This is a genomic window from Saccharopolyspora kobensis, from assembly GCF_900108315.1.
Classification (GTDB): Bacteria; Actinomycetota; Actinomycetes; order Mycobacteriales; family Pseudonocardiaceae; genus Saccharopolyspora; species Saccharopolyspora kobensis.
Window position 1 is genome coordinate 1 of record NZ_FNVB01000016.1, and the last position, 87,964, is coordinate 87,964.

Genomic DNA, 87,964 nt, shown 5'->3' on the forward strand with positions numbered 1-87,964 from the left:
AGAGTGCAGGGCAGATTGCCCACGTGTTACTCACCCGTTCGCCACTCATCCACACCCGAAAGTGCTTCAGCGTTCGACTTGCATGTGTTAAGCACGCCGCCAGCGTTCGTCCTGAGCCAGGATCAAACTCTCCAACAATGCTGTTGAACAATCCCAGCAGACACTCAAACCATCAAAGGCGAGCGTCATACTCAAAGAAACCACCAACCAAAACAAACATCTGGTCGGGGGCATAAAAGAACACTAACCAAAACAGTCCGCTGTTGAGTTCTCAAAGAACACACCCACACCATCACCCACGACCCGAATCAGGCCGCCAAGCTCCGGGGAGCATTTCCTCTGTTCGCTTTCTTGTGTCGGTAACTCTAGCAGGCCCATTTTCGGGTGTTTCAGGGGGGTAACCCCTCCGTCGCACCGCCGAAACCTCGGCTCGCTATTCAACCCGACCGCAGTCAAGCGCATTTTCTTCAAAGATCTGGTTGGGATCCGCATCCGCAACCTGGCAGGCGCGCTGGCCTGCGGTCGCTTTTCCGGTTTCCCGATCGAGGCGCCCACTCTACCACCCTGAGATGGGAGCTTGGTTCGCGACCCCGCGTCAGCCCCGGCCCGGTTTTCCCGGCCCGTGTCGCGCTGACTTGAAACAATTTACGCGCCGATCCTCGCCAAGTCAAATCGGCGAGGATCAGCACCGGAAGGAAGCGAACACGCAGGTCAACGCCCCGTTCCGGTGCTGAATCCAGGCTAGTGCACCACGCGAACGCCCGCAGTGTGACGCTTGCCACGACGGAGAACCAGCCAGCGGCCGTGGAGGAGTTCCTCCGTGCCCGGAGACCACTCCTCATCAGCGATCTTGGCGTTGTTGACGTACGCGCCGCCCTCCTTGATGGTGCGTCGCGCAGCGCCCTTGCCGTTCGCCAGGCCGGTCTCCACCAGCAGGTCGACCAGGTTCGGCGCGTCCGAGAGCCGGACCTCCGCGGTCGGCACCGCGGCCATCGCCGAGTCCAGCGTCGCCTCGTCGAGCTCGGCCAGCTCGCCGCGGCCGAACAGCGCCTGGCTGGCCGCGATCACCTTCCGCGTCGCGTCCGCACCGTGGACCAGCGTGGTCAGCTCCTCGGCGAGGCGCTTCTGCGCGGCGCGCAGCTGCGGCTTCTCCTCGGTGGTGCGCTCCAGTTCGGCGATCTCCTCGCGGCCGAGGAAGGTGAACAGGCGCAGGTACTTCGCCACGTCGGCGTCGGCCGCGTTCACGAAGTACTGGTACCAGGCGTACGGCGTGGTCATCGTCGGGTCGAGCCAGACGTTGCCGCCGCCGGTGGACTTGCCGAACTTCCGCCCCTCGGAGTCGGTGACCAGCGGCAGGGTCAGCGCGTGCGCGGCGACGCCCTGCTGCTTCCGGACCAGGTCGACGCCCGCGATGATGTTGCCCCACTGGTCGGAGCCGCCGAGCTGGAGCAGCGTGCCGTACTTGCGGTTGAGCTGCACGTAGTCGTTGGCCTGCAGCAGCATGTAGCTGAACTCGGTGTAGGAGATGCCGTCGGTCTCCAGGCGCCGCTTGACGGTGTCCCTGGCCAGCATCGTGTTCACCGAGAAGTGCTTGCCGATGTCGCGCAGGAATGCGGTGACCGGCAGATCGGCGGTCCAGTGCGCGTTGTTCTCCATGATCGCCCCGGTCGGCGAGTCGTCGAAGTCGACGAAGGAGGACAGCTGGGCGCGGATCTTCTCGGTCCACTCCTGCACGGTGTTCTCGTCGTGCAGGTTGCGCTCACCGACGTCGCGCGGGTCGCCGATCATCCCGGTGGCGCCGCCGGCCAGCACCACCGGCCGGTGGCCGGCCTGCTGGAAGCGGCGCAGGGTCAGGATCGGGATCAGGTGTCCGGCGTGCAGGCTCGGCCCGGTCGGGTCGAAGCCGGCATAGAGGGTGAGCGGCCCCTGGTCGAGTTCCCGTCGCAGCGAGTCGAGGTCGGTGGATTGCGCGATCAGTCCGCGCCAGGTCAGCTCGTCGAGGATGTTCTCACTCACGCCTGCCAGTCTCGCTCATGCGAGCAACCGGGTTTACGCCCGGGCCCGGGCTCGGCGGCGGGTGCCGCGGCGGTAGGTGCTGACGGCCGCCGAGCCGTCCACCCAGGTCCGCCACGGCAGGTCCATGGCCGCGGCCACTCCGACGCGCGGCCCGCTGCGGACGTCGTCCTCGGCGACCTGCGTGCCGTTGACCAACCGGATGGGTGACTCCGGGTCGGTGAGGTCGATGCCGTTGTGCTCCCGGGTGATGCCCAGCACGCCCGCCAGCCGGGCCGGACCGCTGGCCAGCTGGACGTCCTTGCGGACCGCCGGGCGCCGGGAGCGCGCCAGGTCCAGGCCGGTGGTGATCTCCCCGGCGCGGAGCAGGACCGCACCGGGGACGCCATCGGTCAGGCACACCACGTTGATGCAGAAGTGCAGCCCGTAGACGAAGTACACGTACAGGTGACCGGCCGGGCCGAACATCACCGCGTTGCGCTCGGTCCGGCCCCGGTAGCAGTGCGACGCGGGGTCGTCCCGGCCGCGGTAGGCCTCGACCTCGACCAGGCGGACGGCGACCTCGCCCTCCGGGCTGTTCGAGCGCAGCTCGCAGCCGAGCAGCCGCCGAGCCACCCACAGCGGGTCGAGGGCGAGTTCGTCGCGCTTCACCTGACTCACGGTGAAGACACTACCGGTCGTGTCTGAACCGTGATCACTTAGACAGCCAGTCGCGATGTTCGCGCGTCGCCGAGATCACCCGTTCGCGCTGCTCACGGACGCGGTCCGGGGCGGTGCCGCCGTGCGCGTCGCGGGAGGCGATGGAGCCTTCGACGGTGAGCACCTCGCGCACCTGCGGGGTCAGCGCCGGGTTGGCCGCCGCCAGCTCCTCGTCGGTCAGGTCCTCCAAGCCGACGCCGCGGGCTTCGGCGGCGCGCACGCACTCCCCCGACGCCTCGTGCGCCACCCGGAAGGGCACGCCCTGGCGGACCAACCACTCGGCGATGTCGGTGGCCAGGGTGAAACCGGCGGGCGCCAGTTCGGCGAGCCGCTCGGTGTGGAAGGTCAGGGTGCCGAGCATGCCCGCCATCGCGGGCAGCAGCAGTTCGAGCTGCTCGACGGAGTCGAAGACCGGCTCCTTGTCCTCCTGCAGGTCGCGGTTGTAGGCCAGCGGCTGCGCCTTGAGCGTGGCCAGCAAGCCGCTGAGGTTGCCGATGAGCCGACCGGACTTGCCGCGGGCGAGTTCGGCGACGTCGGGGTTCTTCTTCTGCGGCATGATCGAGCTGCCGGTGGCCCAGGCGTCGTCCAGGGTCACGTAGCCGAACTCGGCGGTGTTCCAGATGATCACCTCTTCGGCGATCCGGGAGAGGTTGACGCCGAGCATCGCCAGGCAGAACGCCGCTTCGGCGGCGAAGTCGCGGGAGGCCGTGCCGTCGATGGAGTTGTCCACGGCGCCGTCGAAGCCGAGCTCGGCGGCGACGGCCTGCGGGTCGAGACCGAGCGAGGAGCCCGCCAGCGCACCGGAGCCGTAGGGCGAGTACGCGGTGCGCGCGTCCCAGTCGCGGATGCGCGCCACGTCGCGCAGCAGCGCCTGGCAGTGCGCCAGGAGGTGGTGCGCCAGCAGCACCGGCTGGGCGTGCTGGAGGTGCGTGCGGCCGGGCAGGACGGCGTCGGGGTGGTCGGTGGCCTGGGCGACGAGGGCGTCGACGATGTCCAGGACGCCGCTCGCCACGCGGCGGTTGGCGTCGCGCAGCCACATCCGGAACAGGGTGGCGACCTGGTCGTTGCGGGAGCGGCCGGCGCGCAGCTTGCCGCCGAGCTCCGGGCCGACGCGCTCCAGCAGGCCGCGTTCGAGGGCGGTGTGCACGTCCTCGTCGTCGATCACCGGCTTGAAAGCGCCGGATTCGACGTCGGCGGCCAGGACGTCGAGGCCCTGGAGCATCCGTTCGAGCTCGTCGGCGGTGAGCAGCCCGGCGTGGTGCAGCACGCGGGCGTGGGCGCGGGAGCCGGCGATGTCGTAGGGCGCCAGGCGCCAGTCGAAGTGGGTCGACAGGCTCAGCGCGGCCATCGCCTCGGCCGGGCCGGAGGCGAACCGGCCGCCCCAGAGCTTGGTGGGCTCGCTGCCTTGCTGCGTCACGGGTGTTCCTTCGGTGTGCTCGTAGTTGCGTTGCCGGGTGTCGATCCCGTACGAAATCGACGTTCACCCGGGTGACGGTCAATTTCGCGCGAAATTGACCATCCTCACCCCTTCGGGTGGGCGGTGGCTCGGCTGCGGAGCCGGTGCGGGCCCCGCTCGCAGCGAGTCGTACCAGGTCGGGACGTGCTCGGCGCGGCGGGGTTCCTCGGTGCGCCGGTCGCGGACCGTGGCGCGGCCCGCGTGCAGGACGATCCGGACCTCGCCGGAGACCTGGTGCTGCGAGTCCGCGATGAAGGCGTCCAGGGCGTCCTTGAGCGGGGAGAACCACATGCCGTCGCGGACCAGCTCGGTCCAGCGCTGCCCGACGGTGCGCTTGAAGCGGATCAGCTCCCGTTCCAGGGTCACCTCTTCCAGCTCCTGGTGCGCGGTGATCAGCGCGATCGCGCCCGGTGCGCGGTGCCGGTCGTGTCCGATGCCGTGCGCGCCGGCCCGGCGGTTGAGCTCTTGGACGGCTTGCAGCACGGTGACGGTCTCGCCGTCGACGGCCACCGGGACGCCTCGGTCGAACTTGATCGTCAGCTCTTCGGGCCATTCCGGTTCGGCGCGCCAGAAGTCCTGCGGTGCAGCGGTTTCCGCGATCCGGCCCCAGACGTTCCGGCCGAGCGCGGGGCTCGCACCGCCGCCGGGGGCGATGACCGCCAAGCGGGGATCGAGCGCGGCGATGTCGGTCTCGCAGCCGTGCGCGACCGCTCCCGCGCCGAACTCGTCGGCGGCGGCGACGAGGTGCTTGGCGATCAGCGGCCGGGACAGCTCCGCGACCAGCGGGTACCGGCCCAGGTGGAGCGCGTGCGCTTGGAGCGCGGGCAGGCAGTACTGCTCGGCGAACTCGTCGCGGGCGTCGACGACCACCGCTTCGGCGGCCCCGCGGTCGAGGGCGCGTCGGCGGATCGCCGCCAGGTCTTCGCCGCCCTGGCCGATGTCCACCGTGATCGCCACGACTTCGGCGTCGAGCCCTTCGAGGGCTGCGGACGACTCCGCGTCACCGTAGTAGGCGAGCACCACGCGCTCACTCATCTGCTCCGCTCCTATGTTCTCCCGTTGCTCTCCGCCGCATCGTCGGCACGGGCGGCCATCGCGGTGAACCGCTCGCCCAGCTCGCGGCCGGTGAGCGGCTCGCGGGCGACGATCATCACGGTGTCGTCGCCCGCGATGGACCCGACGACCTCCGGCAGCGCGGCCCGGTCGATGGCGCTGGCCAGGAACTGGGCCGCGCCCGGCGGGGTGCGCAGGACCGTCAGGTTGCCCGATCCGTCGGCGCTGACCAGCAGCTCGCCGAGCAGCCGGCTCAGCCGCGAGGTCCCGCCCTGGACGCCGCGGACGGGGCTGCCGTCCTCGGGGATGACGTAGACCGCCGCTCCCCCGTCGGCGCCGCGCAGCTTGACCGCGCCGAGCTCGTCCAGGTCCCGGGACAGGGTGGCCTGGGTGACCTCGATGCCGTCGTCGGCGAGCAGCTTGGCCAGTTCGGTCTGGCTGCGTATCCCGTTGGCGGAGACCAGTTCGACGATGCGGGCCTGCCGCGCGACTCGACTCGTCATGGTCGTCGCACCAACCACGCCAGCAGCGCCTTCTGCGCGTGCAGCCGGTTCTCGGCCTCGTCGAACACCGCGCTGGCCGGGCCGTCGATCACCTCGTCGGTGATCTCCATGCCGCGGTGCGCGGGCAGGCAGTGCAGCACACTGGTGTCGGACTTGCCGGTGGCGGCCAGCAGCTCGGCGTTGACCTGGAACGGCCGGAACGGGCTGACCCGGTCCTTGCCGTCGTTCTCCTGGCCCATCGAGGTCCAGGCGTCGGTGACCAGGACGTCGGCGCCGTCCACGGCCGCCTCCGGGGTGCTGAACAGCTCGACGGAGCCACCGGTCTCGGCGGCGCGCGCCTTGGCCGCCGCCAGCACCCAGTCCAGCGGCCGGAAGTTCTCCGGGGCGCCGATGCGCACGTGCATGCCCGCGGTGACGCCGCCGACCATCAGCGAGTGCGCCATGTTGTTGGCGCCGTCGCCGAGGTAGGTCAGGGTGAGGCCTTCGAGCTTGCCGTGGCGCTCGCGGATGGTCTGCAGGTCGGCGAGGACCTGGCAGGGGTGGAACTCGTCGGTCAGCGCGTTGATCACCGGGACGCGCGAGACCGAGGCCATCGCGTCGATGCGGGCCTGCGCGAAGGTCCGCCACACCACGGCGTCGACGTAGCGGGACAGGACCCGGGAGGTGTCCTCGATGGTCTCCTCGCGGCCGAGCTGCATCATCCGCCCGTCCACGACGACCGGGTGGCCGCCGAGCTGGGCGATGCCGACCTCGAAGGACAGCCGGGTGCGGGTGGAGTTCTTCTCGAACAGCACCGCGACCGCCTTGGGGCCCGCGAGCGCGTCGGAGCCGAGCGGGTCGGCCTTGAACTGGTCGGCGAGGTCGAGGACCTCGGCCTGCTCCGCGGGGGTGAGGTCGTCGTCGCGGAGGAAGTGGCGGGGCATCAGTCGTTCTCCTTGGCAGCGTCGAGCAGCGCGGGCAGGGCGGCGAGCAGTCGCTGCACCTGCTCGGACCGCACGATCAGCGGTGGGGCCAGCCGGATGGCGTCCGGCTGGATGGGGTTGAGCAGGAATCCGGCGTCCTGCCCGGCGGCGGCGATCCTGGCCGAGACCGGTGCGGTCAGGCCGATGCCGATCAGCAGGCCTTCGCCGCGCACTTCGCCGATCAGCGGGTGGTCGAGCTGCCGCAGGCCGGTGACGAGCTCCGCGCCGACCTTGGCGACGTGGTCGAGCAGCCCGTCCTCGGCGATGGTGTCCAGCACCGCCAGCGCGGCCGCGCAGACCACCGGGTTGCCGCCGAAGGTGGTGCCGTGCTGGCCGGGGTGCAGCAGGTCGCCTGCGGCGCCGATGCCGATGCAGGCGCCGATGGGCAGACCGCCGCCGAGGCCCTTGGCCAGGGTGATCACGTCGGGCACGATGCCCGTGCGCTGGAAGGCGAACCAGGAGCCGGTGCGGCCGATGCCGGTCTGCACCTCGTCGAGCACGAGCAGCGCGCCGTTGCGGGCGGTGATCTCGCGGGCCGCCTGCAGGTAGCCCTCGGGCGGGACGATGACGCCGTTCTCGCCCTGGACCGGCTCCAGGAACACCGCTGCGGTGTTGTCGTCCACTTCGGACTCCAGAGCGGAGACGTCGCCGTAGGGCACGTGCACCACGCCGGGCGGCAGCGGTTCGAACGGCTGCTGCTTGGCGGGCTGGCCGGTGAGCGCGAGCGCACCCATGGTGCGGCCGTGGAACCCGCCCTGCGTGGCCACGATCTTGGCCCGGCCGGTGAGCCGCGCGATCTTGAAGGCGGCTTCGTTGGCCTCGGCCCCGGAGTTGCAGAACAGCACGCGACCCGGCGCGCCCACCAGCTCCAGCAGCCGCTCGGCCAGCGCGAGACCCAGTTCGTGCACGTAGAGGTTGGAGACGTGGCCGAGCTTGCCGACCTGCTCGGAGACGGCGCGCACGACGGCGGGGTGGGCGTGGCCGAGGGAGTTGACCGCGATCCCGCTGAGGAAGTCCAGGTAGGTCTTGCCGTCGGCGTCGGCGACCTCGGCGCCCGAGCCGCTGACCAGGGTCAGCTTCGGGGTGCCGTAGTTGTCCATCATGGACGCTTGCCAGCGCTGCGCACCAGCGGCGTTGCCGGCTCCTCCGCCGCTCCGCGATTCACCGTGATGGCCGCGTTCCGGATTGATCCCCCCAGTCGGCACAGAATCACTCATCACTTCTCCTCGGTGTTCTGCGCCGGCAGCACCATGGTGCCGATGCCGGCGCTGGTGAAGACCTCCAGCAGCACGGAGTGCGCGAGGCGTCCGTCGATGACGTGCGCCCGCGGGACACCGCCGCGGACCGCGCGCAGGCACGCCTCCATCTTGGGGACCATGCCCGAGGCCAGGTCCGGCAGCAGTTCCGCGAGCTGGTCGGCGTCGATGCGGGACACCAGCGACGAGCGGTCCGGCCAGTCCGTGTAGAGGCCTTCGACGTCGGTGAGCACCACGAGCTTCTCGGCGCCGAGGGCCACGGCCAGCGCACCGGCGGCGGTGTCGGCGTTGACGTTGTGCACCACGCCGTCGACGTCGGGTGCGACGGTGGACACCACCGGGATGCGACCGGCGTTGATCAGGTCCAGCACCGCGTCGGGGTTGACCGAGACCACGTCGCCGACCAGGCCGACGTCGACCGCCTCGCCGTCGACGGTGGCGGTGCGGCGCTCGGCGGTGAACAGCCGGGCGTCCTCGCCGGACATGCCGACCGCGTGCGGGCCGTGCTGGTTGATCAGGCCGACGAGCTCGCGCCCGACCTGGCCGACCAGCACCATCCGCACCACGTCCATGGTCTCCGGCGAGGTCACCCGCAGGCCGCCGCGGAACTCGCCCCGCATGCCGAGGCGGTCGAGCATCGAGGTGATCTGCGGGCCGCCGCCGTGCACCACGACCGGGTGCAGCCCGGCCAGGCGCAGGAACACCATGTCGGTGGCGAAGGCCTGCTTGAGCTCGTCGTCGACCATCGCGTTGCCGCCGTACTTGACCACGATGGTGGCGCCGTGGAAGCGCTGCAGCCACGGGAGCGCTTCGACCAGGACGCTGGCCTTCTCCGCGGCGGTGGCCAGCCGGTCGGTGGTTTCCGGAGTCATGAGGAGTAGGCGCTGTTCTCTTCGACGTAGGCGTGGGACAGGTCGGTGGTCAGGATGGTCGCGGCGTGCTCGCCGAGGTGCAGGTCCACCACGATCTCGACCTCTCGGCCGGACAGGTCGGCCTCGCTGCGGTCGCGGGCCTTGGTGCCCGCGGCGTAGAGGGTGACGCCGTTGGTGGCGATCTCCAGCCGGTCGACGTCGATCTCGGCGTCCACCCGGCCGAGCGCCATCGCGATGCGGCCCCAGTTCGGGTCGGAGCCGAAGATCGCGGTCTTGACCAGGTTGTCCTCGGCGATGGTGCGGCCGATGGCGACCGCGTCGGCTTCGCTGACCGCGCCGCGCACGGTGATGTCGATGGTCTTGGTGGCGCCCTCGGCGTCGTCCTGCAGCTGCCGGACGAGGTCGGTGCAGACGGTGGTCAGCAGCTCGGCGAAGTCCTCTTTGGACACCTCGACGCCGGAGGCGCCGGAGGCCAGCACCAGCACGGTGTCGTTGGTGGAGGTGCCGCCGTCGACGTCGAGCCGGTCGAAGGTGACGCGGGTGGCCGCGCGCAGCGCATCGTCCAGGTCGTCGCCGCTGATCACCGCGTCGGTGGTGAGCACGCTGAGCATGGTGGCCAGGTTCGGCGCGAGCATCCCGGCGCCCTTGGCGAAGCCGCCGATCGACCAGCCCGCGTCGTGCTGCCCGAAGGCCTGCTTGGGCTTGGTGTCGGTGGTGAGCACCGCGGTGGCCGCGTCGAGACCAGCCTGCGCGCCGCTCGCGAGCGCGCCGTTCGCGGTGTCGACGCCGGGCAGCAGCGCGTCCATCGGCAGCCGCTCGCCGATCAGGCCGGTCGAGCAGACCGCCACCTCGATGGCGCCGACGCCGAGCACCTCGGCGACCTTCTCCGCGGTGGCGTGGGTGTCCTGGAAGCCCTCGGGGCCGGTGCAGGCGTTGGCGCAGCCGGAGTTGAGCACCACCGCGCGCAGCTTGTGCTCCTTGAGCACCTGCTGCGACCACAGCACCGGCGCGGCCTTGACCTTGTTGGTGGTGAACACCCCGGCCGCGGCCTGCTGCGGTCCGTCGTTGACGACGAGCGCGAGATCGCGCTTGCCGCCGGCCTTGATCCCGGCGGCCACCCCGGCCGCCCGGAAGCCGGCAGGTCCGGTCACGCTCATTTGCTCTCCTCGGTCATCTCGACGACGTGCCCGGCCGCGGTGAGCACGGCCGCGGCCTTCCCGGCGGCGTCGGCCGGGACCAGGATCCAGTCGGTGTCGAAGGTGGACAGGGTGAAGACGCTGATCCCGGCGTCGGCCAGCGGCACCAGCAGCGCGGCCAGGATGCCGGTCAGCGCGAAGTCCAGCGGCCCCTGCACCTCCAGAGCGCGGAACGGGCCTTCGACCCGCACGTCGCGCCCGGCTTCGGCGGCCAGCGAGTGCGGGAAGACGATGGTGCGGCCCGCGCTGGTGGTCAGGCTGCCGTGGATCGGCGCGTTGCCGCCGGTCAGCGCCAGGTTGGCGTGGGCGGGCACCATGCCGACGGCCAGCAGTTCGTCGTGCAGCCGGAGCGAGAGACCGGTCACGGGGCCACTCCGACCGTCGGCAGGCCGGTGGTCTCGGGCAGTCCGACCGCGATGTTCATGCACTGCACGGCACCGCCTGCGGTGCCCTTGGTCAGGTTGTCCTCGGCGGCGACGACGATCAGCCGGTCGGCGTCGGGATCCACCGCCAGCTGGAGGTGGACGGTGTTCGCGCCGAGCGTGGCCGAGGTCTGCGGCCACTGGCCCTCGGGCAGCACGTGCACGAACGGTTCGTCGCCGTAGGCCTTGAGGTAGACCTCGCGCGCGGAATCGGCGCTGACGCCTTCGCGCAGCGCGGCGCTGCAGGTGGCGAGGATGCCGCGCGCCATCGGCGCGAGGACCGGCGTGAAGGAGACCTTCACCGGCTCGCCCGCGGCGGCGCTGAGGTTCTGGATGAACTCCGGGGTGTGCCGGTGCGCACCGCCGACGCCGTAGACGCTGGCCGAGCCCATGACCTCGGCGGACAGCAGGTGCGGCTTGAGCGCGCGCCCGGCGCCGGAGGTGCCGGTGACCGCGACGACGACCGCTTCGGGCTCGACGAGACCGGCGGCCAGCGCGGGCGCGAGCGCCAGCGAGGACACCGTGGGGAAGCATCCGGCGACGGCGACGCGCTTGGCGCCGCGCAGGCGCTCGCGCGCGCCGGGCAGTTCGGGAACGCCGTAGGGCCAGGTGCCGGGGTGCTCGCCGCCGTACCAGCGCGACCAGTCCTCGGGGTCGTTGAGCCGGTGGTCGGCACCACAGTCGATCACCACGGTGTCCTCGCCGAGCTCGGCGGCGATCGCGGCGGAGTGCCCGTGCGGCAGCGCGAGGAAGACGACGTCGTGCCCGGAGAGCTCGGCGGCCGTGGTCTCGACCAGCACCCGGTCGGCCAGCGGCAGCAGGTTCGGGTGGTGCTGCCCGAGCGCGCTCCCGGCGTTGCCGCCCGCGGTCAACGCGCCGATCTCCACCTCGGGGTGCGAGAGCAGCAGGCGGAGCAGCTCCCCACCCGCGTAACCACTGGCACCGGCAACAGCCACTCGAACCGTCATGCGGATGATTATGCACCCTCGTGCAATTTCAATCAAACAGCCGTCCGTCACACCACCGCGCCGGGTCGGTGTCGGTTCCGCGCGTGGATCGGCGCCACGGCCATCGCCTCGACCTCGACGTCGGTGCGCGTCCGATCGGCGTTGATCTTCAGGAACACGTCGCCGACGCGAAGGGTCGCGCGCTCGTGATGGGCGACGACGACCTCGATCTCCGCCATGTCGGCCATCGTTTCGGGGATGACCGCTGAAGTCGCCGGATCTAACGCGTACGACTGCGCGGCGGAGCCTCGACGCTTCACCACGCCCTCAACCCACTCAGGTTGATCCACCGCAGGTCAGCGAGGGACGGCGGATCAACTCGACTGAGAACCGAGACCGTCAGCGGTTCTGCGGCAGGTCGGACATGTCCAGCACGAAGCGGTAGCGGACGTCGTTGCGCTCCAAGCGGTCGAGGGCTTCGTTGACGCGTGCGGACGGGAGGAGTTCGATGTCGGCGGTGACGTTGTGCTGGGCGCAGAACTCCAGCATGGCGGCTGTCGCGGGACGGCCGCCGCTGCCCGCGGAGCTGAGCTTCTTGCGTCCTATCAGCAGGTCGGTGGCCTGCACGGTGACCGTACCGAGGTGCCCGAGGTGGCTGAGGGTTCCGTCCAGGGCGACGAGCCCGAGGTAGGGCGTGACGTCGTGCGGGACGGCGATGGTGTCGACGACGACGTCGAACCGGTCCCGGGCTGCGGCCATCCGGCGCTGGTCCGTGGAGACGATCAGGTCGTGGCCGCCCAGCCTGCGGGCGTCATCGGCTTTGTCGGCCGATCGGCTGATGACCGTGGTGTCGGCCCCGAGTGCGACGGCGAGTTTGACCGCGAGGTGCCCGAGGCCGCCGAGGCCGGCCACGGCGACTCGGGTGCCGGGCCCGACGCCGAGGGCTTGCAGCGGCTCCCAGACGGTGACCCCCGCGCACAGCAGAGGAGCGGCGGCCGCGGGGTCGAGCCCGGGTGGGAGCGGGTAGGTGAAGTCGTCGCGGACGACGTACTCGCGGGAGTAGGCCCCCAGCGTGGTGGTTCCGTCGTAGCGGTCGGTGCCGGCATAGGTCAGGGTCGGGAATTCGTGGCAGAAGTTCTCCTGCCCTGCCCGGCACATCGCGCACGCGCCGCACGAGTCGACGATGTTGCCGACGGCGACCTGGTCACCGATGGCGAATCGCGTGACCTCGTGCCCGATGTCGGTCACCACGCCGGTGAACTCGTGGCCCGGCACCAACGGCGCTTCGCCGGTGTGGGCGCGGACGGCGTGGAGATCGGTATGGCAGACGCCGCAGTAGTCCACGCGAATGGCGACGTCGTCGGCCCGCAGTTCCCGACGTTCCAGCGATGTCCGCCGCAACGTGGTCCCGGCGCGGTCGGCTTGCCAGCCCAGGGTGCTCCTCATGCCCACTCCCACAACAAACAGACTGTTCGGTCTATTTCGACGTTAGCCGGAAACCGCCGCCTCGGCAAACCGACTGGTCTGTTGTTATCGTTCCCGGCATGGCCGACAAGCCCTTGACCTCACGTGGCGCCGCCACCAGGCAGCGCATCCTGGACGTGGCGACCAAGGAGTTCGCCGAGCACGGGATCGCCGGGGCACGCGTCGAACGCATCGTGGCCGCAGCCCGCACCAACAAGGCACAGCTCTACGGCTACTTCGGCAGCAAGGAAGGGCTGTTCGACGCCATCTTCTTCGGCTCGCTGGAGCGGATCACGACCGTCGTGCCGATCGACGCCACCGACCTCGCCGGCTGGGCCGTCCGCCTCTACGACGAATACCTCCGCCGCCCGGACCTCATCCGACTGGCCACCTGGGCACGTCTGGAGCGACGCCCGACCGGTCACCTCGTCGACGACAGCAACCGCCTCGACGACGCCAAACTGCGCGCCATCGCCAACGCGCAAGCCGCGGGCATCGTCCGGTCCGGAGACCCGTTCGACCTGATGGCCGTGGTCATCGCGATGTCGATGGCATGGTCACCGGTCAGCAACGTCTACGCCGCCAGCGATCAGGAACCCCCGGAACTGCACGAGCAACGCCGAACCCTGCTCCGCGACAGCGTTCAGCGCGTCATCTCACCCCGCTGAACGGCCCGCCCCGACACCAACGCGCGCTCAGGCCGCTGACCGGCAGCTCGGCCGGGCGGGCGAACGCCGGCCGGCACGGCCCGGCCACCGGGGCCGGTGGCCGGGCCGCAGGTCGAGCGATCAGCGCCGCATCAGGGCGAAGACGCCCCAGCCGAGGTGTTCGCGCATGTAGCGCGCATACCGCGCGGGCTCGGTGGTGAGCTCGGCCCGCACCTCGGGCGCCAGCTCGTCGTCCGGGTTCCGGTCGAGCCAGCGGCGGAGGTTGAGCCACTGCGCCGCGCAGTACCGGTCCCAGCTGTCCTGGTCGGCCAGCACCATCTCCACGACGTCGTACCCGAGGCCGCCGAAGTGCTCGATCAGCTCGGGCAGCGGCAGGAAGTCGGCCGGGCCGGTGGCGTGGCAGGCCTCGGCGGTCTCCTGGTCCGGCGGAGTCCGGCGCCAGTAGGGCTCGCCGATCAGCATCAGGCCTCCGGGGCGGAGGCTGCGGCCGAGCAGCTCGGCCGCCCCGGCGACGCCGTTGCCGATCCAGGTGGCGCCGACGCAGGCGGCGAGATCGACCGGTTCGCCCGAGACGTGACCGGCGGCGTCGCCGTGGACGAACTCCACCCGGTCGGCGACGCCGAGTTCGACGGCGCGGGCCCGGGCCTGCTCGGTGAACACGGTGCTGATGTCCACGCCCGTGCCCGTGAAGCCCAGGTCACGCGCCCAGGTGCACAGCATCTCGCCCGAGCCGCTGGCCAGGTCGAGCACCCGCGTCCCGGGCGGCAGGCGCAGCGCCCGGCCCAGGGCGGCGAGCTTGTCGGGCGTCAGCGGGTTGTGGATGCGGTGACTGCTCTCGCGGATGGTGAAGATGCGGGGAAGGTCCACAGTGGATTCCTTTGGGGAGGGCCCCTCCGGACGGCACGCGAACTCCCGCCGAGCGGGATGCGCGTCAGGACGAGGCCGGGGAAGTGAGGATGATCCGGGCGCTGCGCACGGCAGCGGTCGCCACGACGGTCATCAACTCACCTCCCTGAATCTCCGGCAGCGGACCAAGTCAGCACTGCGCCGCCGAGGATAGCAGCTCGCCCGGGCAGCCCCATGAGCGTTTTGGGGTGCTATGACGCCCCAAAACGCTCACGGACCTGGTGCCACCTGCAGCGGTCGACCGGGGGCGTTCGGCGTGGTCGGATCGCGGTGATCCCTGATGCGTAGGAGGCGCGATGGTCACCGTGCGGGCCGCTGTTGTGCAGGACGCTCCTGTTGCTTTCGATCTCGACGCCACGCTCGACAAGGTCGACCGGCTCGCCGAGCAGGCGGCTGCCGGTGGGAGCGAGCTGGCCGTGTTCCCGGAGGCGTTCGTCTCCGCCTATCCGCGCGGCGCGACCTTCGGGGCGACCGTCGGGCAGCGGACACCGGAGGGCAGGAAGCTGTACCGGCGGTACTGGGAATCGTCGATCGAGGTGCCCGGACCGGCGACCGAGCGGATCGGGGCGGCAGCCGCGCGGCACCGGATGCACCTGGTCATCGGCGTCATCGAGCGCGATCGCGGCACGCTCTACTGCACCGCGCTGACCTTCGGCCCGGACGGCGTCCTGCTCGGCAAGCACCGGAAGCTGATGCCGACCGGCAGCGAACGCCTGGTGTGGGGCTTCGGCGACGGCTCGACGATGCCGGTCCACGACACCGCGATCGGCCGCATCGGCACCGTGATCTGCTGGGAGAACTACATGCCCGCGATGCGCATGCACATGTACTCGCAGGGCGTGCAGCTCTACTGCGCGCCGACCGCCGACCCGCGCGACACGTGGGTGGCCAGCATGCAGCACATCGCCTGCGAGGGCCGCTGCTTCGTGCTCTCGGCCAACCAGTTCACCCGCCGCTCGGACTACCCCGCCGACTACCCCGTCGAGGCCGAGCCCGGCGAAGTCCTCAGTCGAGGGGCTTCGGTGATCGTGGATCCGCTGGGCAACGTGCTGGCCGGTCCTGCGACCGACGGGCCGGCGATCCTGCGGGCCGAGCTCGACCTCGGGCGGATCGCGGAGGGCAAGTACGACTTCGACGTGGTCGGCCACTACTCCCGCCCGGACATCTTCGAGCTCCGCGTCGACCGGAGCCCGAAGCACCCCGTCGTCCCGCACGACTGACACCGGGCTTTCAAGCCGGGTTGCCGCGGCGAGCCCGGTAAGCGCGTTGTCGGCAGGCGGGCGAGCAGTGCTTCCGGGGCCGACCGCGTTCGCTCGGCGCCACCGGCCCCAGACAACCGGGGCACCGGGCGGGGTTTTCGTCACCGCGAGGACGAGCTGCCGGGTTTTCGTCACCGAGCGCCTGGGCCGCACGAGCCGCGGTGACGAGGTCGCCTTCCGCGATGCGCCCGCGCGGCGTGTGCGTGGACAGATCGCCTTCGAGGACGGGGCACCGCGCGATGTCGTCGTCCGCGCAGCACAGCAGGTGGCGGAGGTAGCCGGCGGCGGCCTCCAGCTGCGCGATCCGCTGCTCCAGCAGCGCGAGCTGCTCGCCGATGGTGCGCTGCCGGTCTTCGCACGTGGCCGTTCCCGAGGTGACGACAGCGGCTCGGCCCAACGGCATCTTCCCGATCACGCAGCACAGGTAGGCCAGGCCGATGCGACGGAGGTCGCGATCGCGGTAGCGCCGTCTGCCGCCGTCGCGGGCGGGCGGGTCGAGCACGCCCTGGCGTTCCCACCACCGCAGCGCGGACGGCGCGATGCCGTACAGGGCTGCCGCTTCGCCGATCGAAACAGCCGGTTCGGTCACGAGTTCCCCTTGACATCGAGTCGACTTCACGCAGCAACCTTAAGGCAAGCCTTACCTAAGTGATTGTGCTTCGAGTGGAAGGGTTTGCCCCTGATGGGTTGCGAGTACGCGGAAACCGTCGTCATCGGCGCCGGTCAGCAGGGCTGCGGGGCGGCCGCGGCGCTGCAGGAGCTCGGCCGCGAATCGATCGTGCTGGAGCGCGGCGAGATCGGTCAGGCGTGGGCGCACGAGCGCTGGGACAGCTTGCTGGTGGGCAGCGGGAACCGGTCGGTGCGGTTCCCCGGCTGGGACTACGACGGCGACGACCCCGACGGGTACATGTCCGGGCCGGAGCTGGCCGGGCACCTGCGCCGCTACGCCGAGCGGCGGAACCTCCCGATCCGCCAGCACACGCCCGTCGAGAAGGTCGAGTGCCCGCCGGGCGCCACCGCTCACGACGACGTGCGGTTCAGAACCCACCTGGCCGCCGGTGGCGTCATCGAGTCGCGCAACCTCGTCGCCGCGCTGGGCGGCTACGCGAGCCCCCGAGTGCCCGACCTGGCATCCGAGGTCGACCCGTCGGTCGACCAGCTGCACTCGCGCTACTACCGCAATCCCGGCGCCCTGCCCGACGGGGCCGTCCTCGTGGTGGGTGCGGGGATCAGCGGTCAGCAGATCGCTGACGAACTGGTGGCGGCCGGGCGCGAGGTCTTCCTGTCGGTCGGCCGCCACCGCAGCTGGCCCCGCCACTACCGGGGTCGCAGCGTGGTCGAGTGGCTGTTCGCGCTCTCGCTGTACGAGGACTTCGTCACGCCGGATGCCGACGGCGACCGGACGTTGCCCGGACTGCCGGTGACCGCCGCGCCGGACGGCGGCCGGGAGCTCAACCTCGGCGCGCTGGCCGGCAGAGGAGTCGTCCTCGTCGGATCGGCGCGCGCGGCGAAGCACGGCGTCCTGCTGCTGGAGGACAACGTCGTCGCGATCGCCGCGGAATCGGCCCGCTCGTTCCGGCGGGCGATCGACACCATCGACGCCCGGATACGCCAGCGGGGCTTCGCCGTACCGGAGCAGCGACCGGCGCCGGAGGTCGACCTGACCCGGATCACCGACTTCGGCAACGAGCTCGACCTGGCCCGGCACGGCATCACGACGATCATCTGGTGCACCGGGTTCGGCCCGGACTACCGGATCCTGCCGGACAGCGCGCTCGACGACCGCGGATTCCCGATCCAGCAGGAGGGCATCTTCGGGGCGCTGCCCGGGCTGTACTACGCCGGGCTCCCGGACGGACGATCGCAGGCCCCGGTGGCCATCTCGGCCAACGTCGAGAACGGGCGATCCATCGCGCGACAGGTGCACATCGACCACCTCTTGCGCTCCGGCTCCCCGGCGTCGGTCGCCCTGCCCTGAAGGCCTGTGAGCACTCCCGGCCGGAGTGCTCACAGGCCTGCCTACCGGTCGATCTTCGGCTTGCTGGTGCCCGGGGCCAGGCCGGTTCCGGCGTGGATCCCCGGGTCGGTGAACGTGCCGATCGAGTAGATGCGGGCGCCGCGGGCGAGCGCGAAGGCGTGCAGGTCGTGGAGGATCCGCACCGCTTCGTCCGCTCGCTCGCGGGTCGGGAAGTCCAGCAGGCAGTCCATCAGCCAGTACCGCTCCCCCGCGCCCTCGGGCAGCGGCGGGTTGCGGCGGCCCGCCGCGTCCATGGCAGCGCGGTTCTTCACCGCCAGCAGCACCACCGACGTCGGGCCGATGAGCGGCTGCACTCGCGGCAGGGCTTCGGGCAGGATCTCGGTCAGCTGGTCATCGGTCATGATCCAGTCGGCCCACGCCTTCGGGAGCTCGTTCCAGCCCAGTTCCCGTTCCGCGTAGTCGTACATCGGGTCCGCCAGGCCCAGGACGAAGTCGAGGTAGGAGCGGTCCTGGAACTCGGGCTCGCCCTCGCCGAAGCCGTCCAGCACGGCGGTGTCGATCCCGCGCGCCTCGGGGTCGTAGATGTCGACCTCCAGCCAGGCGACGTGCGGGTCGGGGTACTTCCAGGTGACGTGCAGCTCGTCCAGCTCCGGGTTGTCGGACAAGGTGCGGAGGGCCTGGTAGGCCGCAACAGGAGAGCTGAACCGCAGCGTGTAGGTGCTCACCCGGCTCGGCGCGGGCGTCAGCTCGACCCAGAGCCGGGTGATGACGCCGTGCTGGCCGACGCCGCTGAGCACCGCGTTGTACACCTCGTCGTGCTCGTCCGCGCTGCACAGCAGCCGCTGCCCGGTGGGCGTGACCACCTCCATGCGGAGCACCGCGGCGCCGAACACCCCGGTGCGCACGTTGGCGCTCCAGCCGCCGACCGAGGCGAAACCGCCCGCCGACAGGGTGGTGCGACCGGGATAACCGGTGCTGACGCGGGCCCGGTGCTTGTCCGCGGCGATCGCGACGTCGGTCAGCAGCACACCGGCATCGATCTCGATCACCCCGGCCGACCCGTCCGCGGCGGGCGGCTGGACGGAGTGGATGCGGTTGAGCCGCAGCACGTCGATGGCGATCCCGTCGGCGGCCAGCGCCTGGCCGCCGACGGTGTGCTGGTTGCCCTGCGCGGCGCACGGGATCCCGTGCTGGTGCGCGAATCGGACGACGGCTTCGACGTCACCGGCTCCGCCCGGGCGCAGAACCGCGCCCGGCAGGGCCTGCACGCGGCCGCCGCGGTCCTTGCCCGCGGCGCCGCGGGCTCCGGCGTCCACCACGAGCTCACCGCCGTCGGGCAGCTCGGGCGCCGGAACCCAGTCGGACGTCCCGTCATCCGGGCCCCAGGCCAGGGTCCGCGAGTTGATGCCCAGTCCGCGACTCGTCACTGCAGTTCCTCCCGGCACTCCGCGAAAGCATGGTCAACGGCCGTTGACCACTATCTCCGCTGAGCCGGGCTCGGGGAAGCGTTGACATCGCCGCGGTCGCCGCGCGGAGTGCGGTACCTCACCCGACCCCCTTGCGAGATCGGTAGGGCGGCGCGGGATCATCGTTGCCGATGACGATGATCCCGCCCCGGCCGAGCGCGGTCGACCACCGAGCCTCGCGGCCGACCGCGGGCTGGGTGGGGCGGCGGGTGCTGCTGCGCGGCATCGACCCGGCGGACCGGCGCACCCTGATCGGCTTCGACCGGGAGTCCGCGAAGGAGGGGCCGCCGCAGTTCGACGGCTACCGGCACTGGGCGGCGCACCGCGCCGACCACCTGGACCCGGGCGAAGACCTCCAGCTGGCGATCGAGACCCGGCACGACGGGACCCTGGTCGGTTCGCTGTCGACCAGCCAGCCGGAACCGGGCATCTTCAGCTACGGCATCGGGATCGGCCCGCAGCACCGCCGTCGCGGCTACGCCGACGACGCGATCAGCACGCTGCTCGGGTACATGTTCGGCCACCGCCGCTTCACCAAGTGCGAGGTCGGCATCTACGGCTGCAACACCGCATCGCTGGCTCTGCACGCGAGGCTCGGCTTCCGCGAGGAAGGCCGCCTCCGCGACCCGGAGTTCCTCTGCGGCGGAGCCCAGTACCTGGTGCTGATGGGCATCACGGACGAGGAGTTCGCCACCCGCCACCTCCCCCGCGCCCGCTGAGGACTCACTCACCGATCACCGGCGCGGAGCCCTGCTCGCCGCCGCCGAAGAAGTCCTGATCAGCGGTGCCGAGCACCAGCCGGTTCTCGGACTCGCCGCCGGGAGCGATGGGCCTCGCCCCCACCACCTGCCCGAAGCCCGCTTCTTCCAGCCGCCTGGTCAGGTACCGCCGCAGTTCGGCGCGATCGACCGAACCGCCAGGTGCCACGAACCGCTGCAGGTCCCGGGCGCACGTGACGACAGCACCGGTGGCCGAATCGCGCGCCGCGGCGGCTACCACGTCGAGCCAGGCGTGCACGGCAGGTTCGGCCTCGATGCCGCACGCCGTCGCGCAGTGGTGCAACGCCTCCGGCAGCCACCGGTGCGCGGCCGAGCACAGGCGGTGGTAGAACTCCTCGACCAGCAGCATCCGCCACTCCCAGTCGAACCAGCAGGAGTCGCCGGGCAGTCCGAGCTCCTCGCGGCGCTGGCGGAAGTGCTCGGCGAGCGCCTGGTGGTGCTGGCGGAAGCGCCGCGGTGCGCGGCCCCGCTCGTAGCGGACCATCTTCTCGCGGACCACGTGGTGGTACTTCAGCTGGCCCTGGTCCTCGTGGACGAACGGCCGCTCCCGCAACCACCGGAACAGGCCCACCGCCCGGCCCGGCTCGCGCAGCACCGCCAGCACGTCCTCGTCGAGCACCCGGGGCAGCGCGGCCAGCACCGCGTCGTCCCTGCTCTCCTGCTCCGGGACGAAGTTCAGGAAGCGCGCCACCGCCATCCCGGTCGGGTCGTGCACGTCGTCGCCGCCCGATTCGGCCAGGCTGGCCAGCAGCAGCGGGAGCCCGCCGGACAGTTCGAGGATCACGTCCGCCAGCTCCGGGTCCCGGACGCCCTTCCGGCCGAGCAGCGTCCTGGACTCCTCGGCGGTGAACGGATCCAGCCGCCAGGACACCAGAATCGAGGAGAACTCGCCCCAGTTGTTGAAGTCGAGCGGGTGCTGTCCGGCGACGCCGAGCACCAGACCCAGCGGGAGCTCCCCGTAGTACCCGTGCAGCAGCCGCAGCAGCCACGGTTCGACGACCTCGGCGGTGCGCTCGTAGTTGTCGAACAGCACCACCAGCTGCCGGTGGTGGGCGATCTTGCGCAGGTCGTCCACCAGGCACGGGGTGAGCTCCTCGACCGGGGAGAGCAGCAGCCGGACATCGGCCTGGCTGCCGAAGCGCCTGGCCAGGTAGCCGCGGCACTGCTCCACCCACTCCTGGATCCGCTCCGGCGGGACCGCGTCGGCGACCGGACCGAGACCGGGCGCGGCGGCGCGCACGACGCCGAGGCCGAACCGGACCGCCGTCGCCATCACCAGCTCGCGGGCTTCGGACGGCGCTTGCGGATCGGACAGCACCTCGTCGTGCCGCTGCTCGTAATCGGCGAAGCGCTGCGCGAACTTCCGCGCCTCCCCGCCCTGCCCGGCCAGCTGGCGGGCGATCGCGGCCAGCACGCGGACCAGGTTCGACTCGTTGTCGTCGGTGACCGCGACCAGCGCGGAGTGCTGCAGCGAGATCTCGCGCAGCTGGCGCAGCAGGAACGTCTTGCCGATGCCGGCCTGGCCGTGCAGGCCGAACACGAACTTGCGCTCGGCCACCGGCGCCCGCAGGTTCGCGCGGAACGCGTCGCACTGCCGACGCCTGCCGACGAACTCGCTGCCCTGCCGCTGCCGCAAGACCTCCTGCAGGCTCCGAGCACCTCCAGGACCGGTCACCGGGTCATCGTGCCAGTGCGCACGCGCGTGCGATGGCGATTTCCGGAGAAAGATCCACAACCCGGAAGCGTCAGCTTCCGCTCTCTCCGGAGACCGCCGGTACTCGCTGGTCCAGGGCGTATTCGGTGGCGATGCGCAGGAGCATCTCCTTCTCCACGCGGAGGAGGTGGTTCTCGCGGCGGAGGCGATCGAGCTCTTCGCGCTCCGCCGCGGTCAGCTCGTTCACCGCAGCGGGTCGAACGGCCGCAGCAGCGCCGGGCGCTTGCCGGTGGTGATCTGCTCGGCGAGCAGTCGCCCGGTGAGCGGGCCGAGGGTCAGGCCCCACATGCCGTGGCCGCCCGCGACGTAGGCGCCGGGCATCCTGGTCGCGCCGATCAGCGCGAGCCCGTCGGGCGTGACCGGGCGGCCGCCGACCCACTCGTCGTGGCGCTCCTCCCAGCGCACGCCGGTCAGCAGCGGGCGCGCCGAGCGCACGATCGCTTCGATGCGGCCGCGGTCCAGCGGCGCGTCGACCGGCCGGAACTCCATGGTGCCCGCCACCCGCAGGCCACCCTGATAGGGCGTGCACGCCACTCGCGCGGCGGGCAGGTAGATCGGGCCCGGGACCGGCTGGTCCGTCGGGACGGTGAAGGAGTAGCCGCGGCCGGCGCGCACCGGGGTGCGCACGCCCAGCGGCTTGGCGAGCTTGCTCAGCCAGGCCCCGGCGGCCAGCACGACCACCTCGGCCGACACCCGGTCGTCCTGGGTGGACTTGACGATCACCTGGCCGCTGGTGCGCACCATGTCCCGCACCTCGAACCCGGTGCGCAGCGTGCCGCCGCGCTCGACGAAGGACCGCGCGAGGGCGCGGGTGAACTCGCCGGGATCGACGTAGCGCTGGCCCTCGACCCGCAGCACCGACGAGATGCGGTCGGACAGCTGCGGCACATCCGCGTCCGCCACGGACAGCTCGGTAGTGTCGACCGGCTGACCGCAGCCGCGGATCTGCTCGAACTCGTGCCGCAGATCGGCGGCCTGCTCGGGCTTCTCGAACGCGGCCGTGATCGGCGCGTTCTCGGTCTTGGCCTCGACACCGCCTGCCAGCAGCGCGTCGAAGGCGTCCAGGCACTCGGCGTTCATCGGCACGAACGACCGCATCCCCCGCTGCCACGCCCGCGGCGTGCAGTGCGCGGCGAAGCGGGTCAGGAACGACCACAGGCCGATGTCCGGGGTGGCGGGCACGTGCAGCGGGGCGTCGGCGGAGAACAGCGTGCGCAACCCGTAGCGCAGCACCGCCGGCTCCGGCAGCGGGATCGAGAAGGCCGGCGAGAGGTAGCCGGCGTTGCCCCACGACGAACCCGCCGCGACGTCCTGCTTGTCGAGCACGGTCACCTCGACGCCGTGCTCCTGCAGGAACCACGCGGTGGACAGGCCGACCACGCCGGCGCCGACCACCACTGCCCGCCGCGGAATCCCGTCGATCCCGTCCTCGCGCATGCTGCCTCCTCGGTGCGAACCTCGACTGGAGCATGCCTGGACCGTCGCGCTCAGCCAGTGTCCGAACCCGACAATCGGCGGGCGGCCGTTTGGACGAAATCCACTACCCGACCGCGAGCGCGATGATCATCGCCAACCGGGCGTCCGGATCGTCCAGGTCCAGCGGGGTCAGCTCGGCCATCCTCCGCATCCGGTACCGGACCGTGTTCGGGTGGATCTCCAGCCGTGCCGCGGCCGCACCGAGATCGCCCTGGCACTCCAACCAGGCCCGCAACGTCTCGACGTAGCGGGTGCCCTGCTCGCGGTCGTGGCGCCGGAGGTCGACCACCGGCCCGCGGTCCGGCAGGCGGCCGCTCGAAGCGGCGTGCCGCAGGCGGCGCAGCAGGATCTCGTGCCACGCCTCGTCGTAGACCACGGCGTCCTGGTCGGCCCGCGTCGAGTGGACCGCGAGGCTCTCATCGGCCTCGCGCCTGCTGTCGACCAGCTGGTTCGGCCCGGCCGCTCCGCCGACACCGGCGAGGATCGTGGTGTCCGACGGCAGGTCGCGCACCAGCGCGCGCACCCACTCGCGAGCGCGCGCGGCGTCGTCGTGCGGCAGCACGGTGTAGACGGTGTTGGCGAACAGCGCGCTGCGACCCGGCCGCGACCAGCCGAACCCGATCGTCGCCCGCTCGAAGGCCAGCAGCGCGGTTTCGTCCCGCGCCGCGCCGCTGTGCACCTGCACGGCCACCACCCGGAACTGGTCGCTGCGCAGGCCGAGCCTGCTCAGCACCGCCGAAGCGTCCTCATGCCCTTCCAGCAGGCCGATGACCAGATCCGATTCGACCTGCCGCTCCAGGTCCGCGCTGGCCCGGGTGCGCAGCAGGTGCAGCGCGGCAGTGCGCGCACCGCCGATCAGCGCCGCCTCGTGCGATGCGGTGAGCGGCTGCTGCGTCTCCACCCAGATCGAGCCCAGCAGCTCCCGGCCCGCGCGGATCGCGACGACCACGCGCCCGTGCGAGTCCTGCGGTTCCAGCGGGGCGACGTAGACCGGCTCGTCCGAGGTCTCCAGGTGCCGGAACACGCCCCGCGCGGCGAGCGTCCGCCGGATCTCCTCCGGCACCTGCCGCCCCAGGATCGTGGCCAGCCGCGCCCGGTCGGCGCTGAGCTGGCGCCGCGAGTAGGCGAGCACGCCGGAGCGGTGGTCCTCGATCGTGACCGGGCCGCCCACCGAATCGGCGAGCGCGTCGGCCAGCGCGAACAGATCCGTCGGGCCCCGCCCGGCCTCGGTCTCCCGCCCCTCCAGCACCAGCCCGTACACGACCCCGGCCAGCTGGCCCCACGACACGGCAGGGTCGACGAGCACGACGGCCAGCCCGCGCTCCCGGGCAGCGGCGATCACCCGCTCCCCGACCGAAGCGGCCCGGAACACCACCACCTGAGCGGACGTCCGCTCGATCAGCTCCGCGTCGTCGGTGTCGACGCGGACGGCCAGCAGCACGTCACCGGTGGCCCCGGGATCGGCCGGATCGTGCAGCGCCACCGAGCGCAGATCCGCGGACCTGCTCTGCGGTGCGCTGACCAACCGCGCCCCGACACCGCCGAGCACGTTGATCAACCGGTCCAGCTTTACCACGCCGCTCCCTCCCCGCCGCCGGAAAAAAGCCAGCGGCCCCGTCCCTGGTCGGGAGCGGGGCCGCTAGGTCGATCGTCAGGCGCGCAGGGTCGCGCCGAGGCGGTCGGCGGCGGACTTGACCGCCGCGTCGCGGGCCTCGGTGGCCTCCTCCTGCTTGAGCGTGCGGTCCGGGGCCCGGAAGCGCAGCGCCAGGGCCAGCGACTTCTTGCCCTCGCCCAGCTGCTCGCCCGCGTAGACGTCGAACAGCCGGACGTCCTCCAGCAGCTCACCGCCACCCGCGCGAACCGCCTCGACCAGGTCCGCCGCCGCGACCTCGGCGTCGACCACCAGCGCGATGTCCATCAGCACCGGCGGGTACGGCGAGATCTGCGGCGCCGGGCGGTTGTCCACCAGCGGCAGGGCGTCCAGGTCGAGCTCCATCGCGCAGGTCCGCTTCGGCAGGCCGAGCGCTTCGACGACCTTCGGGTGCAGCTCGCCGGCGTGGCCCACCACGGTCCCGCCGACCTTCAGCTGCGCGCACCGGCCCGGGTGCCACGGCGCCAGCTCACCGGCACCGACCTCCAGCTCCACACCGGCGGCCGCGGCGACCACGCGGGCGGCCTGGACGGCGTCCGCCCAGCTCGCCTCGCGGCCCTTGCCCCACCAGCCGGCCTGCTCGCGGTGGCCGCCCAGCAGCACCGCCACGTGCTTCGGCTGCGCGGGCAGCGCCGCCTCCAGCGCCGCCAGCTGCTCGTCGCTGGGCCGCTGCGCGACACCGACCTCCGGCACCGGCGGCTGCTCGGCGGCGGGCTGCACGACCTGTCCGATGTGGAACAGCGCCAGGTCGCGCTGCCCGCGGGAGACGTTGCGCTGCATGACCTCGGCCAGGCCGGTCAGCAGCGTCGTGGTCAGCAGCGACCGGTCGCTCTCCAGCGCGTTGAGCACCGACGCGGTGCGGCGCCGCTCGTCGTCCTCGGCCAGGCCGAACGCGTCGAGCATCGCCTTGCCGACGAACGGGAACGGCAGCACCTCGACGTAGCCCTCGGCGGCCAGCGCGCGGGAGACCGCGCGCTCGCGGCGCTGCTCGCCGGTCAGGCCGCGGCCGGGCGGCGCGGCGGGCAGCACCGACGGGATCGTGTGGTAGCCCTCCAGCCGCAGCACCTCCTCGACCAGGTCGTAGGGCTGCGTCAGGTCCGGGCGCCAGGTCGGCGGCGTCGCGGTGACCAGCCCGACGCCCTCGTCGGAGGTGCTGACCTCGATGCGGCAGCCGATCTGGCCCAGCCGCCGCGCGGTCACACCGCGCTCGTAGGACACCCCGGCGATCTTGTCCGGCAGCGCCAGCGGCATGGTCACCGGTGCGGGCTGCTTCGGCTCGCCCACGTCGGTGCGGCCCGGCGCGATGGTGCCGTCGCCGTAGCGGACCAGCAGCTGCGCGGCCAGCTCGACGGCCACCGGCGCGACCGCCGGGTCCACCTGCCGCTCGAACCGCTTGCCCGCCTCGCTGGGCAGCTTGTGGCGGCGGATGGCGCGCGCGATGCTCGCCGGGTCCCAGTTCGCCGCCTCCAGCAGCACGTCGTGCGTGTCGTGGCCGATCTCGGTGGACTCGCCGCCCATCACCCCGGCCAGCGACACCGGGCCGGTCTCGTCGGCGATGACGATGTCGTCCGGGTCCAGCTCGCGGCTCACGCCGTCCAGGGTGATCAGCTTCTCGCCCGCCTCGGCGCGGCGCACCACCAGATCACCGGTCACCTTGGTCGCGTCGAACGCGTGCAGCGGCTGGCCGAGTTCGAGCATCACGTAGTTGGTGACGTCCACGGCCAGCGAGATCGAGCGCATCCCGGCCAGCGCCAGGCGGCGGCGGATCCACCACGGGCTCGGCGCGGTCGGGTCGACACCGGTCACGCGGCGCAGCACGAACCGCGAGCACGCCGTCGGGTCGCTCAGCTCCACGCCGCGCGAGGGCCGGTCGTCCTCCGGGACCGGGCGGGTGCCGGGGTCGCCGAACGGCACCTCCAGCGCGTTGGACAGCTCGCGGGCCAGACCGCGCACCGAGAAGCAGTAGCCGCGGTCCGGGGTGATGGCCAGCTCGATGATCGAGTCGTCCAGCCCGACCAGCCCCACCGCGTCGTCGCCCGGATCGGCCGAACCGGGCGGCAGCACCAGGATGCCGTCGGCGTCGTCACCGATGCCCAGCTCGGTGGTCGAGCAGATCATGCCCTCGCTGAGCTTGCCGTAGGTCTTGCGCGAGGTGATCTCGAAGTCACCGGGCAGCACCGTGCCGGGCAGCGCGACCACCACGAGGTCGCCCTCCTGGAAGTTGCGGGCGCCGCAGATGATGCCCTGCACCTGCTGCTCGTCGGCCTCGTTCTTGCCGACCTCCACCTGGCAGTACCGGATGGGCTTCTTGAACTCGGTGAGCTCTTCGATCTCGGCGACGCGGCCGACCACGAGCGGGCCCCGCACCTGCGTCAGGTGCGTGACCTCCTCGACCTCCAACCCGATCCGGATGAACGCTTCGGCCAGCGTCTCCGCGGTCGTCTCCTCGGGCAGCTCAAGGTGCTCGGCCAACCAGGAAACCGGAATCCGCACTTGGTCAGGCCCTTCTCTCGTTCCGGTGAGTCATGTCGGTGGGTGTCAGATCATGCGTCTTCGAAGCGGCGAAGCCGCTCAGCCCGTCCTCGCAGCTTGCACCGCTACGCGAATCAACCATCGGCAGACACTCAAATGCCGAACGGCTGGGTGAAGCGAACGTCGCCCTCGACCATGTCGCGCATGTCCGGGATGCCGTTGCGGAACATCAGCGTGCGCTCCAGGCCCATGCCGAAGGCGAAGCCGGTGTAGACCTCCGGGTCCACGCCGCAGGCTCGCAGCACGTTCGGGTTGACCATGCCGCAGCCGCCCCACTCGACCCAGCCGGCGCCGCCCTTCTTCTCCGGGAACCAGATGTCCATCTCGGCCGACGGCTCGGTGAACGGGAAGTACGACGGGCGCAGCCGGGTGGTGGACTCCGGGCCGAACATCGACCGGGCGAAGGCGTCCAGCGTGCCCTTCAGGTGCGCCATGGTCAGGCCCTTGTCCACCGCCAGGCCCTCGACCTGCGAGAACACCGGGGTGTGGGTGGCGTCGAGCTCGTCGGTGCGGTACGTGCGGCCCGGGCACACCACGTACACCGGCAGCTCGCGGTCCAGCAGCGCGCGGATCTGCGACGGCGAGGTGTGCGTGCGCAGCACCAGCCCGGAATTCTCCGGGGCCACGTAGAAGGTGTCCTGCATGGTGCGCGCCGGGTGGTCCTTGCCGAAGTTCAGCGCGTCGAAGTTGAACCACTCGGTTTCCAGCTCGTGGCCCTCGGCGACCTCCCAGCCCATGGCCAGGAAGGTGTCCTCGATCTCCTCCGCGAGCTGGGTGTTCGGGTGCCGCGCACCTGCCGGGACGCGGTCCCAGGGCAGCGTGACGTCGACGGTCTCCTCGCGCAGCACCCGCTGGTCCCGCTCGGCCTCCAGCGCGGCGCGACGGTCGTCGAACGCGCTCTGGATCGCCTCGCGGGCCTGGTTGACGCGCTTACCGGCCTCGGACCGCGCCTTCGGCGGCAGCGCGCCGATCTCCCGGCGGGCGGTCAGCAGCGGCGAGCGGTCACCGAGGTGCGCGGGCTTGGCGGCGGCCAGTGCGTCGAGATCGGCGGCCGCCGCGAAGGCCTCGCCGGCCTCGACCACCGCGCGGTCCAGCGTCTCCGGCGACAGCGCGGCGACCTCTTTCGGGTCGTACTGGTCGTTGGCTCCAGACATCGTGTGTGCGTGACTCCCGTTGATCCGACAGGCATCAGCGCCCGAGCCTCCCGGGCTGACGAACCTGCTCGTCGGCATGCGGACTCCGACCGCAAGCTAGCCCCTGAAGTCTATGCGACGGTCCCAACCCGTTTTCGCGGAGATCCGCCTCGCGGCGTGTTACCTGCACAGCCCTGACCAGCCGGAGCCCGGGGCCGGGGCTCATCCGGCGCGGTGCTGGGCGCGCGCCGAGGCGTAGAGGCAGACCGCCGCGGCGGTCGCGAGGTTGAGGCTCTCCGCGCGGCCGTACAGCGGAACGCGCAGCGTCGTGTCCAGCTGCGATTTCACCTCATCGGGCAGCCCGTGGGCCTCGCTGCCGAACACCCACGCGGTGGGTCCGTCCAGCTCACCGGCGCGATCCGCGGTGTCGAGGTCGCCGGTGGCGTAGCCGTCCGCGCCGACCAGGCGCAGCCCGGCCTCGCGGCAGGCGGCGAGCACCGCGCTCACGTCGCGGTCGCGGGCGACCGGCAGGTGGAAGAGGCTGCCGGTGGAGGCGCGCACGGCCTTGCCGTTGTAGGCGTCGACGGTGTCCCCGGCGAACAGCACCGCACCGGCGCCCGCGGCGTCGGCGACCCGCACCACGGTTCCCGCGTTGCCCGGGTCGGCCACGCCGACCAGCACCGCCACCAGCGCCGGGCGCTCGGCGAGCGCGGCGGCCGGTTCGACGGCGGGCAGGTCGCACACCGCCACCAGGCCCTGCGGCGTGACCGTCTCCGACAGCGACGCCGCCGCCCGGTCGGTGACCAGGTGCACCGGCACGCCCGCGGCGCGGGCTCGGTCCAGGTGCCCGGCGTGGCGGTCGTGCTCGGTGGCGAACAGCTCGCGCATCCGCAGCGCTCCGGCCGCGTGCGCGGTCAAGGCCTCACCCACCGCTTGAGCGCCTTCGGCCAGGAACGCCCCGGCCTTCTCGCGCCCGGCGCGGCGGGTGAGCTTGCGAGCGACCGCGACCCGGGACGATCGCTCCGTGAGCGGAGCCGTCCCGGGTCGCGGTGCAGCAGAGGTGTCGTCGGCGATCAGGCCGCACTCTCCGGCAGGTTCTTGCGGGCGACCTCGACCAGCGCCGCGAACGCGGTGGGGTCGTTGACCGCGAGCTCGGCGAGGATCTTGCGGTCGACCTCGACCTCGGCGGCCTTCAGGCCCTGCACGAACTTGTTGTAGCTCAGGCCGTGCTGGCGGGTCGCCGCGTTGATGCGGGTGATCCACAGCTTCCGGAAGTCACCCTTGCGGGCACGCCGGTCGCGGTAGGAGTAGGTCATCGAGTGGAGCATCTGCTCCTTGGCCTTGCGGTACAGCCGCGAGCGCTGACCGCGGTAGCCGCGGGCCGACTCGAGAATGGTGCGGCGCTTCTTCTGGGCGTTGACTGCCCGCTTGACGCGTGCCACGGGGTCCGTCCTGTTATCTCATCGGGGGCGGGGGATGACCGCCCGTGCGGGTGGCTGGAAGTCTTGCTGACCTGGCTGCTGCCCCGTGCGGGGAGCGGCAGGTCCTCAGCGACCCAGCAGCTTGTTGATGCGCTTGACGTCGGCCTTGGCCACCTCTTCGGTGCCCTCCAGGCGGCGGGTGACGCGGCTGGACTTCTTCTCCAGGATGTGCCGGCGGCCGGCCTGCTCGCGCCGGAGCTTGCCCGTCCCGGTCACCCGAAAGCGCTTCGAGGTGCCCTTGTGGGTCTTGTTCTTCGGCATCTTCTCGTCCTCGTTTCGTACTGATGCCGGGCTGGGGCGCGGCTTGCGTCCCGGCCCGGCGTCACAATCACGAGCCCCAGACGTCCGTCAGGCGTTCGCCTTGGGCTTGGTCTTGTTCGTCTTGTGCGGCGCAAGAACCATGATCATGTTCCGACCGTCCTGCTTCGGGTTCGCTTCGATGAACCCCAGTTCGGAAACATCATCGGCCAGTCGCTGCAGCAGGCGGAAACCCAGCTCGGGACGCGATTGCTCACGACCGCGGAACATGATCGTCACCTTGACCTTGTGACCCTGGTTGAGGAAGCGGGACACGTGGCCCTTCTTCGTCTCGTAGTCGTGCGGGTCGATCTTCGGCCGGAGCTTCTGCTCCTTGATGACGGTCTGCTGCTGGTTGCGACGCGACTCGCGAGCCTTCTGCGCGCTCTCGTACTTGAACTTGCCGTAGTCCATGAGCTTGCAGACCGGCGGGCGCGCCTGCGGGGCGACCTCGACAAGGTCCAGATCCGCTTCCTGGGCCAGCCGGAGCGCGTCCTCGATGCGGACGATCCCGACCTGCTCACCGTTCGGCCCGACCAGGCGGACCTCCGGTACCCGGATGCGGTCATTGATGCGCGTCTCGGAGCTGATGGGCCCCTCCTCGGTTCGATGGCTGTTCTTCTGCACCGCGGCGCGTAGAGCTCACCCCGGAATGCGAAGATCCCGTCGTTCCGCTCGCGCGGACCGCGGGATCCTGACTCCAACCGATCGAACCGGCACTGCAACACCGTTTCGCACCACCGGTGGCACTGCACCACCGGTAGGACCGGACCCGGAAGCCTGTAGCGGCTACTCGGGTGGGAGCGGGACTCCACTTTGCCGCCCCCGCCTGCGCGGGAGCTGGTCGTGCGTGTCAGGGTAGCAGGCGTGACCGAACCGCAGCCAACGCCCCTGACCAGCACCGACCCGACCGGTGAGCCAGCACACGACGCGGACGTACAGGACAACGTCCGCGACCTCGCCGATGTTCCCAGCGTCGAGGTGATCAGCCGTGCGGCGGTCATGCTGATGTCCGCCGCGGCCGAGAAGCTCGGGCTGGCCGACGAGGACCCCGACTCCGCCGCGACGCGCGACCTGGACGAGGCCCGCCGCCTGATCACCGCGCTGGCCGGGCTGGTCACGGCGTCGGTGGAGTACCTGGGCGCGCACGCCGGCCCGATCCGCGACGGGCTGCAGACGCTGCAGCGCGCCTTCCGCGAGGCCTCGGCCATCCCGGACGCCCCGGGCCAGGGCCCCGGCGAGAAGTACACCGGCCCGGTCCACTGACCTCCCCCGCGCAGCCGCGCCCGGAGCGCGGCTGCGCCCGCCGGGCACGCTCCGTGCCCGGCCGGTTCCGCTTCGAATCCCCGGTTGCGCCGGTAGCAGTCCGCGCAACGGCAACCTCCGGAAATTGCGCCACGCGCAATGCAATGTGGACGGTTGATATCGAAAACCCTTGCGCTGCCGCAGGATCTTGACCCGCATTCGACCGCTGACATAGCTTCCGCCCTAATTCTCAGCGAATGCAGAACAAAGGGTGGGCGCATGGTCGATCCCGTCGAACTCATCGCGGACTTGGTTCGCATCCCCAGCATCAACCCGCGCGACCGCGCCGAGCCGGCCGAAACCGCTCTGGCCGAGCACATCGCCGAGTGGGCGACGGCGCGCGGAATGCGCGCGCGCACCGAGGAAGTGCTCGACGGGCGGCACAACGTGCTCGTCGAGCTGCCCGGTGACGACGAGCGCCCGCTGCTGCTGGAGTCCCATTTGGACACCGTGGAGACCGATGGCATGACCATCGCCGCGTTCGAGCCGGAGGTCCGCGACGGCAGGCTCTACGGCCGGGGCTCGTGCGACGCGAAGGCGTCGCTGGCGGTGTTCCTGACCGCGATGGCGCGGCTGGCCGAGAGCGGCCCGCGACCGCGCTCGGTGGTGTTCGCCGGTGTGGTCGACGAGGAGCACCTGTACCGCGGGGTGACGGCGCTGCGCCGCAGCGGCCTGCCGACGCCGGCGGGCGCGATCATCGGCGAGCCGACCGAGCTGCGGATGGTCGTGGCGCACAAGGGCTGCATGCGCTGCCGCATCGAGGCCCGCGGCGACGCCGGGCACAGCTCGCAGCCGTGGGGCCGGACCAACGCCATCGAGGTCGCCGCCGAGGTGGTGCGCCACCTCCAGCAGGAGCACGCTCCCCGGCTGGACGCCCTGGCCCGGCCGCTGGTCGGACCGCCGTCGCTGGCGGTGACCATGATCGAGGGCGGCCAGGGGCCGAACGTGCTGCCGGACAGCTGCGTGCTGACCATCGACCGGCGCACCGTCGGCGGCGAGGACCCGCACGAGGTCTGGGCGCAGCTGCGCGGCGAGCTCGAAGCGCGCTGGCCGGTGCTGGTGCACGAGCCGCACATCGTCGACTACTCGCTGGAGACCGATCCGGCCGATCCGTTCGTGCGCAGCGTGGCCGCCGGGTTGCAGGCCTCCGGGCTGGACGCCGATCCGCTCGGCGTCGGCTACGGCACCGACGCCAGCAAGATCGCCCTGGACGGGGTGCCCGCCGTGGTGTTCGGGCCGGGCTCGATCGCCGACGCGCACACCGCCGACGAATCCGTCCCGCTCGACGAGGTCCGCACCGCGGTCGACGTCGTCGAGCGCGTCCTGCGCACCGGAGGTGCTCCCGCATGACGATCGCGCAGACCGCCACCGCCACCAAGCGCCGGTTCGGGGTGCTCGCCGCCGACTTCGCGGTGCTGGGCCTGAACTACGCCGACCGCGCCGCGTTCGGCATCGCCGGGCCGCTGATCATCGCCGAGTTCGGCTTCTCCAACGCCGCCTTCGGGTGGCTGGCCAGCATCTTCGCCCTGGCCTACTCGCCGTTCGGGTTCATCGGCGGCTGGCTGGCCGACCGGTTCGGGCCGCGCAACGTGATGGGCTGGGCGGTGATCGCCTGGTCGGCGTTCACCGCGCTGACCGCAGCGGGCGTCGGTTTCGTCAGCCTGCTGATCATCCGCTTCCTGTTCGGCGCCGGGGAGGGCCCGCAGGCCACCGTCACGGCGAAGCTGATGCACAACTGGTTCCCGAAGCGGGAGCTGGGCACCGCGCTGGGCATCGCCAACGCCGCCACGCCGCTGGGCGGCGCGGTCGCCACGCCGGTGGTGGTCGGCATCATGCACGCCACGCAGGGCAACTGGCGGCTGCCGTTCCTGATCTTCGGCGCGCTGGGCGTGCTGGCCGCGATCGGCTGGTTCTGGGTCGTGCGCGACACCCCGGAGCAGCACCCGAAGGTCAACGAGGCCGAGGTCCGGGTCATCCGGCAGGACCAGGACGAGGTGGCGGCGGCCGAGCAGGAGGACGCGCCGGGGTTCTGGAGCTGCGTGGCCAAGCCCGCGGTGTGGGCGACGGCGATCGCCTACTTCGGGTACGCGTGGATCCTGTGGACATTCGTGTCCTGGTTCCCGAACTACCTGGTGCAGGAGCGGGGCATCGACCTGGACGGGCTGGCGATCGCCGGCGCGATCCCGTGGGTCGGCGGGTGCGTCGGGCTGATCGCGGGCGGGGCGCTCACCGACTGGCTGGTGCGCCGGATGGGCGATCCCGAGGCGCCGCGCCGCTGGCTGGTGATCATCTGCCTGGCGGCGACGGCGGTGCTGTTCGCGCTGGTGTCGATGGTGACGACCACCTTCGCGGCGGTCGCGGTGATGACCGTCGTGGTGTTCCTGCTGTACCTGACGGGTGCGCAGTACTGGATCATCGTGGGCGAGGCGGTGCCCGCCGCCCGCTACGGCGCGGTCTCCGGGGCGGTGCAGATGTTCGCCACCTCCGCGTCGATCTTCGCGCCGCTGGTCACCGGCTACCTGGCCGATTCCTCGCTGGGCTGGGGCGGGGTGTTCGTGGTCGCGGGTTCGATCACCATCATCGGGCCGGTCCTGCTGCTGTTCGCCGGACGGCGGCGGCGCGCGTGAGCGACGGGCGCGGAAGCGGGATCGCCGGCGCTTCCGCGCCCGCGGCGTCACGGGTTGACGGCGAGGAACAGGAACGCCGCCAGCAGCGCGAGGTGCACGCCGCCCTGCAGGCGGGTGGCCCGGCCGGGGACCACGGTGAGCACGCTGACCACGATGGTCAGCGCGAACAGGACGATCTGGGTGGCGCCCAGCCCCAGGTGCAGCGGGCCCTGCAGCCAGATCGAGGCGACCGCGATCGCCGGGATGGTCAGGCCGATGCTGGCGATCGCCGAGCCGTAGGCCAGGTTGAGGCTGATCTGCATCCGCCGCCGCACCGAGGCGCGCACCGCGGCGATGGTCTCCGGCAGCAGCACCAGCATCGCGATGACCACGCCGACGAAGGAGTTCGGGAAGCCCGCCGCGGCGACCGCGGCCTCGATGGCCGGGGACTCCACCTTCGCCAGGCCGACCACCGCGACCAGGGCGATCAGCAGCAGGACGAGGCTCGCGGCGGTCCGCCGACCGGTCGGCGGCTCGGCGTGGTCGTCCTCGGGTTCGACGGTGCCCTTGTCGGTCACCGGGAGGAAGAAGTCGCGGTGCCGCCTGGTCTGGGTGGACACGAACAGCGTGTAGAGCACGACCGAGGCCAGCGCGGCGAACACCAGCTGGTTCGGCGAGTACTCCGGCCCGGGCACGGTGGTGGTGAAGGCCGGCAGCACCAGGGTCAGCGCACCCATCGTCGCCACCGTCGCCACCGCGGCGCCGGTGCCCTCGGCGTTGAACATCGGCAGCCCGTAGCGCAGCGCCCCCACCAGCAGGGACAGTCCGGCGATGCCGTTGGTGGTGATCATGATCGCGGCGAAGATGGTGTCCCGCGCCAGCGACGCGGCCCCATCACCACCGGAGATCATCATGCTGACGATCAGCGCGACCTCGATCACGGTGACGGCCACCGCGAGCACCAGCGAGCCGTAGGGCTCGCCCACCTTGTGCGCGACGACCTCGGCGTGGTGCACCGCGGTCAGCACCGCACCGGCCAGCAGCACGGCGACGACGATCACCATGCCGGTGCCCAGGCCGTCCTTCATGGGCCAGGCGATGGCCAGCGCGATCATCGCCAGCACCGGTATCAAGACGTTCAGGGACAACAACGATCGCAGCGACATGTGTCCACAGTAGAAGCCGAGATCGATTCGCGCGGGGCCGGGTACGGGCATATCGGGCACCGGCCGGCAGAACGCGCCGCCGCCGCGACCAGCGGCGACGATGATCACTCGTTCGAGTGAAGAGCGAAGGGCACCTCCTGCCGGGCGATCCGGCGGGAAGTGCCCTTCACCTCAATCCGCTCAGTCGAGGACGGCGAGCGCGTCGATCTCGACGAGGAGACCGGCGGGCAGTCCGACGTAGACGGTGGTGCGGGCCGGGAAGGGCTCGCCGACCACGCGGGCGTAGGTCTCGTTCATCTCCGCGAACTGGGAGACGTCCGTCAGGTACACGCGCAGCATCAGCACGTCCTCGATGGAGCCGCCCTCGGCCTCCAGGATCGCGATCACGTTGCGCAGGCACTGCTCGGTCTGCTCCGGGACACCGCCCTCGACCAGCTTGCCGGTCGCCGGGTCGACCGCGGTCTGCCCGGAGACCTGCAAGATGTTGCCCTTGCGGACGCCCTGCGAGAGCGGAATGCTCGCCGGCGGCTTGGGGGCTTTGTCGGTGCTGACGACGGTCCTGGCCATCAGGTTTCCTTCCTCTTGTCCGTTGGCTGCCAACCCAGCTCGGCGGAGACCCCGCCCGCTGCGCGCAGCACGTCGTCGACGAGCCCGAGCAGGCCGTCGAAGTCCAGCAGTACTTTCGGCACCGACAGCGAGACGGCCGCGATGGTCTCGCCGCGGTGGTTGCGGATCGGCGCGGCGACGCAGTGGATGAAGTCCTCGTGCTCGCTGCGGTCGACCGCGTAGCCCTGGTCGCGCACCCGGTCCAGCTCGGCCAGGAAGCGCGCCGCGGAGTCGATCGTGTTCGCGGTCAGCTTCGGGTAGGCCAGCTGTTCGGCGAACTGCCCGCGCTGCGCAGGTGGCCAGTCCGCGACCAGCGCCTTGCCGACCGCGGTGCAGTGCACCGGGGCGCGGCGGCCGATGCGGGAGTACATCCGCACCGGGTGCTTGCTGTCGACCTTGTCGATGTAGATGACGTGGTCGTCCTCCAGCGTCGCCAGGTGCACGGTGTGGCCGCTGATGCCGTTGAGCTCCAGCAGGTGCGCGCGGGCGACGTCGCGGACGTCGAGGTCTTCCAGCGCCTGGTGCGCGAGGTCGAACAGCGCGCTGCCGAGGCGGTAGTGGTGCACGTCCTCGCGGCGGACGAAGCGCCCGGCCTCCAGGCTGCGCAGCAGGCGCATCGCGGTGGACTTGTGCACGCCGAGGCGCTGGGCGAGCTGGTCGAGGGTCTGCGGTCCGGCGGCCAGCGAGGTCAGCACGGCCAGACCTCGCTCCAAGCTCTGACTCACCGGCCGCTCCCTCCGTTGACGCGTTGCGCGGCGTGATGGTACACACCTAACCATCATTTTGCGCAATCAGCGTTGCATTCTACGCAATAGGAGACCTTGGTGTCAGCACGGGGTATCAACATCGAGGCGGTCCGCGCCCTGCACGACGAGCGCATCGACTGGCGCTTCAAGGGCATGCCCTCGGACGCCTTCGGCACCACTGTCGGCGAGTTCCTGGCCACCCGCCCGACGGTCTTCGACGGCGGCTTCGTCGGACCGCTGCTGACGCTCGACCGCAGCGCCCTGGAGCACAACCTGCGGACCATGGCCGACTGGTGCGCCGAGCACGGCGTGCAGCTCGCCCCGCACGGCAAGACCACGATGGCACCGCAGCTGTTCGGCCAGCAGCTCGCGCACGGCTCGTGGGGCATCACCGCGGCCAGCATCAGCCAGCTGCGCGTCTACCGCGCGTTCGGCGTCGAGCGGATCCTGTTCGCCAACGAGCTGGTCGACCCCAGCGGCCTGGCCTGGCTGGCCGACGAGCTCGACCGCGACCCGCAGTTCCGGTTCTGCTGCTACGCCGACTCGCTGCGCGGCGTGCACCTGATGGCCGAGGCGCTGGCCTCGCACGGCGCTTCCCGACCGGTCGACGTGCTGGTCGAGCTGGGCAATCCCGACGGGCGCACGGGTGCGCGCACGAAGGCCGAGGCCCGCGAGATCGCCGATGCCGTGCTGGCCAACCCGATGCTGCGACTGGTCGGCGTGGCCGGATACGAGGGCGAGGTCGCGCACGACATCAGCGACGGCTCGCTGTCCGCCGTGGACGGATACCTGGAGCGGGTGCGCGAGCTGGTCGCCGAGCTGGCCGAGGCCGGGCACTTCGCCGGGCTGGACGAGGTGATCGTCACCGCGGGCGGCAGCTCCTACTTCGACCAGGTCGCCGAGGCGCTGATCAAGCCGTGGCCGCCCGGGCTGCCCGTGATCCCGGTGATCCGCAGCGGCGGTTACCTGCTGCACGACGACGGCTTCTACCGGCTCCGCTCGCCGTTCGGCCGGGAGCACCGGCTGGCCGGGCAGGAGCGGCCGTTCCGGCCCGCGATGCGGGCGTGGGCGCAGGTCATGTCCCGCCCGGAACCCGGCCTGGCGCTGCTGACCATGGGCCGCCGCGACGCCTCCTTCGACCAGGACCTGCCGGAACCGCAGGTGATCCGCGGCGCCGACGGCGTGGTGCGCGAGCTGCCGGACGGTTCCGCCCGGGTCCGGGCGCTGGCCGACCAGCACACCTTCCTGGAGCTCACCGGCGCGGACCCGCAGGTGGGCGACTGGATCGGCTTCGGGCTCTCGCACCCGTGCACGGTCTTCGACAAGTGGTCGCTGATCCCGGTGGTCGACGACGGCGTGGTGATCGACCTGATCCGCACGTTCTTCTAGAACCACGACACCAGAACCGCTGGAGGGCTCCACGATGGACATAGTGGTCCGCGGGGCGCGGGTCGTCGACGGCGACGGCGGCCCGGCCTATCGCGCCGACGTCGGCGTCGATCGAGGCCTGATCACCGAGATCGCCGAACCCGGCCGGTTGCGCGGCAAGCGCGCGATCGACGCCGACGGGCTGGTGCTCTCCCCCGGTTTCATCGACATGCACGCGCATTCCGACCTGCAGCTGCTCGCCGAGCCGGACCACACCGCGAAGGTGTCGCAGGGCGTGACGCTGGAGGTCATCGGCCAGGACGGGCTGTCCTACGCCCCGGTCGACGACGCCACGCTGGCGACGCTGCGCACCCAGATCGCCGGGTGGAACGACGACCCGCCCGGCTTCGACTGGAACTGGCGCAGCGTCGCCGAATACCTCGACCGCCTCGACACCGGGATCGCCGCCAACGCGGCGTACCTGGTGCCGCAGGGCACCCTCCGGCTGCTGTGCGTGGGCTACGACGACCGCCCGGCGACAGCGGACGAGGTGGACCGGATGCGCGACGTCCTGGCCCGGTCGCTGGACGAGGGCGCGTTCGGCATGTCCTCTGGCCTGACCTACACGCCCGGCATGTACGCCGACACCGCCGAGCTCGCCGCGCTGTGCGAGGTGGTCGCGCAGCGCGGCGGCTACTACAGCCCGCACCACCGCAGCTACGGCGCGGGCGCGCTGGACGCCTACGCGGAGATGATCGAGGTCAGCAAGCGCTCCGGCTGCCCGCTGCACCTGGCGCACGCCACGATGAACTTCAGCGTCAACCGCGGCAGGGCCGCCGAGCTGCTGTCCATGCTGGACAGCGCGCTCGACGAGGGCTGCGACATCACGCTGGACACCTACCCGTACCTGCCGGGCAGCACCTCGCTGCACGCGCTGCTGCCCAGCTGGGCGATGGCGGGCGGCGTCGAGGCCACCCTGGCGCGGCTGCGCGACCCGGAGCAGCGCGAGCGGATCCGCGTCGTGCTGGAGGAGGAGGGCTCCGACGGCTGCCACGGGGTGCCCGTCGAGTGGGACACCATCGAGATCAACGGTGTCCGGCGAGCGAGCAACAGCCACCTCGTCGGCTTCAGCGTCGCCGAGTCCGCCCGCGCGGCCGGAAAACCGCCCGCGGAGCACTACTTCGACGTGCTGGTGTCCGAGGAGCTCGGCAGCTCCTGCCTGATGCACGTCGGGCACGAGGACAACGTGCGCGCGATCATGCGCCACCCGGTGCACACCGCCGGCAGTGACGGCCTGCTCGTCGGCGCGCGCCCGCACCCGCGCGCGTGGGGCACCTTCCCCCGCTACCTCGGTCACTACGTGCGCGAGCTCGGCGTGCTCGGGCTGGAGGAGTGCGTGCAGCACATGACCTCCCGCGCCGCCGACCGGCTCGGGCTGACCGACCGCGGCCGGATCCGCCCCGGGTTCGCCGCCGACCTGGTGCTCTTCGACCCCGACACCGTCGTGGACACCGCCACCTTCGACGAGCCCCGCCAGCAGGCCGCGGGAATCCCGCACGTGCTGGTCAACGGGGTGCCGGTGATCGAGGACGGTCACCGCACCGACGCACTGCCCGGCGGCGCCCTGCGCAAGGCGCGCTGACGGCTCCCCTCCAGCCGAGGTTCTTCTCCTCCCACTAGGAGTCCCGTCGTGGACGATTTTCTGCACTGGCTCCAGCACGAGACCGCCGGCCTGCTCGTGCTGTGCGCGGTCGGCATCGCCGTGCTGCTGCTCATGATCATCCGGTTCCGGGTGGAACCGTTCATCGCGCTGATCGTCTCCGGCCTGCTGATCGCGCTGGCCGCCGGGCTGTCCGTCGAGGACATCGTCGGCACCGCGCAGAAGAGCAGCGAATCGCTGCTGGAGAACGGCTTCGCCGGGATCCTCGGGCACATCACCGCCATCGTCGGTCTCGGCACCATCCTCGGCTCGATGCTGGAGGCCTCCGGCGGTGCCCAGCTGCTGACCCGAAAGCTGCTCGGCGCCTTCGGCGAGAAGCGCGCGCCGCTGGCGATGGGCCTGTCCGGGCTGGTCTTCGGCATCCCGGTGTTCTTCGACATCGGCATCTTCGTGCTGGCGCCGCTGGTGTACGTGGTGGCGCGGCAGGGCGGCAAGTCGATCCTGCTGTACTGCCTGCCGCTGGTGGCCGGGCTGTCCATGACGCACGCGTTCCTGCCCCCGCACCCCGGCCCGGTGGTCGCCGCGAGCCTGCTCGGCGTCGACCTCGGCTGGATCATCCTGATGGGCCTGGCCTGCGGGATTCCGGCGTTCGTGGTCAGCGGCCTGCTCTTCCCGATGTGGATCGGCAAGCGCATCGAGCTGCCGGTGCCGGAGGACATGCTGGCCGCCGCCGAGGAACTGGCGCGCAAGAACGAGACCGAGGGCCGCCCGGAGCCGAAGCTGGCCACCGTCGCGCTCATCATCGGGCTGCCGATGGTGCTGATCCTCGGCGCCACCTTCGGCAGCATCACGCTGCCCGCGGGCGGCACGCCGCTGGCGGTGCTGACCTTGCTCGGCAACCCGACGGTGGCGCTGACCATCGCGGTGCTGCTGGCGTTCTGGCTGCTGGGCACCCGGCGCGGGATGACCGGCAAGGAGATCTCCGAGCTGACCGGCAACTCGCTGCGCCCGCTGGGCATGATCCTGCTGGTGGTCGGCGCGGGCGGCTTCTTCGGCAAGGTGCTGGCCGAGACCGGCGTCGGCGAGGCGCTGGCCGGATCGCTGCAGTCCACCGGGCTGCCGCTGCTGGTGTCGGCGTACGTGATCAGCTCCGGGCTGCGCATCGCGCAGGGCTCGGCGACGGTGGCGATCGTGACCACCGGCGGCATCGTCGCACCGCTGCTGCACGCCGGGGACCACTCGCAGGCCCAGCTCGCGCTGATCGCGGTCTCCATCGCGTCGGGCTCGATCATCGCCTCGCACGTCAACGACGGCGGGTTCTGGATCATCAGCCGCTACTTCGGCATCCCGGTCAAGGACATGCTCAAGTCCTGGACGGTGCTGGAGACGATCCTCTCGCTGGTCGGCTTCGGCATGGCGGCGCTGCTCTCCGCCTTGCTCCCCTAGTCCGGAAAACCTTGCTATGGCGTCGGATTCGCCCGTAGTGTTCGCCGGGATCCGACGCCGAGGCGAGGAGTGCCCGAATGGACCTGAGCAGACGGTCGTTGCTCCAGGCGGCCGGTGCCGCCGCTGGTTTGGTGGGGTTCGCACCGGGGCTGGCCAACGCCGGCACCGTGCTGCCCGCGAACGCGCCGACCCCACCGCGCGGGCCGGGTGAGGGGCAGGGCCCGTTCCGGAAGCTGGTGATCCGCGGCGTCAACCTGATCGTCGGCGCGGACGGCGAGGTGCGCGGCCCGGTCGACGTGGTGGTCCGCGGCAACCGCATCGACCAGATCATCCCCGCAGGTCAGCCGTCCCGGGCGCTGCCCGCCGGCCGACCGCCGCACGACGCCGAGCACGAGATCGACGCGACCGGCATGTGGATGATGCCGGGCCTGGTCGACGAGCACTCCCACACCGGCACCGGCGGCACGCCGCGGACCTACGCCTACAAGCTGTGGCTGGGCCACGGCGTCACCACCGTCCGAGGCGTCTCGCTGGCCAAGAACCCCGACGCGGTCTCGGACAAGGAGCGCAGCGAGCGCAACGAGATCGTGGCACCGCGCATCGTCAACTACCAAACGCCGGGCAGCGGCTGGGAAGAAGGGCCGATCGACTCGCCGGGCAAGGCCCGCCGGTGGGTGGCGTGGGCGGCCCGCAACGGTGTGGACGGCATCAAGTTCTTCGGCGAGGGCCCATACGGCCGTCCCGAGATCGAGGCCGCGATCCGGGCCGCCCAGCAGGCCGGGCTCGGCACCACGATGCACCACTCGCCGCCGATCTACCCGCAGCTCAACGCGCTGGAGACCGCGCAGCTCGGGCTGGGCACCATCACGCACTTCTACGGCCACTTCGAAGCCCTGCTCAAGGAGGGCCGCGAGCACCCGAAGCCGCCGGACTACGACTACTCCAACGAGGCCTCGCGGTGGCGCGCGGTCGCCGAGGTCATCGACTACACCTTCCCGCCCGGTTCCCCGCAGTGGCGCTCGTACCTGTCGCGGCAGCTGGACAGCGGCGTGACTTTCGGCCCCACCTTCGGCGTCTACCTCGCCGGCCGCGACCTGCTGCGGGCGCGCGGGCTGGAGTGGCACCCGCGCTTCGTGCTGCCGTCGCTGTGGAACTTCTGGGAACCGAGCCCGGAGGCGCACGGATCGTTCTACTACGACTGGAACAGCGAGGACGAGGCGAGCTGGAAGCGCTTCTACGTGCAGTACCTCCAACTCGTCCACGACTACAAGGAGATGGGCGGGCGCATCGCGGGCGGCACCGACCCGGGCTTCATCTACAACCTCTACGGATTCGCCAACATCAACGAGCTGGAGATGCTGCGCGAGGCGGGCCTGTCGGCGCTGGAGGCGATCGAGGCGATGAGCTCGGCGACCGCGCGCACCATCGCCGAACCCACCGGGCGGGCGCCCGAGTACGGCGCGGTCAAGGAGGGTTTCATCGCCGACCTGGCGATCACCGGGCACAACCCGCTGGAGGACCTGAAAACCCTCTACGGCACCGGAACTCCGCGCCTGGATCCCGAAACCGGCGACATCACCCGGACCGGCGGCGTGCAGTGGACCATCCGCAACGGCGTGGTCTACGACGCCAAGCGGCTGCTCGCCGACGTCGCCGAGATGGTGCAGGCGCAGAAGTCGCAAGGTGCGTGCGGTGACGTCGACCCCGACTGGAGCATGTCCGGCCCCTGCGGCGGCAGCCCGGGCGTCGGCGTAGCACCCCCGGCCAAACCCGCGAAGCGTGCCGCACCGCTGCCCTGACACGCTCCGCGCGTCGACTCCGCGCGAAGTCGACGTGCACCCGGGTGGTGGTCGATCTCGCGCGAAATCGACCACCACCAGCGCGGGAGGCGCGGCTCGGGCGGTGAACTCTCCCGTTCTCGGGGAAAGTTGGGAACTTCGCGGGCGTGATCACGGGTTGAGGAAGCTTTAAGGCATTGTGGTCTAGTCCAATGGCGGCGAATGCGGCAGACTGACCCGCGATCATCCACCGAGCAGGGAGAACATCGTGCGGGACAACGCAATGCCGCGTCGCCGGTTCCTCACCGCCGCCGGCGCGATCGGCCTCGCCGGCGCGGCCGGGGTGGTCGCCACCACCAGCACCGCGTGCGCGACCACTTCGTCGGGTGCGGCGCCCCAGACCGAGCCGGCGATGCACCACGCGGCCGCCGGGCTGATGACGCTGATCGGCAGCTACACCTCGGCCAGCCCGGCCGGTCGCGGCCTGGAGGTGGCCATCCGCGACGACGCGGGCAAGCTCGTGCAGTCCGCGGTGGTCGACGGGGTGCCCGACGCGTCGTTCTTCGCCTGGTCACCGGACCACCAGTACCTCTACGTCACCAACGAGCTCGTGCCGAACGGCACCATCACCGCCGTGGACATCTCCCAGCACCACCCGGTGGTACTGGGCAGCAAGCCCAGCGGCGGCGCGGGCCCGACGCACCTGTCCGTGCACCCCGGCGGCGAGTACATCTTCACCGCCCACTACACCGACGGGAAGGTCGCGGTGCACCGCCGCAACGCCGACGGCAGCATCGGCGACCAGACCGACCTGATCCAGCACCCCGGTTCCCAGCCGCACGCCCACCAGGTCCTCGTCGACCCGAGCAAGCAGTGGGTGGTGGCGGTCGACCTCGGCGCCGACGCGGTGTTCGTCTACGCCTTCGACACCGCCACCGGCAAGCTCACCCAGCACCAGCACCTGGAGCTGCCCGCCGGGACCGGACCGCGCCACCTGGCGTTCAACTACGACCGCGCCTACCTGCTGGCGGAGCTGAAGTCCGAGATCACCGTGCTGGACTGGGACCTCGACGCCGGGCGGTTCACCGCGGGCCAGGTCATCGGCACCCGCGAACCCGACGCCGGCGGCGAGAACTTCCCCGCGGAGATCGCCGTCACCCGCGACGCCAAGTTCGCCTACGCCTCCAACCGCGGCGACAACAACATCGCCACCTTCGCGATCACCGCGGCGGGCCTGGAGTTCCGCGGCACCACGCCGGTCGGCGGCGACTGGCCCCGTCACTTCGCCCTCGACCCGGAGCAGACCTCGCTGTTCGTGGCCAACCAGCGCTCCGGCGCCATCACCCGCCTGGCCCGCGACGCGAACACCGGCGCCCTGACCCCCACCCAGGACGTCTACGAATGCCCGTCGGTGGCCGCACTGACCTTCCACGGCTGATCCGCGGCGGAGAAGGGCGCCTCCTGGCGAGCAATTCGCCAGGAGGCGCCCTTCTCCTCGATCGCTCTCCGCCGATCAGGAGGAATCGCCCGAGCCCCGGAGCTGCGCCTCGATCCCGTCGAGAACAGTGGTCAGGCCGAGCTCGAACGACTCGTCGAAGTCGTCGGTGCCGACGAGGTCGGCCTGCTCTGCCAGGACTGGGTAGTCTTCTCGCCGCTGTCCGAGGTACTGCTGGGCTTGGGCGCGGAGTTCGGCCTCGCGGGCCGGGTCCCGGTGCACCCCGGTCCAGAAGTTCTCCATCGCCACGTAACCCTGCACGTAGTAGGTCAGCGCACCGATGACCGCGGTGAGCCGGGCTCCCGCCAACCCGACCGAGGCCAACACCGCGTAGAACCGCTCGGCCAGCGCGAGCGAGTTCGGCCCGAGCAGCGGGCGGGTGGACATCAGGGCCGGCAACCACGGATGGCGCTTCATGACCTCCCGGCCGCGATGGAGCTGCTGAGCGAGCGCCTCTCGCCAGGGGACGTCGTCGATCCCGTCGAGCTCGACACCGGCGAACGCCTCGTCCACGGCGAGGTCGAGCACGTCTTCCTTGCTGCTCACGTACTCGTAGAGCGACATCGCGCTGACGTCCAGCCGCGCGGCGAGGCGCCGCATGGACAGGCCCGATGCCCCTTCAGCATCCAGCACCGCGACCGCGGCACGAGCGATGCGCTCCTTCGACAGGCGGGGTTTGCGGGGGCGCTGCTCGGCGAACCAGATCGCCGGCGGCCGTTCCTCGCCCATGAGCCCTCCTCCCTTACAGCGTACGGAAAACCGTACAGCTAGCTTCGGCCGCAACCGACCGAGGATCACGAGGAGGACGCTCGATGACGCCGGACGAATGGGTGCACCGGTACGCGCTGCTGGCGCTGCGCATCGACAAGCTGGTCGCGGGGAGCGCGACGGGCACCGTGGTCATCTACAGCGGGCCACCGGAGTGGCGGGCCCGGGTGGACGGCGAGGAACCGGCAGCAGCCGGGCGGCTGGCCGAGGACGCCGAGGCGCTGCTCGACAGCTTGCCGTTCCCGCCCGAGCGCGCCCGCTACCTCGCCGCCCAGGTGCGGGCGGTGCGTGCGGTCGCCCGGCGGCTGAACGGCGAGCGGCTGCCGCTGGCCGCCTACGCGGACGAATGCTTGGGCGTGGCAGCGGAAGTGCTGCCGACGGAGGTGTTCGAGGAGGCGCACGAGGTGCTCGACCGCGCGCTGCCGAAGGGCACCGCGACCTTGCCGGAGCGGCTCCAGTCCTGGCGGGAGGCCCACTCGCTGCCGCCGGACCAGGTGGACCGGCTACCAGCCCTCGTGGACCGCGCCATCGCCGAAACCCGGCGGCGCACCAGCACGATCGTTCCGCTGCCCGCCGGTGAGGTGACGAAGTGCGAGCTGGTCTCCGGCGTGCACTTCCGGGCCGCCGGGGCCTACGAGGGCGAGCTGCGCTCGACGATCCACCTCAACACCGACCTGCCGTTCAACCTGGCCGATCTGCTGTACGTCGTCGCGCACGAGGGCCACCCCGGGCACATCGCCGAGTCGATGCTCAAGGACCTCCGACTGGCCGGCGAACTCGGCTATCAGGACCAGCGCGTCCGGTTCATGATCTCACCGGCGTTCGTGATCAGCGAGGGGCTCGGGCTGCACGCCCAGGACATCGCCTTCCCGAGCGGCCAGGCCCAGTCCTGGCTCCACGAGAACGTCCTCGCCGAACGCGGGATCGATCCGGACGGCAGCGATTTCGCGGCGATCCACCGCGCGCAGAACATGCTGTTCGGCGCGTGGGGCAATGCCGCGCTCCTCGCCGAACGCGGGATCGATCCGGACGGCAGCGATTTCGCGGCGATCCACCGCGCGCAGAACATGCTGTTCGGCGCGTGGGGCAATGCCGCGCTCCTCGCCGACGAAGGCCGGCCGGACGCCGAGATCAGCGCCTACCTCACCAGGTGGGCGCTGATCCCCGAGGCCGAGACCGGCGCGGTCCTGGGCACGCTCCGCGCCGGTGGCATGTCCACGTACGTGCTCGGCTACTTCCACGGCTGGCGGCTGCTCGACCGGTGGCTGGCCGCACCGGATCGCGATGCGCGGGTGCGCCGGCTGCTCACCGAGCAGCTGCTACCCGCCGATCTGGAGGTCGCGGGCTGATCCGCCGATGAGGCGGTGCCAGGCGGCGGCGCGCCAGTCGTCGCCGTCGTCGAGGAACATCCGGTTGCCCGCGCTGTCCCAGTGGGCCAGGGCCCAGCCGTTGCCGGTGCGGTTCTCGTGCCAGCCGACCAGCGGCCAGTAGGCGAAGTCGGTGTCGTTGTCGACCAGGAAGTCCACGAAGTTCTCGAACCAGGCCCGCGCCTTCGGGTCCTGCTCCTCGCGGCCGCCGACGCCGAACTCGCTGATCCACAGCGGCGCGGTGTAGGGCTTGCCGTCCTCGGTGACGAAGAACGCCTGCCGCTGCAGCACTTCTCGCAGCTCGTCGGGGCTCAGGTCCTGGTAGCGCGGGTCGCTGGTCTCCCCCACTCCCGTCGCGCCGGAGTGGTTCGGGCCGGTGTAGCCGTAGAAGTGCGCGGAGTACACCAGCTTCCCGGGCTCGGCCAGGGTGTGCGAGAGGGTTCGCACCGGTTCCAGCGTCGGCCGGCCGTGCGGGAAGCCGTCGACCGGGAGGCCGACCCAGTTGATGCCCTCGATGATGATCAGCAGGTTCGGGTTGGCCTCGGTGAGGATCCGGTTCCCGGCGCGCTGCGATGCGGCGAACCAGTCGTGCTCGTCGCCGAGCCCCCAGTTCGGGTCGTCGAAGACGTCGCGGCGGACCTCGTTGTAGAGGTCGGCGCCGACCACGCGCGGGTTGTCCCGGTAGCGGCCGGCCATGAACAGCCAGTCCTCCTCCCACTCCTGGTCGCTCTGGCTGCTGTTCCAGCGCTCGTTGCCGTCGATCCCGCAGCACCAGCGGGTGGTGTTGGTGTGGTTGTTCAGGATGACCGCGAAACCGCGCTCGGTGAGCGCGGCGACCGCTGCGTCGTAGATCTGCAGCCGGCTCTTGCCGCGCAGCTGCGGGTTGGCGGCCACCGCCCGGTCCGGCACCACCGCCTCGTCGCGGATCATGTCGTTGGCGAAGGGAAGCCGGATGCTGTTGAGGCCGAGTTCGGCGAAGCTGTCGAGGATCTCCTCCACCGGCGCGCGGTCCAGGCCCAGCGGGATGCCGCTGCTGTTCTCGCCCGCGTGGTGGTTGGCCGGGTCGTCGACGTCGCCGCTGCCGTCGTAGGTCCCGCTGGCGCCGTGCCAGTTCCCCGATTTCAGCTTGAAGCGGGCCCCGTCGGCGTCGACGATGTGGCGGCCCTCGGTGTGCAGCGGTGCCGTCCACGCCGCGACCGGCTCCGGGCCGGGTGGCAGTGGTTGCACGAGCGTTGCCGCGAGGAGGGTGGTGAGCACCCCGGCGATCATGCGCGCTCCCTGGGTTCGGACGAATCGCGGATCGGCGGCGGACGTTCATCCTCGCAAAGATCGCCGGGCCGGAAATATCTGGTAATTCACCACTTTTGCCGCCGTTCACCCGGAACGACCAGCGGTTCGGCGGCGCTCCCGCGTCGCTGGAACCGCGCGGAGGCCGAACCGAACATTGGTTCAGACCTTGCCAACCGAGGTTGTGATCCATAGCATCCGATTGCTCAGCGCAAAACGGGAATTGCAGACAGTGCAACGGAGACTGCTCATGCGCGCCTGGAAAGCCATCACCATCACCGCCATCGGCGCGTTGCTCGCCGCCTGCGGACCACCGCAGGTGCAGCAGAACGCACCGGCCGAGGACGAACGCACCGGAACCCTGCGGGTCTGGCTGTTCGACGAGGCGAGCCGCGAACCCAAGCAGACCACTGTGGACGAAGCGGTGGCCCGCTTCGAGGCGGAGCACCAGGGCGTCGAGGTCGACGTGCAGTACATCCCCGTGGACACCCGCTCGCAGCGGTTCACCGGCGCGTTCAACGACCCGGCCAGCGCGCCGGACGTCGCCGAGTACGGCAACACCGACGTGGCGGGCTACGTCGCCGCCGGCGGCCTGCTCGACCTGACCGAGCAGATCGACGAGTGGCCGGAGGGCGCCGACCTCAACGAATCGGTGCTGGACACCGCGAAGGTCGACGACAGGGTCTACGGCGTGCCGTGGTACACCGGCATCCGGGCGCTGTACTACCGCACCGACGTCTTCGCCGAGCTCGGGCTGCAGCCGCCGCGCACCACCGCCGAGCTGGTGGACACCGCGCAGCGCATCCGCGAGGCCCGCCCCGACCTCTACGGCATCTCCGTCGGCGGCAAGTACCACTACGCGCTGATGCCGTTCATCTGGGCGGCCGGTGGCGACCTGGCCCGCCGCGAGGGCGACAAGTGGGTGTCCACTGTGAACGAACGCGCCGCGCGCGAGGGCGTGGCCACCTACGCCTCGCTGATCAGCGGTGGCGCGTGCCCGCGCGAGCAGTGCGCGGACATGACCGGCAGCCAGGCCGTGCAGGCCTTCGCCTCCGGCAAGGCGGCGATGACCATCGGCGGCGACTTCAACCGCGCCGCGGTGGAAGCCGGTGCCGCCGCGGGCAAGTACGCCGTGGTCCCGCTGCCCGGCCCGACGGCCGGATCGATCGCCCCGCCCTTCGCCGGCGGGAACATGCTCGGCGTGCTCAAGTCCTCCAAGCGCGCCACGCTGGCCAAGGAGTTCGTGCAGCTGCTGGCGGGCAAGGAGTACCAGCGCAAGATGTACATCGCGATGGGCAACCTGCCGACGTTCTCCGACGTGCAGCAGGAACTCGCGGCGGGCGACCCCGCGGTGGCCCCGTTCGTGCAGTCCCTGCAGGCCGGCACCCGGTTCGTGCCCACCGCGGAGGGCTGGTCGAAGATCGACGCGCAGGGCGTGCTGCCCACGATGGTCCAGCAGGTGGTCAACGGCCAGAGCGTCGAGCAGGCGACCGATGCCGCGGCGGCCCAGATGAACGACGTCTTCGAAGGACGCTGATGGCCGCACTGCTCTACCTGGCACCGGCCGGGCTGCTGCTCGTCGTGATGATGGGCTACCCGCTCTACCAGCTGGTGCAGATCTCGCTCTACGAGTACGGACAGGCGCAGGCCTCCGGCGGCGCCGCGCTGGAATTCCTCGGCGCGGGCAACTACCTGGAGCTGCTGGGCGATCCGAAGTTCTGGACGATCCTGGTGCAGACCTGCCTGTTCGCCGCGGTGTGCGTGGTGGGCAGCCTGGCGGTCGGCATCGGGCTGGCGGTGCTGGCCACCAGGATCAGCCGGGTGCCGCGGCTGCTGCTGTTCCTGGCCGCGATCGGCGCCTGGGCCACCCCGGCGATGGCCGGCTCGACGGTCTGGCTGTTCCTGTTCGACCAGGACTTCGGCCTGGTCAACGAGGTGCTCACCGGTATCGGCATCGACGGCGCGGCCGGGTTCTCCTGGACCTACGACAAGTTCATCGCCTTCGGCCTGGTGGCCGCCGAGGTGATCTGGTGCTCGTTCCCGTTCGTGCTGGTCACCACCTACGCCGGGCTCAGCGGCATTCCCGGCGAGGTGGTGGAGGCCGCGTCGCTGGACGGCGCGTCGGCTTGGCGGACCGCGCGCAGCGTGCTGCTGCCGATGCTCAAGCCGGTGCTGGTGATCGCCACCATCCAGTCGATCATCTGGGACTTCAAGATCTTCACCCAGATCTACGTGATGACCAACGGCGGCGGGGTCGCCGGGCAGAACATGGTGCTCAACGTCTACGCCTACCAGGAGGCCTTCGCCGGCTCGAACTACGGGATGGGCTCGGCGATCGGCGTGGTGATGACCGTGCTGCTCATGCTGATCACGCTGGCCTACCTGCGGGCGCAGCGGAAGGACGGGGCGGTCGTATGAGTGGATCGCGCAAGCGCTTGCCGCGCCGGATCGCCGACGGCGTGGCGGTGCTGATCGCCGCCGTGGTGGCGTTCCCGCTGTACTGGATGGTGCTCTCGGCGTTCAAGCCGGAGGGCGAGCTGCTGTCGTCGGACCCGCGTCCGTGGACGTGGGCGCCGACCCTGGACGGGTTCCGCCGCGTGTTCACAGTGGACGGTCTCGGCGGCTACTTCGCGAACAGCCTGCTGGTGGCGGCCGCGGTGGTGCTGCTGTCGCTGCTGATGTCGTTCCTGGCGGCGGTGGCGCTGACCCGCTTCCGGTTCCGGGGCCGCACCGTCCTGCTGCTGATGATCCTGGTGGCGCAGATGGTCCCGGTGGAGGCGCTGACCATCCCGCTGTTCTTCCTGATGCGCGAGGTCGGCGGCGTGGCCCCGGCGTTCGGCCTCAACCACCTGGGCTCGCTGGTGCTGGTGCACCTGGCGTTCAGCCTGCCGCTGGCGATCTGGATGCTGCGCGGGTTCGTGGCCGCGGTTCCCGACGAGCTGGAAGAGGCCGCCACGCTCGACGGCGCCAGCCGCGCCCGGTTCGTCTGGCAGGTGCTCTTCCCGCTGGTGGCACCGGGCCTGGTGGCCACCAGCGTGCTGTCGTTCATCCACGCCTGGAACGACTTCCTGTTCGCCAAGACGTTCATCATCTCGGCGACGGAGAACCAGACGCTGCCGATGGCGATCCTGGTGTTCTTCAAACCCGAGGGCAACGATTGGGGTGCCATCATGGCGGGTTCGACGCTGATGACGATTCCGGTGCTCATCTTCTTCGTGCTGGTGCAGCGCAAGCTGGTCTCCGGCCTGGCCGGGGCGGTGAAGGGATGAGCGGCCCGGTGCCGACCCCCTGCACAACCGCACCCCGGGGGACCGTGACGCAAACCAGCCACAAGAAACCCCGAAACAACCCCACACGCAACCACCGCTGTGAATCGCGGAGAGGCGGAACAGCATGACTTGGGACTCGCTGCTGCCGCGCCCGGTGCTGGTCCGGCCCGCGGCCGGAGTGCTGGAGCTGGACCACAACACCACGGTCGGCGGGGAACCCACCACCGCCGACTGGTTCCGCCGCCACGTCGGGGCGGCGACCGGGCTGCAGCTGGCCGACGACGCGCGGCCGACGATCGAATTCCGCGTCGACGCGAGCGAATCGGTGCCGGGCGGCTACCGCGTGCAGGTCCGGCCGGACGGCGTCGAGGTCGTCGCGCACGACACCGCGGGCGCGCACCACGCGGCGCAGACGCTGCGGCAGCTGCTGGACCCGTCGGCGTACCGGTCGGCGCTGATCCACTACCGGCGGTTCGTGCTGCCGTGCGGGGAGGTCGAGGACCGGCCGCGCTTCTCCTGGCGCGGCTGCCACCTCGACGTCGCCCGCCACTTCCTGCCCAAGCGGGAGGTGCTGCGCTTCATCGAGCTGCTGGCGGTGCACAAGCTCAACGTGCTGCACCTGCACCTCACCGACGACCAGGGCTGGCGGTTCGAGGTGCCGCGCTACCCGGAGCTCACCCGGGTCGGCGCCTGGCGGCACCGGTCGATGGTCGGGCGCGGCCCGGAACCGGAGTTCGACTCCCGCCCGCACGGCGGCTTCTACACCTCCGACGACCTGCGCGAGATCGTCGCCCACGCGGCCCGCCACCACATCACCGTGGTGCCGGAGATCGACGTGCCCGGCCACAGCACCGCCGCCATCGCCGCCTACCCGGAGCTGGGCAACGGCGTGCGCCCCGAGGTCTGGCAGTCCTGGGGCATCAGCACCGACCTGCTCAACACCGACCCGGCGACCACGGACTTCTACCGCGCCGTGCTGGACCACCTGATGGAGGTGTTCCCGTCGCCGGTGATCTGCATCGGCGGCGACGAGGTCCCCGGCATCACCCCGGAGCACGGCGTGTTCCTGCGCGATCTCATCGAGCACGTGCACGCGCGAGGCCGCCGCGCCTCGGGCTGGGACGAGCTGCTGGAGGCGGTGGACCCGCTGCCCGCGGGCACCATCATCGCGGCGTGGCGGGACGAGGAGGCAGCGGTGCGCGCCGCCGAACGCGGCCACGACGTCGTGCTGTGCCCGGAGAGCCACTTCTACTTCGACCACCGCCAGTCCGACCACCCCGACGAACCGATCCCGGTGGGCTTCCTGACCACGCTGGAGAAGGTCTACGGCTACCAGCCGCGACCGGACGTCCTCGGCGTCCAGGCGCAGGTGTGGACCGAGCACCTGGACACCCCGCGCCGCGTGGACTACGCGGCGTTCCCCCGCCTGTCGGCCTTCGCCGAGGTGGCCTGGAGCCAGGAGACCGACCTCGCCGACTTCCAGCGCAGGCTGGTCGACCACCACCTGCCCCGCCTGGACGCCTACGGCGTCGAGTACCGCCCGCTCGGCGGCCCCCACCCCTGGCAGACCCGCCCCGGCGTACCCGGCAGGCCCCGCTGAGGGCACGATCCCCCGAAACCAGTGCCCCCCGTCACACCGCGGCGGTACGGTCGTTGGTGATCACGTGACACTGGGGGTGTTCATTGACGGAAGCGACCACGGGCCAAGGGATTCCGGTCGCGCAGCTGCCCAATCGCCTGGGGCGGCGGTGGGTCCGGCGGAGCCGGCTGGAGAAGATCCCGGACCAGCCGGTGGTCCACCTGCTGCGCGAGAACGACCCGGGCAGGCTGGTCGACCAGCTCTCCGGTCACCTCGGTTCGGTGGTGCCGCACGTCGTGCTCGACGTCGGCGGCACCCCGGCCGAGACCCAGCGCGGCAAGTCCGTGCAGATCCGCAAGCTGCTGGACCGCGCGGCGCTCGGGCTGCGCGATGCCGATTCGTGGCCGCGGATCGGCAAGCTGCGCTTCCGCCGCTACGCCCTGCTGAGCTGGCTGCTCAAGAAGAACATGCAGCCGACGAACCTCTCCCGCGCACCGCACTCGGACACCCGGCACCTGCTGCGCGAGTACCTCAGCAGCAGACGGCCGTCGCGCACCCAGCAGGAGGAGCAGCTGGAGACCCAGGGCTGGGAGCTGGCCGCGCAGAACCTGCCCTGGTACCTGTACCTGCTGTCGCTGGTCTTCTTCCCCGTCTACTACGGCTGGTGGGTGCGCAAGGGGCGCGTCGCCCGCTGGTTCATGCGGCAGCGCTACCTCTCGCCCGGTGAATCGGCCGACTTCCCCAGCTTCGCCCAGCGCCTGATCACCACGCCGTCGCGCTGGGAGAACGCCGAACAGGTCCGCAAACTGCTCGTGCACGCCTTCCTCGCCGACCTCGCCGATTCCTACAGCAGGCGGTTGCGCTGGAAGTGGGTGCCCAAGGACTGCTACCCGGTGCTGCTGCTGCGAAACCTGCGCGACGACAGCGTCGGCAAGATGCTGGTCCGGCTGATCAACGACGTCCGCAACGAAACCGGTGTCCCGGACCCGCTGCTGGTGATCGGCAGCGGCTCGGAACCGCTCGACGACAGCGACACGCCGAGCGCCCCGGTCACGCTGGAGACCTGGCACGAAACGCTGCAGGAAGCACGCCGCAAGCGCTCCAACACCGCCTGGTACGTGACTCTCCGGGTGACGGACGAGCCACCCGCCACCGACGACGATCCCGGTGTTTCGCTGGGGCAGACGAGCCTGCCGCTGAAGCGCTCGAAACTGCTGCGCCACGTCCCCATCGCGCTGGGCGTGCTGCTGCTCCTCGGTGGTGGTGCCGCGTACTACCAGCAGTACCAGCACCACTGCGGGCGCAGCGTCTGGCCGTGGACCAACACCGACCTGTGGATGGCCGACGCCGAGTGCGTCGGGATCGCCGACGCCGACTACCGCTTCTCCAGCGGTGTCCGGGACGACAACCTGCGCGACCGGCTCGACAAGGCCCAGGAATCGATCAACGCGCAGAACGAGGAGGCGGCGAAGAAGACCGGCCTGCCGCACATCACGATCATCTACTTCAGCACCCTCACCGGGGTGGACGCCGACTCCACGACGCTGGACGGCGTCGCGGCAGAGCTGGAGGGGCTGGCGAAGGCGCAGGAGTACTCCCGGCGCAACAACCAGGCCGCGATCCGGATCGTGATCGCCAACGGCGGCGCCCGGATGGGGCACGCCGACGAGGTGGCCGCGCACATCGTGGAGTACGCCGCGCAATCGGTGCCGGAGAACCCCGGCGACGAACGGGCGCTGGCCGACAACCCGCCGGTCGTGTCGGTCGTCGGGCTCGGCGGCAGCTGGGAGGGGACCAAGAGGGCGATCAGAACGCTCGGCGGCAACGGGCTGAGCATGGTCGCGACGGTGCCCTCCGCCGACGAGCTCCCGCACCTGAGCAGGCTCTACTACCAGGTGGGGCCGACGAACAGCTGGCAGGCCGAGATCGTCGCCCAGCACATCCGCAACCAGGGAGTCGACCAGGTCACCGTCTACTCGCCGGACAAGGACCTCTACAGCGAGAACCTGGCCCAGGTCATCGAGAACCAGCCGGGGATCGAGGCGAAGCGGTCGGACACCGTCTCCGCCGAGAACCTGCACTGCTCGCCCGATTCGCTGGTGTTCTTCGCCGGACGGGCGGACAAGTTCGGCGACTTCCGCACCACGGTGCAGGAAACGTGCACGGCCCCCGGCAGCATGCCGCGCATCATGGCCGGTGACGACACGACGAAGTACCTGTTCGACAACGACCTGCCGGCCGGATTCGCGCTGGACTACATCGATTTCACCGGTCACCGGGTGCAGGGCGGCGCCGAGGGCGTGGTGGGGCGCGGAATGCTCGCCTACGACGCGGTGGGCCTGGTCCGGCAAGCGGTGAAGAAGACCCTCGAAGGCCAGGAGCCGAGCGGAACGCAGCTCAACGGCCAGGCCGTCTGGTACGGCATCGTTCAGCTCAGCCAGAACCCGGGCGGCATCGGCGCGATCAGCGGTCGCCTCGACTACCGCTCCCCGACCGGGCAGCTCCAGCAGGTCCCGAACCGCAAGGCGATCTCGGTGATGCGCGTGGTCGGCACCGCACCAGGCGACCCGGCGCGCAAGAGCAACGCCCAGGTCCTGATGTACTGCGGGGATCCCAGGGAGCAGATCGGGCAGTGCCCGCCGTAGTCCGCTGGATTCCCGGGCTCAGCCCTGCTTCTCCTCGACGTGGGCCTTGAGGCGCTGCAGGGTGGCTTCGATCGAGCGGAGGTTCTGCCCGGGCAGTCCGGTGCGGGCGACCAGCTTCGGCAGCATCGCCGCGTAGTCGAAGGTCTCGGTGACCCTGGTCGCGGAATCGCCCTGCGGCTCCAGCTCGTAGCGCCAGCGGGCGGGCAGCATGTGCCGCCAGGCGATCAGCCGGTTCTCCTCGTACTCCACCACGGTGTTGGTGATCCGGTAGCCGATGCCCCGGCGCATCCGCATGCCGAACTTCGACCCGAGCACCAACCGCTCCGGCCCGCTGATCTCCCCCTGCACGGTGCCGGAACCGTCGATGACCGAATGCTTCCGCGGATCGGCCAGCACCGCGAACACCACCTCGGCCGGAGCGTTCACGACCGTGCTGCTGGACACCGAGAACTCGTTCTGCGCCATGCCACCGAACCTAGTGACCGCCGATAACGAATCGGGCACGGCCGCGATCCTTCACTCACCCCGCCGCCAGAGCTGGAGACGTCCGGTGTCCGCGTCGAACGTGGTCCACGAACCGCGTCCGTCCGGGAGCGGCAACTCCTCGATCGCCCCGCGCGGATAGGTCACGAAGCTCACCAGTTCCAGGGTGTCGGCGGTGAACAGCCCGGTCCGGCCGGCGAATTCCTTCGCCATGACCCGGTCTCCATCGAGGTAGCCGCCGGGCAGGTCGAACCCCTCGCCGCCGGGAAAGACCTCATCACCCGCTCGCACAGCTTCCGCCGACCAGTCGTCGATATTCCGGACGGTGAGTTCGTCGGCCTCGATCGGCGTGGTCAGGCAGCGGTCGCCACGCGGGTGGACATCGGCGAGAACTCCGTGCGGCGACTCGTGAACGACCACGTCGGCACCCCCGTCGCGCCAGCGGCCCCAGCCGATCCAACCGCCGTACTCCCCGTTGAGGTCCACTGCGATGTGCTCTCCGCCCGGGTGCCGGACGGAGGCGGAACCGACGGACCCGCAACCCAACGGCACGCGGGCCAGAACTCCCCCGGTCGCCGCATCCAGCACCCACCACTCGTCCCCGTCGTCGGTGTCCGCGGGTACCACGGCCCAGAGTCGGTCGCCGTCAGCGCTGAACGCGCAAGAACCGGAACCCGGCGGCGTCCAGCTCGGGTGCGCCACCTCCCACCGGATCTCTCCCGCGGAACCGACCAGCGAGATGCGGTCCGCACCGCAAACGGCGACCTGCTGGAGATCCGGGTGCACGGCGGACGGGCCGCCCCGGGGCAGTTCGAAACCGGCGCGCACCCCGAGCGTTCCGGTGTCGAGCACCACCAGTTCCGAAGCCGGTGTTCGCACGCACCAGCCGCCACCGGGCAACCGGCTCACCTCAGACCCGGATGGGACTTCGCGCTCCGCGATCATCTTCGCCCGCACTCGCACACCCTATTCAACGCTCGCAGGCGAAACCCGGAGAACAGCCGGAATCCGCGGCATGCGCCACCCGCTCCGGCAGGTGGTCCGGGAGCGGACCACCGCTCGGCGTGGCCCGTCCGCGGGTCGCCTCAGCGCCGCTGCAGCTCCGCGATCAGCAGGCACGAGTCGTTCCCGACCAGGTTGGCCCCGTTGGTCACGTAGGCCCGATTGCCTCGAACCACGACGGCGGTGGTCCCCTGCATGCCGTCCTCGGCGTCCAGCAGGGTTTCCTGGGCGCCGTCCGAGCCCACCCGCACGAGCTTGCTGGTCTGGTTGATCGCGGCGAGGATCTCGGTGCCCCAGCCGGTGAAGTCGAAGTCGTCGATGCCCTCCAGCCCTCTGGCCCGGACCTCGGCGCGGCCAGCACCGCCGCCCTCGGTCACTGGGAAGCGGACGATGGTGCCGTGGTCGGAGTTGCTCGCCCACACGGCGCCGTCGTGGACCTTCAGGCCGTTGGCGCCGAAGAAGCCACCGGGCGCCAGGCTCGGATCCGCCGACCACACGGAGGCCTCGCCACCGCGCAGCGGGGCCTGCCAGATGCGCCCGCCGGTGGAGTCGGTGACCAGGAAGCGATCCCGCTCGCCGTCGATGACCAGTGCGTTCGGCATGGTGTCGGCGGGCAGTGGCACGACCAGCCGGGGCTCACCGGAGCGACGGATCTGCCAGATCCCGGTCAGCCCGCCCTGCCCGGCGGAGTAGAGGAAGTGCACGGCGCCGCTGTCCGACCGGGCGACCCCGGTCACCACGGGGTCCCCGACGACCGGGGTGGTGCCACCGCCGCCCGGAGGCAACGGCATGGTGACGAGGACCTGGACGGCCCCGTCCCGCGCGACCCGCACCACCTGGCGGGCGGGGATCATGCCGATGACCGCGCCGCCGCCGGGCTCCAGGGCGATGCTCTCGGCGGCCTGGCCCGCGGCCCGGTCGAAGTGAGCGAGGACGCGCACGTCCCCCAGGTGAGTGGCGGCAGCGCGGTCGGGCTGGGTAGGCACGTCTTCCTTTCGGTCGTGCGGGATGGGAGAGGATCCGGGCACTACGGGATGCCCGGCGGCCCGCGCCGGGCTGCGTGCCGGTGGTGCCGGGCTAGTCCGGGAGGTTCCGGTCCGTCCGCGCTTCGCTGCGCGGGTCGGTCCGCGACAGGGCGAAGCGTTCCTGACCGAGCACGGCCAGCAGCTCCAGCTGCGAGACCGCGGCGCTGCCCGGCGCGGGTGAGTAGACGACCAGGCGTTGGTCCTGCCGGGCCGTCGCCAGGACGTCGAAGTCCAGCTCGATGAGTCCGACCGCGGGGTGCAGGATGCGCTTGCGGTCGCTGCGGCGGATCGCGACGTCGTGCCGGCCCCAGAGCTCGGCGAACTCCGCGCGCAACGCCCCGACCAGCTTGCGCGCCATGGGATCAGCCGGGCGGACGGCGAGGGTCGCACGCAGGTCGTCCACCTGTGCGCGGCTCTCGTGCTCGTGGTCCTCGGCGGGATGGCGCCCGCGCAGCTCCGGATCGGTGAACCACCGGTAGGTGCAGCTGCGCGCGAGGCCGTGGAAATGGGCCTGCTCCCCCAACAGCGCATCCGCCATCGGGTTCTGGGCGAGCACGACGTTCAGGTCGGAGGCGATCAGGGCGGGCAGGCCCGGCAACCCGTCCAGCAGCCGGAGGAGGCCGCGGCTGACGTGCTCGTCACCACCGATGCGAGGTGGAGCGTGGTGACCGGCGAGGCGGAAGAGGTGGTCGCGTTCGTCGATCGTCAACCGCAGCGCGCGGGCCAACGCGGTGAGCATCGTGACCGACGGTTGCGGTCCGCGTCCCTGCTCGAGCCTGGCGTAGTAGTCCGGCGACATGCCTGCGAGCTGGGCGACCTCGAAGCGCCGAAGTCCCGGTGTCCGACGCCGTCCCCCGGCCGGAACACCGACGTTCTCCGGTTGGAGCAGCGCACGTCGGCGCCGGAGGAAGTCCGCGAGTTCGTTCCGTTCCACGCTCTCAGGATGAGACTCGCGCGGCGGGACGACCAGGACTCGTCGATACCACCTTCATCGGAGCAGCTCGCTCCCCCGCGGTGCACGAGAGCAACTCGCCGAATCCGGCCAGTTCACACCTTCGCCCAGCCGATCCGGGTTCCGGCACCGATTCACCGGTGCGGAAACGAAACCGCGGGCGGGCGCTCCCGAGGAGCACCCGCCCGCGGCTCGGTGCGAGATCAGCCGGCCGAGGTCTTCTCCGGCTCGGTCGCCTTGGGCTCCCAGCACTCCACGCCGGTCAGCTCCGGCAGGCGGTCCCGGGTGAAGACCGGGTCCAGGCCCTGCTTGCGCTGCTCGTTGTAGTCCTTGAGGAGCTTGAACGCGATCGCGCTCAGCGGGGCGATCGCCGCCAGGTTCACCAGCGCCATCAGGCCCATCGTGGTGTCGGCCAGGTTCCACACCAGGTCCGAGGAACCGATCGCGCCCAGGAACGTCACCACCAGCACGACCCAGCGGTAGCCGGTCATCACCGCGCGGTTCTGGGTCAGGAAGCCGACGTTGGACTCGCCGTAGAAGTAGTTGCCCAGCACCGAGGTGAACGCGACCAGCAGGATGATCAGCGTCAGCAGGTGCAGCGACCAGTTGCCCAGGTTGAACTGCAGCGCTTCCTGGGTCATCGTCGGGCCGCGGTTCTCGCCGTAGGTCGGGTTGGACAGCAGCACGATGAACGCCGTGGTCGAGCACACCAGCAGGGTGTCGACGTAGACGCCGAGGGTCTGCACCAGGCCCTGCTTGACCGGGTGGCTCACCGAGGCGGTGGCACCGGCGTTCGGGGCCGAGCCGAGACCGGCCTCGTTGGAGAACATGCCGCGTCGCACGCCCTGCACGATCGCCGCGCCCACACCGCCGGCCGCCATCTCCTCGAAACCGAAGGCGTTGGCGAAGATCTGGCCGAACACGGTCGGCAGCGCGTCGATGTTGAGCACCACGATGACCAGGCCCAGGATCATGTACAGGCCCGCCATGAACGGCACCAGCAGCTGCGCGACGTGCGCGATGCGGCGCACCCCGCCGAAGATGACCGCCGCGGTCACCGCCACCAGGGCCAGGCCCAGCACCGGCTCCAGCCAGCCCGCCCCGGTCACGCCGGTGGCCTCCACCGAGGTCATGATCGCGCCGACGATGGTGTTGCTCTGCACCGCGTTGAACACGAAGCCGAAGGTCACCGTGATGACCACCGCGAAGAGCACGCCCATCCACTTGGCGCGCAGACCGTGCAGCATGTAGTAGGCCGGACCGCCGCGGAAACCGGACTTGTCGCGGACCTTGTACAGCTGGGCCAGGGTGGACTCCACGAAGCTGGCCGCACCGACGACCAGACCCATGATCCACATCCAGAACACCGCGCCGGGCCCGCCAAGAGCGATCGCGGTGGCCACGCCGGCGATGTTGCCGGTGCCGATCCGGGCCGCCGCGGAGATCGCGAACGCCTGGAACGACGAGATCGCCTTCTTGCCGTCCTCCGCGGTCTCGGCCTTGCCGACCATCGCGCGGACCATCTCCGGGATCATCCGGATCTGCACCGCACCGGAGCGGAACGTGAAGTACAGGCTGAGCACGGCCAGCACTGGGATGATCAGGTAGAGCCAGAACGTGTCGTTCAGCGCGACGATCGCGTCGTTGAGCGCTTCCACGTAGAACCTTTCCGCAGGGGTGGTGCGGAGCATCGGCGTTCCCGCCCGCCAAAGATCACCGCTCGTTTCGGTCGGCACAGTCTGTCCGATGGTGGGGCGCAGCGCCCTGTGCCGTGGCGGAAAGGTTACAAAACGGGGCCCGCGCCGAGCGGCGCAGGGCCCCGTTTTCGCAGATCAGCCTTCTGCCAGCACCGGCGCGAGGAATCGGCCGGTGTGACTTTCGTCGATGGCCGCCAGGTCCTCCGGAGTGCCCTCGGCCACCAGCGTGCCACCGCCGCTGCCGCCTTCCGGCCCCATGTCCAGCACCCAGTCCGCGGTCTTGATCACGTCCAGGTTGTGCTCGATCACGATCACCGTGTTGCCCTTGTCCACCAGGCCGTTGACCACGCCGATCAGCTTGCGGATGTCCTCGAAGTGCAGGCCGGTGGTCGGCTCGTCGAGGATGTAGACCGTCTTGCCGGTGGAGCGCTTCTGCAGCTCGCTGGCCAGCTTCACGCGCTGCGCCTCACCACCGGACAGCGTCGGCGCCGGCTGCCCCAGCCGCACGTAGCCCAGCCCGACGTCCACCAGCGTCTTGAGGTGCCGGTGGATGGCCGTGATCGGCTCGAAGAACGCCGCGGCCTCCTCGATCGGCATGTCCAGGACCTCGGCGATCGTCTTGCCCTTGTAGTGCACCTCCAGGGTCTCCCGGTTGTACCGGGCGCCCTTGCACACCTCGCACGGGACGTAGACGTCGGGCAGGAAGTTCATCTCGATCTTCAAGGTGCCGTCGCCCGCGCAGGACTCGCAGCGGCCGCCCTTGATGTTGAAGGAGAAGCGGCCCGGCTGGTAGCCGCGCACCTTCGCCTCGGTGGTCGCCGCGAACAGCTTGCGGATGTGGTCGAACACACCGGTGTAGGTGGCCGGGTTCGACCGCGGGGTGCGGCCGATCGGCGACTGGTCGACCTGGACCAGCTTGTCCACGTGCTCCAGGCCCTTGACCCGGGTGTGCCGCCCCGGCACCTGGCGGGCGCCGTTGAGCTTGTTCGCCAGCACCGAGGCGAGGATGTCGTTGACCAGCGTGGACTTGCCCGACCCGGACACGCCGGTGACCGCGGTCAGGCAGCCCAGCGGGAACGACACGTCGATCTTGCGCAGGTTGTGCTCGCGCGCGCCGACCACGGTCAGCTGGCGCTTGCGGTCGGGGACGCGGCGCAGCTCCGGCACCGGGATCTGCTTGCGCCGGGCCAGGTAGGCGCCGGTCAGCGAGTTCTTGTTCTCCAGCAGCTTCTTGTAGGTGCCGCTGTGCACCACCTGACCACCGTGCTCGCCCGCGCCGGGGCCGATGTCGACCACCCAGTCCGCGCTGCGCACGGTGTCCTCGTCGTGCTCCACGACGATCAGCGTGTTGCCCAGGTCGCGCAGCCGGCTCAGCGTCTCCAGCAGCCGGTGGTTGTCGCGCTGGTGCAGGCCGATCGACGGCTCGTCGAGCACGTAGAGCACGCCCACCAGGCCCGAACCGATCTGGGTCGCCAGCCGGATGCGCTGCGCCTCACCGCCGGAGAGCGTGCCGGCCGCGCGGTCCAGCGACAGGTAGTCCAGGCCCACGTCGAGCAGGAAGCCCAGCCGCGCCTGCACCTCCTTGAGCACCGCACCGGCGATCATCTGCTCGCGCGGCCCGAGCACCAGGCCGTTGAGGAAGTCCGAGCACTCCTGCACGCTCAGCGCGCTGACCTCGGCGATGGACAGCTCACCCGCGTCCGCGCCCGCCATGGTCACGGCCAGGATCTCGGGCTTGAGGCGGGTGCCGTCGCAGGCCGGGCACGGCACGTCCCGCATGTAGCCCTCGTACTTCTCGCGGGCGAAGTCGGACTCGGTCTGCTCCAGCCGCCGCTCCAGGAACGGGATGACGCCCTCGTAGTTGGCGTAGTAGGAACGGGTGCGCCCGTAGCGGTTCTTGTAGCGGACGTGCACCTGGTCGTTGCTGCCGTGCAGCACGGCCTTCTTGACCTTGGTGGACAGCTGCCGCCACGGGGTGTCCATCCGGAACCCGATGGACTCCGACAGCGAGGTCAGCAGCCGGGTGAAGTACTCGGCGGTGTGCCCGCCCGCCCACGGGGCGATCGCACCGTCGGCCAGCGACAGGTCCTCGTCGGGCACCACCAGCTCCGGGTCGACCTCCTTGCGGATGCCCAGCCCCGCGCACTCCGGGCACGCGCCGTAGGGCGAGTTGAAGGAGAAGGAGCGCGGCTCCAGCTCGTCGACGCCCAGCGGGTGGCCGTTCGGGCAGGCCAGGTTCTCGGAGAACTTGCGCTCCCGGCCCGGGTCGTCCTCGTCGAGGTCGATGAACTCGATCAGCACCAGCCCGTCGGCCAGCCGCAGCGCGGTCTCCACCGAGTCGGTCAGCCGCTGCTTGGCGCCCGCCTTCACGGTGAGCCGGTCCACGACCACCGCGATGTCGTGCTTCTCCTGCTTCTTCAGCTTCGGCGGCGCGTCCAGCGGGTGCACCACGCCGTCGATGCGGGCGCGGGCGTAGCCCTGCGACTGCAGCTGCTCGAACAGGTCGACGTACTCGCCCTTGCGGCCGCGCACCACCGGCGCCAGCACCTGGAACTTGGCCCGGTCGGGCATCTCCAGCACCTGGTCGACGATCTGCTGCGGGGTCTGCTTGCTGATCGCCTCCCCGCAGGTCGGGCAGTGCGGTTTGCCGGCCCGCGCGTACAGCAGGCGCAGGTAGTCGTAGACCTCGGTGATGGTGCCCACGGTGGACCGCGGGTTGCGGCTGGTGGACTTCTGGTCGATCGACACCGCCGGGGACAGGCCTTCGATGAAGTCCACGTCGGGCTTGTCCATCTGGCCGAGGAACTGCCGGGCGTAGGCGGACAGCGACTCCACGTAGCGGCGCTGCCCCTCGGCGAAGATGGTGTCGAAGGCCAGGCTCGACTTGCCGGAGCCGGACAGCCCGGTGAACACGATAAGGCTGTCCCGGGGCAGATCGAGGTCGATCCCGCGCAGGTTGTGCTCACGGGCGCCGCGGACGACGAGGCGGTCAGCCACAGTGATCCCTTCGAAAGTACTTGCGTTGAGGTCGACGCGCGCCGCTGCGGACCGGGCGCGAGAACCCGGTCTTCGTCAGGTCGCGACGTCGCGTCGCCCATGCTATTCGGGGCCACCGACAGTCCCGGATCGCCTGCGCCCCACATCCGGCGCAACCCGGATCTACACCCGATCGTGTGACATCCGAAGCGGTTGGCCGACGACACTCCCGACGATACGCAAATTCGCCCGGATTGGGCACTGTTGCCCCTGTGGCCTGCGCAATTAGGCTCGATACTTCCCATCGCGCTCCGCGCACCCCTCCCCTCCGAGAGGTGGACCCATGGCTGACACCGTCCTCGGCACCGGCGCGCAGCTCGCGCGCGAAGTAACCGACCAGCTGGCCGCGGTGGAGCGCGCCACCGAGCGGCTGCTGAGCACCGTCGGCGGCTTGGACGAGGTTTCCGTGCGACAGCCCAGCCTGCTGCCCGGCTGGAGCCGCGCGCACGTGATCACCCACCTGGCCCGCAACGCCGACGGGTTCGGCAACCTGCTGATCTGGGCGCGCACCGGGATCGAGCACGCGATGTACGCCAGCGGCGACGACCGGGACGAGGCCATCGCCGAAGGCGCCCAGCACAGCTACCGGCTCCTGTACGAGGACCTGACCGCGTCCTGCGACCGCTTCGCGCACGCCGCCCGGGAGCTGCCGGAGAGCGCGTGGACCGCCGAGATCGCCGACGCCGTCGGTGATCCGATGCCCGCCCACCACATGCTGCGGCTGCGCCTGCTGGAGGTGTGGGTGCACCTGGTCGACCTGGACCACGACGTGGACTTCGCCGACATCCCGGCGCGCGAAGCCGAGCAGCTGCTGGAGGACGTCGCGCAGCAGTTCGGCGGCCGCCCGGACGTGCCGGCCCTGGCGGTGGAGGTCGACTTCGGCGACCACCGCCGCACCTGGGAGCTCCGCGGCACCACGGCCCCGCCGAGCCGCGTCAGCGGCGAACCCGGCCCGATGCTCGGCTGGCTCCTCGGCCGCACCGACGCCTCGGACCTGCAGGGCAAGGCCCCCGACCTCCCCGACTGGCTCTGACCTCGTTCCCACGCGATTTCAATGGAAATCGAACGTCCGATTTCCATTGAAATCGCGGGAGTCGTCCGCAGCCGGGCTGCGGCGAGAGGGGCCCGATCCACCCGTCCGGGTGACGTTGATCAGCGGTCGGGCGAAGGGCGGCTTAGGTTCCCCGGCGACCTCGGTGGTTGACCCGGTGGAGGACCGATGCCGCAGACCACGCTGGTGAGCTTCGCCGTCATCGTGGCCGCCACCGCGATCGCGCCGCTGATCACCGACCACGTCAAGCGGTGGATCGCGATCCCCTCGGTCGTGCTGGAGATCCTGCTGGGCATCCTCATCGGCCCGCAGGTGCTCGGCTGGGCGGGCGTGGACGACGTGATGGGCTTCGTCGCCGACTTCGGCCTGGCGATGCTGATGTTCCTGGCCGGCTACGAGCTCAAGATCGACGAGGTGCGCGGCAAGCCGATCCGGCTGGCTTCGGCGGGCTGGCTCATCTCGCTGGTGCTCGGCCTGGGTTTCGGCGCGCTGGTGCACGGCTGGGCGTTCGCCTCGCTGATCATCGGCCTGGCGCTGACCACCACCGCGCTCGGGACCACGCTGCCGATGGTCCGCGACGCCGGGCTGCTGCCCACTCCGCTGGGCGCCCGGGTGCTCGCCGTGGGCGCGGCGGGCGAGTTCGGGCCGATCATCGCGGTGGCGCTGCTGTTCAACGACCAGGACCCGGCGCGCACCGTGCTGTTCCTGCTGGCCTTCGGCGTGGTGGCGGCGCGGCTGCTGCGGGTGGCGGCCAACCGCAGGCCGGGGCGGATCAGCAGGCTGGTGCGCACCACGCTGGGCACCAGCGCCCAGTTCGCGGTGCGGCTGTGCATGGTCGTCGTGGTGTTCATGCTGTGGCTCGCCGGAACCCTGGGCCTGGACCTTTTGCTGGGTGCGTTCGTGGCGGGGCTGGTGGTGCGCCTGTTCCTCGACGCCGGCGATCCCGAGGAGGGCGCGGTGGTGGAGAGCAAGATCGAGGCGATCGGCTTCGGGCTGCTCATCCCGTTCTTCTTCGTGGTCAGCGGCATGCGCTACGACCTGGACGCGCTGCTGGCCACGCCGAGCGCGATCGTCCTGCTGCCGGTGTTCCTGGTGCTGTTCCTGGTGATCCGCGGACTGCCGGTGCTGGCGCTGCACCACCGCGATCTGCCGGTGCGGCCGCGCTGGACGCTGGCGCTGCTGGCCTCGGCGGCGCTGCCGCTGGTCGTGGTGATCACCACCATCGGCACCGAGGCGGGCCTGCTGCCGACGAGCACGGCTTCGGCCATGGTCGGTGCGGGCATGCTCAGCGTGCTGATCTTCCCGCTGATCGCGCTGCGGCTGGTCCGCGACGAGCAGCCCGGCCCGCACCCCGCGGAACCCGGACTCCGCTGAGCGCGGAACGCCGCTTCCGCCATGCAGGAGCAAGCCGGGCGGCAGCACGTCCGAGCTGCGCCGTTCGCCCGATCGCGCGACATTGGCAGCGGAAGTCGTCGAGTTCGCAGAGGGGGGCGCTCACGATGTCCAGTCCGCAGACCGGACCCGGCTCCGGACAGCAGGGGGCCGAGGCGAGGCACGCCGAGGAGCAGAAGCAGGCTCCGGAGCAGCAGCAGAAGCAGTGGGCGATGACGTCCGCACCCGAGACGGCCGCGATGTCCGGCTGGCTGACCTTCGCCGGTTCGCTGATCCTGCTGGTCGGCATCTTCAACATCATCGAGGGGCTCACCTCGCTGTTCCGCACCGATTACTTCATCGTCGGCGAGGGCCAGCTGCTGGTCTTCAACTTCGCGACGTGGGGCACGATCCTGCTGGTGCTGGGCGTCCTGCAGGTGGCCACCGGCGTGGGGTGCATGTACGAGCAGACGTGGGCCCGCACCACCGGTGTCGTGCTGGCCGCGCTGTGCGCGATCGGGCACCTGGCGTTCCTGGCCGCGTTCCCGCTGTGGTCGCTGCTGGTGATCGCGCTGTCCGTGCTGGTGATCTACGGCCTGGTGGTCCCGGAGAAGAACACCGCGCCCTGACCGGGTCGACACGCGCACCGCCGCGCGAGGTGACCGGGCCGCAGTCTCTAAGCTCGGCGGCGTGGAGATCGAAGCTGAGTACACGGGACACGTCGAGCTTGGTGGCAACCCGGCTCGCCGGGAGCTGGCCGCGCTGACCATCACGAAGATCTCGGTCGGCCCGATGGACAACAACGCGTACCTGCTGGTGTGCCGCAACACCGGTGACGCGCTGCTGATCGACGCCGCCAACGAGTCCGAGAAGCTGGCCGACCTGCTCGGCCACGACGACCAGCGCCCCCGGCTGCGCACCATCGTCACCACCCACCAGCACGCCGACCACTGGCAGGCGCTGGGCTCGGTGGCGGGTCAGACCGGGTGCTTCACGCTGGCGCACCCGGCCGACGCCGAGCCGCTGCCGGTGCCGCCGGACCGCCTGGTCGAGCACGGCGACACCATCGCGGTGGGCGACTCGGAGCTGTCGGTGATCCACCTGCGCGGCCACACGCCGGGCTCGATCGCGCTGCTCTACCGCGACCCGGCGGGCCACCCGCACCTGTTCACCGGTGACTCGCTGTTCCCGGGCGGGGTGGGCAAGACGACCTCGCCGGAGAACTTCCGGTCGCTGATCGACGACGTGGAGAACCGCCTGTTCGCCGAGCTCCCCGACGACACCTGGTTCTACCCGGGCCACGGCGACGACTCGACGCTCGGCGAGCAGCGCCCCCACCTCGCCGAGTGGCGCGAGCGCGGCTGGTGAGCGACGTCCCCGCAGAAGTCCAGCGCCTGCACCGGGTGCTGGCGCGCTGGCTCGGTGCGGACTGCGACCCCGCGGTCCTCACCGAGTTCCGCGACTCGCACGCCGCGGACTTCGCGCTGATCACCACCGAGGGCGCGGTGCTGACCGCCGAGGAGCTCTTCACCGCGCTCGCGGGCGCGCGCAACTCCGCGCCGGGCCTGGTGATCGAGGTGGACGAGATCGCGATCATCGCGGAGAGCCCCGAGTTCACCGTCGTCCGCTTCCGCGAAGTCCACCGCCACGACGGCACCAGCACGGCCCGCCGCACCACCGCGGTACTGCGCCGCACGCCCGACGGGCTGCGCTGGCAGCACGTGCACGAGACCGCGATCTGATCCACGAGCGGGCTCCCGGGCGCTGCCGGATCCTGTTGGGACGTCGTCGGCAGGAGGCTCGTGCGCCATGGCCGGTCCAGGTCCCAGCGGGCAGCCGCCCGCGAGCCCGTCCCTGCTGCGGCACGCCCAGATCGCCTGTGTCTACCTCGCGGTAGCGGCGCTGGCTGTGCTGGCCTACACGGCTCGCAGCATGCTCGTGCTGATCTTCGTCGGGTTCTTCCTGGCGCTCGGCGTGGAACCGGTGGTGGCGTGGTTGCAGCGGCACCGCTGGCGGCGCGGCATGGCGATAACCGCGGTCATCCTCGCCGTCGTGCTGCTGGTCGGGGCGGTGGTGCTGTTCGCGGTGGTGCCCGCGATCGGCCAGCTCGGCCACTTCGCGGCGCAGCTCCCCGACGTGCTGTCCCGGCTGGGCGTGCACCTGGGCGACCACCGGCTGCGCGCCACGCTCGACGATCCCGCCGTCCACGACGAGGTGCGCGCAGCCGTCGAGAAGGGCGCCGCGTTCCTGGCGAGCGCGCTGGGCGCCGGCTTCGCCGTCATCGGCAGCTTGCTCGGAGGCATCTTCGCGGCCTGCACGGCCGGTGCCCTGCTGGTCTACTTCTCGCTCGCGATGCCCCGGCTCCAGGCCGCGATGACGCGCGCGGCCTCGCACCACCCCGGCCGACCGGAAGCCGTCCTCGCCGCCATGAGCCGGGTCGGCGGCTACGTCACCGGCCAGGCGCTGGTGTCGCTGTGCGCGGGCGCGGTGTCGTTCGTGTTCTTCCTGATCGCGGGCATCCCCTACCCCGCGCTCCTGGCGCTCGTGGTCGCCGCGCTCGACGCCGTCCCGCAGATCGGCGCGACGCTGGCGTCGGTGGCCGGGATCCTGGTGGCGCTGTCGCAGAGCCTGTCCCTGGCGGTGATCACACTGCTCTTCTTCATCTGCTACCAGGCGTTCGAGAACTACCTGATCGCGCCGAGGGTCTTCGCCCGCACCGTCGAGCTGAGCCCGCTGGCGGCCTTCGTGGCGATCCTCCTCGGCGGCTCGCTGGCCGGAGTCCTGGGCGCGCTGATCGCCCTCCCGATCACCGCCGCCCTGAAAGTCCTCTACCACCAAGCCCGAACCGAACGCGCCCAGGCCCGCCCGTCCACATGAGACTCCTGATCACGGCCGGACGATCGGGAAGTTCGGGTCCGGGTCGTCGAGGAGGTCCTGGAGGGTGGTCAGGGCCGCGCGGTCTCCCCGGTGGTCGATGCCTTCCGGGTCGTCTCCGGCGAGCAGGGCGAGGAGCTGCTGCTTGGTCAGGGTGAGGGTCAGGTCCGGTGGTCGCGAGTCGCGGATCGGCTCCTGGACGAGGGCGCCGTTGGAGAGCGTCGTGCGGACGTGGTCGTCGGTGTCGGTCACGTGCCAGTCGATCGCCAGGTTCGCGGCCGCCGCGCGGGGTCCGTCGACGCGGATCGCCACCGAGTCAAGGAGCTGTTCGACCGTCAGGGCCGCCAGGATCGCTCCCGAGATGCTGATCTCCATCGGGGTGATCCCCCGGCGGAGCTCCTGCGCACCGGTCAGGTAGGAGTTCCGCCAGGTGGCGTTCTCGGCGCCGAAGCCGAGCCGCTGGTAGACGTCGGCGAGCAGGTCGCCGGCCGCGGTGTGGTCGGGTTCGGCGAACACCGCGTGCTTGAGCAGCTGGGCGGCGAAGCGCAGGTCGCCGGCCGCCGCGTACTCCGCGGCCTTCGCCACCACGCGGTCCACGCCTCCGATGCAGTCGACGTAGCGCTTCGCCGCCTCCTCCGGCGGGTGCTCCCACAGCGAGGACGGGTTGCCGTCGTACCAGCCCATGTAGCGCTGGTAGATCGCTTTGACGTTGTGGCTCACCGATCCGTAGTAGCCGCGGGCGTGCCAGGCCGCTTCCAGCGCCGGGGGCAGCTCGAACCGCTCGGCGATCTCGGTGCCGGTCCAGCCGAGGTTGATCCGGCGCAGCGTCTGGTCGTGCAGGTAGGCGTAGAGGTCGCGTTGTTCGGTCAGGTGCTTCACGACGCGGTCGCGACCCCACGTCGGCCAGTGGTGGGAGGCGAAGGCGACGTCGGTGTCGTCGCCGAACTCGGCGATGGCCTCGGTGAGGTAGCGCGCCCAGTTCCGGGCGTCGCGGACCTCGGCTCCGCGCAGCGTGAGGACGTTGTGCATGGTGTGCGTGGCGTTCTCGGCCATGCACAGCGCGCGGTGGTCGGGGAAGTGGAAGTTCATCTCCGCGGGCGCTTCGGTGCCCGGGGTGAGCTGGAACCGGATCGGCACGCCGTCGACGACCTCGCGCTGCCCGGTGCGCGTGATGTCGAGCGTGGGCGGGAGCAGCGAGACCCTGCCCACCGAGATGCCCTGGCCCAGTCCCGTGCCGATCTGGCCGCGCGGGCCCTTCTCCAGCAGCGCGCCGTACATGTAGTTGCCGCGGCGGGTCATGGCGGTTCCGGCGTAGACGTTCTCCGCCACCGCGTGCTCCATGAAGCCCACCGGCGCCAGGATCGGGACCTCGCCGGACACCACGCCCTCGACACCGCCGAAGTGGTCGACGTGGGAGTGCGTGTAGATCACCGCCGTGACCGGCCGGTCGCCGCGGTGCGCCCGGTACAGCGCCAGTCCCGCGGCGGCCGTCTCCACCGAGATCAGCGGGTCGATCACGATGACGCCCCGCTCGCCCTCCACCAGGGTCATGTTGGACAGGTCCAGGCCGCGGACCTGGTAGATGCCCGGCACCACCTCGTAGAGGCCCTGCTCGGCGCACAGCTGGGACTGCCGCCACAGGCTCGGGTGCACCGTCGGCGGGCAGTCGCCGCGCAGGAAGGCGTAGGCGTCGTCGTCCCACACCACGCGCCCGCTCTCGTCGGCGACGACGCCGGGTTCGAGCGCGGCGATGAAACCGCGATCGGCGTCCTCGAAGTCACTGCGATCGGCGAAGGGCAGCTCGGTCACCGGTTCCCCCATCAATCCGCGAACATCCGGCCTAGTACAACGGCCGGGCCACTGGCTCGCAGTGCGGAAGCGGCTGCGGTCGGGGGTGGCGGGTCATAGGCTGTCCGGGTGGCTGAATCGGTGGTGCTGGAGTTCGGGGAGACCGAGGTGTCGGTCTCGCACCCGGACAAGGTGTTCTTCAGCGAGCGCGGCGAGACCAAGCTCGATCTGATCCGGTACTACCAGGCCGTTGCCGAGCCGCTGCTGAGCACGTTGCAGGGTCGCCCGCTGCTGCTGGAGCGGTATCCGGACGGGGCGGGCGGCAAGTCGTTCTTCCAGAAGCGGGTGCCCAAGTCGGCTCCCGAGTGGCTGCAGACCACCGTGGTGTCCACGCCCAACGGGACCACCAGCGATGCGCTGGTGGCCGCCGATCTGGCGCACATCGCCTGGGCGGTGAACCTCGGCTGCCTGGGCTTCCACGTCTGGCCCTACCACGCGGGCGAACCCGCGGTCACCGACGAGCTGCGCATCGATCTCGATCCCTCGCCGGGCGTCACGTTCGCGCAGGTGGTCGAGGCCGCGCAGCTGACCCGGCAGCTGCTGGCCGAACTCGGCATCGAGGCGCAGGTGAAGACCTCCGGTTCGCGCGGCCTGCACATCTACTCCGCGCTGGAGGCGCGGTGGGACGGCTACGAGGTGCGGGCGGCCGCCGTGGCGCTGGCCCGCGAGCTGGAACGCCGCCACCCCGACCTGATCACCGCCAAGTGGTGGAAGGAGGAGCGGGGTTCCCGGGTGTTCGTCGACTACAACCAGAACGCCCCGCACAAGACCGTCTTCGGCGCCTGGTGCGTGCGCCCGCGAGTGGGCGCGCAGGTGTCCACGCCGATCTCCTGGGACGAGCTCGGCACCGTCGAACCGGATTCGCTGACCATCGCCACGGTCCCGGGCCGGCTGGCCGAGCTCGGCGACCCGTGGGCCGGCCGGCGGCCGCAGTCGATCGAACCGCTGCTGGAGCAGTCGGCCCGGGACATGGCCGCCGGTCTGCAGGACGCGCCGTGGCCGCCGGTCTACCCGAAGCAGCCGAACGAGCCACCGCGCGTCGCACCCAGCCGCGCCAAGCGGGACTAGCGGGCTTCCTTCCCGGCGGGCAGGGCCTTGCGCAGTGCGAGGAAGAGGTGGACGAGGCCGACGGTGATCAGGATGTGGCCGAGTCCGGCGATGCCCGAGATCGCCGCCGAGCTCTCCGCGCCGAACACCGTCATGGTGCCGTGCACCAGCATCATCGCCGCGGTCAGCGCCAGCCCGCTGTTGTAGAACCAGAAGAACAGCGTGAACAACCGGTCGCCCGCGAGCCCGAAGGCCTTGTCCAGCGCCAGCACCACCAGGAAGAACAGCATGCCCAGCGCGAGCAGGTGGGTGTGCGCCACCGCCAGCTGGGTGTCGCCGGTGAACTCCTGGGCCTTGGTCAGCTCGCGGTAGTACAACCCGGCCGCCAGCCCGAGGACCATGTAGCTCAACGCCGCCCAGTAGACCTTCTTCATCGCCGATGCGCTTCCTTCCACGCGGTCACCGTCTGCGCACCCCACTGTCGTCGCCGACGGCGCTCGCGCGCATCGATCCGGGGATCGGTTGCGGGGAACCGGAAGCGGCACCGCGAAATCAACCGTTCGAGCGATGCGCGTCAGCTCACGAGCTTGGCCAGCTGGACCCGGGAGCGGACACCGAGCTTGGTGAAGATGTTGCGCAGGTGGTGATCGACGGTGCGGTGGCTGATGTAGAGGCGTTCCGCGATCTCCCGGTTCGTCGCGCCTTCCGCGACCAGCCGGCAGATCTCCGCCTGCTGCGGCGTCAGGCCCTCGCCGGGGGCGGGTGGGCGCCGGGGCGTGCTGACCCCGGCCGCGCGCAGCTCCGCACCGGCCTGCTCCGCCCAGCTGTTCGCGCCGAACTGCTCGAAGATCGCATATGCCTCGCTGAGCAGTTCGCGGGCCTGCCGGGGTTTGCGCCTGCGGCGCAGCCGCTTGGCGTAGAGCAGCTCAGTCCGGGCTAGTTCCACCGCTGCACCACTGCTGCGGTGCAGCTCGATCGCGGTGCGGAAGCGTTCGTCCGCGTCCGCCCCGGTTTCCGCGATCAGCGCGTGGCAGCGGTGTGACAGCGCCAGCCTGGTCCGGCTGCCGGTCGTGCCGGCCCAGTCGTCGAAGGCCTCCAAGGTGCGGCGCACCCGGGCTCCCTCCCCGCAGTCGACTGCGGATTCCACCAGGTGCGGCGCGGCCAGGACGCGCACGACCGGGTTGATCCGGCCCGAGCCCGGTGCGGCCGAGCACAGCCTGCGCACCGCGTCGGCCGACCGGCCCGAAGCCAGTTCCGCGCACCCCAGAGCCCACATGCCGAACGCCCCCGGCCGCCCCAGCCCACGGCTGGCGACGCCGTCGCCGAACGCTGCGTCCAGGCGGCCGCACGCCGTCTCGTGGTCGCCGCGCAGCGCTGCTGCCAGCGCCAACAAGGAGAGGTGGTCGATGGCGATGTTGCGCTGATCGGTGGCGCGGGCCACCCGCAGCCCTTCGAGCGCGCCGTTCTCGGCGTCGTCGTACCGGTCGAGCAGCAGCGCGGAGAGCACCAGGTACACCAGCGCCCACGGCAGATGGGCCGTCTCACCGCAATCCTTGGCGGCAGCCACGGCGCGGTGCGCCGAGTCGTGCGCGCGCACCGGGTCGCCGAGGGCGAAAGCGGCTTGGCTGGCCAGGATTCGGCTGATCACGGCCTCCTGCTGGTCGACCAGCGCCAGCACCCGTCGCAGCGCCGGGACTGCCACCGCGTGCCGGCCCCGGAACGTCGCGGCCATTCCGCGCACGTGCTCGAAGATCAGTGCTTCAGCCGGGCCGTCGTCCGGGCTCCGCAGCTGCTCGGCCCGCGCTGCGACGGCGAAGAGGCGCTCGTGGTCACCGGAAACGCAGTTCGCCTCCGCAGCCAGTGCCAGCGCGGTCACCGCCAGGGGCCGATCGGTGCTGATCAGCCGGTCCGCGGCGCGGAGCAGGTCGTGGTGCGCCGCGTCGGGCATGCCGTCGCGCAGCGCCACCTCGCCGAACACGAAATCGGCCACCCCGCGCCACTGGGCCGAGGCCGGCAGCGAGCGTGCCCGGTCGATCAGGGCCAGCGCGCGCCGAGGCTGGCCGGACAGCTGCGCGTCCCGGCCCGCCGCCAACAGGTGCTGGGCCCGCTGTTGCGGATCCGCCGCCAGCTCGGCTGCTTTCGCCGCGACGTCCGCCGCGGCGGCGTGGTGGCCGGCGCGACGTGCCGATCGCGCCGCTCGAGCGAGGTGCGCGGGCAGGTCGCCGATGTCGCGATCGCCCGCCTCGTGCTCGTGCCAGGCGATCTGCACCGGGTCGGTGGTCGTCCGGGCGAGATGGCGGTGCGCTTCGCGCAGCAGTTCCGGCGAGAGGTCCGCGCGCAGGCAGGACTTCGCGAACTCGTTGGGCATCCGCACGCGGTCGCCCACCACCACGACCAGGCCGGAGCGTTCCGCCTCGGCCAGCCCGTCCGCGGGGAACCCGGCCGCCGCCAGGTCGTGCTCGGCTGCTGCGGCTCGCGCGATCACGGTGCTGGCGGGCTCCGGCAGGTCGTGCGCGGCGCAGCGCAATCTCGCGCGCAAACGGCTGTTGTGCGGCAGCAGCTGCGGAACGGGTTCCAGTCCTGCGCGCTGCTCGGCGGAAAGCGCGGTCGCGGCCTCGACGAGGGCGCGCGGGTTCCCGCCCGCGCGCCGCAAGATCTCGTCCACCACCACCGGGGCCAGCGCGGGACCGAACCGGTCGGCGAGCAGTTGGCGGCCCGTTTCGGCGTCGAGTTCGGCGATCCGCAGCTGGGGTATGCCGATCAACTGCCCGTCGGCGGTCACCGGATCGGCGGCGAACACCAGCAGGACCTCTTCCGAGTCAGCCCGCCGCCCGGCGAAGGCCAGCACCCGCAACGAGTCGGAGTCCAATTCGGACACGTCGTCCACGCAGCAGAGCAACGGCCCGCCCTGCGTGCGGGCGAACAGCGCTTCCTCAGCCCGCTCGTCCGCGGCGAGCCGGTGGCCCGCGCTGCGCAGCAAGCGATCCAGGGCTGCCAACGGGATCTCGCGTTCAGGCCGAACACCGCCGACGTGCGCCGTCCGGAACCCGGTGGCGATGCGGCGGACGTGGTCCAGCAACGCGGACTTGCCTGCACCTGCGGCGCCGGTGATCACGAGCGCACCACCGCGTTGCGCCAACAAGCCGCGCAGGACGGCCGATTCCCGTTCCCTGCCCCGCAGCACGGGGTCGACTGCGCTGTCCGACATGCGGTCAGTGTGCGGGTGGGATCGCCGCCGGGAAACACGCCCAACGTCGTAACCACGGTCATCCGGTGCGCGCGGACTGGTGATTTCGCCGATGCCAGGAACGCGCCGGGGGCGCGAAGCTCTCCGCCATCCGTTCTCACTCAACGAGGAGGGCCGCATGCGTCGGCTGATCGGTGTTCTCCTGGCGTGCACGGCGTTCGCCGCCTTTGCGCCGGCTTCCCCTGCCAGCGCGGCGGGTTCGCACCCCGTCGTCTTCGTCCACGGTTACACCGGCAGCGCGTCCAACTGGACGGCTGCCGAGGCGTACTTCCGCACCAACGGTTACGAGCGGTCGGACCTGCACGCGTTCGAGTACGACTGGTCCCAGTCCAACGAGCGCAGCGCCGCCGAGCTGGCCGCGTTCGTCGACCGGGTGCTGGCCGAGACCGGGGCGGAGCAGGTCGACATCGTCAACCACTCGATGGGCGGGCTCGTCAGCCGCTGGTACCTGAAGGAGCTCGGTGGTCACGCCGAAGTGGCGCACTGGGCGTCGCTGGCGGGCGCCAACCACGGCACCACGGCCGCGAACGCGTGCCTGGTCAACGCATCGTGCCGGGAGATGGTGCCCGGTTCCGCTTTCGAGCAGCAGCTCAACTCCGGTGACGAAACGCCCGGGGACACCGCTTATGCGACCTGGTACTCGCCGTGCGACGGCGTGATCCTCCCCTATCGGAGCACGGTCGTGGACGGTGCCGACAACAACTTGGTCGCCTGCCAGACGCATCTCGGTTTCCTCACCGACACCGGCGTGTTCGGCGAGGTGGTCGACTTCTTCGAGTCCTGAGTCCAGGTCGCCAGTGCAGCGGGGCCCGGTTCCGCTGCTCGGACGGCGGTGCGGGCTCCAGAGCTCGCGGCGTGAGACCGCGGTCGCTCGTCGGGCACGACCCGACGTGCGACCGCGGTTCCCGCAGCGGGTGCTCGCGGCAGCGAGTGGTCGGCCGGACGTCACCGGCTTCCCGGGTCGTCAGCGCAAGTGCGCCGCGACCGCGCGAGCGGTGTCGGCGAGCAGCTCGTTGCGGTACTCGTCGTCCGGTCTCGGCCTGGTGGTCAGGATCGCGATGACGATCGGGGTGCCGTCCTCGGTCCAGGTGACGCCGACGTCGTTGCGCGTGCCGTAGTCGCCCGCGCCGGTCTTCTCCCCGGTGCGCCAGGTCGGCGGCACCCCGGCGCGAATGCACTCGTCGCCGGTGGTGTTGGCGAGCAGCCACTTGGTCAGCTGGTCGCGCTCCGGTGCCGCGAGCGCGTCGCCGAGCACCAGCGACCGGTAGCCCGCGGCGAGCCCGGCCGGGGTCGAGGTGTCGCGCTCGTCGCCGGGAATCGCCGTGCCCAGTTCGGCCTCCCACCGGTCCAGCCGGGTGGTCGGATCGCCGATCGAGCGGGCGAACGGCGCGATCGACTGCGGGCCGCCGCGTTCGCGCAGCAGCAGGTTGGCCGCGGTGTTGTCGCTGACCGTCATGGTCGCCTCGCACAGCGCGCGGACCGTCATGCCGGTGTCCACGTGCTTCTCGGTCTCCGGCGAGTTGCTCACCAGCTCTTCCTCGGTGTAGCGGATGACCTTGTCGAAGTAGCCGCTGCTCAGGCCGTGATCGCGCAGCAGAGCCGCGACGGCGTAGGTCTTGAAGGTGGAGCACAGCGCGAACCGCTCGTCGGGGCGGTTCACCAGCGTCCGGCCGGTGCGGACGTTGACCGCGTACAGGCCCAGGCGGGCGTCGTAGCGGCGCTCCAGCTCGGCCAGATCGGGGCCGGGCGGGGCGGGAGCGGGCGGCGGAGCTCCCTCGACGGTGCCGCACGCCACCAGTGCCGGAACGGCCAGCAGCGCCCCCAGAACAGCGCGTCGCCCGAGTCGAATTTCGTTGTGCCGCAAGTACTTCTCCGTTCAGTCCGAAGACCGGAAGTCCGGTCGGGACCAATCAAGCAGCACCCGCGCGATCGCGCCAATCCACTGCCGACGGCACGGCGATAGCGGTTCGATATGGCCGCAGCGCGCGCCCGGTCGCGACCGCCCGGTTCCGGCGGAAAAAATTTCCCTCACAGCCGCCCGGAGCGCAGGTCGTTGACCGCGACCCAGGCGCACTCCCCGATCGCCGTGTCCACCCGCGGCAGCGCGGAATCGGCTCGCGCGGCGAGCGTGAACACCGCCACCGCGACCGGTTCCTCGCCCTCGAACTCCACCACCGACACCTCGTTGCGCACAGCACCGACGGTGCCGGTCTTGCCCGCCACCCGCACGCCCTGGAACGGGAAGCCGGAGCGCACCCGGTGCAACCAGATCTGGTTGCCCAGCAGCCGCCGGATGAACGCGCACTGCTGCGGCGAGGCCACGGCGTCGGTCCAGATCAGCTCCAGCAGCCGCGTCATCTCGCGCGGTGTGGTGGCGCTCGCGTAGGCCGGGTCGTAAGCGCTGACGGTGCGCGCGGCGTCGTTGTCACCCAGCAGCGCGAACGCTTCCGCCGCCGTGGTGGTGCCCAGGTCGCGCACCAGCGAGGCGTGCTGATCCGCGGTGCCGCCGACCACGCGGGTCCGGGTGAGGCCCAGGTCGGCGAGCACGTCGGCGACCGCGTCCAGGCCGACGGCGCCGAGGATGACGTCCGCGGCCGAGTTGTCCGACACCGCGATCATCGAGGCGGCCAGATCGCGCCAGGACACCGTCACCGGGTCGAGGAAGGTCGAGAAGCCGCTCGGGCCCGGCGTGCAGGAGGTCGGGTCGATGCGCACCGTCGCGCGCGGGTCGAGGCGTCCTGCGTCGAAGGCCCGGCACATCGCGACCAGCAGCGGCAGCTTGTAGACCGAGGCCGTGACCACCAGCTCGTCGGCGCCGAGGCAGATCTCCCGCCCGCCGCCGAACTGCGTCGCGTGCACCCAGCCCTCGGCACCGGCGTCGGCGAGCACCTCGCGGATGCGCCGCTCGACCGGGCTCACCGGTCGCCTCGCAGGGACGCCTCGAACGCGGTGCGCACGTCCTCGGCCGCGGATTCCTGCCAGACCAGCCGGACCCGCAGCGCCAGGTCGTCGCCGGCCGGCGCCCGGACCACGCCCGGGCCGTCCAGCTCCGGGTCGGTGGTCAGCGCGAACGCCCGCCCGGCTGCGACGGCGGTGATGGCCTCGCGATCACCGGGTGCGGGCAGGAAGTCCGGATCCAGCCCCTTGGCCCGCAGGGTGTCCACGAGCAGGTCGAACGCGGCGGTGCCGTGGTTGCGCGGGGCGGTCGCGCAAGCCAGGCCGCGCAGGCCGCGGATCGAGGGCTTGCGGTCGGACGGGATCAGCAGCCAGCGCCGGATCTTCAGGACCGGGCCGGGCGTCAGCGCGCCGATCAGCGCGGGGTGGTGCACCGCCGCGCAGTCGAGGCGGCCGGCCGCGACCGCTTCGACGAGGTCGGTGGTCGGTGCGGTCGTGGTGATCACGGTGCGGGCCGCCGGGTCCGGTGCCGCGGCGCGCACCGCGGCCGTGCAGGCGGCGACGTGCCGGTCGGTCAGCGCCGGGATGACGCCGATGCGCACCGCGCCGCGGTTCTCCCGCTGCCGCCGGGCCTCCTCCTCGAACTGCTCCGCGCCGTCGAGCAGCGCCCGCGCCCGGGGCAGCAGCTCGGCCCCGGCCGTGGTCAGCTGCACACCGCGCGAGCCCCTGGTGAGCAGGGTGACGCCGAGCCTGGCCTCCAGCCGCTGCACGCCCTGGGAGACCGGCGGCTGGGTCATGCCGAGGCGGTCGGCGGCGTGCCCGAAGTGCCCTTCCTCGGCGACCGCCACGAAGAACCGGAGATGGCGAAGCAGATCCACGGAGCGATCCAATCACTGCCGGACCGGCGGCTGGGCGCCGGCTTCGCGCGGAAGCCGGCGCCCACCGGGATTCACCGCACGACGAGGTCGGCGGTCCTGGTGGAGGTCCAGTGCAGGACCCGCTCCAGCGGCCCGCGGCCCAGCAGCGGCCGCCACAGCGCGCAGAACACCAGCGAACCCAGCGTGAGGGCGAGCAGCGGCAGCCACGGCTGCCAGCTCAGCCCGATCAGCACCGGCTCCAGCAGCAGGCCCTGCGCCGTGTACACGGTCAGGGCGAGCGCTCCGACCGCCGACAGCGGGGCCAGCAGCGTGCGCAGGCGGTCACCCGCGAACAGGCAGAGCGCCAGGACCGCGAGAGCGGCACCGGTCGAGGCGACGATCTCGAACGGCGTCCCGGTGTGCGGTGCGTTGAGCAGCAGGAACGCCGGGTTGGTGGTCGGCACGGTGCCGAAGCCCGTCATCTGGAGCAGTTCGACCGGTTCCTTGCCGATCTCGGCGGCCAGCGGCGCCAGGTTGGCCAGGACCGGCTCCAGGGCCCGGAGGCCGCCGAAGACGTTGAGCGCCAGCCAGGATCCGCCGGCGCCGATCACGGCCAGCACGACACCGCTGGTCAGCAGCCGCAGCCGCACCGCGGTCGACCGCAGGTCCAGCCGCCCGACGGCCAGCCCGGCGAACACGAACGGCATCCAGGTCAGCACCGGGTAGGCGCCGTCGAGCAGCAGCCGCATGAAGCCCGCGACGGCCGTGTCCCACGACGTCAGGTCGGTGAACGACAGCGCACCGCCCGCGGTCTCCACACCGGTCCTGGCGCTGCGGATGAAGAAGGACGCGATCGGCCCGGCGATCGCCCACACGGCGGCGAGCACGGCCAGCACCGCGGGCCGCACGCGCAGGAACGGCAGCGCCAGCAGGAAGTAGAGCGCGTAGAACGAGAGGATCACCATCATCTGCGCGCCCAGCTGGGTCAGCACCATGCCGAGCACGAAGAGGATCACCGCGCGCACCGCGATGCGCACCCGGTCCCGGCGCAGCACCGAGCCCTCGTGCACCCGGCTGCCACCGGTCAGCAGCGCCAGCGACACCCCGGCCAGCACGGCGAACAGCACCGAGGCGTGCCCGTTGCCGAGGTCCGCCAGGAATTCCGCCGCACCACCGGCGGTCGGGTCGAGCATGGCCGGGCCGGCGTGCGCGACGAACATCCCGAGCACCGCCAGCCCCCTGGCGATGTCGACGCCGACGAGGCGGGCGCGGACGGGCGCCGGAGTCCTTGCCACCGGCGGACTTTCGTTCGTGAAAACCATGCGGCGAACGCTATGCCCACGTGCGCTGCGCGGGCGTCGCACTCCAGGCGCATTCGCCGATCATCCGCCAGGCGCACGAAGATCGCGTGCGGCGCGATCGCGTCATACCCCAGGAGTACAACCCGGGGTTCATCCGGCGCGGCGGCCGTTGCCATAGGCTCGCGGCGTGGCTACCGAGAAGCTGAACGCGACCTCGCCGAGCGCAGTCGAACCGGACGAAGCACCGTTCGTCGGTTCGCGACCGTCCTGGCTCGCGGGCGTGCCGCGGTGGGTGGTGCTGGCCGCCATCAGCGCGATCACCTTCGCGATCTCCGCCATGAGCGTCCTGCAGAACCGCCCGGACTTCGGCGCGGCGCTGCCGCTGCTGGCCTTGGCGCTGATCGGGGCGCTGGCCCTGCTGGGCATGCGCCGGTTCCCGATCGCGGTGGTCCTCATCACCACGGTGCTGCGCCTCATCGAGCCGATGTCGTCGCTGGCGCAGCTGCCCGCGCTGTACGCGCTGGGCGCCTACGGCAAGAAGAACTGGCAGATCTGGGGCGTCGCGGTGCTGTGCGTCCTGGAGGAACCTCTCGCCTGGCTGGTCAAGGGATTCCACGGGAACTTCGAAGCCCTGCTCAGCAACCTCGTGGTCTGGTCGCTCTTCCTCTTCTTCCCGGTCGTCGTCGGCCGCTACATGGCCGGCCGCCGCACCCGGCTGGTGCACTGGGTGGAGCGGGCCGAGCGCGCCGAGCGCGAACGCTCCCTGATCGCCGAGCGCACGCGCAGCGAGGAGCGCGCCCGCATCGCCCGCGAGATGCACGATTCCGTTGCGCACCAGGTGAGCCTGGTCGTGGTGCACGCCGGTGCGCTGGAGATGGTGGCCAAGGCCGACCCGGAGAAGGCCGCCAGCGCGGCGGCGACGATCCAGCAGGTGGGGCGCGGCGCGCTGGACGAGCTGCGGCAGATGATCGGCGTGCTGCGCGCCAATCCCGGCGACGAGACGCCGGAGCCGCCGCAGCCGAAGCTCAAGGACCTCGAATCGCTCGTGTCGGCCTCCCGCGACGCCGGGCTCGACGTGGAGCTGGTCCTCACCGGTGACCGCCGCGACCTCGCCGACCAGGTGGAGCGCGCCGCGTACCGGGTCGTGCAGGAGGCGCTGACCAACGTCCACAAGCACGCGGGCGGCGCGCGGGCCACCGTCGCGCTGGACTACCGGCCGAAGCAGCTCGCCCTCTCCGTCCGCAACGGCCGTCCGGCGGCGGGCTTCCAGCGCAGCCTGCCCAGCGGCGGTCAGGGCCTGATCGGCCTGGCCGAGCGGGTGCAGCTGGCCGGTGGCGAGATCAGCTCCGGCCGGCTGCCCGACGGCGGCTTCGAGGTCTCGGCCACGCTGCCCGCGCAACCGCGCGAGCTCAGCTGAGGGCTTCCACGCGGTCGGCGGCGCGCGAGTCGGTCAGCCGCAGCCCGGTGAACACGTAGGACAGCCCGCGGTGCCCGTCCGTGGTGAACAGCGCGATGAGCGAGGCCAGGCCGTAGAGGGACGCGAGCGTGCCCAGCAGTTCCAGTCCGGGCGCGGTGCTGCTCAGCTGGCTGAGGAGCACGTAGCCACCGACGCCGAACAGGCTGCGGAGCAGGCGCATCGCCGCTCCCGCCGGTCGCCCGTCGGGCCTGGTGGCCTGCAACCGCACGATCCGCTGGCCGAGGCTGGGCGCCTTGCCCGCCAGCGGGACGACGACCGCCAGCAGGAACCAAGGCAGCCAGGGCGACACCGCGTTGACCTCGGCGTACCCGGGCAGCTGGGCAGGCGGGGTGACGCCGCTGAGCAGCTCACCGTGCACGGCCAGCAGTACCGCGTTGGCGCCTGCGACGACGACGGCACCGGTGAACTGGAAGGCCATCAGATCGCACACCATCGCCAGCAACCGCCTCGACCTGGTCACCGGCCGCGGCTGGCCCGGATCGGAGTCGATGCGCTGGCCCGGCACCGCGCGCAGCAGCGGCGCCGCAAGCGCACCGAGCAGCGCACCGAGCCCGTTGGCCATCAGGTCGTCGACGTCGAACAGCCGGTACGCGCACGGGTAGAGGAACCAGATCCCGGTGACCTGCGTCAGCTCGATCAGCAGCGACGCGCCCAGGCCGATGGCCGTGGTGGCGACCACGCTGCGCTGGAACATGTACCGGACGAACATGCCCAGCGGCAGGAACAGCGCCACGTTCAGCAGCACCTGCGTCAGCGCCGGATTGCGCAGGGTGGCGGCGATGCCGGTGCCGATCGCTTCCTTCTCCATGTCGGTGAGGAAGTTGAATGGGATCCACTGTGGACCGCTGGTGCCGTAGACCGCGCAGAAGTCCGGGCGCATGGCGGGCATCGGGAGCAGCACGTAGGCGATCAGCCCGAGGCTGTAGACGAGCCCGCCGAGGGCCAGCGCGGCGTTGCCGATGCCGAGTTCGCCACGTCTGCGGTACTGCCTCGCGACGTACGGCACGAACAGGGCGATCGCCAGCAGCGCCCCCAGTACGATCGCCACCACAGCCGGAATCAACCGCGTGCTCACAACTCCCCTTCACGCACGGCGAAACAGCGCAGGACCCTGCGCACGGACGCGGCGATCCTAACCGGGAGGGCGCGAACCCGCGCCCCCGCGGGTCAGGACGACGCCGGGGTCAGGCCGCCGAGGAACAGCAGCACGCAGATGCCGCCGTTGATCACCTTGTGCGAGAGGAAGACCGCGACGAACTCGCGGATCGTCGCGCTCGGCCAGTAGTACCGGGCGGTGGGCGAACCGATCACCTGGCCGTTGACCTTCTCCGCGCGGGTGATGCGCGCGGCGCGCATCACGTGGAAGTTGTTGGTGACCACCAGGCAGCGGAAGTCCGGCTTGGACTGTTCCATGATCGCCTTGCTGAACCGGAGGTTCTGGTCGGTGGTGCGCGACTGGTCCTCGACCAGGATCTGCTCGGCGGGCACGCCGCGCTCGATCAGGTAGTCGGCCATGGCGCGCGCCTCGGGCAGGTCCTCGCCCGGCCCCTGCCCGCCGGAGGTGACCAGCAGCGGCTGCCTGCCCCGCGCGCGCTCGGCGTCGAACACCGCGCGGCCGCGGTCGAGCCTGCTGGCCAGCAGCGGCGGCACCTTGGAGCCGAACAGCCCGGAACCGAGCACCACGATGAAGTCGACATCGGTCTTGTGCGGGAACTTGCCGTAGACGAAGGAGTACAGCAGGAAGCACACGAACAGGAACGACACGTAGAACAGCACGCTGTTCACGGCGTTCACGAACGCCATGGCCGGCTTCACCTGGAAGTAGTTGGCCAGGAAGCTCAGCACGATCAACCCGATGATCCCGAGCCCGGCGGCCAGCGACAGCAGGTTCGCCACCCGCCTGCCCTCCCGGCGCAGCATCGTGATCCCGTTGGCGATCAGGAACCCGGCGAGCACCAGCACCGTCACCGGCACCAGGATCACCAGCCCCGCGAGGATCAGCGCGGCGGCGACCTGGTTGATCATCGCGAGCTCGAACAGCAGCCCGGCGATCACGAACATCAGGCAGAAGAAGAGGTAGACGCCGTTGCGCACCCGACGCCGGTCGCGGATGAAGCCGATCAGGAAGATGCCGAACAGCACAGCGGCGATCACGAAGAAGAGCACGGCCAGAAGGCTAACCGACGGCTGATCATACGGGCACCGGCACGCTGCCCGGGGCGGACTACATCTGCTCAGGAGGCCGCGGCGGCTTGCCCTTCAGCGCCTCGGCCTCCCAGTCCCCGAACACCGCCGGAGCGACCTTGGGCAGCTCGAGATCGCTCCACGCGTCCCGGTCACCCTTGACGAACTTGCGGTCGTGCTCCTTGTCGTCCTCCTTCTGCCGGTTACCACCAGCCGCAGGCGGCCCACCGGCCACACCGCCCCCACCAGACGAGCCACGCGCGGCCGAAGTGCCGGAGCCCGTGGAGCCCGGAGCCGTCGGACCACTGCCGCTCCCGGACCGGCCACCACCAGGAAGCCCCTTCCCCGTGTCGCCGCCCCGTCCGGTGCCTCCGCCGGGAACGCCCCGCCCGGTCCCGCCGTGCCCGCTTCCGGGCTGAGCCGGGCGACCGCCGCTCCCGCCCGGCGGCACGACCACCCCGCCGGTGACCCCGCCTCCGCCGCCGGGGGCGGGAACGCTTCCACCTGTCACGGGGCTCCCGCTCGCAGTGGGTGCCACCCACGCCGAGCCGGACTCAGCGGGCGCCACCGGAGCCGCGTCCGAAGCTGTCGGCTCGTGCGGCACAGCCGGTGCGGACGGAGGTCCGGGATCAGCCACCGGAGACGCCACGGGCCGCTCCGACTCGTCCCTGGTGCCCGTGGTGCTGGTGTGGCTGCTGAGCGGCTCGACCTTGTGCACCGGATCGGTCTTCGCGGGTTCGACATCGGCCGTGAACTTCGGCGGCGGTGAGAACTGGGGGATCGCGTTCACCCGCTCGTTCGTGCTGCGCGTGTAGTCCTCGTACTGCTGCCGCGCCTGCGCTTCGATCTGGTCCCGGATTTCCTCGTGCCCCGCACGGACTCCGGACTTCAGCGCGAACGCATAGGGGTTGACGTAGTCACCCCAACCGATGTTGTCCGGCGGCACCTGGTGCGGCTTCAGGAAAACGTTCTTGAAGTCGGCCGATCCCTGCGCCTGCTGCTCCACCAGAGCTGACGCCCGCACGGCCACGTCCTCCGCTTCCTGCGTCGCCTGCGACAGCGGCCGGACCGCCTCCCGAGCTTGATCAGCGGCAGGACCCTCCATCAGGACTTCTGAATCCTTCAGCACCCGATCCAGCGCTAAATCAGCATCGTTGAACGCCTTGCTGACATCGGTGGCCCACATCGCCGCCGCTGTCGACAACGCGTGAACACCCGGCCCTTGGCCCACCTCTCCGTAGACCTTCGGGTGATCGAACGCCGCCTGCGCGCGGCCAGGGATCTCCTGCTTTCCGAACAACCAGTCGAACGCCCCCATCACGCTCCACCTCCGTTGAGCTCGAAAAGTCCTCAGCCAGCGGGGAGATTCGCCAGCACCATGCCGGCTACCCGGTCGGAGACAGCGCACGGATCGGAGAACTCGGGATTGTTGCGCCCCTCGCTCCCCGCCGTGAACTGGACGTTGAACATCTCAGTCTCCGACACACCCACCGCCGTGGTGCAGGCGAGATCGCTGACCCCGGCGTGCACCGCGGGATAGCCATCGATCTCGGCAGTCGGATTCCCCTGCTCATCACCGAAGATCTTGGCCGTGTACTTCAGCCCCTGTCTCTGCACGGTATCCGGAGCGAGGTTCAGGGACAGCTGTTCGTTGTTCCAGCGACAGGTTCCCTGCCCCCAGGGCGATCGGTCCGGAACCGGGGAAGTCGCCCCTAGCTGCTGGAGCTGTTCTGGCGACAGGAGCTGACACGGATCACTGATCGCGGCGAGGTTCCTCGGGTTGTCGACCTTGAAAGGATCGTCCACTGTAGTCGTCTGCCCCGCCGTTGACGGCACGGGCTGGCCGGATGTGGCACTACCGCATCCGGCCAACGACAGGAACAGCAGACCGGTTGCTGTCACGTGAGCAGTGCGGGCGGTGTGCACGGATCACCCCGGCTTGTTCTCTTCGTCGATCCGCTGATGATCAACGATCGCTTTCTGGACGGCCTTCTTGAACTCGTCCACCCAATCCATCAGGCCCCGTGCGGTGTCGTAGAGACTTCCTTCGCCGCCTCGCGCCCGTTCGCGAATCCGGGCGACCGCGTTCATCGTCACTTCATCAGCGAACGGCGGCACGACCTGTGCGAGCATCGTTGCCCGGTCTTGCGCGACGACATACGCGTCACGAACTTTGTCCAGCCCGGCTAGGACTCTCGGCAGTTCGTCGGGCCTGATGTGAAAGGTGTGGTTCCCGAACGATGTTCCCGCTTGGATCAACGCAGCACCGGTTGCGGGATGGAAGAAGGTCGGCTGCGCGTCCGGAACGCTCACAGCAGCAGTTCGTTGCGGCGGTGTCGGGTCGTTCACGTCGCCTCCCCGCAGACCGGCTATCGCGTCGGCGCCCGATGTTTCCACAATCCAGGTCGCCGTAATGCAAATTTCCGATAACATCCACCGATGGACTTACCCGCACGCAGTTCGACCAGCAGACGTGGCATCACATTCACATTTAACTGTTAACGAACAGCTTCACTCCTGGTAAGCTGCTCTCGAAAATTCCGCAGAGCATCGATGATTAGCCCATCGGAAGCAGGCCCGACCAAGGAGCTATCCCCATTCGGCGGTTGCCTGACCTGCGCCACTCTGCCATCGGGCCCGTGGTGAACGACAACCGCCAAGGGCGATACCTGGTTTCGTCCCGCGGCATCCCTGGTCGCCACGTTGAACTGACCGATCACGCGGTCTGCCAGCTTCGACAGCCGTCCCACCTCCGTGGCGTCGGCAGGGTCGACGCCAGCCCGCCCCAGTTCGTAGGCGATCCAGTCACCTTGGTCCGCCTTGTGGTTCTCCGCCTCCAGGGCTGCTGCCGCGAGGAGTTCCGTTGGCAGCAGGACGCTTCGGCCGTTTGCCGGGTTGACGTCCGGGAGGCATTCCACCACCGAGCGCTCTGCCGCGCTCGTGGCCACTTCGTCGATCCAGACCCTGTCACCGCGGAGGACGATGCGGAACGCCAGGTTGCTCACCGTCGCCATGGCGCGGGTTTCCGGCTGATCCGGTTCCGTCAGGTACAGGTACGTCAGGGAGTGGCCCTGCGCCAACGCCGTCACGATCTCGTACCACTCATCGCTCAAGCGGCCGCCGGTGATCCATTTCTTGGCGCGGACGCTCTTCTCCGCGGTTTCCAGCACCTCCACCGGATTCCCCGGCTGGTCCAGCCCGCTGTCGCGGGAGGTGACGAACGCGGGGATGTCGAACCTGCGCCGTGCGCCCGCTCCCCCGTTCTCGCGACGTGCCTTCTCGTGCCGCACGATCGCGCCGAATTCCCAGAAGTCGCACTCCACCCCAGACCTCGCAATGCCGCACGCACGGAACTTTCGAGGACCTTCGAGACTAGCCAGAACACGGCATCAATCCAGAAACCTGGTGCTCAAGTCACCGGAACAGACCAGCCACCGTCCACAGCGGACCATGTCAATTCCCGGGAACGGCCGGGTACCACGCGGACCTACCCCGTTCGGGCGGACGCGACGTATTCTCGCGAATTCCCGGGGGCATATTCCGGAAATTGTGCCCCGGCGCGAATCCGCTGGTCAATCCTTCTTCTTGTCGTCCTCGTCGACGACCTCGGCGTCGACTACGTCGTCCTCCGGCGGTCCTGGTTGCTCCGGTTCGGGTTCCTGCGGCGCCTGTCGCCCGTACATCGCTTGGCCGATGGCCTGCGAGGCGGTCGCCAGGTGATCGACCGCCGATCGGATGCGTTCCACGTCTTCGCCCTTGAGCGCCTCGTTGACGTCCTTGATCGCGTCCTGCACCTGGTTGCGCGTGTCGGCCGGGATCTTGTCCGTGTTGTCGGTGAGGATCTTCTCGGTCTGGTAGACGAGGGTCTCGGCCTGGTTGCGGGTCTCGGCCTCCTCGCGGCGCTTGCGGTCCTCCTCGGCGTGGGTCTCGGCGTCCTTGACCATCCGCTCGATGTCGTCCTTCGGCAGCGCCGACCCACCGCTGATCTTGATGGACTGGTGGCGGCCGGTGCCGAGGTCCTTGGCGGAGACGTGCACGATGCCGTTGGCGTCGATGTCGAAGGTGACCTCGATCTGCGGCATGCCGCGCGGCGCCGGCGGGAGGCCGGTGAGCTCGAACATGCCGAGCTTCTTGTTGTGCGCGGCGATCTCGCGCTCGCCCTGGAACACCTGGATCATCACCGAGGGCTGGTTGTCGTCGGCGGTGGTGAAGGTCTCGGAGCGCTTGGTCGGGATCGTGGTGTTGCGCTCGATCAGCTTGGTCATGATGCCGCCCTTGGTCTCGATGCCCAGGGACAGCGGGGTGACGTCGAGCAGCAGGACGTCCTTGACCTCACCGCGCAG

78 protein-coding genes and 1 rRNA gene are annotated in these 87,964 nt (G+C 70.9%); 27 read left to right on the top strand and 52 right to left on the bottom strand.

Annotated features, from left to right (window positions below):
- From C4T78_RS34050 to C4T78_RS34115, 14 genes are all read right to left on the bottom strand, one after another.
- A 16S ribosomal RNA gene (locus C4T78_RS34050) occupies positions 1-138 on the bottom strand; the annotation flags it as partial.
- Positions 139-741: 603 nt separating this feature from the next.
- Positions 742-2,016, bottom strand: coding sequence for a tyrosine--tRNA ligase (gene tyrS, locus C4T78_RS34055; RefSeq protein ID WP_093358820.1), 1,275 nt, complete (start codon positions 2,014-2,016; stop codon positions 742-744).
- A gap of 33 nt (positions 2,017-2,049) precedes the next feature.
- The gene (locus tag C4T78_RS34060) at positions 2,050-2,673 is read right to left on the bottom strand and encodes a DNA-3-methyladenine glycosylase (RefSeq protein ID WP_093358818.1); all 624 of its coding nucleotides are present in this window, start codon (positions 2,671-2,673) and stop codon (positions 2,050-2,052) included.
- Positions 2,674-2,707: 34 nt separating this feature from the next.
- Positions 2,708-4,129, bottom strand: coding sequence for an argininosuccinate lyase (gene argH / locus C4T78_RS34065; RefSeq protein WP_093358816.1), 1,422 nt, complete (start codon positions 4,127-4,129; stop codon positions 2,708-2,710).
- Positions 4,130-4,207: 78 nt separating this feature from the next.
- On the bottom strand, positions 4,208-5,203 hold the full coding sequence (locus C4T78_RS34070; protein WP_093358814.1) for an argininosuccinate synthase domain-containing protein: 996 nt from the start codon (positions 5,201-5,203) through the stop codon (positions 4,208-4,210).
- Between the two features lie 11 nt (positions 5,204-5,214).
- A complete protein-coding gene (locus C4T78_RS34075; RefSeq protein WP_093358812.1) occupies positions 5,215-5,724 on the bottom strand; it encodes an arginine repressor in 510 nt (169 codons plus the stop codon).
- Positions 5,721-6,647 (bottom strand): ornithine carbamoyltransferase, encoded by a 927-nt coding sequence (argF, locus tag C4T78_RS34080; protein WP_093358810.1) that lies wholly within the window; start codon positions 6,645-6,647, stop codon positions 5,721-5,723. Before argF ends, C4T78_RS34075 begins: the two co-directional genes overlap by 4 nt.
- Positions 6,647-7,903, bottom strand: coding sequence for an acetylornithine transaminase (locus tag C4T78_RS34085; protein WP_093358808.1), 1,257 nt, complete (start codon positions 7,901-7,903; stop codon positions 6,647-6,649). Before C4T78_RS34085 ends, argF begins: the two co-directional genes overlap by 1 nt.
- Positions 7,903-8,814 carry an acetylglutamate kinase gene (gene argB, locus C4T78_RS34090; RefSeq protein ID WP_093358806.1) on the bottom strand — a complete coding sequence of 304 codons (912 nt, stop codon included), beginning with the start codon at positions 8,812-8,814 and terminating at the stop codon, positions 7,903-7,905. Before argB ends, C4T78_RS34085 begins: the two co-directional genes overlap by 1 nt.
- Positions 8,811-9,971, bottom strand: a complete 1,161-nt coding sequence (argJ, locus tag C4T78_RS34095) for a bifunctional glutamate N-acetyltransferase/amino-acid acetyltransferase ArgJ (RefSeq protein WP_093358804.1) — start codon at positions 9,969-9,971, stop codon at positions 8,811-8,813. Before argJ ends, argB begins: the two co-directional genes overlap by 4 nt.
- Entirely contained in the window at positions 9,968-10,375 is a 408-nt protein-coding gene (locus C4T78_RS34100; RefSeq protein ID WP_093358802.1) for an ACT domain-containing protein, read from the bottom strand. Before C4T78_RS34100 ends, argJ begins: the two co-directional genes overlap by 4 nt.
- The gene (gene argC, locus C4T78_RS34105) at positions 10,372-11,400 is read right to left on the bottom strand and encodes an N-acetyl-gamma-glutamyl-phosphate reductase (RefSeq protein WP_093159746.1); all 1,029 of its coding nucleotides are present in this window, start codon (positions 11,398-11,400) and stop codon (positions 10,372-10,374) included. The genes C4T78_RS34100 and argC overlap by 4 nt, the downstream gene beginning before the upstream one ends.
- Before the next feature lie 47 nt (positions 11,401-11,447).
- Positions 11,448-11,618 carry a hypothetical protein gene (locus tag C4T78_RS34110; protein ID WP_218161774.1) on the bottom strand — a complete coding sequence of 57 codons (171 nt, stop codon included), beginning with the start codon at positions 11,616-11,618 and terminating at the stop codon, positions 11,448-11,450.
- A 160-nt stretch (positions 11,619-11,778) separates the two neighbouring features.
- Complete coding sequence (locus C4T78_RS34115) at positions 11,779-12,825, bottom strand: NAD(P)-dependent alcohol dehydrogenase (RefSeq protein WP_093358800.1); 1,047 nt, start codon at positions 12,823-12,825, stop codon at positions 11,779-11,781.
- A 98-nt stretch (positions 12,826-12,923) separates the two neighbouring features.
- Here C4T78_RS34115 and C4T78_RS34120 point away from each other — a divergent pair, with 98 nt between their 5' ends.
- Positions 12,924-13,511, top strand: a complete 588-nt coding sequence (locus C4T78_RS34120; protein ID WP_093358798.1) for a TetR/AcrR family transcriptional regulator — start codon at positions 12,924-12,926, stop codon at positions 13,509-13,511.
- Positions 13,512-13,631: 120 nt separating this feature from the next.
- Here C4T78_RS34120 and C4T78_RS34125 read toward each other — a convergent pair whose 3' ends face one another.
- Positions 13,632-14,378, bottom strand: coding sequence for an SAM-dependent methyltransferase (locus C4T78_RS34125; RefSeq protein WP_093358796.1), 747 nt, complete (start codon positions 14,376-14,378; stop codon positions 13,632-13,634).
- A gap of 335 nt (positions 14,379-14,713) precedes the next feature.
- Here C4T78_RS34125 and C4T78_RS34130 point away from each other — a divergent pair, with 335 nt between their 5' ends.
- Positions 14,714-15,637, top strand: a complete 924-nt coding sequence (locus C4T78_RS34130) for a carbon-nitrogen hydrolase family protein (RefSeq protein ID WP_093358794.1) — start codon at positions 14,714-14,716, stop codon at positions 15,635-15,637.
- 10 nt (positions 15,638-15,647) lie between these two features.
- Here the strand turns inward: C4T78_RS34130 and C4T78_RS34135 are convergent, their stop codons facing one another.
- Positions 15,648-16,265 carry a MerR family transcriptional regulator gene (locus tag C4T78_RS34135; RefSeq protein WP_093358792.1) on the bottom strand — a complete coding sequence of 206 codons (618 nt, stop codon included), beginning with the start codon at positions 16,263-16,265 and terminating at the stop codon, positions 15,648-15,650.
- Positions 16,266-16,358: 93 nt separating this feature from the next.
- Between C4T78_RS34135 and C4T78_RS34140 the strand changes: the two genes are divergently transcribed.
- Positions 16,359-17,654, top strand: coding sequence for a flavin-containing monooxygenase (locus tag C4T78_RS34140; RefSeq protein ID WP_093358790.1), 1,296 nt, complete (start codon positions 16,359-16,361; stop codon positions 17,652-17,654).
- Between the two features lie 41 nt (positions 17,655-17,695).
- On the opposite strand, the gene C4T78_RS34145 is transcribed toward C4T78_RS34140, so the two are convergent.
- Positions 17,696-19,081, bottom strand: a complete 1,386-nt coding sequence (locus tag C4T78_RS34145) for an FAD-binding protein (RefSeq protein ID WP_177247845.1) — start codon at positions 19,079-19,081, stop codon at positions 17,696-17,698.
- 170 nt (positions 19,082-19,251) lie between these two features.
- Between C4T78_RS34145 and C4T78_RS34150 the strand changes: the two genes are divergently transcribed.
- Entirely contained in the window at positions 19,252-19,839 is a 588-nt protein-coding gene (locus C4T78_RS34150) for a GNAT family N-acetyltransferase (RefSeq protein ID WP_093358785.1), read from the top strand.
- A 4-nt stretch (positions 19,840-19,843) separates the two neighbouring features.
- Here the strand turns inward: C4T78_RS34150 and C4T78_RS34155 are convergent, their stop codons facing one another.
- The 10 genes from C4T78_RS34155 to infC form a co-directional block, all read right to left on the bottom strand.
- A complete protein-coding gene (locus C4T78_RS34155; protein ID WP_177247844.1) occupies positions 19,844-21,574 on the bottom strand; it encodes an ATP-binding protein in 1,731 nt (576 codons plus the stop codon).
- Between the two features lie 70 nt (positions 21,575-21,644).
- The gene (locus tag C4T78_RS36695; protein WP_177247843.1) at positions 21,645-21,800 is read right to left on the bottom strand and encodes a hypothetical protein; all 156 of its coding nucleotides are present in this window, start codon (positions 21,798-21,800) and stop codon (positions 21,645-21,647) included.
- Entirely contained in the window at positions 21,797-23,050 is a 1,254-nt protein-coding gene (locus C4T78_RS34160) for an NAD(P)/FAD-dependent oxidoreductase (RefSeq protein ID WP_093358780.1), read from the bottom strand. Before C4T78_RS34160 ends, C4T78_RS36695 begins: the two co-directional genes overlap by 4 nt.
- 103 nt (positions 23,051-23,153) lie before the next feature.
- Positions 23,154-24,665 (bottom strand): PucR family transcriptional regulator, encoded by a 1,512-nt coding sequence (locus C4T78_RS34165; RefSeq protein WP_093358779.1) that lies wholly within the window; start codon positions 24,663-24,665, stop codon positions 23,154-23,156.
- Between the two features lie 75 nt (positions 24,666-24,740).
- Positions 24,741-27,233 (bottom strand): phenylalanine--tRNA ligase subunit beta, encoded by a 2,493-nt coding sequence (gene pheT / locus C4T78_RS34170; protein WP_093358777.1) that lies wholly within the window; start codon positions 27,231-27,233, stop codon positions 24,741-24,743.
- A gap of 131 nt (positions 27,234-27,364) precedes the next feature.
- Entirely contained in the window at positions 27,365-28,426 is a 1,062-nt protein-coding gene (pheS, locus tag C4T78_RS34175; protein WP_093358776.1) for a phenylalanine--tRNA ligase subunit alpha, read from the bottom strand.
- 201 nt (positions 28,427-28,627) lie between these two features.
- Positions 28,628-29,482, bottom strand: a complete 855-nt coding sequence (locus tag C4T78_RS34180) for a TrmH family RNA methyltransferase (protein ID WP_374703924.1) — start codon at positions 29,480-29,482, stop codon at positions 28,628-28,630.
- On the bottom strand, positions 29,479-29,847 hold the full coding sequence (rplT, locus tag C4T78_RS34185) for a 50S ribosomal protein L20 (protein ID WP_093159788.1): 369 nt from the start codon (positions 29,845-29,847) through the stop codon (positions 29,479-29,481). Before rplT ends, C4T78_RS34180 begins: the two co-directional genes overlap by 4 nt.
- A 105-nt stretch (positions 29,848-29,952) precedes the next feature.
- Positions 29,953-30,147, bottom strand: a complete 195-nt coding sequence (gene rpmI, locus C4T78_RS34190; RefSeq protein ID WP_093159790.1) for a 50S ribosomal protein L35 — start codon at positions 30,145-30,147, stop codon at positions 29,953-29,955.
- 87 nt (positions 30,148-30,234) lie between these two features.
- Complete coding sequence (gene infC, locus C4T78_RS34195) at positions 30,235-30,810, bottom strand: translation initiation factor IF-3 (RefSeq protein ID WP_093159793.1); 576 nt, start codon at positions 30,808-30,810, stop codon at positions 30,235-30,237.
- Positions 30,811-31,074: 264 nt separating this feature from the next.
- On the opposite strand from infC, the gene C4T78_RS34200 reads away from it, so the two are divergent.
- From C4T78_RS34200 to C4T78_RS34210, 3 genes are all read left to right on the top strand, one after another.
- Positions 31,075-31,449 carry a DUF1844 domain-containing protein gene (locus tag C4T78_RS34200; protein ID WP_093358832.1) on the top strand — a complete coding sequence of 125 codons (375 nt, stop codon included), beginning with the start codon at positions 31,075-31,077 and terminating at the stop codon, positions 31,447-31,449.
- A gap of 258 nt (positions 31,450-31,707) precedes the next feature.
- The gene (locus C4T78_RS34205) at positions 31,708-32,838 is read left to right on the top strand and encodes a M20 family metallopeptidase (RefSeq protein WP_177247842.1); all 1,131 of its coding nucleotides are present in this window, start codon (positions 31,708-31,710) and stop codon (positions 32,836-32,838) included.
- Positions 32,835-34,115, top strand: coding sequence for an MFS transporter (locus C4T78_RS34210; RefSeq protein ID WP_093358772.1), 1,281 nt, complete (start codon positions 32,835-32,837; stop codon positions 34,113-34,115). Before C4T78_RS34205 ends, C4T78_RS34210 begins: the two co-directional genes overlap by 4 nt.
- 47 nt (positions 34,116-34,162) lie before the next feature.
- Here the strand turns inward: C4T78_RS34210 and C4T78_RS34215 are convergent, their stop codons facing one another.
- The 3 genes from C4T78_RS34215 to C4T78_RS34225 all read right to left on the bottom strand — a co-directional run bounded on the left by C4T78_RS34215 (position 34,163) and on the right by C4T78_RS34225 (position 36,591).
- Positions 34,163-35,260, bottom strand: a complete 1,098-nt coding sequence (locus C4T78_RS34215) for a calcium:cation antiporter (RefSeq protein ID WP_093358770.1) — start codon at positions 35,258-35,260, stop codon at positions 34,163-34,165.
- Between the two features lie 180 nt (positions 35,261-35,440).
- Positions 35,441-35,827, bottom strand: a complete 387-nt coding sequence (locus C4T78_RS34220; RefSeq protein ID WP_093358768.1) for a RidA family protein — start codon at positions 35,825-35,827, stop codon at positions 35,441-35,443.
- Complete coding sequence (locus tag C4T78_RS34225) at positions 35,827-36,591, bottom strand: IclR family transcriptional regulator (protein WP_093358766.1); 765 nt, start codon at positions 36,589-36,591, stop codon at positions 35,827-35,829. Before C4T78_RS34225 ends, C4T78_RS34220 begins: the two co-directional genes overlap by 1 nt.
- Before the next feature lie 99 nt (positions 36,592-36,690).
- Between C4T78_RS34225 and C4T78_RS34230 the strand changes: the two genes are divergently transcribed.
- The 5 genes from C4T78_RS34230 to C4T78_RS34250 all read left to right on the top strand — a co-directional run bounded on the left by C4T78_RS34230 (position 36,691) and on the right by C4T78_RS34250 (position 44,302).
- Entirely contained in the window at positions 36,691-38,001 is a 1,311-nt protein-coding gene (locus C4T78_RS34230; protein ID WP_093358764.1) for an amino acid deaminase, read from the top strand.
- A gap of 34 nt (positions 38,002-38,035) precedes the next feature.
- Positions 38,036-39,622: an N-acyl-D-amino-acid deacylase family protein gene (locus tag C4T78_RS34235; RefSeq protein ID WP_093358762.1), complete on the top strand. Its 1,587-nt coding sequence runs from the start codon at positions 38,036-38,038 to the stop codon at positions 39,620-39,622.
- A gap of 48 nt (positions 39,623-39,670) precedes the next feature.
- Positions 39,671-41,086 (top strand): GntP family permease, encoded by a 1,416-nt coding sequence (locus C4T78_RS34240; protein ID WP_093358760.1) that lies wholly within the window; start codon positions 39,671-39,673, stop codon positions 41,084-41,086.
- 77 nt (positions 41,087-41,163) lie between these two features.
- Positions 41,164-42,885, top strand: coding sequence for an amidohydrolase family protein (locus C4T78_RS34245; RefSeq protein WP_093358758.1), 1,722 nt, complete (start codon positions 41,164-41,166; stop codon positions 42,883-42,885).
- A gap of 247 nt (positions 42,886-43,132) precedes the next feature.
- A complete protein-coding gene (locus C4T78_RS34250) occupies positions 43,133-44,302 on the top strand; it encodes a lactonase family protein (RefSeq protein WP_143186080.1) in 1,170 nt (389 codons plus the stop codon).
- Between the two features lie 75 nt (positions 44,303-44,377).
- Here the strand turns inward: C4T78_RS34250 and C4T78_RS34255 are convergent, their stop codons facing one another.
- Entirely contained in the window at positions 44,378-45,088 is a 711-nt protein-coding gene (locus C4T78_RS34255) for a TetR/AcrR family transcriptional regulator (protein WP_093358754.1), read from the bottom strand.
- Positions 45,089-45,171: 83 nt separating this feature from the next.
- On the opposite strand from C4T78_RS34255, the gene C4T78_RS34260 reads away from it, so the two are divergent.
- Positions 45,172-46,476, top strand: a complete 1,305-nt coding sequence (locus C4T78_RS34260) for a hypothetical protein (RefSeq protein ID WP_093358752.1) — start codon at positions 45,172-45,174, stop codon at positions 46,474-46,476.
- Here the strand turns inward: C4T78_RS34260 and C4T78_RS34265 are convergent.
- Positions 46,447-47,763 carry a glycoside hydrolase family 5 protein gene (locus C4T78_RS34265; protein ID WP_093358750.1) on the bottom strand — a complete coding sequence of 439 codons (1,317 nt, stop codon included), beginning with the start codon at positions 47,761-47,763 and terminating at the stop codon, positions 46,447-46,449. The genes C4T78_RS34260 and C4T78_RS34265 overlap by 30 nt on opposite strands.
- 268 nt (positions 47,764-48,031) lie before the next feature.
- Here C4T78_RS34265 and C4T78_RS34270 point away from each other — a divergent pair, with 268 nt between their 5' ends.
- The 5 genes from C4T78_RS34270 (at position 48,032) to C4T78_RS34290 (ending at position 55,274) form a co-directional block, all read left to right on the top strand.
- Positions 48,032-49,318 (top strand): extracellular solute-binding protein, encoded by a 1,287-nt coding sequence (locus C4T78_RS34270; RefSeq protein WP_093358748.1) that lies wholly within the window; start codon positions 48,032-48,034, stop codon positions 49,316-49,318.
- Complete coding sequence (locus C4T78_RS34275) at positions 49,318-50,199, top strand: carbohydrate ABC transporter permease (RefSeq protein ID WP_093159825.1); 882 nt, start codon at positions 49,318-49,320, stop codon at positions 50,197-50,199. The genes C4T78_RS34270 and C4T78_RS34275 overlap by 1 nt, the downstream gene beginning before the upstream one ends.
- Complete coding sequence (locus C4T78_RS34280; protein WP_093358746.1) at positions 50,196-51,050, top strand: carbohydrate ABC transporter permease; 855 nt, start codon at positions 50,196-50,198, stop codon at positions 51,048-51,050. The genes C4T78_RS34275 and C4T78_RS34280 overlap by 4 nt, the downstream gene beginning before the upstream one ends.
- Before the next feature lie 124 nt (positions 51,051-51,174).
- A complete protein-coding gene (locus tag C4T78_RS34285) occupies positions 51,175-52,650 on the top strand; it encodes a beta-N-acetylhexosaminidase (RefSeq protein ID WP_093358744.1) in 1,476 nt (491 codons plus the stop codon).
- Positions 52,651-52,733: 83 nt separating this feature from the next.
- Positions 52,734-55,274 (top strand): type 1 periplasmic-binding domain-containing protein, encoded by a 2,541-nt coding sequence (locus tag C4T78_RS34290; RefSeq protein ID WP_093358742.1) that lies wholly within the window; start codon positions 52,734-52,736, stop codon positions 55,272-55,274.
- Positions 55,275-55,292: 18 nt separating this feature from the next.
- Here the strand turns inward: C4T78_RS34290 and C4T78_RS34295 are convergent, their stop codons facing one another.
- From C4T78_RS34295 to uvrA, 6 genes are all read right to left on the bottom strand, one after another.
- Positions 55,293-55,739, bottom strand: a complete 447-nt coding sequence (locus C4T78_RS34295; protein ID WP_093358740.1) for an SRPBCC family protein — start codon at positions 55,737-55,739, stop codon at positions 55,293-55,295.
- Positions 55,740-55,790: 51 nt separating this feature from the next.
- On the bottom strand, positions 55,791-56,714 hold the full coding sequence (locus tag C4T78_RS34300; RefSeq protein WP_143186078.1) for a YncE family protein: 924 nt from the start codon (positions 56,712-56,714) through the stop codon (positions 55,791-55,793).
- Positions 56,715-56,842: 128 nt separating this feature from the next.
- Positions 56,843-57,700, bottom strand: coding sequence for an SMP-30/gluconolactonase/LRE family protein (locus C4T78_RS34305; protein WP_093358736.1), 858 nt, complete (start codon positions 57,698-57,700; stop codon positions 56,843-56,845).
- A gap of 136 nt (positions 57,701-57,836) precedes the next feature.
- Positions 57,837-58,718 (bottom strand): helix-turn-helix transcriptional regulator, encoded by an 882-nt coding sequence (locus C4T78_RS34310; RefSeq protein ID WP_093358734.1) that lies wholly within the window; start codon positions 58,716-58,718, stop codon positions 57,837-57,839.
- A 221-nt stretch (positions 58,719-58,939) separates the two neighbouring features.
- Complete coding sequence (locus C4T78_RS34315) at positions 58,940-60,427, bottom strand: alanine/glycine:cation symporter family protein (RefSeq protein ID WP_235863907.1); 1,488 nt, start codon at positions 60,425-60,427, stop codon at positions 58,940-58,942.
- A 141-nt stretch (positions 60,428-60,568) separates the two neighbouring features.
- Positions 60,569-63,430: an excinuclease ABC subunit UvrA gene (gene uvrA, locus C4T78_RS34320; protein WP_093358732.1), complete on the bottom strand. Its 2,862-nt coding sequence runs from the start codon at positions 63,428-63,430 to the stop codon at positions 60,569-60,571.
- 322 nt (positions 63,431-63,752) lie between these two features.
- Between uvrA and C4T78_RS34325 the strand changes: the two genes are divergently transcribed.
- From C4T78_RS34325 to C4T78_RS34350, 6 genes are all read left to right on the top strand, one after another.
- Positions 63,753-64,502, top strand: a complete 750-nt coding sequence (locus C4T78_RS34325; RefSeq protein ID WP_093358729.1) for a maleylpyruvate isomerase family mycothiol-dependent enzyme — start codon at positions 63,753-63,755, stop codon at positions 64,500-64,502.
- A 186-nt stretch (positions 64,503-64,688) separates the two neighbouring features.
- On the top strand, positions 64,689-65,894 hold the full coding sequence (locus tag C4T78_RS34330) for a cation:proton antiporter (protein WP_093358727.1): 1,206 nt from the start codon (positions 64,689-64,691) through the stop codon (positions 65,892-65,894).
- Between the two features lie 125 nt (positions 65,895-66,019).
- Positions 66,020-66,520: a DUF7144 family membrane protein gene (locus C4T78_RS34335; RefSeq protein ID WP_093358725.1), complete on the top strand. Its 501-nt coding sequence runs from the start codon at positions 66,020-66,022 to the stop codon at positions 66,518-66,520.
- 61 nt (positions 66,521-66,581) lie between these two features.
- A complete protein-coding gene (locus C4T78_RS34340) occupies positions 66,582-67,259 on the top strand; it encodes an MBL fold metallo-hydrolase (RefSeq protein ID WP_093358722.1) in 678 nt (225 codons plus the stop codon).
- The gene (locus C4T78_RS34345) at positions 67,256-67,633 is read left to right on the top strand and encodes a DUF4440 domain-containing protein (RefSeq protein WP_235863906.1); all 378 of its coding nucleotides are present in this window, start codon (positions 67,256-67,258) and stop codon (positions 67,631-67,633) included. The genes C4T78_RS34340 and C4T78_RS34345 overlap by 4 nt, the downstream gene beginning before the upstream one ends.
- Positions 67,634-67,700: 67 nt before the next feature.
- Complete coding sequence (locus C4T78_RS34350) at positions 67,701-68,768, top strand: AI-2E family transporter (protein WP_093358718.1); 1,068 nt, start codon at positions 67,701-67,703, stop codon at positions 68,766-68,768.
- Between the two features lie 9 nt (positions 68,769-68,777).
- Here C4T78_RS34350 and C4T78_RS34355 read toward each other — a convergent pair whose 3' ends face one another.
- The gene (locus tag C4T78_RS34355; protein WP_177247841.1) at positions 68,778-70,586 is read right to left on the bottom strand and encodes an alkyl/aryl-sulfatase; all 1,809 of its coding nucleotides are present in this window, start codon (positions 70,584-70,586) and stop codon (positions 68,778-68,780) included.
- A 96-nt stretch (positions 70,587-70,682) separates the two neighbouring features.
- Here C4T78_RS34355 and ligD point away from each other — a divergent pair, with 96 nt between their 5' ends.
- Positions 70,683-71,681, top strand: coding sequence for a non-homologous end-joining DNA ligase (ligD, locus tag C4T78_RS34360; RefSeq protein ID WP_093358717.1), 999 nt, complete (start codon positions 70,683-70,685; stop codon positions 71,679-71,681).
- Here the strand turns inward: ligD and C4T78_RS34365 are convergent.
- A complete protein-coding gene (locus C4T78_RS34365) occupies positions 71,678-72,115 on the bottom strand; it encodes a DUF2871 domain-containing protein (RefSeq protein WP_235863905.1) in 438 nt (145 codons plus the stop codon). The genes ligD and C4T78_RS34365 overlap by 4 nt on opposite strands.
- A 119-nt stretch (positions 72,116-72,234) precedes the next feature.
- Positions 72,235-74,868 carry a helix-turn-helix domain-containing protein gene (locus C4T78_RS34370; RefSeq protein ID WP_103908192.1) on the bottom strand — a complete coding sequence of 878 codons (2,634 nt, stop codon included), beginning with the start codon at positions 74,866-74,868 and terminating at the stop codon, positions 72,235-72,237.
- A 157-nt stretch (positions 74,869-75,025) separates the two neighbouring features.
- Between C4T78_RS34370 and C4T78_RS34375 the strand changes: the two genes are divergently transcribed.
- The gene (locus C4T78_RS34375; RefSeq protein ID WP_093358711.1) at positions 75,026-75,691 is read left to right on the top strand and encodes an esterase/lipase family protein; all 666 of its coding nucleotides are present in this window, start codon (positions 75,026-75,028) and stop codon (positions 75,689-75,691) included.
- Positions 75,692-75,871: 180 nt separating this feature from the next.
- Here C4T78_RS34375 and bla read toward each other — a convergent pair whose 3' ends face one another.
- The 4 genes from bla to C4T78_RS34395 all read right to left on the bottom strand — a co-directional run bounded on the left by bla (position 75,872) and on the right by C4T78_RS34395 (position 79,954).
- Entirely contained in the window at positions 75,872-76,771 is a 900-nt protein-coding gene (bla, locus tag C4T78_RS34380; protein WP_093358709.1) for a class A beta-lactamase, read from the bottom strand.
- Positions 76,772-76,935: 164 nt separating this feature from the next.
- Positions 76,936-77,826, bottom strand: coding sequence for a serine hydrolase (locus C4T78_RS34385; protein WP_093358707.1), 891 nt, complete (start codon positions 77,824-77,826; stop codon positions 76,936-76,938).
- Positions 77,823-78,680: a LysR family transcriptional regulator gene (locus C4T78_RS34390; protein WP_093358705.1), complete on the bottom strand. Its 858-nt coding sequence runs from the start codon at positions 78,678-78,680 to the stop codon at positions 77,823-77,825. Before C4T78_RS34390 ends, C4T78_RS34385 begins: the two co-directional genes overlap by 4 nt.
- A gap of 71 nt (positions 78,681-78,751) precedes the next feature.
- Positions 78,752-79,954 carry a heparan-alpha-glucosaminide N-acetyltransferase domain-containing protein gene (locus C4T78_RS34395; RefSeq protein ID WP_235863904.1) on the bottom strand — a complete coding sequence of 401 codons (1,203 nt, stop codon included), beginning with the start codon at positions 79,952-79,954 and terminating at the stop codon, positions 78,752-78,754.
- A gap of 193 nt (positions 79,955-80,147) precedes the next feature.
- Between C4T78_RS34395 and C4T78_RS34400 the strand changes: the two genes are divergently transcribed.
- Positions 80,148-81,377, top strand: a complete 1,230-nt coding sequence (locus C4T78_RS34400) for a sensor histidine kinase (protein WP_103908193.1) — start codon at positions 80,148-80,150, stop codon at positions 81,375-81,377.
- On the opposite strand, the gene C4T78_RS34405 is transcribed toward C4T78_RS34400, so the two are convergent.
- From C4T78_RS34405 to C4T78_RS34435, 7 genes are all read right to left on the bottom strand, one after another.
- Complete coding sequence (locus tag C4T78_RS34405) at positions 81,370-82,485, bottom strand: VanZ family protein (protein ID WP_235863903.1); 1,116 nt, start codon at positions 82,483-82,485, stop codon at positions 81,370-81,372. The genes C4T78_RS34400 and C4T78_RS34405 overlap by 8 nt on opposite strands.
- A gap of 119 nt (positions 82,486-82,604) precedes the next feature.
- Complete coding sequence (locus C4T78_RS34410) at positions 82,605-83,603, bottom strand: YdcF family protein (RefSeq protein ID WP_093358697.1); 999 nt, start codon at positions 83,601-83,603, stop codon at positions 82,605-82,607.
- 58 nt (positions 83,604-83,661) lie between these two features.
- Positions 83,662-84,939, bottom strand: a complete 1,278-nt coding sequence (locus C4T78_RS37355; RefSeq protein WP_093358695.1) for a hypothetical protein — start codon at positions 84,937-84,939, stop codon at positions 83,662-83,664.
- A gap of 32 nt (positions 84,940-84,971) precedes the next feature.
- Positions 84,972-85,523, bottom strand: a complete 552-nt coding sequence (locus C4T78_RS34420) for a DUF3558 domain-containing protein (protein ID WP_177247840.1) — start codon at positions 85,521-85,523, stop codon at positions 84,972-84,974.
- A 27-nt stretch (positions 85,524-85,550) separates the two neighbouring features.
- The gene (locus C4T78_RS34425) at positions 85,551-85,970 is read right to left on the bottom strand and encodes a hypothetical protein (protein ID WP_093358693.1); all 420 of its coding nucleotides are present in this window, start codon (positions 85,968-85,970) and stop codon (positions 85,551-85,553) included.
- 149 nt (positions 85,971-86,119) lie between these two features.
- Complete coding sequence (locus C4T78_RS34430) at positions 86,120-86,944, bottom strand: ESX secretion-associated protein EspG (RefSeq protein WP_093358691.1); 825 nt, start codon at positions 86,942-86,944, stop codon at positions 86,120-86,122.
- A gap of 249 nt (positions 86,945-87,193) precedes the next feature.
- Positions 87,194-87,964: Hsp70 family protein (locus C4T78_RS34435; protein WP_181138267.1), on the bottom strand; the 771-nt coding region annotated here is incomplete at its 5' end.

Bases quoted from the DNA above. Each gene is read 5' to 3' on its own strand.
- C4T78_RS34070 (WP_093358814.1), bottom strand. From the start codon at position 5,203: ATGAGTGAGCGCGTGGTGCTCGCCTACTACGGTGACGCGGAGTCGTCC.
- C4T78_RS34075 (WP_093358812.1), bottom strand. From the start codon at position 5,724: ATGACGAGTCGAGTCGCGCGGCAGGCCCGCATCGTCGAACTGGTCTCC.
- argF (WP_093358810.1), bottom strand. From the start codon at position 6,647: ATGCCCCGCCACTTCCTCCGCGACGACGACCTCACCCCCGCGGAGCAG.
- C4T78_RS34085 (WP_093358808.1), bottom strand. From the start codon at position 7,903: ATGAGTGATTCTGTGCCGACTGGGGGGATCAATCCGGAACGCGGCCAT.
- argB (WP_093358806.1), bottom strand. From the start codon at position 8,814: ATGACTCCGGAAACCACCGACCGGCTGGCCACCGCCGCGGAGAAGGCC.
- argJ (WP_093358804.1), bottom strand. From the start codon at position 9,971: ATGAGCGTGACCGGACCTGCCGGCTTCCGGGCGGCCGGGGTGGCCGCC.
- argC (WP_093159746.1), bottom strand. From the start codon at position 11,400: ATGACGGTTCGAGTGGCTGTTGCCGGTGCCAGTGGTTACGCGGGTGGG.
- C4T78_RS34110 (WP_218161774.1), bottom strand. From the start codon at position 11,618: ATGGCGGAGATCGAGGTCGTCGTCGCCCATCACGAGCGCGCGACCCTT.
- C4T78_RS34115 (WP_093358800.1), bottom strand. From the start codon at position 12,825: ATGAGGAGCACCCTGGGCTGGCAAGCCGACCGCGCCGGGACCACGTTG.
- C4T78_RS34120 (WP_093358798.1), top strand. From the start codon at position 12,924: ATGGCCGACAAGCCCTTGACCTCACGTGGCGCCGCCACCAGGCAGCGC.
- C4T78_RS34130 (WP_093358794.1), top strand. From the start codon at position 14,714: ATGGTCACCGTGCGGGCCGCTGTTGTGCAGGACGCTCCTGTTGCTTTC.
- C4T78_RS34140 (WP_093358790.1), top strand. From the start codon at position 16,359: ATGGGTTGCGAGTACGCGGAAACCGTCGTCATCGGCGCCGGTCAGCAG.
- C4T78_RS34150 (WP_093358785.1), top strand. From the start codon at position 19,252: ATGACGATGATCCCGCCCCGGCCGAGCGCGGTCGACCACCGAGCCTCG.
- C4T78_RS34160 (WP_093358780.1), bottom strand. From the start codon at position 23,050: ATGCGCGAGGACGGGATCGACGGGATTCCGCGGCGGGCAGTGGTGGTC.
- pheS (WP_093358776.1), bottom strand. From the start codon at position 28,426: ATGTCTGGAGCCAACGACCAGTACGACCCGAAAGAGGTCGCCGCGCTG.
- rpmI (WP_093159790.1), bottom strand. From the start codon at position 30,147: ATGCCGAAGAACAAGACCCACAAGGGCACCTCGAAGCGCTTTCGGGTG.
- C4T78_RS34205 (WP_177247842.1), top strand. From the start codon at position 31,708: ATGGTCGATCCCGTCGAACTCATCGCGGACTTGGTTCGCATCCCCAGC.
- C4T78_RS34210 (WP_093358772.1), top strand. From the start codon at position 32,835: ATGACGATCGCGCAGACCGCCACCGCCACCAAGCGCCGGTTCGGGGTG.
- C4T78_RS34215 (WP_093358770.1), bottom strand. From the start codon at position 35,260: ATGTCGCTGCGATCGTTGTTGTCCCTGAACGTCTTGATACCGGTGCTG.
- C4T78_RS34220 (WP_093358768.1), bottom strand. From the start codon at position 35,827: ATGGCCAGGACCGTCGTCAGCACCGACAAAGCCCCCAAGCCGCCGGCG.
- C4T78_RS34235 (WP_093358762.1), top strand. From the start codon at position 38,036: ATGGACATAGTGGTCCGCGGGGCGCGGGTCGTCGACGGCGACGGCGGC.
- C4T78_RS34245 (WP_093358758.1), top strand. From the start codon at position 41,164: ATGGACCTGAGCAGACGGTCGTTGCTCCAGGCGGCCGGTGCCGCCGCT.
- C4T78_RS34255 (WP_093358754.1), bottom strand. From the start codon at position 45,088: ATGGGCGAGGAACGGCCGCCGGCGATCTGGTTCGCCGAGCAGCGCCCC.
- C4T78_RS34260 (WP_093358752.1), top strand. From the start codon at position 45,172: ATGACGCCGGACGAATGGGTGCACCGGTACGCGCTGCTGGCGCTGCGC.
- C4T78_RS34265 (WP_093358750.1), bottom strand. From the start codon at position 47,763: ATGATCGCCGGGGTGCTCACCACCCTCCTCGCGGCAACGCTCGTGCAA.
- C4T78_RS34270 (WP_093358748.1), top strand. From the start codon at position 48,032: ATGCGCGCCTGGAAAGCCATCACCATCACCGCCATCGGCGCGTTGCTC.
- C4T78_RS34275 (WP_093159825.1), top strand. From the start codon at position 49,318: ATGGCCGCACTGCTCTACCTGGCACCGGCCGGGCTGCTGCTCGTCGTG.
- C4T78_RS34280 (WP_093358746.1), top strand. From the start codon at position 50,196: ATGAGTGGATCGCGCAAGCGCTTGCCGCGCCGGATCGCCGACGGCGTG.
- C4T78_RS34285 (WP_093358744.1), top strand. From the start codon at position 51,175: ATGACTTGGGACTCGCTGCTGCCGCGCCCGGTGCTGGTCCGGCCCGCG.
- C4T78_RS34295 (WP_093358740.1), bottom strand. From the start codon at position 55,739: ATGGCGCAGAACGAGTTCTCGGTGTCCAGCAGCACGGTCGTGAACGCT.
- C4T78_RS34315 (WP_235863907.1), bottom strand. From the start codon at position 60,427: ATGCTCCGCACCACCCCTGCGGAAAGGTTCTACGTGGAAGCGCTCAAC.
- C4T78_RS34325 (WP_093358729.1), top strand. From the start codon at position 63,753: ATGGCTGACACCGTCCTCGGCACCGGCGCGCAGCTCGCGCGCGAAGTA.
- C4T78_RS34330 (WP_093358727.1), top strand. From the start codon at position 64,689: ATGCCGCAGACCACGCTGGTGAGCTTCGCCGTCATCGTGGCCGCCACC.
- C4T78_RS34335 (WP_093358725.1), top strand. From the start codon at position 66,020: ATGTCCAGTCCGCAGACCGGACCCGGCTCCGGACAGCAGGGGGCCGAG.
- C4T78_RS34350 (WP_093358718.1), top strand. From the start codon at position 67,701: ATGGCCGGTCCAGGTCCCAGCGGGCAGCCGCCCGCGAGCCCGTCCCTG.
- C4T78_RS34355 (WP_177247841.1), bottom strand. From the start codon at position 70,586: ATGGGGGAACCGGTGACCGAGCTGCCCTTCGCCGATCGCAGTGACTTC.
- C4T78_RS34370 (WP_103908192.1), bottom strand. From the start codon at position 74,868: ATGTCGGACAGCGCAGTCGACCCCGTGCTGCGGGGCAGGGAACGGGAA.
- C4T78_RS34375 (WP_093358711.1), top strand. From the start codon at position 75,026: ATGCGTCGGCTGATCGGTGTTCTCCTGGCGTGCACGGCGTTCGCCGCC.
- C4T78_RS37355 (WP_093358695.1), bottom strand. From the start codon at position 84,939: ATGGGGGCGTTCGACTGGTTGTTCGGAAAGCAGGAGATCCCTGGCCGC.